This is a genomic window from Campylobacter concisus (genome assembly GCA_002092835.1).
In the GTDB taxonomy this organism is placed as follows: Bacteria; Campylobacterota; Campylobacteria; order Campylobacterales; family Campylobacteraceae; genus Campylobacter_A; species Campylobacter_A concisus_K.
Window position 1 is genome coordinate 57,672 of the sequence record LVWL01000019.1, and the last position, 115,343, is coordinate 173,014.

Consider the following 115,343-nt stretch of genomic DNA (forward strand, 5'->3'; position numbering starts at 1 on the left):
ATTACGAAAATTAAAAAAGATAAGGAGAGCAGATGAGAAAATTTAACGTAGCAGTCGTTGGCGCTACTGGAGCGGTCGGCGAAGAGCTTTTTAGAGTTATGGAAGAGGTTGATTTCCCAGTTGGAGAGCTTTTGCCGCTTGCTAGTGCAAAAAGTGCTGGTAGTGAGATCGAATTTAATGGCAAATATTACAAGGTAAAAGAGCTAACCGAAAAGGTTTTTAGCGAGCACGAGATCGATATCGCATTTTTTAGTGCAGGCGGCTCAGTTTCAGAGAAATTTGCCAAATTTGCAGCTGACAGCGGCGCGGTAGTCATCGATAATACCAGCCATTTTAGGATGGATAAAGATATCCCGCTAGTCGTGCCTGAGTGCAACCCAAGTGACATCGCCATGTGGAAAAACCGCGGCATCATAGCTAATCCAAACTGCTCAACTATCCAAATGGTGCAAATTTTAAAGCCACTAAATGACGCTTTTAGCATCAATAGAGTCGATGTCTCTACATACCAAGCAGCAAGCGGTGCTGGCAAAGAGGGCATGGAAGAGCTTGTCGTTCAGATGCAAAAATTCTTTGAGTTTAAGCTTGATGAGTGCGAGCCAAAGGTATTTGCGCACCGCCTAGCACTAAATGTTATCCCACACATCGATGTTTTTTTGGACAATGACTACACAAAAGAAGAGATGAAAATGGTCAATGAAACGCAAAAAATTCTTCACAAAGATATAGAAGTTAGCGCTACCTGTGTGCGTGTGCCAGTGCTTAGAAGCCACTCTGAGGCGATCACCATCCATTTTGACAAAGACGTGAGCGCAGATGCGGCAAGAGAGATATTAAACAAAGCGCCAAGCATCGTCGTAGTCGATAATCCAGCGCAAAAAGAGTATCCGATGCCTATCATTTCAAGTGATACAAATGAGACTTATGTCGGCAGGATCAGAGTTGATAATTACAGACCTAATGTGCTTCATCTTTGGTGTAGTGCCGATCAGATCCGCGTAGGGGCTGCGACAAATGCCGTCAGGATCGCGCAAAAGTGGATTGCGATGCAAGAGTAAATAAAAAGGATTTTTATTGCGTAAGATATTTGAAAAAATTTTGCTTGCTAGCAACAGCTTTACACTTTTTCCAGTAGTTTTTGGACTTTTAGGTGCGATCGTGCTTTTTATCATCGCAAGCTATGACGTCGGCAAAGTACTTTTAGAGGTTTATAAATATTTCTTTGCTGCAGATTTTCACGTTGAAAATTTCCACTCAGAAGTCGTTGGCGAGATTGTTGGAGCGATCGATCTATACTTGATGGCGCTTGTTCTTTATATATTTAGCTTCGGAATTTACGAGCTTTTCATCTCAGAGATCACACAGCTAAAACAGTCAAAGCAGAGCAAGGTACTTGAAGTGCATTCACTTGATGAGCTAAAAGACAAGCTTGGCAAAGTGATCGTCATGGTCTTAATCGTAAATTTCTTCCAAAGGGTGCTTCACGCAAACTTCACAACTCCGCTTGAGATGGCCTATCTTGCGGCTTCTATCCTTGCACTTTGCCTTGGACTTTACTTCCTTCACAAGGGAGATCACTAAAATTTTAAGCGTTTTTACGCTTAAATTTTCTCCTACATCTTTTCTTTAGCTATTTTTAGGTAATATCCCTTTAAAAATTTAAAGGAAATTTAATGATTTTCATAGACGCCTGCCTTAAAAAACCTACCCCTTATACGCCTGTTTGGATGATGCGCCAAGCTGGTAGATATCTACCAGAGTATATGCGAGTACGCGCGCAAGCAGGGGATTTTTTGTCACTTTGTAAAGACTACAAAAAGGCTAGCGAAGTCACGCTTCAACCAGTTGAAATTCTAGGCGTTGATGCGGCGATTTTATTTAGCGACATTCTCGTTGTGCCTCTTGAAATGGGCATGGATCTACGCTTTGAAAAGGGCGAGGGGCCAGTTTTTACAAAGCCTTTGCGTGATAAGGCCGCACTTGATACACTTAGTATCGAAAAATCGACTAAAAATTTAGCATACGTCTATGACACGATCAAGCTTACAAGAGAAAATTTAGCCAAAGATAAGGCGCTCATTGGCTTTTGTGGCGCACCTTGGACGATAGCTACATATATGATAGAAGGTGGTGGCAGTAAAACTTATGCGGTCTGCAAAAAAATGCTCTATCAAAATCCAGAATTTTTACATCAAATCTTAGAAAAAGTGACGCAAGCGCTCATCCTTTATGTCAAAGAGCAGATAAAAGCTGGTGTAGATGCAGTGCAAATTTTTGATAGCTGGGCGGCTGCGCTTGAAGAGCAGGCTTATTTTGAGTTTGGATTTAACTACATTAATAAAATAGTTGATAGTGTTAAGGCTGAATTTCCAGAAATTCCAGTCATTGTTTTTCCAAAAGGAATAAGTGGCTATCTGGATAAAATTTCAGGTAAATTTGATGTTTTTGGCGTTGACTGGAGTACACCGATCGAGCTAGCCAAAGCAAAACTTAGCCCAAGATACGTCCTTCAAGGCAACATGGAGCCAACAAGGCTTTATAGCAAAAAGGCGATAGATGAAGGCATTGAGAAAATTTTAAGCACGATGAAGGGCGCACCGCACATTTTTAACCTTGGTCATGGAATTTTGCCTGATGTGCCAGTTGAGAATGCAAAATATTTTATAAAACAGGTGCAGACAAAAAGTGCAAGGTAATAAGCCTTGCATTGTCTTTGGTCCGATAAATTCACGCCGTTTTGGCATGAGTCTTGGCATAGATCTAAGCCCTAAGCAAAAATCGTGCAATTTTGACTGTGTTTATTGTGAGCTAAGTGGCGCTAAAGTAGTCAATGCGATAGAAAATCCGCCAAGTGTTAGTGAAATCATAAGCGATTTAAAAGAAGCTTTAAAAACTCATCAAAACATCGACGTCATCACACTTACAGCAAATGGTGAACCAACTCTTTACCCGTACTTAAAAGAGCTGATAGCAAAAGTAAATGAGCTAAAAGGTAGCGCAAAAACACTTATTTTGAGTAATGGCTCAGGCGTGCGTGATCCAAAAATTTGTGAAGCGCTAAATGGGCTTGATATAGTGAAATTTAGCCTGGATAGCGCGGTGCAAAGTACTTTTAAAAAGATAGACCGCAACAAAAGCGGCATAGAAGTAAATAAACTTATAAAAGCAATGGCTAAATTTCGTAAGGAATTTAAGGGCGAGCTTGTGCTTGAAATTTTAGTCGTAGCTGGTTTTAATGATAAAAAAAGTGAGTTTGAAGCACTTAATGTGGCGATAAATGAGATAGCTCCACACCGAGTAGATATTGGCACGGTAGATCGCCCACCAGCCTATAATGTAAAAGGCGTAGACACTAAAAGGTTAGAGGAGCTAGCCGAGCAGATAAGTGGCGTGCCAGTTAATATCGTCAAAACTCACAAGATAGAGCAAAAATATAACTTTAGTGAGGAAGAAATTTTAGAAATGCTAAGGCGTCGTCCGCAAACTATCGCAAATGTTGAAGAAAATTTCTCAGAACACTCAAAGCAAATTTTAAACAAGCTCTTGCAACAAGATATGGTTTATCTAGCCGATGTTGCTGGAGTAAAATTTTACAAACTAAGAGTATAAATGAAAAGAATCCTTACAATACAAGATATCTCGTGCGTTGGCAAATGTTCCCTTACCGTCGCACTTCCCATAATCAGCGCTCAAGGCATTGAAGCATGTATATTGCCTACTGCGTTACTTTCGACTCATACTGGCTTTAAAAATTTCACATTTCGTGATCTGACTAATGAATTTGACGAGATAACACAAGTATGGCACAAAGAAAATATCGCATTTGATGGAATTTATACCGGATTTTTAGGCAGCTTTAGCCAGCTTGAGCTGATAGAGAAAATTTTTAATGAGTTTAATGACTCTGCTCCACTAATACTTGTAGATCCTTGCATGGGCGACAATGGCAAGCTCTATCACGGATTTGATGAAAAATTTGTTATGAAAATGCGTGAGCTTTGCACAAAGGCTCACGTCATCACGCCAAACATAACTGAAGCAAGCTTTATGTGCGGGATGCCGTTTTTAGGCAGTGACTATACGCAAGATTATATTTTAGAGTTGCTTGAAGGTTTGGCTAGCTTTGGAGCTAGGAAGATCGTGTTAAAGGGCATTAGATACAAGCAAAATGAATGCGGTATCATAGCTTATGACGCAAAGACAAAAGAGAAAGTAGAGTATTTTCATGAATTTTTACCATTTCATACAAGTGGGACTGGAGATATATTTGCCTCTGTGCTTTTTGGCTCGCTAGTAAATGGCGAAACGATAGAAACTGCTATAAAAAAGGCGGCAAATTTTGTGCTTAGTAGCATTAAAATCACACTAAAAGATAAGAGCCGCACATGGTATGGTGTGCAGTTTGAAAAGATGCTTGGCACTCTTGCAAAATAGGCGGACAAACTACTTATTTAAAATTTTTAATAACACAACGATATGGCAAAGATTTATATCTTTGCTAGCTGTTAGAAGTGCTATATCGCCATGCTCTTTTTCTAGTTTTTTTAGCATTTTAAAGCAAGATTGCGCTTTTTCATTATCAAGCTCGAGCTCAAATTTCTCACAAAACTCATCAAATCTAGCTTCTCTATCTTCATGAAACCACTCTCTTAAAGCAGTGCTTGGTGTGATATCTTTTAACCAAATGAAATTTGAAAATATCTCTTTTCTTATGCCTCTTGGATAGAGTCTATCAACAAAAACCGCCTTCATATCCAAACTATCATCTTTGATAAAATCATAAATTCTATAAGCTTTAAACATGTTGTGATTGTAATCCTATAATGTTTATAAATAAAAAAATATTCTTAGCTATCTTATATTTTTTATACTTGTTTAAATTTTAAGGTTTGTAAAATCAAAGCTAAAATTTTTGATTGTGGCGATAAGAATTAAACTAGGGCTAGAAATGGTCCTAAAAATAAATTTAAATTAAAGCTCGTTTTGATAAAATCCCAACATAAAAATCACTAAAAGGGTTATCATTATGAGAGGCTATAAATTTTCTCAGGAACGGCTAATATTGAGCTTTCAAAGAAAATTTCGCAATATCTTTCACTTCCTCTTAGCGAGGCAAGTATAAAAAGATTTAGCGATGGAGAGATCAGCGTGCAAATCGGCGAGAGCGTGCGCGGAAAAGATGTTTTTGTCATTCAGCCAACATGTGCACCGACAAATACAAATTTAATGGAGCTACTTATTTTAACTGATGCTTTAAGACGTAGCAGTGCAAGCTCTATAACAGCGATTGTGCCGTATTTTGGCTACGCTAGACAAGATAGAAAAGCAGCTCCTAGAGTGCCGATCACTGCAAAGCTAGTGGCAAACATGATGCAAACAGCAGGTATCGATAGAGTCGTCACTATGGATCTTCACGCAGGACAAATTCAAGGATTTTTTGATATCCCGGTTGATAACCTTTATGGAAGCATCATTTTTAATGACTACGTAAGAGCTAAAAATCTACCAAATCCAATCGTTGCAAGCCCTGATGTAGGCGGCGTGGCTCGTGCTAGAGCCTTGGCTAAAAATCTAAATCTTGACATGGTTATTGTTGATAAACGCCGCGAAAAAGCAAACGAGAGCGAAGTGATGAATATAATTGGCGACGTAAATGGCAAAGATGTGATTTTGGTTGATGATATGATAGATACAGCTGGCACGATCGTAAAAGCAGCTGAAATTTTTAAAGAGCGTGGCGCAACTAGCGTTATGGCGTTTTGTACGCACCCAGTCCTTAGTGGGCCAGCTTACGATAGGCTAAGACTAGGCTTTTTAGATGAGCTAGTGGTAACAGATACGATACCTTTAGCAGAGGAGCTACCTTGTATAAAAGTGCTAAGTGCGGCTTCTTTATTTGGTGAAGTGATACGCCGTGTATATCACAATGAAAGCGTAAATAGCTTATTTTAATTAATCTTGCTTTTGTTTTGAGTGTTTCAGGCAAAAGCCAAATCTTTCAATATTTATTAGAATTTAATTTTGATAAATCAAAATTTATAGCAAAAAGATAGCCTCTATTTATAGCTGGAATTTTTAAAATTCTAGCCTTCTCTTTAAAAATTTTTGGCATTATGGCTTTGCAAAATGGAGTTACTAAAAGGTAAGCATCTGCGTATCCGACAGCGATCTTGCCGCTTAGCACCACGCTTGTTTGCTTTGCTAAATTTGCACTTAGCTCATCTTTTTGAGCTTTGCTTAGAAGCACGTTTAGCTCTTTTGCCGCCATATCAACGCCTCGTATCGCATTACTATCATTTTTTATGATAAAAATTTCATCACTTATTTTTGTGATATTTGGCATTAAAATTTGTCTATCGGCTTCTAAAAACTCAAAGCTCTTTTGCACGCCAATAAAATATCTATCCAAAAATGGCTCACTAAAATTTAGCCGAACAAAGCTTCTTTTTAACTCACCTTTTAAATTTGTCTCATCGACAAAGTAGCGCAAACCTCGCTCGTCAAGGTAGCTTTGAAGCTCTTTTTTGCGTAAATTTAAAAGCGGCCTAACTAGCCAGAAATGCTTTCTCTTTTCAAGCTCGCTCATGCCAAAGAGCTCTTTTAGTCCAGCACCCTTGCTAAGCTGCATCAAAAACCACTCAAATTTATCGTCAAACTGATGCGCTAGGATCAAATTTTCATAGCCAAATTTTTGGCAAATTTCTCCGAAAAACTCATATCTTGCCTCGCGCGCGTTTTTTTCAAAATTTGACTTATCTAAAAAAACGCTTTTAGTATAAATTTTTTTATCAAATTTATCTGCGAGCTCTTTTGCACTTTTTATCTCGCTTTTACTTTGCTCTCGAACATTGTAATCAACCATCGCTAGATCAAATTTGATCCCAGCCTTTTCTAAAATGTAAAAAAGTGCAGTGCTGTCTATGCCGTGCGAGAAGGCTAGTAGGTTAGCACCTGAGTTTAGCTTTTCTCGCACATTTTGGCTTATCATTTTGCTTTTTTGATGATTGTAGCGATTAGTTTTTGATCAACCACGTCAGTGACCTCGCAAAGATAGAGTGAGCCTATTTCAAGCTCTTTTACATCGCTTTCATTTATTAAAATTTCGCCGTCTATATCTTTATCCCAGATGTCTTTTTTGGCTGCGTAAAACATCTCGCCCTCGCTGCTTTCGCCCTCAAGAGAAGCATAAATTTGCTTGCCAATCTCTTTTTGCAAGCTCTCATTTATCGCTTTTTTAGTGATCTTTTCTATCTTATTTAGTCTTTTTGAGATGATCTTAGCTGGGATTTGCTCCATTTCAAAAGATGCTGTGTCTTCTTCTTTTGAGTAGGCAAAGGCTGAAATTCTATCAAATTTAAACTCTTCTAAAAATTCGCAAAGCTCCTCAAAATCCTCCTCGCTCTCTCCTGGATGGCCCACGATAACACCAGTTCGTAAGAATGAATTCTCGGCATTTCTCATTAAATTTAAAAGCTCTTTGATCTTTTTAGCACCACTTCCACGCTTCATTATCTTTAGCATGTCTTCGCTGATGTGCTGAATCGGCATGTCAAAGTAGTTATGAAAGACAGGCGAGGCGATTATACGTTCAATTAGCTCCTTGCTGGTCGTGCTTGGATAGAGATAAAGTATCCTGGCACTCCTTACGCCCTTTATCTTTTCTATCTCGTCTATTAAATTTATAAGCCCGTCGCTAACGCCTTGATCGCGCATATATGAGCTTGAGTCTTGGGACAAAAAGCTAAAGTCGTAGTAGCCTTTTTTGACCAGATTTTTAACCTCATTTACGATGTTTTCAAGCGAGCGTGATTTTAGCTTGCCTTTAAAAGTTGGAATGGCACAAAAGCTGCATTTTTGGTTACAGCCCTCTGAAATTTTGATGTAGGCGTGGTAGTTTGAGCCAGTTATGACGCGCTCTTCATTTGCCTGCAAATAGGTCTGCGGGCTAAATAAATTTTGCTTTTTCAAGATGATCTCATCGATCTTGTCGTAGTCAGCCACACCGGTAAAGAGATCAACCTCTGGCAACTCTTTTATTAGCTCATCTTTGTAGCGCTGCATAAGACAGCCAGTCACTACTAGTAAAGAGCCATTTTTACGAACTTCGTGCATCTCAAGTATGGTTTGGATACTCTCTTCTTTAGCAGATTTTATAAAGCCACAAGTATTTACGATGATAACGTCGGCGTCACTGATATCATCGGTGATATCGTAGTTTTGTAGTCTGCCGAGCATTATTTCTGAATCAACTAAATTTTTATTACAACCAAGTGAAATTAAGTGAAGTTTTGGCATTTTTAGATCCAGATGTTGTCTATTAGTCTAGTTTTGTCGACATAAGCTGCTACTAAAATAATGGTATTTTCTTTTTCTATTTTTGAAATCTCGTTTAAATTTCTATCCGTAATAGCGACATAATCAACCTTTAACGGCTCTAGCACTTCAAGCATCTTTGTTTTGATCTCGCTTGTGTCTTCCTCACCATTTTGGATCAAATTTTGTGCTTTATTTAGCGATCTTGAAAGCCTTAGAGCATTACATTTATCTTCGTCGCAGATATAGACGTTTCTACTTGAAAGTGCAAGTCCGTCCGGCTCTCTAACGATATCACAAGCCACTAGGCTGGTATTAAGAAAAAATGTCTTTATCATGTTTTGCACGATGATTAATTGTTGTGTATCTTTTTTGCCCATGTAAACGCTATTTGCACGAGTTAGGCGAAATAGCTTGTTTAGCACCCTTAAGACGCCATCAAAGTGTCCAGGTCTAGTTTTGCCCTCTAAGATGGCTGAAAATTTCTTTGGAGCGACGATTAGAGGTTCATCTTCAAAGTAAAGTTCACCAGCATCTGGAATAAAAATAGCACTAACGCCATTTTGCTCGCAAATTTTAATGTCGTTTTGCTCGTTTCTTGGATATTTGTCTAGATCTTCGCCTGGTAAAAATTGAGTTGGATTAACGAATGTTGAGACGATGCTTATCTCGTTTTCGCTCACGCATTTTTTGATAAGGCTAATGTGTCCGTCATGAAGTGCGCCCATGGTTGGCACAAAACCGATCTTTGCGCTTGTGCTAGAGACGAAATTTTGAAGTTCTTTTATAGTTCTTATGATTTGCATATTTGACTCTTTTTATCTAAATTTTAACTTGGCATTGTAACAAAAAAGGATTAAAAGGGCGTAAATTTAAAAATGTAAGCAACTTTTGGCTAAAATCGGCAAAAATTTTTGGAGAAAAACTTGGATAGTTACGAATACAACGAGCTTTTAAAGAAGCTACAAACAAAAGTTGAAAACATAGGCTCTATCGTAAAGCCTGAAGAGATCAAGGCTAGACTAAAAGAGATCGAGGCCACCGAGCAAGATCCTGATTTTTGGCAAGATATCGCAAGAGCAGGGGCACTAAATAAAGAAAAAACTAAAATTTCAAACATGCTTGCAAAATTTAACGATGCTAATCAGGCAGTAAGCGATGCAAAGGAGCTTTTTGAGCTAGCAAATTCTGAAAATGACGAAGAGACTATAAATTCTCTTTTTGATGACGCTAAAAATTTAGATGAAAAGATAGTAAATCTTGAAATTTCTATGCTTTTAAGCGGCGAAGATGATGGCAAAAATGCGATCGTATCGATCCACCCTGGAGCTGGCGGCACTGAGAGTAACGACTGGGCGAGTATGCTTTATAGGATGTATCTTAGATTTTGCGAGCGCGAGGGTTTTAAGGTCGAGACTCTTGACTTTCAAGAGGGCGATGAGGCAGGGCTAAAGGACGTGAGCTTTATTGTAAAAGGTGAAAATGCTTATGGATATTTCAAAGCAGAAAATGGTATCCATAGGCTCGTTCGTACAAGCCCATTTGATAGTGCAGGGCGCCGTCATACAAGCTTTTCAAGTGTCATGGTAAGCCCTGAGATAGATGATGATATAGAGATCGAGATCGAAGAGAAAGATCTAAAGATAGATACTTATAGAGCTAGTGGCGCAGGCGGTCAGCACGTAAACAAGACTGAATCTGCCATCCGCATCACGCATATACCAACTGGCATCGTCGTGCAGTGCCAAAACGACCGCAGTCAGCACAAAAATAGAGCTACAGCGATGAAAATGTTAAAATCACGCCTTTACGAGCTTGAGCTGATGAAGCAGCAAGAAGCGAGTAATAGCGTCGAAAAGAGTGAGATCGGCTGGGGGCATCAGATAAGATCATATGTGCTTTTCCCGTATCAGCAAGTAAAAGACAACCGCAGCGGCGAGGCATACTCACAAACTGATGCGATACTTGATGGAGATATCAAAAAGATGATAGAAGGCGTCTTGATCGCTCAAAAGGCTGAGGCGTAGTAAATTTATAAAAAGAGATGAGAACTAAAATTTTATCTCTTTTAGCTTTGCACAAGCTTCTTCTTTGTCTTTAAAACAAGCCTCATCAAGATAAATTCTAGCTTTTTTATAGTCATTTTTGCCTAGATAGATAAGCCCTAGATCGTAGCTAGCCTCGCTTGAGCCAAGGCTTGTAGCTTTTTCATAAAAATATATCGCTTTTTCTAAATTTTTATTGACCCCAAGGCCGTATTCGTATATATATCCAGCACTTCTTAGTCCGTCTATGTTGCCGTATCTGCCAGCTGTCTCAAACCAAAAAAGTGCCCTTAAGATATCCTTGCTAAAGCCTTTGCCGTCACGAAAGCAAATGCCAGTTTGCTGCATGGCTAGAACATTTCCATCTTTTGCGTAGTCGTAAAATCTCTTGCAAGCTTTTGGATAGTTACCTTCATTGTATAGATATATAGCATCTGCTATTTGTTCGACCTCTGGATCAAGTGGTGGCTCGCTAAGGCCAAAATTTTGTGAAATTTGATCTAACGAACATCCCCAAAATAGCAAAACACTAAACACAAAAATGATAAATTTTTTCATATTTGTCCTTGAAAATTTAGGCGATTTTATCCAATTTTATCTTATAATGCCCGAAAATTTTAAGCAAAAGGAACGATATGGATCATAATGCACTTTTAATCCAGCTTGGCTATAACGTCAATGAAACGACCACTGCTCAAATGTGTAGAATTTTAAACAATACTGATGGTCTTTTGCCAAAGAGCATAATTGAACTAAATGATCATTTAAAGCCACACCTTTGTTTTGTGGCGATGAGTGGAAGTGAAGATAGACTAAAGATAAAAAATGTAGCTACCGTTAATGAAATAAAAGAGCGAGTTGATGAGATTATAAAAAACTGGGCTAATAAATATAAAATGGAGCTAAAAAAGATAAATGAAACAACTTACTATATAATGGGAAAGATAAGGGACTGAAAATGAAATATGATATTGTAATTATTGGTTTTGGAAAAGCTGGCAAAACGCTAGCGGTTAAAGCTGCCGCACTTGGCAAAAAAGTGGCTCTTGTAGAGAGATCGCCAAAGATGTATGGAGGCACTTGCATAAATGTTGGCTGCATACCAACCAAACGTCTAATAACAGCCGCTAAAGAGGCAAAATTTGTAAATAATAGCGTTGAAAGCGAATATTACACGCTTAGCGTGGAAAATAAAAATAAGCTAATCTCAGCTTTGAATGCTAAAAACTATGCAATGCTAAATGATAAAGAAAATATCGATGTGATCGATGGTGTTGGCTCATTTGCTAGTGAAAATAGTGTACTTGTAACAACGCCAAGCGGCGAGAAAAAGATAATAGAGGGCGACTTTATCATTATAAATAGTGGCTCAAAAGAAGTAGATGCTCCTTTTGAGGTTGTAAGCTCAAATGTATTTTCAAGCCAAACTTTGCTTGATCTAAAAAATTTACCAAAGCATTTTGTCATTATCGGTAGTGGTTTTATCGGTATAGAGTTTGCATCGATGTTTGCAAATTTTGGCTCAAAAGTGACTATCATAGGGCGTTCAAAACTACTTAAAAACGAAGATGATGATATAGCTAATAGCGTAAAAGAAGCTCTTAGAGTCCAAGGCGTTGAAATTTTAGAGGGTTGCGAGATAGAGTGCATTAAAGAAAATGTATTAAATTTCAAGCAAAATGGCGAGCAAAGATGCCTTAGAGCTGATGCATTTTTGCTCGCGCTTGGCAGAGTGGCAAATGTGGATGATTTAAATTTAAAAGCTGCTGGAGTTGAGCTAAATGAAAAAGGCTTTATAAAGACAAATGAAAATCTTCAAACAAATATGCCAAACATCTATGCGGTAGGCGACGTGCGCGGCGGAGAGCTTTTTACTTACACGAGCTTGGATGATTTTAGGATAGTTTATTCACAAATTTTTGGTGATAAAAAGAGAAATACCAAAAATAGAAGTATTCATGCAAATGTGCTATTTACCGACACTCCATTAGCAAGAGTTGGAGTAAATGCAAAAGAGGCTAGCAAGCTTGGGCTAAATTTTAAAGAGCTAAAGCTTAGCATGGCAACAGTACCAGGCGCAAAAGTCCTAAATCACGATGTAGGTATGCTAAAAGCTATCGTTGATGCACAAAGCGGCGAAATTTTGGGTGCTAGCTTTCACTGCATCTATGCAAATGAGCTGATAAATGAAATCGCAATTGCAATGAATTTAAAAGCAAATGCAAATTTCTTTAAAAATCAAATTTTCACTCATCCAAGTATCAGTGAAGCACTAAATGACTTATTTGGACAATTTTAAAAGGAAAAGAATGAAAAAATATTTATTGCTTTTATCGGCTTTATTTTTCACTGGCTGCTTAAATGTGATTGGTGTAGGACAAAAACAAGATGATTCGTGGCAGCAGCCAAAGGATGAAAAAATAGTGCAAAATAAAGAGCAAATTTCAAGAAATGCGATCGAAATTTTAATACCAAAATGCGAAGAAGGCGATGCGGAAGCTTGCAATGATTTGGGTGTAAATTACGAGCTTTTAAAAGAATATGAAAACGCTTTAACAAATTATAAAAAAGCTTGCGATGCGAAAGTGCAGCTTGCTTGCTCAAACCTTGGCATGCTCTATGAAAACGGCCTTGGCGTGAAAAAAGATCCAAAAAAAGCGGTCGAAATTTACAAAGATAGCTGCAACAGTGGCGGTGTGCAAGCTTGCTATCATTTAGGCAATGCTTATAGAAAAGGTGAGATCGTTAAGCGAGATTATTACTTAGCAATGCAAGCTTATACAAATGCATGCAATGCTGGCGATTTGCCAAGTTGTGCCAATATCGGAGCGATGTATGAGCTTGGTCTTGGTGTCAATAAAGATGAAAAAAGGGCTTATGGAATTTATAAAGTCGCTTGCTTTCGTGGGCTAAGCAAGGCATGTCCGCAGATGAAAAGACTAGGTACAAAGCTGGGAATGTAAGTGAAAAAGGTCTTAAATTTTGGTCTTATTTTGGCTATGGGCTTTATACTTAGTGGTTGCTGGTCGTGGCAAAAGATGGTGAGCTTTGGCTTTTGGCAAAGTGATGAGGAGGTTAGGGCGGAACGTCTTGAGCTTGAAAAAGAGAAGATGATGCAAAACTGCGAGGGTGGAAATAGCATCGACTGCAACAATTTAGCTGTAAATTTTAGCAACGAAAAAGACTTCATAAAAGCAAAAGGCTACTACGAAAAAGCTTGCAATGCTGGTCTTGCGACGGCTTGTTCAAATTTAGGCCAAATTTATGAGCAAGGGCTTGTTGATGAACAAAAAGATATCCAAAAGGCTCTAAAACTTTATAAACTAGCTTGTGATAGCGGTGATGGCGTTGGCTGCTATAACGAGGCTATGGGGCTAAAATCTTACATCGAAAGCGAAAATTTAAAAACTCATAAGATAGATAGAAATAAGGCTGAGGCTAGAGTTTTAAAGCTTTTGGCTAAGAGCTGCGAGCTTGAGTACGCTCAGTCGTGCTTTTTGCTTGCAAAGCTAAGCGGCAATGAAGCAAAGGCAGACACACTTTACAAAAGAGCCTGCCAACTTGGCAAATGTGTGGATAAAAAGTAATACTAGTCAAAATACTATTCTAAAAATTCGTAATAAATCAACAAAGGCTCTTTTTGAGCCTTTTAAAATTTGATGTTTTATTTGAGAAATTCTAAAAATGCCTCCAAGCGTGTGCAAATCTGGCCAACATACATCTTGTTTGGAGTAGTCAGTTTCAAGACTCATATAGCTTACACTAGCTTCTTTGCTGGCTTCTTTTATCTTGTTTGTTTCTATTGCACAAGTGTGACAGCCACTTAAAACGATGTCTATTACATCATCTGCTTTATATTCATCTACAAATTTTTAATAACGTCAGATATTGCGTCGTTTTTGTATATTACAGAACAGGGTATCTTTAAGTAACGTTTGGCGATATTTTCTACAAGGTCGCCTTATGTACTCATATTATTTTTAAATTTTTAGTTCCTATACAGTTTTCAAAAACTACTACATCCGCTTCTACACTTACCCTTCCATACCCAGTGGCTGTGATTTAGGCATACTGATAGCCTTTTTGTTCTAAAATTTCTTTTATATCGCGTACTATTTTTATGGCACTAAAACTACTTGATAACAAAATAGATTACAAAAATTATCTTGAACATCTAGTATCACTACTTTTGTAGATGTTGAGCTTATATCAATACCGATGAAATACATAAATTTATGTCTATAAAAATATAATTTCTATAACTAAGAACTTTAGAGAAATGTTATCTATTTGTAGCTTTTTTAAATAAAATCTAAAATTTTACTTCAACCCAAAGACTTTTATATTAAAAGTAGTATGGATTTTATCCTTTTCGCCTTTCATGACGATAGGAAATTCGGTCTTTACGATACTGTCATAGCTGCTAAGCGCATCTAAAAAGTCATAAAATTTTTGCGGTGTCCTTAGAGAGCTAGTTACATTTAGGCGAAATCTGAAAAATTTCTCACTAGCGTTATTATCACTTTCTTCTATTTTACTAAGGCTTACTTCACTGAAAAATTTAGAGGCAAATTCTATAAATTTATCTTTATCAAATTTAGTATCAAAAGCTGAAATGATAGCCCCATCTTTTTGTTTAGTTGCTTCAAGGGCTTTAAATTTGGCTTCAAATTCATTTTTTACTTTTGCATAAGATGAGGTTTGTGAATAATTTTGTCTAGTTAGGCTTTTAAATTCTTTTATATTTGGCACGATAAAACCAAATATCATAATGAAGCAAACTATAATAAAAGCAAATATAAAAAGTAAAAGCTTGACGGGATCTATTTTTTCTAAGCTCGTATCTTTTTTACTCATTATATCCCTCAGAATTATCAATTTTATTTGTACTTATAAAGCCATACCAGCCGTTTTTACTTTGATAAAAGCTAGTATTAGAAGTCGTAAAAATAGATCTTAAAGGTGAAGCTAGAAGCTGATTAAATACATCTTTTGTCGGCGTTATACCACGAATGATGAGTGAGTTTTTATCCATAAAAACCTCTTCAAGCGTTATGCTGTCAGGCACTAGATCAAAAAGATTGTGCAAGCTTTGCTTGAGAATAGAATTTGACGTGAAAATATCATTTGCAGATTCTATTTGTACAGCTAGTTTAGCCGAAATTTCATCTGTTGTGACTATTTTTTGACTAAGTTCTTTTTGCTCATTTGATAAAAAATTTATATTTTTTTCAATTGAATAATTTTTATAAAGTATAAAGAAATTTGTTGCCAAAAGAGCTACAAACACAAAGCTTATAAGGCTTAGCCAAATTTTGCTAAAGATAGATATAAGTGGTCTTGGTTCTGGAGCAATAAAGCTAAATCTCATAATATTATCTCTTCTTGCATGATTTCATTCATAATATGATTTGTATTCACTGGATACACTGAAGTCTCCACTAAAAGCTCGGATTGCAGATATTGTAAAAAGGTTGCACTTGTTTTTGTATTTTCAAAAACAATGATTTGTTCAATAAAATCACCGCCGTATAGAGGATTTTCGTAAAATTCTTTTACAGCCTTTACGATGTAATCAAACATCTTCATGTCATACCCAAAAATAGCAACCGATTTTTCTACATTTGTAGAAACTGGCATATTTAGTTCATAATTTAGATCTTCAAATTCTTTTGGCTTATCATCACTTAAAAAATCATCTAAACTTTTAAAATCATCAAGCGATGTTGCGTCATTTTCTTCTTTAATGATTAAGTTGTCAATATCTGTTATATCTTCTTCTTTTAGGCTTTCAGCTTCCTGGTTGGTTTCCTCAATGCCAGACATATTTAAAAAAGTGGATAATTTCATTTGTTTATCTTTAAATATCGCAAGTGTAAATGAATGTGCATGGATATAAAGATAAAGTGTAGTTTTTGGAGAAATTCCGCGTTTTAAAAGCTCGTGAAAGAGTAGGGAGATAGGTGAGTAGATGAGATCTACACTATCTTGTCCAAATAAATTTTTATATTTTTTTATAGCATTTAAATTTGCATAAATACTCCAGCTATCCTGCATGATAAGGCTTGTAAGATTTTTAGTATTTATATTAAATTTTTTGTATTCGTCAAAGCTAACACTAGGAAGCGCGCCTTGCGAGTCGTCGTTAAAAAAAACTGAAACATATACACCAAAATATGCTTTTTCTTGCTCTTCTATATATTTTATGATTTTTTCATCGATGCTATCAATATTTATGTCTGTAAATTTGGCATTTATGGTTTTTAAAAGTTTGCCATTTCTAAAGACCTGACCGAAGAATATGCACTCATTGCCCTCCAACACGACGCTTAAAAAAAGGTTAGAAAAAAGCTTTTTGACGCTAAAAGACATAAATCTCCTAAAATTAGTGCATAATTTTCGTTATGGTAGCTAAAAAGGGATTAAATAAGTTTAAAACAGCTCGTTTTTAAGCTTAACGAAAATCTCTTTTGTATTTAAAGCTTCATTTTTTAGCTCACTATCAAGTAAGGCTGAGTTTTTAAGGTCGTCAAAATCCTCTATCATCACATCACACATCATTTTGATGCGCTCATTATCAACCTTGCTGACGCTACTTTGGCTCATTTTTTTGATACGCTCAAGATACTCTTTGCCATTTTTTATGTATGAGCTAAATTTGATAGCAGCCTTGCTTTGATTTAGTACGGTGTTTGCCATTTTGTTATAAATATCTATATCAAGGGCTTTTTGGCTTAAAATTAGAGCTTTTTCGTACTCTTTGCTTTCATAATAAAATTTCGCTTCAAGCGCGAGCTTGTATGAGTTGTCGCTGTAAAAAAATAGACCAAATAAAGTGACTATAAAAATGGCTATAAAGATAGAAAATTTATTTTTCATAAATTTCATCCAAAATTTCTTTTATCTCGTCGCTGATTTGTGGATTTTTATGCGCGTACTTTTTCCACCAAATTTTTAAATTTGACCTAAAATCCTCTTGGTTTTGCTCCACACTCTTACCGCCGTCATTTTGTGAGGCTTGCCAAAGTTCGTTTTGTATCTTTTCTTTGGCTGCTTTTTGCCCTAAATTTGCCACATTAAAAGGAGCTGAGAGGCTAAAATTTATAGTTGAAAATGGCTTTGGAAGTATCATCTTATCCCAGCTTTTAAACTCCCAAAATGAGCTTGCTTCAAAATTTAAAGCATAAATCTCACAAGATGACTTTTGCGCGATCACCGCAGCTCCGTCTGCCACGCTGTGTCTTGGTCCGCGTGGGCCGTCTGGCGTGATGATGACGTCGTGACCCTGCTTTATCTCTCTTAAAGCTTCTATTAGCGCTCTTGCGCCGCCTTTTGAGCTGCTACCTCTAATGGTACCGATGCCAAAAAATTTGATTATTCTAGTGATGAGCTCACCATCTTTGTGGTCACTGATTATCACTTTACCTTGTTTTCTATTTTGTCTGCTCCACCAGTGTCTATAAGCAAAGCTCATAAAGCTAAGGCGCCCGTGCCAAAAGACGACGACGCAGCCATTTTGTGGTAAGAAATTTGGAGTGTAGCTTTTTTTGCAGGTTAGAAAAATGAGCCACATCAAAATGTAGATGAAAAAGATGCCAACGTTTAAGGCGACTTTTTCAAATGTGTTTTTAAATTTGTAGCTCGCCATACAAAACCATTCGTTTTGGATTTGTGATTTTTACTTTTTGAGTAGTGCCAAGAAGCTCTTCACTACCATCAACTTGAACCAAAAAGTTGTTAAAACTTCGTCCAGCAACGCCGCCGTTTGCTCTTAGCTCTTCAAAATATACATCAAAAATTTTATCTTTTTGTGCCGCCACGATCTCGTCTAAAATTTCGTTATGGCGATTTTGTAGGCGAGTAAGCCTTGCTGAAGCCGTTTTGTCATCTATTTGATTTGTAAAAGTAGCTGCCTTTGTAAGCGGACGAGGAGAATACTTAAAGCTAAAAATTTGCTCAAATCTAACTTGCTCAAGCACGTCCATCGTATCTTCAAATTCACTATCGCTCTCGCCTGGAAATGCGACGATAATGTCAGTTGAGATGCTAACATCTGGGCACATCTTTCTAAGTCTTAATGCACGGTCTAAAAACCACTCTTTTGTGTATCCGCGCTTCATCTCGCGTAAAACTTTGGTATTTCCGCTTTGAAGTGGCATGTGCATTGATTTACAAATTTTTGGATTATTAGTGAAAATTTCAAGAAATTTATCATCCATGTGAAGTGGGTGCGGACTTGTAAATCTTATCCTCTCAACGCCCTCTATCTCGCTTATCTTTACTAGCAGGTCGCTAAAATCGATATTTTCTTGCATGCCTGAAAATCTTTTGCCGTAGTTATTGACATTTTGCCCTAGTAAAAATATCTCTTTTGCGCCGGTACTTGCAGCTTTTTCTACCTCTTTTAAGATGAGGCTTGAAGGGATAGAAATTTCATCGCCTCTGGTGTGTGGGACGATGCAGTAGGTGCATTTTTTATCGCAGCCGATCGAGATGTTTATGTGGCTTTTATATGGTGAGCCTCTAAACTCGCCAAATGCGTATTCGCTCTCGTCGTGGTTGATGTCGGTTGAGATAAATTTAGGCGTATTTACCGCCTTTGTGATCTTGCTAACATTTCTAGCGCCAAGGACAAAATCAACATAAGGTGCGCGCTTAAAAATTTCGCTACCCAAATGGCTTGCAGTGCAGCCACAAACGCCTATTTTAGCCCCTCTTTTTTTAGCTTTTTCAAAGGCTCCGACCTCGCTAAAGAGCTTATGAACTGGCTTTTCACGAACCGAGCAAGTATTTATAAGGATTAAATCAGCTTCATCTATGTTTTGTGTTAAGGAGTAGTCTTCTTTTTGTGAGAGCTCGGCTATGATATGCTCGCTGTCACGAACATTCATAGCACAGCCTAAAGTTTGGATAAAGAGTTTTTTACTCATTAAAGTATATGCACTTCATACATGTAGTCGCTATCATCAAGTCCGTATTTTACGGTTCTGTGATAAACGCTTAGCCCTTTTTCTTCAAAATGCTCGACTAAGGCGATTAGTTGTTTGTGTGTGTTTTCTTTATCAAAATAAAAAATTTTCTGACCCTCTTTTTCGACAGCTGCCTCTATTTTTTCTAGTGAAATCGTTTTTGGTTTTGCGTCTAATTCGGCTCTTGCAAGTTTTAGCTCCATTTTTAATCCTTTCAAAATCTTAAATTTTAATCGGTCAATATATCCAAAACATCATAAAAAAAGGATTAAATAAAAGTTAATAATAAGCTTAAAGTTATTAAAAGTATGGCTTATGTATAATTTCAAAACTTCACGAAAAATCCCCGAAATTTATCGTTACAATGGAGAAAAAATGGAAAGAATTTCAGATATCATCGAGTCAATTGCAAATGAAAAAAATTTAGAGATAGAAGATGTAAAAGAGCGCGTTATAAGAGCCTTGATAAATACTGCAAAAAGAGTTTATGGCGAAAATTATGAGTATGACGTGAGCATCGATGCAAATAAAAATTTAAAGCTTTATCAAAAAATTTCAATCGTAGCAAACGACGATGAGAGGCTTGAAGAGGATAATGAGCACTTTTTAAGCTTAAAAGAGGCTAAAAAGATAGACAGTGGCGTAGAGATCGGAGATGAGCTCACTTACGAGCTAAGCCTTGATAACCTTGGCAGAACCGCAGCTCAAACGCTTCACAAGGAGCTTGAGTATCACATCCAGCGCCTAGTTGAAGAGAAAATTTTACAAAAATATAATGAGATGAGCGGCCACATGGTTTTTGGCCCAGTTGTTAGAGTTGACAATGACGAAAATACATTTATTGAAATTGACGAGCTTCGCGCTGTTTTACCACGTAAAAACCGTATAAAAGGCGAAAAATTTAAAGTGGGAGACGTCGTAAAAGCTGTTATTCGAAAAGTCTTTACAGATAAAAATTTAGGCATAAAAGTAGAACTCTCAAGAACTTCACCAAAATTTCTTGAAGCACTGCTGACTTCTGAAGTGCCTGAGATAAAAGATGGTGGCATCATCATTCAAGGAAGTGCGAGAATTCCTGGTGAAAGAGCTAAAGTAGCGCTCATCTCAACCACTCCAAACATCGATCCAGTCGGCGCAACCGTCGGCACAAAGGGTGTTAGGATAAATGCTGTAAGTAAAGAGCTTCACGGTGAGAGCATCGATGCGATCGAATACACCACAGAGCCAGCGATCTTGGTGGCTCGCGCTATGGCGCCTGCGATCATTACATCTGTAAAGATCGAAAAAAATAAGGCAATTGTAACATTAGCGAGCGAACAAAAGAGCAAGGCGATCGGCAAAAACGGCATAAATATCCGCCTAGCAAGCATGCTAACTGGCTATGAGATTGAGCTAAATGAGCTTGGCTCAAAAACTAGTAGTAATGCAGAAAATAATGAGCCAATCAAAGACTTAAAAGCACTTTTTGGTGATAACTAGTGAAATTTCAAATAAGAAAAGCGGCTAGAGCTGATATAGATGTAATTTGCGAGCTTGTAAGAGAGCTTGCTAGCTATGAGAATTTGAGCGATCAAGTCACTTTTACAAATGAAATTTTTGCAGACTCTATATTTGATAAAAACTACGCAAAAGCCCTTCTCTGCGAGAGTGAGGGCAGAGTGATAGGATATGCTATCTATTTTTACACATTTTCTACATTTTTGGGGCTTGGTGGGATCTATCTTGAGGACATTTACGTCAAAAAAGAGTTTAGAAATCAAGGTATCGGCAAGGCATTTTTTAAATTTTTAGCTCAAATTTGCAAGGATGAAAATTTAAAAAGGCTTGAGTGGTGCTGCCTAAACTGGAATGAGCCAAGTATTAAATTTTATGAAAGCATGGGTGCTAAAAATCAATCTCTTGAATGGAGAAACTACCGCTTGGACGGCGAAAATTTAGAAAAACTTTTAAATGTATAGTTCGTTTTTAAATAAAAAGCTCAAATTTACTCTTAAATTTGAGCTTGTGAGCGATTAAAATTTATATGTATATCCCAAATAAAGACCTACATTTGTCTCTTTTATTTTTGCATTATCATATTTTGCTATAGAGCTATATTTAGTTCTATCAGCTTTTACGCCAAACTCAACTGCATTATTTTTGTTGATAGAGTATTCAGCACCAATTCTTGCACCTAGTATCCAGCCATTTGTATTTGCTTTTTCCGAGCCGTCATGAATATCAAATACATCCATTTTGAGCTTTGTGTAGCCAGTGTAGCCACCAAGAACTAGTTTTAGATCTTTTGCTACGCTTGGAGTATAGTCGGCTCCAACTATAAATTTATGTGTTTTCCATTTTATTATTGTGCCATCTTCGTCGCCAAGTGACTTTTTGGCTTGAAAGTCGTAAATATAAGCTCCATAAACTCTAGCTACGTCAAAGTCATAACCAGCTTTTATGCCAAGACCAGGTTGAGCTTTTTTGACTTTAGTTGTGTCATTGTCGCTTTTTGCTTTCATGTTTGATCCAAAAGAGTAATCTCCTTCAACTCCAACAAACGCTCCTTGCGCTAAAGCAGCGGCACTAGCTAGGCTTAAGCCTAAAGCAACTTTTAAAACTACATTTTTCATTTTTACTCCTTATTTAAAAAATGTTACGCGGCTATTTTAAATTTTCTTATATTAAATAAAGTTTAAATATTCAATGAAATTAATAAAGAACATAAAATAATTCAATTGTTTTCTTATCAGAATAAAATTTATAAAATCACTCAAAAAGAAGGAGTGTAAAGTGGCTAAGATGACAAAACGTGATATGGCTTATCATTTAGACGTTGATGTCGCAACGCTTTACAACTGGCGAAAACACAAGCCAAACCTTTATCGTATCGTGATGCTTGGATTTAAATTTGATGAGCTTATTGAGCAGAGCAAAAAGACTTACGATGAACTTTGTGAATATGAAAATTTGATCAATCAAGACATAGAAAAATTTAGTAAATAATCGTTTAAAAATTGTAACCTCTTATAATTGTAAGTTTAAAATTTCTAAGATATTTTTGGCTAGAAAAGCTAGAAGTTATTTATTTCATAGTGAAGAAATTTGAGCTTAAAGCAAGCGCTTCAAGCTCAAATAAATTTACTCGTTAAGGATTGAGAGAAGCTCTTTGTTGTCTTTCGTTTTTAACATTTTTGCATACAAGAATTTAAGCGCTTCGACGTCGTCCATTGTAGCGATCGCAGAGCGAATAGCCCAAATTTTTTGAAGCTCATCAGGCTTTTGAAGTAGCTCTTCTTTTCTAGTGCCTGATTTTAGCACGTTGATAGCTGGGTAAATTCTGCGGTCTGAGATATTGCGGTCAAGTACGATTTCGCTGTTACCAGTGCCTTTAAACTCTTCAAATATCACTTCATCCATGCGTGAGCCAGTGTCGATTAGAGCGGTTGCTATGATGGTTAGAGAGCCGCCATGCTCGATATTTCTAGCTGCACCAAAGAAGCGTTTTGGCTTATGAAGTGCGTTTGCGTCTACACCGCCTGTTAGTACCTTGCCGCTTGGTGGAGTCACTGTGTTGTAGGCACGTGCTAGACGTGTTATACTATCAAGTAAGATGATGACATCTTTACCCATCTCACTAGACGTTTTGCCTTTTCGATGACTAGCTCTGCCACGCGGACGTGATTAAGCGCTGGCAGGTCAAATGTCGAGCTAAATACCTCGCCTTTTACGCAGCGCTGCATATCGGTAACTTCTTCTGGTCTCTCATCGACTAGAAGCACCATTAGCTGGGCTTCTGGGTGATTTTTAGCGATGCCGTGAGCTAGCTCTTTCATAAGCTCAGTTTTACCACTTCTTGGAGGTGCGACGATGAGGCCACGCTGACCTTTACCGATAGGCGTGAAAAGATCAAGCACACGGCCCGTTAGCTTCATTGGATCATATTCTAAATTTAGCTTTTCAGTTGGGAAAAGTGGGGTTAGGTTGTCAAATAACGGCCTCTCTTTTGCATCTGCTAGAGGCATATAATTTACCGCTTCGATCTTTAAAAGAGCGTAGTATTTTTCCTGATCTTTTGGCTCTCTTACTTGGCCTGTGATGATGTCGCCCACACGAAGTGCAAATTTACGAATTTGTGAGTTTGAAACGTAGGCGTCGTTTGAGCTGTCGCTTAAATTTGCATCAACAGCCCTTAAAAAGCCGTAGCCCTCATTTGTGATCTCTAAAATTCCAGTAAATAGTATAAAGCCGCCTTGTTTTGTCTGGGTTTTTAGTATCTCAAATATCAAATCCTGCCTGCGAAATTCGCGTGGATTTTCGACACCGACGCTATTTGCAATCTGTACTAGCTCATCTAAGCTAAGCGTTCTTAGCTCTTCGATCTTGTGTCCATCTACTGGTATGTGTGTTCTTGATGCTTGATGTTTTTTTGTAGTTTTTGTGTTTTGAGCAGCACTTTGCTCGGTTTGGTTATTTTCCATATTTCCTCTTTAAATGCGGGGATAATTTTGCAGAATTTCTAGGTTTCAAAAAGAAGTTTTTGAAAGTTTTGGCATTTTATAAAAATAAAACTTTGTTGTCAAGAAATGGTATAAAATAAAATTTTTGCTCAAAAATGGTTGATTTGCTATAATCTCGCCATTTTATAACGATAACAAAAGAAGAAATTTGTGCCTATTTTTGTAGTTTGCCTACCATAAATTTATATGGTGCGTAGTAGGCATGTGATGCAATAATATTAGTAAAAATTTTAGATAAAAGAAAGTAAAAATGCCACAAAGTAGATGTGCTCATTGTAGATTAAAATTTGATGAAAGCGTGATGATCTCAAATGAAAGCGGACTTAAATTTTGCTGTGCTGGCTGCAAAGGCGTTTATGAAATTTTAAATGAAAATGGGCTTAGTGAGTTTTATGAACGTCTTGGTAAAAATACACTTACACCGGCAAGCAACGGTGCAAATATCAAAAATTTAGCGACAAATTTTAGTGAGCTTGTGACAAAAGAGGGCGACTTTAGTCAAATTTCATTTTTAATTGATGGCATCACTTGCTCAGCTTGCATCTGGCTACTTGAAAAGGCACTTTTTAGCTTGCCTGGCGTCTTGGAGGTAAATATTAACTCGCTTAATCAAAAAGCAGTTATTGTCTTTGATGAGCAAGAGCTTTTGGTAGAGCAAATAATTGAAAAAATTTATGCCGTTGGTTATGTCCCAAAGCCTTATGCTACGAGTCAAAAAGAGGACGAACTAGCTAAGAAAAGAAGAAATTTTTACACAAAAGCGCTAGTTGGTATCTTTGCTACGATGAATATTATGTGGCTAGCTATTGCTCAGTATAGTGGGTATTTTAGTGGCATAAGAGGCGATATAAAAGATATTTTAAGCTTTGCGCAGTTTGTATTAGCAACGCCTGTACTTTTTTATACTGGTAGTGAGTTTTTCAAAGGAGCAAAGATAGCCATAAAAAACGCTTCGCCAAATATGGACCTGCTTGTTATCACGGGAGCTAGCATAACATACATCTACTCCATTTTTGCGATGTTTACGAGGAGTGGCGAGAGCTATTTTGACTCGGTTGCGATGATTATCACCTTTGTTTTTATTGGTAAATTTTTAGAAATTTTGGGTAAGAAAAAGGCGCTTGAGACTTCAAATTTCTTAAATGATATGCTGCTTGCAAAGGTGTGCGTTTTAGAAGATGGCAAGGATGTTTTAAAAGAGCCAAGAGATGTAAATTTGGGCGAAAAGATCGTGCTTAGATCAGGCGAGAGGGCGCTGATTGATGGGGTGGTGCTTAGCGGCGAGGCAAGCGTGGATAGCTCAAGTCTAACGGGAGAGAGCCTGCCTGTGACCTTGGAAGTGGGACAAGAGGTAAAAAGTGGCGTCATTTGTCAAAATGGACAAATCATCTACGAGGCAAAGGAAATTTTTAAAAATTCTTATCTAAACCAGCTCATAAATTTACTCCAAAACGCAGAGCTAAAAAAGCCAAATATCGAGCTAGCAGTCAATAAAATCGCTTCTAAATTCTCTCTTAGCGTGCTGACGTTAGCATTTTTTACATTTTGGTTTTGGTACTTTAAATTTGGCTTTTCAGAAGCTATCGTCACGGCTGTCAGAGTCATCGTGATCGCTTGCCCTTGTGCGCTTGCTCTTGCCACGCCAGTTAGCAGTGTTTGCGCCCTTGGTGTGGCTTTTAAAAATAGAGTGCTTTTTAAGGAGGCTAAATTTTTTGAAAGCCTTGCAAAGTGCGATGTGGCGGTATTTGACAAGACTGGTACACTCACAAAGGCAGAATTTGAAGTTAGTGATTTTTTCATAAAAGAAAACATAAGTTAGATGAAATTTATTCACTGGCTCTTATATCAAATCATCAAATAAGCGTGGCAGTGGCTAAATTTCTAAAGCAAAAAGGCGCAAGAAAAATAGAGCTTAAAAATACAAATTTAAGCGTGGCTAAGGGTGTTGAGGCTGAAATTTCAGGTAAAAAATTTTATGCAGGAAGCAAACGATTTTTAGTTGAAAATGGTATCAGCTTTGATGAAGCTGAAGAAATGTGAGCTTTTTTGTGGGGCTTAATGGTGAGTTAGTGGCGAAATTTTACCTAAAAGATAGTGTAAAGCCCGAGGCAAAGACCTTGATAGACGAGCTAAAGAGTGCTGGCATGAAAGTGTGTATCTTAAGTGGCGATGTGCAAAAAGTGGTAAAAAACGTGGCAGATGAGCTTGGCGTGAGTGGGTTTAGAGCAGAGATGTTGCCTGAAACGAAAGCTAAATTTATAAGCAAACTAAAAGAGCAGGGCAAAAAGGTGCTAATGGTAGGGGACGGCATAAACGACGCAGCAGCGCTTAGCCTTGCTCATGTTGCCATTTGCATGGGAAGTGGGGCGGCAATAAGCTTAGAAAGAAGCGATGTAGTGCTACTTGATGATAGTTTAAAAAGTCTAGCAAAGGCCATAAAAATCTCAAAATTTACTTACAAAACGATAAAACAAAATTTGCTCTTTTGTCTTCTTTATAATGTTCTTGCTCTACCATTTGCTGTATGTGGCTATGTCATACCGCTATTTGCTGCGCTTTTTATGTCGCTTAGCTCGCTAAGTGTTATCTTAAACTCGCTTTGTATTGTTAGAAAATTTAAGGAAAAATAATGGATAGCACGACACTTGCGATGCTAGTTTTTATCTCAGTTTTGATGGGGGCATTTTTACTTTTTGGCGTGCTTTGGGGGATAAAAAATAAGCAATTTGAGGACTACCGAAAATTTTTAGACGGAGCAAATTTGGACGATGAAGATGCACTAAATGAAGCTTATGAGCTAGAGCTTCGCAAAAAAGAAGCTCTAAAAAAGAGCAAAATCTAATAAAGATAAAATTTAGCTCTCAATCGTTGGCTCGCCAAAAAGTCTATTGGCCTCTTTTAGAGCCCCTTGTTCTCTTTGCCTTTGAAGCTCTTCTGGCGTTTTTGGCTCTTTATTTAGCATCAAAGCAAAGTTATTTTTTTCGTTTTGAAGCTCGCTTTTTATCTCGGTTTTTGGCTCATTTTTAGTTTCAATGTTATTTGCATTTAATCTTGAAATTTCCTCGTCAAGCTCGTCTAATTCGCTTTTTTCATTATTTTCTAAAGAGGCTTTAGGCGTCTTGGTTTGCGCCTTTTGCTCATCGCTCTTTGCATTTACTATCTTCGCATTTTGTCCAAAAAGCGTACGCAATATCTCGTTTAAGATTTTCCAATTTTTCTTAAAATATTCAAGATTTTCATCTTTTGCATTTACTATCAGTCCAAGCTCATTGTTATTAAAGAAGCTAAATTCTACAAATTCTTTAAAAAACTCGCCAAGATCGTAATTTCTATCATAAATTTTTGTTAAGAAGAGTTCGTATGGACCTTGCATCTTGGCAGGAGCTACTTGGCTTTTTTGAGTGCTGACTTCTGTGATTTGAGTGGAATTTTCGTTATTTTTTGAGATCACTTCATTTATAGCATCATCGATATCTTGTAAATTTAGCGCTTCTATCATCATAAAAAGCATTAGCATTAGCACAAAGCCATTGTCGCTACTTACATTTAGCATACCTTTAGCTTGTGCCAAAATCCTAAAAAATCTCTCATAAACAAGTAGTGAAATTTTTGAGTCGTTTTCTATAAATTTTTGCTTTAAATTTGCCAAAATTTCATCTATTATCATCTCAGGATCATAGCTTTCAAGTTCGCTTACGAGCACTCTAATGGCATTTTTATCGTGATTTAAAACATGAGTTATTATCTCTTCGATCTTTTCTGGATCAAGAAGCCCTAACATCGATGCTACGCCATTTGCCGTGACATTATTTGCCCCGTAAATTATAGCTTGATCAAGAAGTGTCAAAGTATCTCTTAGCGATCCTCCGCCACTTCTTGCTAAAATTTCAAGCGCCTCTTTTTCGTAGCTAATGCCTTCTTTGCTTAAAATAAACTCAAGATGTTTAATGATGCTGTATCTGCTTATTTGCTTAAACCTAAAATGCTGCGTTCTTGAAAGCACCGTTGTTGGGAGTTTTAATGGATCAGTCGTCGCTAGAATAAATTTTACATAGCTTGGTGGCTCTTCAAGCGTTTTTAAAAGAGCATTAAATGCCTCTTTGGTTAGCATATGCACTTCATCGATTATAAAAATTTTATATCTTGCCATTGCTGGAGCATATTTTGTTTGCTCTATTAGCTCTCTTATGTCATCTATCTTTCTGTGGCTAGCTGCGTCCATTTCGATGATGTCCATATGCCTTGACTCATTTGCCATTATGCATTGTGGGCATACTTCACATGGTTTTGAGGTAGGTCCTTTTTCGCACACTAAAGCTTTTGAAAATATCCTGGCACTTGAAGTTTTACCACTTCCTCTAAGTCCTGAAAATAGATATGCATGGCTTATGCGACCTTCATCAAGTGCGTGTATCAGACTTTTACTAACGGCTTCTTGACCGATAAGTTCGTCAAAATTTCTAGGGCGATATTTTAAAGCTAGTGCTTGCAACTGCTTTCCTTTTGCAATTTTTTATTTGCCGATTTTATAAAAAAAGGTATAAATTTATGATTATTTATATCCTTAAATTGGGTTAAAATTTTTATATTTTTAGATTGCATTTAGTTAAATTTTAGATAATTGGTAATTTAAAAAGGATGAAAATGTCTGCATTTTGGAGTGGATTTTTTACTAGTTTATCTTTGATATTGGCTATTGGTGCGCAAAATGCATTTGTTTTGAAGCAGGGTATAAAAAAGGAGCATGTCTTTGTAGTTTGCTTAATATGCGCGCTTTGTGATGCTTTGCTTATATTTGCTGGAGTTTTTGGTTTTGCACAAGTGATACAAAAATTTGAGCTTGTTAGGCAAGTAGCTATATATGGCGGCTTTATCTTTTTATTTATGTATGGTCTAAAGAGTTTGTATGCCGCATTTAGAAATTCTCAAAGCCTTCGTCCAAGTGTACAACACGAGTCAAAATTTAGTAAAATAGTGCTTTTAACGCTTGCTTTTACTTGGTTAAATCCTCACGTCTATCTTGATACAATGCTTTTAATAGGATCTGTTTCAACAAAATTTGGTGGTGAAAACATAACTTTTGGTATCGGTGCTAGTTTCGCATCGTTAGTATTTTTCTTTTCTTTGGGATATGGCGCTAGAGTCTTAGCACCAATTTTTGCCAAAGAAATTTCATGGAAAATTTTAGAAATTTTTGTTGGAATTGTTATGTTGGTGATAGCTTTTAGTTTACTATTTGTCAAAGTATAAGGATAAAATACATAAAATTTTATGTTAAATATTTTGTATTTTTGTATGTATTGTGTTTTGTATAAAAAGCCTTGGCATGTGTGCCAAGGCAAAATTTTAGATTAGCAAGAGAAACAAGTTTTAAACTCATAAGCGGTTGGACGTGCTTCATAAGGCCAAACCTGAGTTTCAAATTTCACGTGCTGATATGTGTCGATGAAATCATCAGACATTATTGGTTTTAGATATTCGTTATCGCGAATTAGTGCTTCTAAGCTACCGCGAAGTGTGTGTGGTAGCTGTTCGATACCACGCTCTCTGATCTCATCAAGATGAAGTTTAAATAAATTTTCATCCATCGGACCAACTGGCTCGTATTTGTGTTTAACGCCGTCAAGCCCCGCCATTAGCATTGCTGAAAAGGCTAGATAAGGGTTTGCTGTACTATCAGGAAATCTCATCTCAGCTCTTACTGAGTTTTCGCCTGCACCATAAGGTATACGTATGCTAGCTGAGCGGTTTTGGCTAGAGTATGTCAGGATAGACGGTGCTTCAAAGCCTGGAATTAGACGTTTATAGCTGTTTGTGCTAGGGTTTGTAAAAGCTGCGACACTTCTTGCGTGTTTTAAAACTCCGCCGATGTAGTACCTCGCAAAGTCGCTTAAATTCGCATATCCGCCCTCTTTATAAAATAAATTTTTGCCATCTTTCCAAACTGACTGGTGCACGTGCATGCCGCTGCCGTTGTCGCCATAGAGCGGTTTTGGCATAAATGTAACAGTTTTGCCGTTTAAATGAGCTACCATGCGAACTACATATTTATAAATTTGGACATTATCGGCAGCTTCAACTAGATTACCAAATTTTACACCGATCTCACCTTGTCCTTGGGCAACTTCATGGTGTCCTAGGAATACTTCAAGTCCAACTTGCTCTAGAACTTGCATCATTTCAGCTCTTAGATCTACCATGCTATCAATTGGTTGAGTCATCAAGTAGCCGCCTTTTCTGCGTGGACGGTGACCTGTGTTGTAGCTGTCTTTGAAGTCTGCAGCGTCGTTCCACTCGCCTTCTTCGCTATCTACTTGATACATCGCGCAGTTTGGGCTATCAATGATTTTGACGTTATCAAATACAAAAAATTCATTCTCAGGACCAAAATATGCCTCATCACCAAGCCCACTGTCTTTTACATATTGCATTGCTCTTTTGGCAATTGAGCGAGGGCATTTTTCATAAATTTGACCTTTGTATATGTCAAAAATGTCGCAAAAAACGACTATTGTGATATCTGAGGTAAATGGGTCTAAAAAGGCAGTAGTAGCTTCTGGTTTCATTAGCATATCGCTTTTATCTATCGGCTGCCAGCCATGCATAGAGCTAGCATCCATCGGTATGCCGTGTGTAAAATGATCTTTTGTAACTGCTTTTATATTGTAGCTTATGCTGTGCCATGCACCGCCTAAGTCAGTAAATCTAAAATCTACAAATTTGACTTCATTTTCTTTACAAAAATCAAAAAAATGATCTACGCTTTGGACAAATTTTCCCATTCTTTTCTCCTTCTGGTTTTTAATTTTCGTATTCTATCATAAAACCTAATATTTAAGATTAAATTTATATTTTATTTGAACCCAATCTAAAATTTTACTAATTCTCTATCTCTATTTTTAAAAATAGCACATTTTGAATAACCTAAATCTCTAGCTATTTGCTCGCAAATTTCACCATTTTTACCGATATCTTCTTTTGTGTGAGCGTCTGAGCCAAAGGTGATGGTTATATCTTTTTCGGCTATTAGTTCAAGTAAATTTACGCTTGGATATTGCTCGCCGATAGGTTTTCTAAAGCCAGCGGCATTTATCTCAACAACTAAATCTGCTTCTTTTATCGCATTTACTGCATTTTTAGCCAAAATTCTAACATCCTTTTTTGGCAAAAATTTAAAAAGTTTTAAAAGATCGATATGTCCCATAATGTCAAATTTGCCAAGCTTAGCCGATCTTTCTACGTGATCAAAATACTCTTGCCAAATTTGATCCAAGTCTTTGCCCTTGTAGCCACCGATAAATTCTGGATTATCAAATGCCCAGCCATTAAAAAAATGCACAGAGCCTATTAGATAATCGACCTTCCTACTAAAAACTCGCTCGTCCATAAAACCATCTAAAAAATCCATCTCATAGCCAAGCAAAATTTCTATCTCACCGCTAAATTCATCTCTTAAACGTAAAATTTTATCTTCATAGCCTTGCATTTCATCAAAGCTCATTCTGTAAGCTTCATCGTAGTTCATTGGGGCGTGATCGCTAAAACCAAAGTATTTTGTGCCAGCTTTTATTGCGTTTTGTACATACTCTCTTGGCTTGCCAACTGCGTGCTTGCAAAGTGGCGTATGGTTGTGAAGATCGACGGTCATTTTATGCCTTTTAAGATCGTTTATTTTTAAAAATGCTATCTAAAAATTTATAAATTTAAAGATAAAGGCATTGCCTTTAAACTTACTTTTTATTTAAATCCTATATAATCAAGCCAAATTTTATTAGGAGCTTTTATGACCCAAGAGGAACTTGACGCACTTATGGCAGGTGGGCTAGATGATGAGTTAGATGATGCTAAAGAAGATGCTGGCCAAGAGGTTGCGGACGTCAAAGAGGATACGGACGAGGTAACAGAAGTTGCAGAAGCAATCGATACTAAAGATGAGCCACAGTCAAAATCAGAAAGTAATTCAAAGAATGCGGAAAACTACAGAGTAAGTGCAGATGGTGTTTGGCCACCACCACCGCCAACGGAAGATCACAAAATGGTTCATCAGCTTGACGATGTAACAAGAGATAGCGAAGAAAAAGCTACTCAGATGTTTGACAAGCTTGAGACGATAAATAACTTTTTTATGGACGCTGAGAGTGACTCAAATAGCCTAAAAGATGCGATAAACTCAAACATCGAGCTATTTACGACGCTAAGCCAGAAATTTCCAAATATTGCCGCATTTAGCGAAGCTTTGGAGAAAAACAACGCACTTCTTGGTACGATTGATAACATCATCGGAAATTTACAAATGGGACAAGATGAGATCATGATGGCTATGGATATGATGCAGTATCAAGACATTCATAGACAAAAGATCGAGCGTGTTATCAATGTTATGAGAGCACTTAGCAAATATATGAATACCTTGTTTGAAGGTAAAATCGACGATGAAAAACGTGTGGGATCTGCTGTTCACATCGCAGGAGATACAACGACTGAAAACCTTGTTAGCAACGATGATATCGAAGCTTTAATAGAAAGCCTGGGTAAAAAATAGTGCTAAAAAGGCCTGAGCTTTTATCTCCAGCTGGAAATTTAACAAAACTTAAAATAGCCCTTGAATACGGGCTGACGCCGTTTATGGCTCGGTGGCTAGCTTTTCGCTAAGGACTAGATCGGCGAGAGAATTTAACCTTGAAACGTTTAAAGAGGCGATAGACTACACACATGCAAAGGGAAAGAAATTTTATGCGACCATAAATGCTTTTCCTTTTAATTCGCAGATCGAGCCACTAAAACGCCATTTAGAGACTATCTCGGCTATGAAGCCAGATGCCTTTATTATCGCAACTCCAGGAGTCATGAGTCTAGCAAAAGCTATTGCCCCTGATATCGAGATACATCTCTCAACTCAGGCAAACGTTATGAATGTGCTTGATGCAAAAATTTATCACGACATGGGCGCAAAACGTATCGTCGTAGCACGTGAGATGAACTTAAAAGATGTTATAAAAATAAAAGAAGAAATTCCAACTCTTGATATTGAAATTTTTGTACATGGCTCGATGTGCTTTGCCTACTCTGGCAGGTGCTTAGTAAGCTCAGTGCAAAGCGGACGTATGTCAAATCGCGGTAGCTGCGCAAATGATTGTAGATTTAAGTATGAACTTTACGCTAAAAACGAAGAGAGTGGTGTGCTTTTCCGCTTAGAAGAGGACGAAAACGGCACTCACATCATGAACTCAAAGGATCTTTGCCTCATCTCGCACATCAAAGAGATCGTTGATAGTGGCGTAATAGATAGCCTAAAAATAGAAGGTCGCACAAAGAGCGAGTACTACGCAGCTTGCACAGCAAGAGCCTATAAAATGGCGATAGATGATGCCATGGACGATAAATTTAACGCACAAATTTATGAGAATGAGATAAATACACTAAAAAATCGTGGCTTTACGGATGGATATTTGGTGCATAGGCCTTATGAGCGAACCGATACACAAAATCATGTTAGTAGCCTAGAAGAGGGCACACATCAGGTAAATGCAATAAGCGAAGATGGCAAGTTTTTTAAGTGCAAATATAAAATTTTTCCAGGCAATAGCTACGAGATCGTGGCGCCTATTGGATCAGTTATAGAAGATAGTGAAAATGAAATCTCAAAGGTTTATTCACAAGATGGTAAGAAATTTATCAAATTTAAACAGCTCATCACCAAAAAAGGCAAGGTCATGAGCGAAATTCACAGCGGCAATGAAAATGAGATAAGCCTTGGTGTCAAGCTACCAAAATTTAGCTTTTTGAGGGAGAAAATATGAAATTTGTTTCTATTATAATGGGAAGTAAGAGTGACTATGATATCGTTAGCGAGGCGGCAAAAACTCTTGAAAAATTTGGTGTAAAATATGAACTAATAATCAGCTCAGCTCACAGAAGTCCAAAAAGAACAAGCGAGTACGTCGCAAATGCTGAGAAAAAGGGTGCAAAAGTCTTTATCGCAGCTGCAGGTATGGCAGCTCACTTAGCTGGAGCGATCGCTGCAAACACAACAAAACCAGTGATCGGCATACCAATGGCCGGCTCAGCTTTAAGCGGCGTTGACGCACTTTACTCAACGGTACAAATGCCAAGTGGTATGCCAGTGGCAACTCTAGCTATCGGCAAGGCTGGTGCTATAAATGCAGCTTATTTGGCGGTGCAAATTTTAGCTCTTGAAGATGAGGGGCTAGCAAGTGCTCTAAAAGCCGATAGAGAGGCAAAGATAAAGGCCTTAGAGGAAGACTCTTCAAAGGTTGAAGTGATACTGTAAAAAGGAGAAGCGGTGCAGACCTATCTTGGAGTTGATGAATTTTGCAAACTTGTGCACTTGGAGCGTGAAGTTATCGAAGATATGATAAATCGTGACGTTTTGAAAACCAAAGAGGAAAATGGAGAAATTTTGATAGAAGCGAGCGAGGGAACGATGAGCGTTGTGCCTAGTGTTTCGCAAAATTTATCTATGCAACCGCAAGGCCAAGATGGTATCAGCTTTGTTGAAAAGACGATTGGAACGATATTAAATTTACACGAAAAGGTGCTTGACGCAAAGGATGAGACGCTTGAAACCCTAAGAAATGAGAATAAATTTTTAAAAGAGGCACTAATCTCGATGCAAGAGCTCTATGACGAAGATAGAAAAACGGTAGAAACTCTTACAAAACAGCTTAAAATTTCACAAGATGAAGTTGAATTTCTAAAACGAAAATACAAGCTCATGTGGAACCAAGCGGTTGAAAATTTTAATGGGCAAAAGTAGTTTATGAAGATTATAAATTTAGAGGATAGCTTTGAAATTTACGGAGTAAAAACTCGCACTAAAAATGAAGATGAGATAGGCGGCAAGGGTAAAATTCCAGCTTTATGGTCTAAATTTATGAGTGAGCACTACGATGGCAAGAGTGAAATTTATAGCGTTTACTGCAACTATGAAAGCGATCTGAATGGACATTACGATAACTTCATCGGCACAAGATTAAGCCACAAAAGTGATAAAATTTTAGAGATAAAAAGTGGCAAATATGCCGTTTTTAGTTTTGCAAGAGAGCCACAAAACATAGCAAAATTTTGGGGTGAAATTTGGAAATATTTTGAAAGTAGTGAGCTAAAAAGAGCCTATGAAACAGACTTTGAGCTTTACGGCAGCGACGAGATAAAAATTTTTATATCTATTTTAGGTTAGGAAAAATGAATAAAAAAAACAATAGTTCAATCTTAAGTTTTATCGAAAATTTTGGTAACAAATTGCCAAATCCAACTATGCTTTTTATATATCTTTCGATTATTACGATAATAATATCGTTTGTATTAGAAAAGATTGGCGTTGGTGTAAGCTATCAGGCTATCAAAGATGGACAAATATCACAGCTTAATGCAAATGTTATAAATTTGCTTTCTGCTGATAGCCTTAGATCTTTTGTTTCGTCTGTGCTTAAAAATTTTACTAGTTTTTATCCTTTGGGAGTAGTCTTTGCAATTATTCTAGGTATTGGTATTGCAGACAAGTCTGGACTTTTATCAGCACTTATGACAAAGATTGCCTTAAAATCTTCTAAAATATGGGTAACTCCAATCGTTATTTTTCTTGGCGTAATGTCAAATGTTGCTTCCTCAGTTGGCTATGTTGTACTAATCCCGCTCGGAGCTATTTTATTTGCTGGATTTGGTCGCCATCCAATTGCTGGACTAGCTGCTGCTTTTGCTGGTGTTAGCGGTGGCTGGTCGGCAAATTTATTAATCGGTACAAATGACCCGATGTTTGCGGCATTTTCTATGCAAGCAGCTAGCGTGTTAAATCCAGATTATGTGGTACTAGCAACTGCAAATTGGCACTTTATGATAGCTTCAACATTTTTGATCGTATTTGTTGGCTGGTTTGTAACGGATAAAATCGTAGAGCCTAGGCTTGGCAAATTTGATTTTTTAGGTGATTTTAGCTTACAAGAGCATAGCGAGATAAGTGCAGAGCAAAAACGTGGCTTAAAATTTTCGCTAATAGCGTTGATTGTTTTTGTGATTTTACTGCTTGTGGCTATTTTGCCTTCAGGCTCTTTATTTGGAGCAAAAGGCAATGAAAGCTTTATGAAATCTACTTTTATGCATTCTATTGTTGTTTTTATGATGTTACTTTTTATAGTGGTAGGCGTAGCTTACGGTGTAGGTGCTAGGACTATAAAAAGCAGTAATGACGCCATAAAATTTATGGAGCAATCTATTTCTGAGCTATCAGGATTTTTGGTTTTGATATTTTTTGCAGCCCAGTTTACATATCTTTTTAATACCTCAAATATTGGGCTAGTGCTTTCTGTAAAAGGTTCTATTTTTCTAAAAGAGATCGGGTTAACTGGACTTAGCCTTATCATAGTTTTTATTTTCTTGATCGCTTTTATAAATTTATTTATAGCTGTTGATTCTGCAAAGTGGGCGATGATGGCTCCGATTTTTGTACCAATGTTTATGAATCTTGGACTCTCGCCAGAGCTTACACAGGCTGCTTTTAGAATAGGCGACTCTACTACAAATATCATAACGCCTTTGATGCCATTTTTTGTTTTGATAGTAGCTTTTATGCAAAAATACAATAAAGAGTTAAAAATCGGATCAGTAGTTTCTATTATGCTTCCTTATACGGTTGCATTTTTAATTTCTTGGACAGCATTAATGTCGTTTTGGTACATTTTTGATCTACCGCTAGGACCTGGTGCAGTTATACACTATGTAAAGTAAAATTTTAAAAGGAAAGCAATGACATTTTCACAAATAATATTAACCCTTCAAAACTATTGGCAAGAGCAAGGTTGCGTTATACTTCAGCCATACGACATGCCAGCAGGTGCGGGCACCTATCACCAAGCGACTTTTTTAAGAAGCCTCGGACCAAAGCCGTGGGCTACTGCATACGTTGCCCCATCTCGCCGCCCGACTGACGGTAGGTACGGCGAAAACCCAAACCGCCTAGGCGCTTATTATCAGTTTCAGGTGCTCATTAAACCAAGCCCGGAAAATATACAAGAGCTTTATCTAAAAAGCCTTGAAAAGCTCGGGTTAAATTTGAAAAATCACGACATCCGCTTCGTCGAGGATAACTGGGAGAGCCCGACGCTAGGCGCTTGGGGGCTAGGCTGGGAGGTCTGGCTGGACGGTATGGAGGTGACGCAGTTTACGTATTTTCAACAAGTGGGTGGCATCGCATGCGAGCTGATCTCTGGTGAGATAACATACGGCCTTGAACGTTTGGCCATGTATCTCCAAGACGTAAATAGTGTCTACGACATCGTTTGGGATGACAGGGATGGAAGCATCGTAACATACGCCGATGTGCATAAGCAAGGCGAGTACGAGTGGAGTAAATATAACTTTGAAGTAGCAAATGTCGATATGCTTTTTAGCCAGTTTGAAAATGCATTTAACGAGTGCAAACGCTGCTTAGAGGCTAAAATTTCACTGCCAGCTTACGACTACTGCATGCTTGCGGCTCACACATTTAACGTCCTTGATGCGCGTGGGGCGATAAGTGTTACACAAAGGCAAGACTACATCCTAAAAATCCGCGAGCTGGCCAAAGAGTGTGCGCTAACTTATAAAGAGAGCCTAGAACAAAAGTAAAATTTATGAAAATAGCTGAAATTTATAAAATCTTAGATGAAATTTGCCCATTTGTGAGCCAAGAGGGCTGGGATAATAGCGGCCTGCAAGTTGGCTCATTTGACAGCGAATTTGAGCGAATTTATCTAAGCCTTGATCTTGATAGTGAGCTTTTGCAAAGTGTCTTGCCAAACTCGCTCATTATTACACATCATCCGCTCATTTTTAAAGGGCTAAAGTGCCTAGATTACAGCCTCTATCCAAGCTCGCTCATAAGAGAGATGATGATAAAAAACATCTCGCTCGTCTCGCTTCACACAAATGCTGATCTTGCCTTTTTAAATGAAAAATTTGTGACGCAGGTTTTGGGGCTTGAAATTTCAAGCAAAGAGGGCTTTTTGATCTACGCTGATGTGAAGATGAAATTTGCTGAGCTTTGTAAATTTGTAAAAGAAAAACTTGGGTTAGAAAATTTAAGAGCCGTTCATGCAAAAGATGAAATTTCTAAAATTTGTATCTGCACTGGAAGCGGCGCAGATCTCATCCAAGAGGTCAAAGCAGACGCCTTTTTAACGGGCGATCTAAAGTATCACCAAGCCCTTTATGCAAAGGAAAAAGGACTAAATTTGATCGACATAAATCACTATGAAAGCGAGCGTTATTTTAGTGATTTTTTAGCAAAATATTTGCAAAATCTAAAAATTGAAGTTATAATAAGCAATTCTAAAAACCCATTTACATATTGCTAACAAAAAAAGGAAACATTATGAATAAATATTTGCAACAATTAGTTGAATTATCTGATCTTGACAAACAAATAGACGGTTTCACACCGCGCATACAAGAAGTAGAAAAAGCTTATAAAAGCATAGAAGAAGAGTGTGAAACTATAGCGGTTAATGTAGAAAGACTAGATGAAGAGGTAAGCGACTTAAAGTCTCAAAAATCAGGCACAAATGCTCATATTGCCGAGTTTAGTGCGAAGATAAAAGATGTAGCTAAAAAAAACTCAAGTGCAAAAAGCGAAAAGGAGATAAAAGCTCTAAGTCTTGAAGAAGATATTGCAAAAGAGCAACTTGAGGCTGCAAATGAAGAGATCGCTAGACTTGAGAAGCTAATAGATAGTAAAAACAGTCAAAAAGACGAGCTTGGTGCAAAAAAAGCTGAACTTGAAGAGAATTTAAAAAATATAAAAAGCAAAACTTCATCTGAGCTTGAAAATATCGAAAAAGAACGTAAAGAAGTTTATGCTAAAAAAGACAAGCTTATCGCCACCATGAATCAAAAAATTCTCGCATTTTATGAAAAAATTAGAAAATGGGCTCATAGCACAGCCGTTGTTCCTGTAAAAAAACAAGCTTGTTATGGTTGCTTTATGCAGATAAACGACAAAACTTTTTCTGCTGTTATCAAGGGCGAAGATATCGTTACATGTCCACATTGTGGCAGAATTTTGTATAAACAAGAGCAATAACACATTTCGTGATAATAATATATTACTTTCTAGCCTCAATACTCTATCTCTTTGGGGCTATCTTTTTATTTTTTTTAAGTTTTAAAAAAAAGTATCATAAGTCGATTCCAGCACGTTTTTTTCTATTTAATAATCCTAGATTTCAAGATGCAGATGTGCATTTTCACGCTTGTTCGTTTGGTGAAGTGCAAGCACTTAAACCTTTGATGCAAAAATTTTATAGCAAAGCCATAAGTGTGGTGACAAATACTGGCTTTGAAGCGGCAAGTAAAATTTGCTCTAACGCGAGATTTTTACCGTTTGAAATTTTTTTGCCGTTTTGGCTAAAAAAGAGCAAAATTTTAGTTATTTTTGAGGCTGAGCTTTGGCTTATGCTAGTTTTCATGGCAAAGCTAAAAGGCAGCCGTGTGATATTAATAAATGCGAGAATTTCAGACAGAAGCTATAAAGGTTACTTGAAATTTAGCTTTTTCTATAGATATCTTTTTAAATTTATAGATAAAATTTATGCCCAAAGTGAGCTTGATAAAGAGAGGCTAAAGTCGCTTGGAGCAGGCAAAATAGAGGTCGTTGGCAACATAAAAGCTGCGTTTTTGCCAAGCATGAGTAAAATTTATGAAAAGCCAAAAGCTAGAGTGATCGTGCTAGCAAGCACGCATACAGGCGAAGAAGAGATGATTTTAGATAATTTAGATTTAAGAGAAAACGATCTTTTGATCATCGCGCCACGACATCCTGAGAGGTTTGCAGAGGTTGAAAAGATTGCAGCCAACTACGCTAAAAAGCATGACTTTAGCTTTGCGAAATTTAGCAAGACGCATAAATTTGAAGCTAAAGTAAATTTACTTGACACTTTAGGCGAGCTTGTAAATATCTATGCCATTAGCGATATAGTTGTGCTTGGAGGCAGTTTTTTGCCAAATATCGGTGGGCATAATCCAATCGAGTGCGCACAGTTTAACCCAGTGATAATAAGTGGCGAGTTTATATTTAACCAAAAGGCATTATTTAGCCTAGTTGAAAACATCTATATCGTAAAAGCTAGCGAGATCGGCGGCATAATAGATAGTGACGCTAAAAAGAGCAAGATCGCCGTGCATGCCAGTGCTGATGCGATCATAGAAGATATAAGGAGCACTTTATGAGTGAAGAAAAAGCGTATAAAATTTTAGCCAAACAAAAAAATATCTCAAACAACGAGGCAAAGGAGCTAATTGACAGCGGCATAGTTTATGCCAAAGGGCAAAAGGTGATGATAGCTCGAGCGCTAATGAGTGAAAATACTAAATTTAGCGTCGAGGAGATGCCAAAACCAAGCGTTATCTTTGAAGATGAAAATTTAATAGCCATCAGTAAACCAGCCGCCATAACTAGTGAAAAAATCAGCCAAATGTATAAATTTCCGCTTCTTCACAGGCTCGATAAGGACACAAGCGGGGTGCTGCTTCTTGTAAAAAATGATGAATTTGCAAGCCTTGCCATAAATGAGTTTAAAAAGATGAAGGTTGAGAAAAATTACGTGGCCGCAGTTAGGGGCATCATGAGCGAGGAAGCGGTCGTAAATGAGCCGATCTTAACTATAAAAAATAAAAATGGCGCCTTTTCAAAGATATCAAAAGATGGCAAAGAGGCGATCAGTGAAATTTCACCGCTTATGGTTGTTGGTAAAAAAACACTGGTAAAAGTTGCCATAAAAACAGGCAGAACGCACCAGATAAGAGTGCATTTAGCTAGCTTAAATTTACCTATCGTTGGCGATGAGAAATACGGCAAAAATAGAGCAAATAGAATGTTTTTACATGCCTATTCTATCGCCCTTTTAAACTATAAATTTAAAACGCCGATACCAAAAGAGTTTAACTCTCTTGGATTTGAACTATCTAATAAATTTGAAATTTAAAGAGCAATAAAGAAATTATTTAGTAATATACGCCCTTTAATAACAACTTACGAAAGGTGATTAGTGTTCGAACAAATTAGCGAGTCTTTTAGATTAGCCGTTAGCAAGATACGTTTTGTAGATGACGAAAAAGCTCTAAAAAACGCACTTGACGTGCTCAAAAAAGCTCTTTTAAAAGCTGATGTTCACCATAAAGTCACCAAAGATCTACTCGCATCTATCGAAAGCGAACTAAAGCAAACTGGCGTTGGTCAAAAGAATTTCTTAGATGCGATCAAATCAAATTTGACGACTATTTTGACGGCTCCTGGAAATCAAGGCTTTGTCTATGCGCCAGTTGCACCGACTATTGTTTTGATGGCTGGTTTGCAAGGTAGCGGTAAAACAACGACAACTATCAAGCTTGCAAACTATCTAAAACTAAGAAAGAAAAAAGTTTTAGTTGCGGCTTGTGACTTGCAAAGATTAGCGGCAGTTGAGCAGCTAAGACAGCTCTGCGTTGCAAATGAGATTGATCTTTTCTTTATAGAAAATGAAAATAATCCTATAAAAGTAGCAAAAGAAGCACTAGAAAAAGCAAAAAGTGGTCTTTATGATGTGCTTTTAGTGGATACTGCTGGTCGTCTTGCGATCGATGAAAAGTTGATGCAAGAGATAAAAGATGTAAAAAATGCGATAAATCCACATGAAATTTTCTACGTAGCTGACGCTATGAGTGGTCAAGACGCCGTAAAAACAGCTACAAGTTTTAATGAAATTTTGGGAATTTCTGGAGTTATACTTTCTAAATTTGACTCTGATTCAAAGGGTGGCGTAGCTATTAGTATCGCAAAACAGTTAAATATCCCACTTAGATTTGTTGGTACTGGCGAGAAAGTAGCTGATATCGAGAGCTTTATACCAGACCGCATCGTAAGCCGTATAATGGGCGAGGGTGACTTAGCTACTTTGGTTGAGAAAACATCGACTATAATTGATGAAAAAGAGGCAAAACGTCTAAGCCAAAAGATAAAAAAAGGTCAGTTTAACTTTAACGACTTTTTAGATCAAATGGAAAGCGTTAAAAAGCTTGGTAGCATGAAGTCTTTGATGGGGATGATACCTGGACTTTCAAATATTGCAAATCAGATAAAAGATATAGATCTTGATAATTCAAAAGAAATTTTGCATATTAAGGCTATGATAAACTCTATGACGCAAAAAGAGCGTGAAAATCCAGACCTTTTAAACAATAGTAGAAAAAGGCGTCTAGCAGCTGGCTCCGGACTATCTCAAGTAGAGGTAAATCGTTTTTTAAAGCAGTTTGAAAATGCTTCAAAGCTTGCTAAGAAATTTTCAGGAAAAGGCGGAGCAAAGGGACTTGCAAATATGCTTTCTCAAGCAAATTTAAAAAGACCTGTTTGATAAAAGGGTTTAAATTTGGATATTTGTTATCTAAATTTAAGCTTTATTTAAAAACAAGAGGAGAATATAATATGGCAACAGTAGTAAGACTAACAAGAATGGGACGTAAAAAAAGACCTTTTTATCGTATAGTTGTTACAGATAGCAGAAAAAGACGTGATAGTGGCTGGATAGAAAGTATTGGCTATTACAACCCTATGGTTGAGCCAAATGTTATAAATTTCAACAAAGAGAGATTAGATTACTGGAAAAGCGTTGGTGCTAAACTTAGCGATAGAGTTGCACAAATTACAAAATAATGGTTAAAAATTTTTTATACGAATACGCCAAGTTGATTGCTGATTTTCCTGATAAAGTAAGTGTTGATCGTCAGGAACTTGGTGAAAATTTTGCTGAGATAATTATAAGTGCTGATAAGGTTGATACGGGAAAACTTATCGGCAAAGATGGCAAAATGATAAACGCTATAAAGACTGTTATTATTGGTTGTAAAGCCAAAGATAATACAAGCTATAGAGTAACGGTAAAAGCTATTGAATAGTGATATTGTTGAAGTCGCTACCATCGGAAGATGTGTTGGTTTAAAGGGCTACTTAAAGCTTCACAATAAGAGCGACTTCCCAGAACAGTTTAAAAAAGGTGCAACCTTTTTTGACAAAAACAATAATCAGCTGACCATAAAAGACTACAATAGACAAAAAGAGCTGGTGTTGTTTGAAAATTTTGATGACTTAGACCTTGCTAAAACGCTTGTAAATATAACTATATACACCACAAAAGAGCTCACTAGAAAAAACTGCAAATTAAAAAAAAATGAATTTTTTCAGTTTGATATTATTGGCTTAAAAGTTATAGAAAATGGTGAAATTTTGGGTATTGTAGAAGATATCCAAGATAATTTTGCAAATTCACTTTTATACATAAAAACTGATGAAGAGCTTACCTTAGGTGGTAAACCAAAGAATTTTTACATTCCATATTTAGAGCATTTTATTATAAGTGTAAATTTAGACAATGAAGAGATTTTGGTAAAAGGTGCTAGAGCCATTTTAGAAAATTCATGAAATTTACGTTTATTACGCTTTTTGAAAATTTAGTTAAACCTTATTTTTGTGATTCTATTTTAAAACGTGCAATTGGTAATAAATTTATTGAAATTGATTTTATAAATCCAAGAAATTTTACTAAAGATAAGCATAATAAAGTTGATGATTATATGATCGGAGGTGGAGCAGGGCTTTTGATGTTTCCACAGCCTTTGGATGATTCGATCAAATTTCTAAAAGAAAAAGATAAAAATACTCACGTGATATTTTTGACACCAGCTGGTAAAAAATTTAATCAAAATGATGCAAAGAGGCTTTCTAAAAAAGATCACATTTGTTTTGTTTGCAGTAGATATGAAGGCCTTGATGAACGAGTTGTTGAGCTTTGGGCAGATGAAGTTTTTTGCATAGGCGATTTTGTTTTAACTGGCGGAGAGCTTCCTGCGCTTTGTATGAGTGATGCAATATCAAGAAATATACCTGGAGTTTTAGGAAACGATATGAGTCTTGAAGTTGAGAGTTTTGAGGATAATTTGCTTGAAGCCCCATCTTTTACAAAGCCTGATAATTTTAGATCAATCTTTGTGGTTTCAGAGTTTTTAAAGGGTAATCATGCTAAAATCCACAACTTAAAAAACAAGATGGCTCACTGCAAAACAAGGTACTTTCGCCCTGATTTATATCAAAAGCTAAAGCCACATAAATAAGGAAAAACATGAGAAATAAATACATTGAAGCGTTTGAAAATGCTCAAATTGCTGGTAAGAATATCCCTGACTTCCGTGCAGGTGATACATTGCGTGTGGCTACTCGTATTCATGAGGGCGACAAAACAAGAATTCAAAATTTTGAAGGCATTTGTATAGCTAGACGTGGTAGCGGTACTGGCGAAACATTTATCATCAGAAAAATCGGTGCTAACAGTGTTGGTGTTGAGAGAATTTTCCCAATATTTAGTGATTCTATCGAAGAGATAAAGGTTCTTAGAAAAGGTCGTGTTAGAAGAGCTAAACTATTCTACCTACGTGAACTACGTGGTAAAGCAGCTAAGATTCGCGAACTTAGAAAATAATTTTTCATTTGTCCTGAGAATTTCAGGACAAAATTTCTTTCTTTTATACTTAATTTTTACTATTCTATACAACATGGTTTTTAAGCTTTTTGAAAAATAAATTCTAAAGTATTATGATATTTTTTAATGCGATGTACTTCAAGTGTTGTTTATTAATTTTTTTCTAAGTAGATATATTTTGACTTAACTAGACAAGAATAAAAAATATTTAAATGTTTTTTAAAAAGTGTGGAATAATTTGTTAGATATAAAAATTACAAGATCGCTGATATGATCTTGAAAGATGAGCTTGAAAGTGGCGATGAGATCACCATCGATAGCGATGGCGAGAAGATCATCATTAAGAAAAAATAACTTCAAATTTACTTGGCAGGTCGAATTTGACTTGCCAAGTATAAATAAATTTAACTAATATCCTTATTTGATCTGTAATAAAATATAAAAAATAGCACGCAAAGCATCGCTATAAAGGCAAAGACTATCAATGTGCCATCTTTAAATGAGCTTAAAAACATACCGTTTGTATTCATGCCAAAAAAGCCAGTGATGAAATTTATTGGTAAAAATAGCGCCGAAAGTAGCGTTAAAAGGTAGATATTTTTGTTGATCTTGTCGTTTTTGTCGCTTTGTATAAATGAGTAGATGTCATCGACCCTATAGGAGTATTCGTTGGCTATGGTTTTAAAGACACTTGCTTCGTGGATGCTGTTTTTAAGCTCTTTTTTAAGACCTTGTTGCTCACTTTGGCAGATAGCAAGTGCTTCGTAAAAGTGCGAAATGCTATTTTGAAATTTTCTGATCTCATACTTTAAAAAGTGGTGTCTTTTTATAAATTTCTCAAAATTTTTCTGGCTAGCATAAATTTTCTCATACTCGTTTAGCTCGTCTCGATGCTCTAAAATTTTATTTGCATATTCGTTACAAATCCCCTTAATAGCTGCTTTAAATGTGCTTTTGTCGCATTCATGTTCAAGATCTTCTTTGTAATTTTTGCCATCTTTAAATAAAAATTTAAAAACTTGCTTTTGCGATAATGAGATGAGTGTTATGTAGTCAAACTCATCTCCATAAAAATATCCGCTAAGTGCGTTTTTATAGCTCATCTGTGCTCCTTTTTGCGTAGAAATTTCTTTTAAATTTAGCAAATTCGCCAGCCTCTATCGCCTCTCTCATCTCTTCCATCAAATTTAGATAGTAGTGCAGGTTATGAAGGCTTGCTAGTCTAAAAAACGTGAGCTCTCTTGCCTTAAAAAGGTGGTTTAGATAGCCTCTAGAGTAGCGTTTGCAGGTGTAACACTGGCAGGCTGGGTCTATCGGCACGTGATCGTTTATAAATTTAGATGATTTTATATTTATCTTGCCAAAGCTAGTAAAAAGCGTGCCGTTTCTTGCGTTTCTTGTTGGCATAACGCAGTCAAACATATCAACGCCTCGCTCCACGTTTTCGACCAAATCTTCTGGTGTGCCAACGCCCATTAGATAGCGAGGCCTAAGTTCATCCATAAATGGCATAACCGCCTCAACTGTGTCATACATCGCCTCATTGCTCTCACCAACGCTTAGACCTCCTATGGCAAGGCCGTCAAATGGCATCTCATTTAGCGCCTGCGCGCAAAATTTACGTGCCTCATAGTCGGTGCCGCCTTGAACGATACCAAAGATATTTTGCTGCAAGCCAACGCCCTTGCTCCGCATAAATTTGTGATAGTCAATCGCCTCTTTTGCCCATTTTATCGTCCGTTTTATGCTGAGATCTATCCTTTTTGGCTCAGCAGGCAAGGCGACTAGGTCATCAAGTATCATCATGATGTCGCTGCCTAGGTCATACTGCGTGTCAAGGACGGATCTTGGCGTGAAGTAGTGCGTGCTGCCATCGATGTGGCTTTTAAATTTTATCCCGCCATCGTCGTTTTTGGTGTTTGACCTAAGCGAAAATGCCTGAAATCCGCCGCTATCAGTTAAAAACGAGCGATCAAATTTAGAAAATCCATGCAGTCCGCCAAACTCACACACGACCTTGCTGCCAGGGCGCAGATACATATGATAGGTGTTTGCTAGAATTATTTTTGCGTCTAAAATTTCACTCATATCAAAGGCGTCTAGCTTTTTACTGCGCCAACCGTGCCAACAGGCATGAAACTGGCGTTTGTATCACGCTGTGTGCAGTCGTGAGAATGCCGCGCCTTGCGTTGCCATCTTTTTTTATAACTTCAAATTTCATCTAAGTCCTTAAAATTTTTGATTTTTTATTTTAACAAAATTTATAATATAATCCAGAAATTTTAAGGCAAAGGAACTTTTTGCAAAAGAGAAATGATATCGTTTTTACCGAAGCAAACGGCACTACGACCATAAAATTTGCAGGTGAGTTTAGCTACAAAGAGGCTAAAAATTTACAAAGCATTTTTAAAAAAATTCAAAAGCTTAACGGCAATGTTAAATTTGACTTTAGCGAGCTAAAGAGCATTGATTACGCTGTTTTGATCCTTTTAAAAAACACGCTAAATGGCAAGAAATTTGAGATCATCACAAATGACGAGAAGATAAAGGCGATGGGTGAACTGCTAAATGACGAGAAGATCGATTTTAGATATATGCCACCGCACAATAGCCTAAATTTTTTCTCACGACTTGGCGAGAAAATTTGCGAGGGATTTGTAAATTTAGTTGAGTTTGGCTCGTTTTTGGGCGAGTTTTTGATAAAAAGCGTCAAAATTTTCCTTAATCCTGCAAATTTAAGGTTTAGAGAATTTAGTAACTACATAAAAGATGGCGGTGTAAATGCCGTTTTTATCGTATCGCTCACCGCTTTTTTGATAGGCGTCGTGCTTGCATATCTTGGTAGTGCGATGCTTGCAAGCTTTGGGGCAAGTATATTTATAGTAGAGATCATGGGTATGCTAACGCTTAGAGAGGTGGCACCGCTCATCGCTGCTATCGTTGTGGCAGGCAGGTCGGCCTCCAGCTTTACCGCGCAAATTGGTGCTATGAAGCTAACTGAGGAGATAGACGCGATGAAGACGATGGGTTTTGAGCCATTTAACTTCTTGGTCTTGCCGCGCATCATCGCCATGGTGCTTTGCGTGCCTGTCATCATCTTTATAGCTGATGGCATAAGCATCTTAGGGCAGATGATCATTTGCCAAACTATTCTTGACATTAGCTTTAGCGACTATCTAAATAGATTTCGCGAGATGGTCGAGCTTAGGCACTTTGCTGTTGGCATGATAAAGGCTCCGTTTTTTGGTGCTGTAATAGCGATCATTGGGTGCATGAGGGGATTTGGCGTTAGTCAAAACGCTCAAAGCCTTGGAGCGATGACAACGGTTAGTGTTGTAAATGCGATATTTTGGGTCATCGCGCTTGATGCATTTTTTGCGATAATTTTTATGTGGCTAAAGATATGAACGAGATAATAGTTGGAAAAAACATAACGACAAGTTATGGCGATAAGATAATGCACGATAATGTGAGCTGGAGCGTAAAAGAGGCAGAAATTTATGGCTTTTTGGGCGGCAGTGGTACTGGTAAAACGACGCTAATGAAGACGATGATATATCTAAAAAGCCAAATAAGGGCGATATAACGTTTGATGGCGTCAATATGTGGAAAAGTAGCCCCAAAGAGCAGCAGGAGATCAAGCTAAAAAGTGGGACGATGTTTCAGTTTGGAGCGCTTTATAGCTCGATGACGATACTTGATAATGTGGGCGTTTTGCTCCATGAGTACTCTAAATTTAACAAGCGTCAGATCGATGAGATAGCGATGTTTTGGATACAAAAGGTGGGGCTTAAAAAAGAAGTTTCTATGCTTTATCCAAGCGAGCTAAGTGGCGGTATGAAAAAGCGTGCTGCGCTTGCAAGAGCCTTAGTGCTAAGTCCTAGGGTGCTATTTTTGGACGAGCCAAACAGCGGTCTTGATCCAGTGAGCTCACGCCAGATGGACGCGCTCATAAAAGAGCTTCGTGATAGCATCGGCGTAACAGTTGTTATGGTGACGCATGATGCGGATAGTATTTTTGATATTTTGGATAGATTTTTGATAATAGATAATAAAAAAATAGCCTTTGAGGGAGATATAAAAGAGCTTGAACATCTTGAAAATAACCCGCTTGAAGAGCTATTTAAGATGAGGAAAAAGTAGATGGAAAATAGAAATTCTTATACCATTGTTGGCATGTTTTTCATAGCCTGCCTTACAGCATTTGCGATATTTATCTGGTGGATGACTAGCAAGAATAACACAAAAGTTGATTTTAAGGAATATTACATCCACACAAGCGAGCTGCCAAGCGGATTAAAGGTGGATTCTACGGTTAAATTTATCGGCGTGCCAGCAGGAAGCGTTAGTGATATAAATTTTGTCGATGATAAAAACGCTCTTATAAATATCACGATGAAGATAAGAGAGGACCTGCCTATCAAGGCTGATAGCGTGGCAAGTATAGAAGTTCAGGCCATCAGCGGTGTGGCTAGCATAAATATAAGCCGTGGCACAAAAGACTTTGCATCAGGCCAAAAGCCTATCTTGCAGCTTGAAGAGAGCCTCTTTTCAAAGCTTGGAAACAACGCTGAAAACATCACCTTAAAGATAAATCAAACACTTGATAAAGTCGATAACTTTTTCTCGCCTGAAAATATTGCTCACGTAGAGTCAGTCCTTAAAAATATTGATAAATTTACACAAGTTTTAACAGACGAAGAGGGACTAAGTGAGGTTGATAGTATCGTTAAAAATGTGAAAAATTTTACAGATACTTTAAACAAAACCGATACAAAAGAATTGGTTAAAAATTTAAATAGACTAATTTCAAATGCAAACCAAGTTTTTGTATCGGCAAATTCGGCTATCACTGGATATAATTCGCTGCAAGAACTCATCACTAAAAAAGCTAAAGATGGCGAATACGACCTTAGAAATACGGTTGGTCCGTTATTAAGAGAAGCGAGTGATTTTTTAAATGGATTTGACAAGACACTTCGTGAGTTTAGAGGTGCGCTTCAAAGACTCGAAGATAATCCTTACGAGTTTTTCTTCACAAATCCAGTTCCAAATGACAAAGGAGATAAAAAATGAGAAATTTGATATACATAGCGGCTGCATTTTTATTTTTTGGCTGCTCGCTAAAGACCGACGTACCACAAGCTACGATGTATGAGATACACTACTCAAATAAGGAGTGCTCGGCTGAAAACAAGCAAAAAGAGCTAAAAAATGTCTTCATAGAAAATGTGAGCGCTCTTGATATGGTCGATACTAGAAAAATTTTGATCGTAGCCGAAAATAATAAAATCAGATATCTAAGCGACGCTAAATTTGTATCTGAGCCAAGCGAAATGGTCTATAAATCGCTTGTAAAAGGGCTTTATTCAAACTGTGCTGCAAAACCGATATTTTCGCCAAATGCAAAGGATCTTAGGCTAAAAGTTAGCATCATCTCACTTCAGATAAGAGGCGACAAGGCCGAAGTTTCACTAGCTTACGAGCTGTTTAATGCAAACACTTCGCTAAAATCTGGCATGATCACAAAAGAAATTTTTTGTCCAGATCCAAGCTCAAGTACTATTTTTGATACGATAAATAAGGCTACAAATTTAGCAATCGATACGCTAATCTCTGAAATAATCTACTAAAATTTTCTTAAATTTTTTGGCTGTGAAAGCTTAAATTTACAGCCAAAAATAGCTTATTTTAAAGACCTTTTGTTATAATGTGAGCTTTAAAATACGGAGAATTGATGAAGAAAATTTTAATAATCGCAGATGGAACTTTCGCAAGAAATTTTTTAAACAGACTGCTTGAAACAAAATCAAATTTGCATCACTATATCGTTGTTTCAAGTGAGGATTACAGTCAAAAATCAAATTATGAAAATTTTACATTTTACCAGTTTGACCCAACTAGTCTCTCAAAGCTAAAAAGCGTAAGCGATGGCTATTTTAGTCAGTTTTGTATAGTTTGCGATGATAAAAATGAGGCGGTTGCTGTTTATGAAAATTTAAGACAGATCAGCACAAAGACCGAGACTGTTTTTATGAGCTCATGGGAGCTTGATGAAAAATGCAAAGAAATATTTGCAAGCGATAAACACTTAAGCGTGGTTGATATCAGAGATATTGCAGCATCAAGACTTATGGACTATTTACCAGATTTGCCGGTTTTAGCTGATAATATCGGGCTTAGTGAGGGTGAGATCATGGAAGTTAAGGTGCCAATAGGTAGCTCTTATATGTATCGTCACATTAGCTCAGTAGCTCAAAAAAAATGGCGAATAGCCTCATATATCGAGGCAGCGAGATCATCTTGCCAAAGCCAAATGTAATGATACAGCCAAGCGATATATTACTAATCGTTGGCGATCCAAATGTGCTTCAAAATGTTTACCGCTCGATCAAGCGTGAAAGTGGACAGTTTCCAAGCCCGTTTGGTAGCAACATCTATGTGCTTATCGATATGATCTCAATGGATAAAGAACGTGTTAGCAAGCTCATAAAGGATAGCTTGTATTTGCATTCAAAGCTAAATAATAAACGCCTTTTTTTTAGAGTGATAAATCCAACTTTAGGTGAAAATTTAGATACTTTAAAAGCGATAAAAGAGAAAAATATCATCGTTTTGATGGATTATTTTAATAGTGATAACAAATCTATAAAACATGACGTTTTAAAGCACGATATCGGTCTAATCTTAAGCGATGATAAATACTTTTTTAAATTTAAAAAGCTATTTTATGAGCTAAAGCTTCCAGTGATAAAAACGGGTAAAATTTTGCTCTCAAATATAAAAGAGGGCGTTATACTAGGCGATCAAAGTCAAGAAGTGGAAAATCAATCAGCTGTAATAACAGACTGCTGTGCACAGCTTGATTTGGAGATGAAATTTTACTATTTTGATAATAAGCATAGCGATGATGAGGCGTTAAGAGAGCATTTTGAGAGTATTAGCGCGCTATTTTCTAAGCGTATAAAGATAGAAAATCACAATCTTAAAAATCCGCTTGTAAAACTAAAAAATACAAAAGATCTGCTTCATTTTGTGATGTTTAGCAAAAGCGTGGCAAATGGTGGGGCATTTGCCTTTTTATCGACAAATTTAAATAGGCTTTATAAAAAACTGAGCCAAAACGCACAGCTTTTTGTGCCAGTAAGTGAGTAAAAATGCAGATAAATTTAAATCTTAAAGAAAAAGCATCAAGCTATAAAATTTATATAAATGAGCTTGAAAGACTAGAGCTAAAAGGCAAGGTTGGCATCGTTACAAACGCCAAAGTAGCGGGGATTCATCTTGAAAAGCTACTTAGTATTTTGAAGTGTGATGAGAAATTTATCATAAGTGTGCCTGACGGCGAAGAGTATAAAAACCTTGAAACGTTAGAGCAAATTTTAGAGCAGCTTTTTGTTAGTAAATTTGATCGCTCATCTACGCTAATCGCCTTTGGTGGTGGCGTCATAAGCGATATGACTGGCTTTGCGGCGAGCATCTATGAAAGGGGGATAAATTTCATAAATATCCCAACCACACTTCTAGCGCAAGTTGATGCAAGTGTGGGCGGAAAAACGGGTGTGAATAATAAATTTGGTAAAAACTTAATTGGCTCATTTTATCAGCCAAAGGCGGTTTTTTGTGAGATAAATTTCTTAAAGACATTGCCAAAGAGAGAATTTGCAGCTGGCGTGGCTGAGGCTTTAAAGATGGCGATAACCTTTGACAAAGAGATGTTTGATTGGCTAAAGAGCGTAAATTTAGATGATGAAAATTTAGCCAAGCTGGTTGAAAAGTCGGTAATTTTAAAAGCAAAAGTGGTTGAGCAAGATGAGAAGGAAAAGGGGCTAAGAGCCATCCTAAACTACGGACATACCTTTGCTCACGTTATAGAAAATGAGACGAATTATAAAGAATTTTTACATGGCGAGGCGGTGGCGATAGGTATGAATATGGCAAATCGTTTAAGCGTAAAACTAGGACTCATGAGCGAGGCAGAGGCAGAGGATATCAAACAGGTTTTAATGAAATTTGGCCTTCCAGTAAACTACAAAATAGAAAATGAATATGCATTTTACGAGGCATTTTTTATGGATAAAAAGACAAAAGATGATAAGATAAATTTCATCATTGCAGATAAAATCGGCAGTGCGATCATCAAAAATGACGTCAAAAAAGAAGACGTTTTAAAAATTTTAAGAGAATTTAAATGAAAAAGATCCTAGCTTTAATACTTTTTTGCTTTGCCCTTTATGCTGAGGAGAACGTTACGCTTGAGCAAAATGGCTCGCAAAATTTACAAAATAACGAGCTTATTAAAGATATTTCAAATCTAGATAACTCACTAAAAAACAATATCTGGATCACAAGGTATGCTAACTATAACACTTATCAAAGACTTATTGATGAGCTTGAAAAAAATGAAAATGAACTAAAGAAACTGGACAAAAGCTCAAGAAGAGGCAGCGATATCATAAAGAGAATCCAAACCCTAAAAGAGCAGATAAATTTACTAAAAGAATATGAAAAAACGCCATTTTCAAATATGCTAGCAGCTCCTGAAATGGATACTCCACCAAGGATAACAAGTCCTGTTGCACTTATATCTGGCTTTTCGTATATCAAAAAGATAAAGAGCGATAAGATCGAGTATCAAAGGCATATAAAAGAGCTTGATACGCTTTTGGAAAAGCTTGAAACAAAAGAAAATTTACTAAATAGACTAAATTTGATAGAAGAAAATGAGCAAAATAGAGAAAGCCTAAACTTGGTAAAACAAGAAATAGGCGACTTTAAAGCGGCAAAACAGATCGCTGATACAACTTATAATGTCTATGAAAAAAGAGCTGATGAGGCTATAAATTTAACCACCTCTGATATAAAAGCTCAGTTTTTAAGTATGGGCTATACAGCTATCATCATTCTTTTAACGATCGGGTTAACATTTATCGCTAAATTTATCGTTAAAAGAACGATTACCGATAATGAGAGATTTTACACGGTCAATAAATTTTTAAACGTTTTAAATATCACCGTTATCATCATAATCTTACTCTTTTCATACATCGAAAATGTTACATATCTGGTAACCGTGCTAGGTTTTGCCTCAGCTGGTATCGCCATTGCGATGAAAGATATGTTTATGAGTATGCTTGGCTGGATGGTGATCATGTTTGGCGGCTCTATACATGTGGGCGATAGGATCAGAGTGCTTCATGACGGCAGTGAATTTGTGGGCGATGTGATTGATATCTCTTTACTTAGGCTGACCGTTTTTGAGGATGTTAGCTACTCGACTTATAAGACAAACCGCCGTGCAGGCAGAATCATCTTTGTGCCAAATAACTATATCTTTACCGACCTCATCGCAAACTATGCTCATTATGGTATGAAGACCGTTTGGGATGGTATAGATATCGTTATAAGCTTTGATAGCAATCATAAAAAAGCTGTGTATCTAGCAAGAAATGTCGTTAAAAAATACTCAAAAGGCTACACTGATATCGCAAAACGCCAGATGAATAAACTAAGAAGCCAATACAGCATCAAAAATCCAAACGTCGAGCCAAGAATTTATACATTTTTTGAGCCTTATGGTATAAATGTCTCATGCTGGTATATGGCAAATTCTTATGCGACTTTGGCTCTTAGAAGCACTATTAGCGCTGAGATTATAGAAGCATTTTTAGCTCAAGATGATATAAAGATCGCTTATCCAACACAAACCATGTTTATAGGCAAAAAAGAAAATCCAAGCGATCACACCGCTCACAGCGAGCAAGAGAGTGAAAATTCTTAATGCAAAAGATATTTTTTAAAACATTTGGATGTCGCACAAATATCTATGATACCGAGCTTTTAAAAAGCTACATCAAGGACTACGAGATTACAAATGATGAAGATGCTGCTGATATCGTGATCATAAACTCGTGCACTGTTACAAATTCTGCCGATAGCGGTGTCAGAAACTACATAAACGGCGTAAAAAGGCGTGGGGCAAAGGTGGTGCTGACTGGATGTGGAGCGGTTAGCAAGGGCAAAGAGCTATTTAATAGCGGTATATTTGGTGTGCTAGGAGCTAGCAAAAAGAGCGATCTAAATGAGCTTTTAAAGCAAGAAAAACCATTTTTTGAGCTTGGAAATTTAAACTCAGTTGATAAAAATATAGTTACAAATTATGAAAATCACACTAAGGCTTTTATAAAAATTCAAGAAGGCTGCAACTTTAGCTGCAGCTACTGCATCATCCCTTCAGTTCGTGGTAAGGCTAGAAGCATGGATGAGGCTATGATACTAAAAGAGGCAAGAATTTTAGCCCAAAACGGCTATAATGAGCTCGTACTAACTGGCACAAATATAGGCAGTTACGGCAAAGATACAAATAGCTCTCTTGGTAAGCTTTTGGCAAGCTTGGGTAAAATTTCTGGCATTAGACGTATTCGGCTCGGAAGTATTGAGCCAAGCCAGATAGATGAGAGCTTTAGAGAAATTTTAAAAGAAGAGTGGCTGGAGCGTCATTTGCACATCGCGCTTCAGCACACGAGTCAGACGATGCTAAAGATCATGCGAAGACGAAATAACGCATTTAGTGATTTGGAACTTTTTAATGAGCTTAGTTCTCTTGGCTTTGCCCTTGGCACGGACTATATCGTTGGTCATCCAGGAGAGAGTGAGGAGATATGGACAGAGGCTGTGGAAAATTTTAAGAAATTTCCTATCACACATCTGCACGCTTTTGTATATTCACCAAGGCGTGATACGCACTCAGCTACGCTAAAAAGCGATGTTAGCGGCGATGTGGCAAAAAATAGGCTAAAAATTTTACAAGGCATTACTTTGCAAAATAATGAAAATTTTAGAAAAAAACATAACGGAGCTTTGAAAATTTTAGTCGAGCAAAAAAATGGTGAATTTTACGAAGGTTTTGATCAGTTTTACAACAAAGCTAAAATTTTAAGCCAAAAAGATATAACAAAAGAGTGGGTGGAGGTAAGCGAATATGAAGTTAAGCCAGATGCCAATTATGCAAAAATTTAAATTTAATAAAAAAATATCCTAATAATCGCAGCTATCGCATTAATCAGCGTGCTGTTATTTGCCGTTAGCAAAGAGCCACGAAATATCACATATTCGCAATATATGCAGCTAATGGATGGAAATTTTATAGACCGCGCTGTAATCAATGATGATGAAGTCGTGCTTTATGCACAAAACAATCGTTTTTCAATCATAAAAGAGGGCATCGATCTAAAAGAGCTTATTAAAAAAGTGCCTGTTGAAAAGACTAAGCAATACATCACCCCTGGCATGATCTGGGGTTTTATCATCTTTGTCTGCTTTGTGCTTTGGTATGCTTATATCTTTAGAAGTATCAGGAAAAAAGAGGAGAGCTTGCTTAGCAAAAAAGAGGGTGCATTTGAGATAGAAAGCGTGCTAAATCAAAACACTATGCCAGTCATCTCAAATGTGAGATTTAGCGATGTGGCAGGTATTAGTGAGGTTAAAAGCGAGCTTAGCGAGATAGTTGATTTTCTAAAAAATCCACAAAAATATAGAAATTTTGGTATCAAAATGCCAAAAGGCGTGCTAATGATAGGCCCTCCAGGCGTTGGTAAGACGCTTGTGGCAAAGGCGGTTGCTGGCGAGGCAAATGTACCATTTTTCTATCAAAATGGTGCTAGTTTTGTGCAAATTTATGTTGGCATGGGTGCAAAAAGAGTAAGAGAGCTTTTTAGCAAAGCTAAGTCTTATGCTCCGTCTATTATCTTTATCGATGAGATAGATGCTGTTGGAAAGAGCAGGGGTGGTACTAGAAACGACGAGCGAGAAGCCACTCTAAATCAGCTACTAACCGAGATGGATGGCTTTGAGGACAACTCTGGCGTCATCGTAATAGCTGCTACAAATAGGATCGAAATGATCGACGAGGCACTACTTAGATCGGGTCGTTTTGATAGGAGAATTTTTCTTTCGATGCCTGATTTTAACGACAGAGTGGCTATTTTAAATACCTATTTAAAAGATAAAAAATGCGATGTTTCAGCCGAAGATATCGCTAGGATGAGCGTTGGCTTTTCAGGTGCGGCACTTAGCACACTTGTAAATGAAGCTGCGATAAATGCTCTAAGAAATAATGAGAGCGTACTAAAAATAAGAGACTTTGAGGCTGTTTTAAATAAGGTCTTGCTTGGTAAGAAAAAAGTACTAAGCTACAGCGAAAGTGAGAAAAAAATCCAAGCTGTCTATCAAGGTGCAAAGGCACTTAGTGCTTACTGGTTTGATGTGAAATTTGAAAAAATTTCACTCATTGAAGACCGCTTTATGGCAACCGAGCAAGAGATAGAGTCAAAGTCGCAGATGATATCTCGCATTAAAGTATTAATCTCTGGCATGTGTAAGCTTGAAATAGACGAAAATGATATTTTTTCAAACTCGAGCAGTGATCTAAATTTAGCCAAAGAGATCGCATCAAAGATGGTTTATGAGTACGGCATGGGTAGCTCTTTTGTGCCAAATCCAAACGACGTCGAAGAGATCTTAAAACAGGCAAAAGAAGAGATAATGTCCTTTTTAAAGGGTACAAACGAGCAGATCGCAAAGATCAGTTCATATCTGCTAGCGTACGAGAGTGTAGATAAAGAGGCGCTGGCAAAAATTTTAAATGAAAACTACTAAAGGAGAAAAAGTGAAAGCAAAAATAGGCATACTAACTCTATCTGATCGTGCAAGCGAAGGCACATACGAGGACAAATCAGGCCCAGCGATCAAAGAGGTGCTTGATAGCTGGATAGTGAGCGAGCGTGAGTACTTTTATGAGGTGATCCCAGATGAGTTTGAGCTTATAAAAGAGAGGCTTGTGCACATGATAGACGTGTTTGGTTGCGACCTTGTGCTAACTACTGGCGGTACAGGACCAGCGGTGAGAGACGTTACGCCAGAGGCTACTGAGGCTGTTTGTGAGAAGATGATGCCAGGCTTTGGTGAGCTAATGAGAGCTGCAAGCTTGCAATACGTCCCAACAGCGATCCTGTCACGCCAAACAGCAGGTATCAGAGGGCACGCGCTAATCATAAATTTACCAGGTCAGCCAAAGGCGATAAAAGAGTGCTTGGAGCCGGTATTTCCAGCGGTGCCATACTGCATAGACCTGATCGAAGGTGCGTTTATTGAGACTGATGAAAATGTGATGAAAGTTTTCCGCCCAAAACAAAAGAAAATTTCTTAATCTTTTAGGCCTAAATTTAAGCTAGCTGCCCTTGTGGGCGGCTAAATTTAGGTTTTGCTTACTATTTTAAATTTATATATTCAAATTTGGCCGCAATCAATAAAATTTAGTATAATACTGCAATAACCGACGATGAACTGGCTGGCGCACTAAGTAGTAACAGCTAAATTTATGCAAGTTTTTAACAAAAAAGTCACTACACAAGCGACAAATTTGGTAAATAATATATGTATCTGAAATTTGCTATTTTGCGCTTTAGTAATGCGAAATTTAACAAAAAAGCGGTGTTTTTTGTTAAATTTAAGTAGGTAAAAGTGCAAATTTTTAATTTTAGTAAAACATTAAATTTATACAAAAAACAGATGATGAAATAAGCTAGAGCCACAAAACAATCTTTTATAAATTTAATAAAAATAAATTTAAAAGAAAAAAGCGATAGTCAAATTTAACTTAAATTTGCCAAATTTTACATAAAATAGTATGTAAAATTTTATGCAAATAAAGCTAAATTTGCTCGTTTTTGCTTTTTACTATCTTTTTTATAAGCTCTATATCGCTATTAATTGCTAGGCTCATAAAACAAACGCCACTTGCTCCAGCTTTTATACTCTCTTTATAGTTTTCGCTATTTAGTCCGCCAAGTGCGTAAATTTCTTTATTAAAGCTTTTTAGCTCGCTTATAAAACTTACCCCTTTTGACTCTAAATTTGGCTTGCAAGAGGTGGCAAATATATGAGAAGCAACCAGCACATCAGCGATAGAGGCTGAAATTTTAGCCTGCTCTAGGTCGTGAGCTGGGGCATAAATTTTAGCTGTTTTTTTAAATTCATCTAAAAAAATGCTGTGATTTTTAAAAAAGTCAAGCTGTGCTGAAGTGAGCCAAAAGTCACTTTTTAGCTTGTAAGCTACGTCAAAAAATTGATTAATGATAAATTTTTTGCGGTAGTTTTCACAAATTTGAGCCACAACCCTAGCAAGATCATAAAAATGAGCCTCGTCTAGTCCCTTTGCACGAAGTAAAATTTCATCCACGCCAGCCTTGCAAAGTAGCTGTATCCTCTTTAAAAAGTCATCGCCATCATAGCTTTCAAAGTCGGCCACGCAGAGAATCTTAAACATAGACATACTCGCTCATTAGTGGCTCTAGGCCATTTGCTTTTAGCATAGTCTTGATCTCATCCACGCTTCTATCGTCACTTATCTCAAACTGCTCGTCACCCTTTTTCTCTTCACCGTGAGCGCCGATGCTCACTTTTACGCCAGCACTTATCTTATTTGTGGCGATCTTTACGGCGTTATCGCGAAATTTCGCTTTTTCCCTGGTTGAGATGGTGATGCTGGCTGTTGGCATAAAAATTCTATAAGCACAGATCACTTGTAAAAGCTCGCGCTCGCCAACATCACGTGGATTGATGCGGTCGTTGTTTATGATGGGGCGAAGTCTTGGGCATGAAAATGCGATCTCGGCGTGCGGATACTTTTTTTGAACTAAGCTCGCATGAAGTGCCGTAGCAAAGGCATCAAGCCTAAAGTCATCTATGCCAAGAAGTGCTGCAAAGCCGACCCCTCTCATGCCTCCAAGAAGCGCTCGCTCTTGCGCGTTTAATCGGTATGGGAAAATTCTTTTATTGCCGCCAAGGTGGATTTTTTCATATTTTGTGGGATTATAGGTCTCTTGAAAGACGGTCACGTAGTCCACACCACTTTTGTGAAGCAATGTGTAGCCATCAGAGTTTAGCGGATAAATTTCAACCCCAACGACTTTAAAAAACTTCTTTGCCAAAGCGCAAGCGTTTGCGATATAGGCTACACTTGAGCTAGTTTCGCTCTCGCCTGTTAGGATTAAAATTTCCTCTAAGCCACTCTTTGAAATTTCTCTTAGCTCTCTCGTGATCTCCTCGTTGCTTAGTTTTGCCCTTTTTATTTTGTTATTGGCGTTAAATCCGCAATAAACGCAGAGATTATCGCAGTAGTTTGCTATGTAAAGCGGCGTAAAAAGTGTGATATTTGAGCCAAAATTTGTCCTTGTTTTTGCTTGGGCTAGCTGGGCTATTTGCTCTAAAAATGGCGCTGCAGCAGGCGAGAGTAGTGCTTTTAAATTTTCAAGTGAGCAGTGCTTTGCATTAAGAGCTGCTTTGACGTCAGCTTCGCTGTAAATTGCAGGCTTGTAGCTCTCGCGCTCTTTTAAAATCTCATCCATAATGTCGTTGCCAACATCCTCCATGTGAGGTAGTAGCTGCATGTGATCGGTTTTAGTAAATTTCATCAGTCTAAAAATCCAGTGAGCGGTGATGAGGCATTTGCGCTTTTGCTCTTTGCACCAAGGCCTGCTAGGTAGGCGTTGCGACCAGCGATGATAGCCTCTTTGAAGGCTCTTGCCATGAGTGGGATATTTTTAGATGAGGCGATGGCTGTGTTTGCCATGATAGCAGCTGCTCCCATCTCCATCGCTTCGCACGCTTGTGAAGGCCTGCCTATGCCAGCATCAACTATGATCTGCGTATCAAGCTCGTTTATCAAAATTTCAATAATATCTTTAAAAACTAGCCCTTGGTTTGAGCCAATGGGCGCAGCTAGAGGCATTATGCAGCTAGCTCCTGCACTTAGCATCGCTCTTGCGGCGTTTAGATCTGGAAACATATAAGGCATTGGCACAAAGCCGTCGTTTGCCAAGGCTTCGCAAGCTTTTATGGTTTCAATATTGTCTGGAAAGAGAAATTTAGAATCGGTGATGATCTCAATCTTAACAAGCTCCCCGCACCCAAGCTCACGTGCGAGCTGGGCGATACGAACGGCCTCTTTGGCGTTTCTAGCGCCACTTGTGTTTGGCAAAAGTGTCACGCCTTTTGGGATAAAGTCAAGTATATTTCGCTCTTTGCTCTCGTTTATGCGCCTAAGAGCAAGGGTTAAAATTTGCGCTCCAGCCTCGTTTATAGCTGAGTCGATTAGCTCGTGTGAATACTTACCAGAGCCAAGGATAAAGCGGCTTTGAAACTCCTTGCCGCCAAGGATCAAACTATCGCTTTGCACTTACGCCTCCAAGCCCATAAGCAGTCTAATAGCTAAATTTGCCTCGTGGTTTGCGCAGATCGCAACGCGCGGTGCCATGAGCCCTTGACCGACTTTTGCTTCGTTTGTGAGGTCGCCGCAAAGATAGACATTTTTGGCAAATTTTATGGTTTTTATGAGATTTGAGCTAAAGTATCCTGCCATGCCAGAGGCGCCGATGATCTTTTTATCTTTTAGACTAGCACCAGCTTCGTTTAGTATCATCGCCTTGCCAGCGACGTTGTCAAAGGCTTCGCATAAAATTTCACACTCGCCAAAGACGCTAGCCACATTTTTTTCATCTAAAAATATATCGTGAGTTTCTACCTCGACAAAGGGATTGACGTCATTTATCAGCTCTTTAAGCGCCTGCGTCTTTTTTAAGCCGATGTGGCGGACGAAATACTGCTGGCGGTTTAAGTTGCTTGGCTCAACGACGTCAAAGTCGGCAAGCACTAGCTTTTTTACGCCAACTCTTGCAAGGCTTAGCGCGATATTTGAGCCAAGACCACCAAGTCCAGCCACGCCGATCACGGCTTTACTTAGGGCTAAATTTAGCTCAGGGCTGTTTCGTGAAGCGATCATCGCGCGTAAAATTTCACGCTCTGGCATCACGCCACGCCTTATAAATACAACATTTGAGCCATCTTTTAGCTCGCTATCTTCTTTTATAGCAAAGCCATCAACGATAAAAATGTCTGGCTCGGTCGCATTAAATTTCTCTAAAAATTTATAAATTTCACTCTCTTTATCGCCAAGCGCAAGCTCTTTTAGCTCGCTAAGACTTTTTGCTGGCACATTAAATTTTGCGCCATTTAGTACTATCTCTATCATTTTCTCCTCATCCGCCACCAACTAAAGTGACGATCTCATAAACTTTGCCCTCGCTCATAAAGCTCTCATGCCAAAGCTTTTTTGGCAAAATTTCTCCATCTCGCTCAAGGGCTATAAATTTAAGCTCATAGCCATTTTGAGCTAAAAAATCATAAACGCTTATATCGTTTTCAAGCTCGAAAATTTTGCTATTTAGTATAAATTTGATCATTAAATTTTGTAGCTTTTTACAAAATTTGCGATCCTCTCGATCGCTCTTTTTATGCTCTCGATGTCGGTTGCAAAAGAAATTCTAAAGTATCCCTCCATGCCAAAGCCCACGCCTGGCACGGTCGCTACGTTCGCCTCTTCAAGCATTTTTTTGCAAAATCTAAGTGAGTCGCTATCTACATCTTTGCATTTTACAAATAGATAAAACGCGCCATCAGGCTTAACTACGCTTAGCCCAGGGATAGCGTTTATCATCTCAACTGCCACGTCGCGTCTTCTCTCATACTCTTTTCTCATGTTTTCGATATCGTCGTCAGTTTCGCCAAGAAGCGACGGGATAGCACCTATTTGCACGATCGAGCTAATGTTGCTTGTGCTTTGGCTTTGAAGCTTTTTGATGCCAGCAATTAGCCAATCCATCGAGCTTGCGATATAGCCAAATCTCCAGCCAGGCATCGCGCCACACTTGCTTAGGCCGTTTATCGTGACCGTTCTTTTGAAAAGATCCTCGCTCACTGAAGCCACTGCGTGAAATTCTTTGCCGTAGATCACTTTTTCATAAATTTCATCACTTGTAACGATGATATCAGTACCCTTTAAAACCTCGCCAAATGCCGCGATCTCCTCTTTTGTATACACCGCACCTGTTGGATTTGTCGGGTGATTTAGCGAAAAGACTTTTGTTTTTGGTGTGATTGCTTTTTTTAGCTGATCGGCTGTGATTTTAAAATTTGTACTCTCGTCCGCCTCGATAAATACAGGCACTCCACCACAAAATTTAACGATCTCAGGGTAACTCACCCAGTATGGAGAGGGGATGATGACCTCGTCGCCTGGGTTGATAAGTGCTTGAAATACGTTAAAAAGTGAGTGTTTTGCGCCGATATTTGTGACAATTTGATTTGCTTTATAATCAAGTCCGTTATCTCTTTTTAGCTTTGCTCTAATGGCCTCTATAACCTCTGGCAGGCCCGGTACTGGCGTGTATTTACCACTTTTGCTGTCATTATCGAGTGCATTTTTTACAGTTTCTCTTATCTTTTTTGGAGTCATGAAGTCAGGCTCACCAGCTGAAAGCGAGATTACATCGATACCAGCAGCCTTCATCTCTTTGGCCTTTGTGCTGATCGCGATTGTGATCGACTCGCTTAATGTTTGCATTCTATTTGCTAGTTGCATTTTTCGTCCTTTTTAGTTAATCGTTTTTAAGTAGCTATTATCATTTAAAAATAGATAAAGTTCGCCCAAAATTTGCTTCTTTTGTGTTTCGTTTATCAGAGTTGATTTCTCTAAGCGCTCGTTTAGAGTGTCTTGGATCTCGTAAATATCGTAGTCCATGTCTTCCATGATATCAAGGATTGATTGACTTTCTAGTAAATTTACGATCTTGTATCCGTCATTTGAAAGCTCTATTGTAGCTTCCGTTGGGTGAGTAAAGAGGTTGTGCTTCATTCCGATCACCTCTTGATATGCGCCAACTAGGAAAAATCCTAAAAAATAATCCTCCTTCTCCACGTCCACGTCGTGTAAAAGTAGAGGGTTTTTCTCATCGTCATAGCTGATCTCGCCGTCGCTATCGCAGGTGATATCCCAGATAGAAGCTGGCAAAGTAGGTCGCTCATCGAGTCTGTCAAGCGGCATGATAGGGAAATTTTGCTTTAGTCCCCAAAAGTCTGGTAAGCTTTGAAAGATCGAGAAATTTAGTAAGTAGCGCTCTTGCACCTCTTTTTGGATTTTGGCTAGGTCGCCACTTGAGTTGCTTTTGTTGCCAAGCATTATGACGGCTTTTTTACTGATGAGCTTTAAAAGCACCTCGGCGTTTGATCTATCTTGCAGATCAACATACCCAAGGTCAAAAAGTGTTAGCACGCTCTCTGTGTGGTGAATAGCGTCGTGCAGGTACTCTAGGGCATTTGAAGGCTTTATCGACTTGTAAAGATCGACTAGCTCGGTTATCAAATTTGGATTATTTTTCTTTAAATTTAGCTTCTCTTCGGTGTACTCCTGAGAAAATAGCTCAAGCACAGGGGCAACCAAAAGCGCATGCGAAGCGGCTATGAAACGACCAGACTCGATAAATATATCAGGTTGGGGCTCGTTTTTTTGCTCGCTTATGGTTTTAAGCATGTAAACAACGTCGTTTGCATATTCGTTTAGGGTATAGTTTCTGCTGCTCTCTTCTTTAAACTGCGAGTACTCAATAGCTAGGCCGCCACCTAAATTTATCGCTTTTAAATTTGTTGCACCCATTTTTCTAAGCTCAGCGTAGATGTTGCCAGCCTCGATGAGTGCCTTTTTAAGAGGATGGATCTCACTTATTTGAGAGCCTATATGAAAGTGTATCATCGTGAAATTTTCAAGTAAATTTGCTTTTTTTAGCATCTTTACAGCTTCTATGAGTTCGGTTGATGTTAGGCCAAATTTCGAGTGGATGCCGCCACTTTTTGCCCAAAGGCCTGATCCTGTCGAGTGTAGCCTTATACGAAGTCCGATCTTTGGTTTTGGTTTAAACCTTTGTTTTGAAGTGGCGATGATCTCTTCAAGCTCGTTTAAGCCCTCGATCGTTAGCGTGATGTTGTGACCCATTTCAGCAGCGATAAAGCCTATGTTAATAAGCTCTTTATCTTTAAATCCGTTTACTGTTATCGGTGCTTTTTCGTTGTTGTACGCCATCGTTAGAAGCAGCTCAGCCTTGCTACCAGCCTCTAGGCCGTAGTTGTAGGGCTTGCCAAGGCGAACTAGGTTTTTTACAAAGCCTGGGTATTGATTGACCTTAAGCGGGAAAACAGCGTTAAAGCTGCCTTTGTAGGCAAATTCTTTCTTTGCCTTTGCAAAGCTCGCGTGGATCTGTTCTATCTGTTTTTGGATAAGATGTGGGAAGCGAAGCAGCAGCGGACCTCTATATCCGTCGTCCCTGATGTCACGCACGATATCGATGATCGCTGGCTTACTGGCTGCGTTTATACAGACTTTGCCATTTTCTATCACAAAATTTGAATTACCCCAAATGCTAAGTCCAAAGTCGTTCATCCCAGCTCCTTTTCAAGCTCATCTAAATTTACTGTTTTTTCGTTTTTTGTTTCTAAATTTTTATACCAAATTTTATTCTCTTTCATCTCGTTTTCGCCCACACAAAGGAAAATTTTCGCCTTTTTTGAGTCGGCATTTTGCAGATGTTTTTGAAGTTTTTTGGCTTCATATGAAATTTCAACCTGATATTTTTTGCGAAGCTTCGAACCAAGGGCATAGACAAAGTCTAAATTTGGCGCATCAAGCGAGCAAAGATAAACTCCAGCTCGCTCATCCTCAGCTTCTCCTAAAATTTCCATTATCCTCTCAACACCCATCGCAAAGCCAACGCCATAACTTGCCCTGCCGCCAAGATACTCAACGAGTCTATCGTATCTGCCACCACCTGCGACCGCGCTTTGAGAGCCGATCTCGTTGCTGATAAACTCAAACGCCGTCTTGCAGTAGTAATCTAGCCCACGAACGAGTTTGGTATCTATCTCAAATTTAACGCCATTTGCCGTTAAAATTTCTTGCAGTTTTGAAAAATCAGCCTGTGCCTCATCGCTTAGACTATCAGTGATGACTGGAGCGTTTTTATAAATTTCTTGGCAGCTTTCTACCTTGCAGTCAAGCACGCGGATAGGGTTTAAGAGCTTACGTCTTTTGCAGTCTTCGCAAATTTTATTGTCGTTTTCATCTAAAAATTTGACGAGCTTTTCTTTGTAAGACTTCATCGAGCTCTCGTCGCCAAGGGAGTTTATCTTTAGGGTTGTTTTTATATTTAGCCTGTAAAAAATTTCGCTCACCATCAAAATAATGCTCGCATCCTCGTAAACACTGCCTTCGCCAAAGCACTCGCAGCCAAACTGGTGAAACTCTCTTAAGCGACCTTTTTGTGGGCGTTCGTAGCGAAACATCGAGCCATGATAAAAGCAGCGTTTCGTCACATTTGCCCTGTCAAGTTTTGCCTCGATAAAGGCTCTAACCACGCCAGCTGTGCCTTCAGGACGCAAGCAAACGTCGTTGCCGCCTTTGTCTTCAAACTGATACATCTCTTTGCCCACGATGTCACTGCTCTCGCCGACACTTCTTTTAAAAAGCGCCGTCTCTTCGAGGTGCGGGGTCAAAATTTGCTCATATCCGTAGTTTTTTGCGACTTCCTCGCAGGTTTTGATTATCCGTGCGTAAAGTTTTGCACGAGCTGGAAGCATATCTTTCATGCCACGAAGTGCCGTTATCATCGCATTATCCTTTTTTTATTTTTTGTGATTTTACTTAAAATTTATAAAATTTTCTATCTCTTTTGAAATTAGCTCTATGCTTTTAGATGCGTCTATAAAAAGCGTTTCAAAGCCATTTTTAATAAGAATTTGTTTCATCAGGCTTTGCACTTTTAAAAGATACTCTAGTCCGCGAGCCTCGATCTTATCGCTTGTACCTCTATTCTTTAGGCGCGAGCTTATTAGCTCAGCACTTGCTTCAAAAAAGATGATCTTGTCTGCAAATTTATCATTTAGTGCAAATTTATTAAGCTCTAAAAGAACGTTTTCATCTAAGTTTTCATCATTTGCCAAAGCGTAGGCGATGCCAGAGATAAAGCCTCTGTCGCTTAAAATGAGCCTATTTAAATTTGGAGCGACTAGCTTTTCAAAATGCTCAGCCCTGTCAGCTAAAAAAAGTAAAATTTCAGCCCTTTTGCCTATTTTTATGCTTGAGCTTAGTAAAATTTCTCGTAAATTTTCACCAAGCTGCGTGCCGCCTGGCTCTTTTGTGACGATGGCATCACTAAATTTAGAAGCTAAAATTTCTATCTGCGTGCTCTTGCCAACGCCGTCAATGCCTTCAAACAAAACATACATTTTAGGCCTTTAAATTTTTTAGAATTTTTGCTGGCACTAGGTTGCTCACATCGCCGTCGTGTCGCAAGACTGAGCGGACGATCGAGCTTGAGATAAAGGCGTTATTTAAGCTTGGCATAAGATAAACCGTCTCAAATTCGTCCCAGAGTGCAGCGTTTGCGTAGCCGATTTGTAGCTCATACTCAAAGTCACTAACCGCACGAAGCCCCCTGATGACGGTGTTTATGCCGTGCGATTTAGCAAAATCAACAAGCAAGTTATCAAAGCCAAGAACGTTTACATTTTTTAGCTCGCAAACTGCCTCTTTTGCCATCTCTATGCGCTTTTCATGTGCGAACATTGGCTGTTTGCTGTCACTTTTTGCAACTGCGACGATTACCTTGTCAAAAATTTTTGTAGCTCTTATGATGACGTCTAAATGGCCGTTTGTTATGGGGTCAAATGTTCCTGGATAGATGCAAGATTTTTTCAAATTTGCCACCTTTTGTAAAGATTATTTTCGATTTTTAAGGCATCAAGCCACTTGCCGATGATAAAATTTTCCATATCATCAAGGCTTTTTATGTCTGCGTAGTAGCCCAAAACTGGCGGTGCGATGATAGCTCCAAGAGATGAGAGAAGCTGCATCTGAGAAAGTGTGATAGTGGAAAACGGCATCTCTCTAACGCCCAAAACCAGCCTTTGTCTCTCTTTTAGTGCGACACTTGCGGCTCTTGTGATGAGAGTGTCGCTTATGCCGTTTGCAATTTTTGCTAGCGTGTTGGTAGAGCAGGGCGCTATAATCATCGCTGATGTGTCAAATGAGCCTGAAGCAGGACCAGCGCTAAGGTCTTGATCATCATAAATTTTTACGCCAAGATCATCTAAATTTGGCTTTAAATTCTCCTCAGCTTCCAAAACCTTCATGGCATTTTTACTAACTATGACATGCGCCTCGCAACTATCTTTGGCAGCCTTGACAAGCTTTAAAAAGAGTCCAGCCCCGCTTGCTCCAGTGGCTGCAAATACTATCTTTTTCATCTTATCACTGCCTCATCTTTGCCTGAAACTGTAGCCTGTAAAATTTTATTATCTTTTGTTCTTATTTTTATCATATCGCCTAAATTTCCATCCTCAAGCGCCTTTACCTCGGCGATTATCTTGACACCACCCTCGCTCAAAACTGCATTTAGCATTTGACCTTTTTTTACTAAATTTATGGCATTAAACTGACGCTTGGTTAAAATTTCACCGCTTTTTATCTGCACTTTTGTTATAAGAGCTAAGCTATTTGAGCTAGAAAGTGTATCTTTTGGCCATTTGCCAAACTCGATCATCGTTGGCTGATAGTCAAGCAGGCTTAAAATGTGGTTTGTATTCATTGAATTTATTGCTATGAAGGCTGGCATCTTAGCGTTAAAGCTAAATTTAAAATAGATACTTTTTAGACTCAGATCAATATCCTCAAATGAAGCTCTAAATGTACCTTTTTGACTATTTTGATCACCTAAAAAGATGTTTTTTAGGATAAGTTCTTTGAAATTTGCTGGAAGTTTATTTTGTGGGCTAATGCTAAGATCACTTATGCTGATACCGGGATATTCATCACTAATTGATCTTAAAAATCGCATTTGAATCTCATCCATAATAGAGCAGTTTTTCACAAAAACAACGCTTCCACCGCTTTTGTCATTATATGTTTTAAAATTTGCTGTTAGAATTTCATAGAGTTTTTTGCTATCTATCTTGCTGCTCTTTTGCTCTCTAGGTTTAAAATTTCATTGTCTTCGCCTTCAAAGCCAAAAGTGCTAAGTAAAATTTGATCATTTAGAACGCAATACATTGGATAAATGCTGACTTCATTTGCAAAAAGTTTTGTGGAAAATAAAAAAATTAGTATAAAAAAGATGGAGCGGGAAACGAGATTCGAACTCGCGACCCCAACCTTGGCAAGGTTGTGCTCTACCCCTGAGCTATTCCCGCAGTCAAAATGAAGTCCGCATTCTATCAGATTGTTTTTCATTTGTCAAGATTTTATGGGAGTTTTATAAGAGAAATTTCACTATTTTGCAAAATTTCGCTTTGATCTGGGCTAGTTAAAAACATAAAAGTGCTTTTTAAAATATGATCTATCATGCCAGAGCCGTATTTTCCACCATTTGTTGCTATAAATTTATCATTTTCAATATTTCCAAAAATGGCATTGATCCTGCCTGATTTTACCTTTAAATTTTGTGCATTTGTAGCATTTTGCATCACAAAGCAATCCTCTTTTAAAAGAGGCAAAACAAGCATCATCATGCAAACATAAGCTGCCATTGGATTTCCAGGAAGGACAAAAATAAGTTTGCCATCTTTTTCATAAGCCTTGCAAGGTTTGCCAGGTCTTATATCAATATGTGAAAAAATTTCATTGTATCCAAGCTCACTTAGAGCTATTTTCATATAGTCAGCCTCACCAGCGCTTGCTCCGCCAGAACAGATAACTATGTCGTAGTTTGTGGTATTTAGAAATGCCTGTTTGACAGCACTTAGCTCATCTTTTATGATGCCAAGATATGAGCTATCTTGCCCAATGTACCTTAAAAGTGCAGCGATGCCAAAGGCATTTGCATTGTAAATTTCATCCTCGCTTGCTCTTTGCCAAGGCTCGATAATCTCGTTTCCACTTGAATAAATTCCAATGCTAGGCTGTTTTTTTACATTTATAAAACTTATGCCCTGTGCTGCTAACATTATTATGCCTCTAGTGTTTAAAACATCGCCACTTTTTAGCAAAATTTCACCAATCTTTACCTCTTCGCCTTTAAAGCGATGCCCATCACCTTTTTTAAGATTATTTGGTGCTTTTATAAAATTTCCATCAACAACACAATCTTCAATCTTTATGATAGTATCTGCACCATTTGGCATCTTCGCACCAGTCATTATCTTAACGCACTCATTTTTGCCAATGCTTAGCTGCTCTTTATCGCCTGCAAAGGCACTTGCAACTATTTTATATGGCTTATCTTTATCTTCAAATTTCACAGCAAAGCCATCAAGCGCAGAGTTATCAAAACATGGCAGATCTTTTACTGCCACTACATCATTTGCCAATGTTTTACCAAGAGCCATGCTGATAGGTAAAATTTCACTATCTGTTTTTAATTTGAATTTAGATTTAAGCGCATCTAATGCGTCATTTAGCAGCATTTTTACTCCTCAAGCCTAATAATATTTGCACCAAGGCCTTGAAATTTCTCTTCTAAATTTTCATATCCTCTATCAAGGTGATAAATTCTATGTACCAAGCTTTCGCCATTTGCTATAAGAGCAGCTAGTATCAGCGCTGAGCTAGCTCTAAGATCTGTCGCCATCACATCGGCTGCATTTAGCTTAGCTGGCGCATAAACGCTTGCAATATGTCCATTTAATTTAATATCCGCTCCCATTCTAGCCAGCTCGCTAACATGCATAAAGCGGTTTTCAAAAAGTCTCTCATCTATCGTACTAACGCCATTTGCTGCAAGGCAAAGCGCCATAAATTGAGCTTGCATATCTGTTGGAAAGCCCGGATACTCGGTGGTTCTTATCTCCACTGGTTTTATCTCTTTTGCTGGCAATATCGTGATCTTATCGCCGTCTACTTCGATACCAAAGCCCATCTCTTCAAATTTATTTAAAATGGCTGTCATATGGCTGCATTTGCCTTTGTGACTGAAATTTTGCTATTTGTTATAGCTCCAGCACAAAGATATGTGCCAGCTTCGATCCTATCAGGAATTACTTCAATATCGCAAATTTCAAGTAATTTTTGGCCACTTCCAGTTATCTTTAGTTCACTTGTGCCGATGCCTTCTATTTTAACGCCACTCTTAGCCAAAATTTCACAAATTTGTACCACTTCAGGCTCAAGCGCTACGTTAAAAAGCTCTGTCGTACCGTGCGCTAGAGCTGCAGCCATGATGATATTTTCACTGCCAGTTACGGTGATCTTATCAAAAACGATCTTTGCACCTTTTAGTCCATTTGGTGCTGTTGCGACGACATAGCCTTGCTTTATTTCGATATTTGCTCCCATTTTTTCAAGCGCATTTAGATGCAGATCAATAGGTCTTTGTCCGATCGCACATCCTCCAGGTAGGCTCACTTCGCAGTGGCCAAAGCGTGCAAGAAGCGGTCCAAGCGTTAAGATCGATGCTCTCATCTTTCTAACGATGTCATAATTTGCAGTAGTTGAGCTTACACTGCTTGTGTCTATGCTTAGTGAGTTTTTATCTTTAAATTCGCACTTTGCTCCTAGGTTAGTTAGCAGTTGGCAAAGCGTTTTTATATCAGCGACATTTGGGATATTTGTTAAATTTACACTTTTTTTTGCAAGTAAGGTTAGGGCGATGATCGGTAGAGCAGCATTTTTGGCACCGCTTATTTTTACTTCGCCACTTAATTTGGCATTTCCTTTTATCTTTAAATAGTGCATCATTGTTTTTTTGCCTTAAGAAAATATGTTTTTTGCCGATATTATATTGCTTTTTAACTTAGAATAAAGAAAGCAAAGCACTATTTCCGGTTCATTTACGTTTAAAAGTTAAAATTGCAAATACTAAAATTTTGGATATAAATATGTCAAATTCAATAAATAAAAAAATCTTTTTTATATTTAGCATTATATTTTTTACAGGCTGTTCTTTTACCTCTAATCAACCGACAACTCCGCAAAATGAAACAAATCAGACCGTAACTTCAAGTGTTGATTTTAGTGAGCAAATGATTGGTGAAATCATAGATGAAGATAATGATAGAGAAGATAAAAAATTTGGTTCTTTTTTTAAAAAATACCTAAATACAAGAGCGGGGGGCGATTGTTCTGGCTTTGTTTCTATCGTAAATGCAAAGTATCAAAATATGTATTTTGATGAAAAGACAATAAATCGCTACTATGATAATGGTGGTAGAAAGTCAAAAGCGATCTATAATTTTTATGAAAGTAAGAATTTAATTACTCATAAAAATCCAAAAATAGGTGATCTTGTATTTTTCTCAAATACTCTTGGCAAGGGTGTTCAGAAAAATAAAGATAAGAAAAATATCACTCATGTTGGCATAGTTACGGCTGTCCTTGGCGATGAGACAGTAAAATTTATACATAATTCTGGCGGAAAGATAATTCATAGCTATATGAATCTAAAACAAAAAAATGTGCATCTAAAAGGAAATCAAGAGATAAATAGCTACCTTGTAAGATGTTCAAATTCAAGTTGCTTGGCAGCAAATAGATTTGCTGGATATGGCAAAGCAAAATAAATCAGAAATTTTTACTAAAAACCTTTTAAAACAAATACTAGGCTCAAATTTTAAGCATTATTTATATAAATTTACACTTGTAAATGCAGATTTAAATAAAGAGAAAATATGAATTTTTTTGATGAAATTTGGGAAATTTTAAATGAAGGCGAGATTGGGCTTAAATTTTTAAAATTTGAGCTATTTTATGAGAAATTTAAACGAGATTTTAATATAAATTTTTGTGAAAGCTCTAAACCAAATGAGCTAATAACGCCAAGCTATGCAAAATTTTGTGAAGTAGTTAGCATGAAAGAGCTAAACAAAAGAATAAAGCCAAAGGATAAAAATTTAAATTTTATCCATTCGGTAGCTCATATTGAATTTAGCGCTATTGACATCGCGCTTGATGCTTGTTATAGATTTAGAAATTTGCCAAGAGAATTTTATGAAGACTGGCTAGAAGTGGCTGAAGATGAGATCAGACACTTTTGTATGATAGAAAATTTGCTCTTAAAACAAGGCGGTAGATACGGCGAGCTAAGTGTACATGATGGGCTTTTTATCGCACTTCAAAAGACTTCAGATAGTCTAACTAGCCGTATGGCGCTACTGCCAAGATATATGGAGGCAAACGGCCTTGATGCAAACGCTCACATCATCAAAAGACTAGAAGCCGAGGGTGGGCAAGAAGAGCTAATAGAGTGCCTAAAAGTTATCTTAAAAGAGGAAGTTTCTCATGTTTATAAAGGCGATAAGTGGTTTAAGTTTGCTTGCAAAAAAGAGGGTATTGACGAAAATAGCTACTTTGGCATTATCTTAAGTTTATATCCAAATTCATTTAAAAATGTTAGAGAGATCAATGAGCAAGATCGCTTAAAAGCTGGATTTAGCAAAGAAGAGCTTTGCTTGATAAAGAATTTCTCAAAGGAGAGATAGTGAGTAAAATTTATTTCATAAGACATTCAAAAGCGGTTGATGAGAATAAGGACGGAGCTAAAGATGCCTTAAGAGAGCTTAGTCAAAAAGGCAAAGAGGACGCTAAATTTATGGCAAATAGGCTAAAAATGTATGATGTGATGCCAGGAGCCATCTTTTCTAGCAGTGCTAAAAGGTGCGAGCAAACAGCAAAGATTATCGCCAAAACTTTAAAATTTAAAGAAGAGACCAGTCTTATAGATGAGCTTTATGATATAAGTTTTGAAGATCTTTTAAAATTTGTCAAAAATATAGATGAGAGTTTGGATGAGATTTTTATCATCACGCACAACCCAAGCATAACTGAAATTTGCGAGTATTTAAGCGATTCATCAATAGACAATATCCCAACTTCTGGAATATTTTGCGTTGAGTTTGGATGTAAATTTAGTGAGTTAAAAGAGGGTGGTGCAAAAGCATTATTTTTTGACCACCCCAAAAACATCAAAGATAATTTAATACTTTAGTTTTTATCTTTAAAAATTTCGTTATATGAAGTAAAAATTTGCTCGCTTAGATCTTCTATTTTCTTAGACTTATCAACAAAATAATTTAAATTTTGTTCGTTGTAGCCAGAGGCTGACTTCTCGAGCAAGAGTTTGATTTCATTATTTAGCGACGCTGTAAGCTCCTTTGACTTATCAAAATTTTTATTTTGCTTGTGTTCGCTTACACTCTCGTTCTCATACCAATCTAGCAGGCTTTGCGCTAAATCACGTATTTCCTCACTGTATCCTTGCTCGTTTATAAGATCAGAGTACACTTTGGTTTTATAAGCGATTTGCGAAATTTTTGCAATTATGGCAAAGGTTTTATTTGCGACATATTTTGATGTTTGAGCGGTATTTTGTGCGTTTGCATTAAACTCGCTCAATACCTTTTTGAAATTTTCTACATTTTGTGTCGTTAGTTTAGAAATTTCATCGATTTTTTTAGAATTTTCATCGATGTCATTTACCTCTTGCTGAAGTGTTTTTATATTGACTTCTATGTCGCTTGCAGCTTTTTGTGTGTTTTCCGCTAGTTTTCTTACCTCATCAGCAACTACCGCAAAACCACGTCCGTGCTCTCCTGCACGAGCAGCTTCAATGGCGGCATTAAGAGCAAGCAGATTTGTCTGATCGGCAATATCTTTTATTAAATTTAAAATAGAGCTTATTTCAGAAGCCCTAGTGCTTAGCATGCCAGTAGCATTTGAGCAGCTTTGTACTAGACCATCAAGCTCTCCCATGTTTTGACTAAGCTCGACGATATTTGACATATTTTCTTTTGCTATTTGTGCAGTTTGTTTAGCATCTGTTGCTGTTTGGCTTAAATTTTTGATACTTTCATTTAGATCATCTCTTGCATAATTTATACCATTTATACCGTTTCCAAGTTTGTCAAGCTCGCTTGATAGAAGACCTCTAACCTTGCTTTTTTGGCCGTCTTTTATACCTGTGACGCCCTTGCTCATAGATATGGCATTTCGTTTAAATAAACCCCTAAACCCTTCTACAAATATATTTCTATATGTTTTCGAGTTTTGTGCAGCTTGGACTGAGGTTGAAATTTCACGTTGAAGCGCCTCAACTTGATCTAATAGATCATTTATGCCAAGGGCGACTTCATACATCTCGTCCTTTTCTCCAACATTTACAATGCGAGGCTCTAGTATGCCATTACTTGCCGATTTGACAACACTTAAAATCTCATTTATTGCATTTGATTTTTTCTTAAACATATCTAGAACCTTTGCAAGTTATTTATAAATTCATCATAGCTTGTTGATTTTTCTTCCAAAAATTTTAATAAATATTTTTAGATGCTTCAATACCGCCATCACGCTCTAGTTCAAGTAGTTTTGCATAAAGTGGTTTTATGACCTCTATCGCTTTTGGATTTGGTTTACGCCTAACAGAATAATATCCAACTACATTATCTTGCTGATCTAAAGAGGCGGTGATATTGCCAAATACCCAGTAGTATCCGCCATTAAGAGTTTTATTTTTTATAAAAGCAAACATTTCTTCTTTGTTTTGTATACGTTCCCAAAGTAGTTTAAAAATAACTCTTGGCATATCAGTGTGTCTTATTATATTGTGCGGTTTTCCCAAGAGATCACCTTGTTTTACTCCTACGATATTTAAAAAAGGCTCGTTGCAATAAGTGATCCTTCCTTTTGTATCCGTTTTTGAAACTAAAAATGCGTTCTCATCAACGCCATATTCTCTTTCTATAGGCATTTTACTCCTTTAAATGTTGATTTAATTTTTAACAGCTTTTGCCATATCCCACATTGGCATAAATATACCAAGAGCGAGCAAAAGCACCATAGCTGCGATAAATATTAGTAGTATCGGCTCAATATAGTTTGAAATATTATCAATAATATCATTAAATTTCACTCTATAATAATCAGTAACTTTTTGTGTCATGTCATCTAAGCTACCACTTTGTTCGCCAGCACCTATCATTTGTATAAGCATACCCTCATAAAGTCCAGTTTGCCTAAAGGCCTCGGTTAAGCTTATGCCGCGACCAACCAGTACTTTTACAGCAGTTAGCTTATTTCTTATGTCTTGATTTGAAACAGTTACAACGGCAGTATCTAGCGCGTCAGCGATAGGAAGTCCTGCACGAACAAGCTCTGTAAAGATTAGATTAAATCTACTCATATTTGCAAAAAATATTATCTTACCTACAAGATAGACTTTTAGTAGATATTTATCGACCTTATCCCTAAAATTTTCATCATTTGAATATTGCCTTTTTAGCAAAAAAGCAAATGCGACAAGAACAACTATTATATATATGCCGTAATTGCTCATTATGTATTCAATGTTTAGTAAAATTTTAGTAGGAAGGGGGAGGTCAGCATTAAGCTGGCTAAAAATTTCTCTAAATTGTGGAACAACTGATGTCATAAGCACAATAAAAGCCAAAATTATAGAGCATATTACGGTTATTGGATACCTTATAGCTTTTTTAAATTTTTGCTGGTTATCCCAGACTTCTTGCAAGATAGAAGCTAGCTTTGATAATGCGTCAGCCATATTACCAGTGCTCTCTCCAAGCCTTACCATAGCGACAGTGACATCGCCTAGCTCTTCTTGAAAATTTTCTATACTTTGAGTTAAGCTAGCACCTTGATTTAGGTCTTCATCTAGCGTTTGAAATATTGTTTTTAGCCTTTTATCCTCAGTAGCATTTGCTGTCTCTTTTATGCCATCATGTATTGATATACCAGCATTAGCCATAACGCTAAGTTGCCTTATGGTAGCGACTAGAGCTGGAATTTTTACTTTTGAAGAAGAGAATATTTTGTTAAATTTTTCTTGCAAGTCCAAAAAATCATTGTTAATGCTTGAAACCTGAGTTTCTTTTATCTTTACTATCATGCCTTGAATATTTGCACGATTTTTTACATCATTTTTGCTATTAGCCTTTAGGCTCATCTTTTGGCGTTTGCCATCTTTTATATATTCTATTTCGTAAAATTTCATATCTTGGCAACTCTATATACTTCTTCGATTGTTGTTACACCATTTGCTGCGCGTATAACGCCATCGTGGAACATATCTATAAAGCCTTCGTCATAGGCAGCCTTTTTAAGCTCTTCTTTTGAAGCGTTATTTGCTACGATACTTGCTATATGATCGCTGATAGATAATATTTCACTTATCATTTCACGCCCTAGATATCCGGTTTGTGAGCAGTGTTGGCAACCCACGCTTTTATAAAATTGATAATCTTCAGGAAGAAATTTCTTAATCTCATCAAGAGCTTTTTGAGATAACGTGACCTTTTGTTTGCAATACGGGCAAAGCTTTCTTACAAGCCTTTGAGCCTCGATGCAAACTAATGCACCACTTACTAGATATGGTTCAATACCCATATCGACCATACGAGGTAAAGCGCTAATAGCATCATTTGTATGAAGTGTGGAAAAGACTAAGTGACCAGTTAGTGCCGCTTGAATTGCGATCCTAAGCGTCTCTTGATCTCTGATCTCACCTATCATGATAATATCTGGATCTTGCCTTAAAATAGAGCGAAGAGCTGAGATAAAAGTAAGTCCAGCCTTCTCATTTACATGTACTTGCTGGATCATATTTAGCTGATACTCGACCGGATCTTCAACAGTGATGATCTTGGTTTTTACACTTTTTATATCGTTTAATGCACCATAAAGCGTAGTCGTTTTTCCTGATCCTGTCGGACCAGTAACTAGGATAATGCCATAAGGCGCTTTCATGCTCTTTTTAAACTTAGCAAAGTTATCTGGATGCATACCAAGGTCTTCAATGTTTATGATAACTTTTGATTTGTCCAAAATTCTTAAAACTATGCTTTCGCCATTTAAGATAGGTAGCGTAGAGATACGAAAATCGTACTCTTTGTCTAAAATTTGAGCTGAAAACCTACCATCTTGTGGGCGGCGGCGCTCCGCGATATCCATATTTGAAAGTAGCTTCATTCGGCTTACCATCGGAGGATAAATATCTTTATCAAATATAAATGTCTCACTTAGCATACCATCTATCCTGCTTCTTACGATGCAATTTGTCTCGGTTGGCTCGATGTGAATATCACTCGCTCTACTTTGAATAGATGTTTTTAAAATTATCTCAATTAGCTTTAAAATTCCAGAGCTTTCTGTGCTTTGCCCTTGGCTGCTAGAGCTTGAAAGCTCTTTTCTGATCTCTGTAATAACGTCTTTTATACTTTCATTAAGAGCTATTTTGTTTATATATTTTTCTATCTGGGCTGGATCGGCGCAAGCTACTTTTAATAGCTTTCTGTTAAATAAATTTTGAACTTTATCTTGAATGATCACATCAAAAGGATTTTTAAAAGCTACATAAACGCTTATCTCATCTTCTTTTACAGGGATAGCGTTATATGATTTTAGCTGCGAGGTGCTTAATTTTTCACTGATACGGTAGTCGATATCTATATCATCAAGATCAAAAAAAGTGATTTTAAATTTATCACATACATATTGAATAAAGCGCTTTTGATCTATCTGAAGGCTAGTTGAAATTTCATTAATGTCAGTGTGTCCTCTTCTATAAATATCAGATAGAATTTCAAAAAAAATCTCTTCTTCTAGCATATTTTCTTCAAGCAAAATAGCCAAAAGACTTTTTTTATTTATCTTTTTTATCTCTATAATCTTTAAAATTTGCTCATCATTTAGTTTATTAAGTTGCTCTAATGTTTTTAGCGTTAAATTTTCTAAATTATTCATCTCTTCTCTTTATCTATACTCAATCTGCGAAGTAAGATCGTCATTTTTAAAAATTTTTAAAATCATTTTTGCAAAATTTGAGCCAACGATTGCACTAAGTTCATATCTTGTGTCTGAATTTGGCTCTTCAAAAATAAATACGCCAAGCTCCTCAATGTATTCTTTTTTGACAAATTTATCAAATATAAATGAAAGAATGTAATCGCTCTTTGGAAGCCTAATATAGCTTATATCAGCCCCATCCAAGATAGCATGAAGCAGTAACTTTTTTTTAAGCAATATATCAGCAAAATATGCTGCATTCTCTCTTGAACTTTGTGTTTTTGATAGTTTACTTGCTGGAAGAGCGAGCCTATCTATATCATTTGTTTTTAAGCAAGATATGCCAAAGATATTAAGAAATTCTTCGTTTTGTGAATCTTTTAAAAGATCTTGTATTTTTTGATTACAAATTTTAGGATATTCAGCTTTTTCAAAATAACTTTTGATGTCAGCCGTCCCAATAGCAAAGGCATTTAATGATAAAAATATAATAAGTAAAAATTTCACAACGTATCACTTTTTATCTTATTTATTAGCTCATTTATTTCTGGCTTATTTTTATTTTTATTATATTCTTCTAATGCGCGCAATGCGTCATCTTTTTGTTTTAGCATATATTTTGCCTTAGCAAACATAACCCAAGACTCCTCAATGCTACTATCTAAATTATTTGCCGATAGTGCCCATTTTATAGTATCGCTATATCTTTTATCTTGATAGCATTTTCTTGCTATTTTAAGGGCGATTTCTGGATTTTTATTTTTATTAAAATTTTCTTTTAGTATAGAAATTTCATTGTTTTCACTTGAAATTTGAATATCAATTTTTGGCTTTGCCTTTGGTTCTAATTCTATTATCTCTTCATTTGGTAGAGGTTGTCCATTTTGTATATTTTCATTTTCAGTTGGTAAATTTAGTTTTAGCCAACCGCCACCACTTCTTTGTTTTTTATCTAATGTCTGCTCTTTATTGTCTTCATTTAGCTTTATGGATTGTTCTAGCTTTTTAGCTATTTTCTCAGCAAGCTCATCTTGTTTTTTATCTGATTCAAATCTCTCTTTTGCCTGCTCGCTTTTTTGTTTGCCATCTTCTAAAATATTTTTACTGACATTAGTTTCAACAAAGGTTATGTTTTTTTCTTTTATATCTGTTTGTATTGTCAAATTTTTCTCAACTAAAGCCGGAGTACTAGTTGTCTCTTTTTTGTTTTTGGCGTTTGAGAAAAATAAAAAAATACCAAAGATAAAAGCAATTAGCAAGGTTGTAATTATTAAAAGGCCTAGCTTTTTATGTGACAACAATTTTAAAAAGCTATTTTTATTCTTTTTTTCGTACTCTTCATAGAGCTTTTCTAGCCTTTGAATTTCTTGTAATTCAAGCATGAATTATTCCTGTATCAAGTGCAGACATTGTCAAAATTTTAATATTTGCGTCCTCGCTACTTAATTTTGATGGCTGATTTTGTTCATAATATTCACAAATTTCATAAAATTTATACATAATTTTATTTAGTGTGCGTAGATTTCCGCAACAAAGTTCATAGGCTTTGTCATAGTCTTTTTTCTGAAAATTTAGGTATTTATCGTAGCCTTTTTGTCCTATTTTTCTTTGTAAATAAACTATGATTTCATTCGTGTTTGCACTTCCAAGCTCTATACTCTCCCAAATTCTGGTTTGAAAATAGTCCTTTGCTAACACATCTTCATTTTCAGTTTTATGAATCGTAAATAGAAATTTAAATAATCTTGTATCGGCCATTAGCCTTATTTTTTCGATCAATTCAGTAGGATAAAGTTGTGCTTCATCCAGAATGACAACTATTTGGTTTTGTAAAATTTCATCTTTATTTTTAAATTCTTTTGAGTAGTGTGCAACAAAACTTTCAAAATTATTTATATTATCAAGCTTATTTCCGTATATATCTTCACAAAGAGCTTCTATAAATGTAGCCTCGCTAAAAAAAGGATGTGGGAAGAAAATTAATTTTTTATCCTTTTGAAGATCAGAGGCTATCTTGTTTAGCAAAAAAGTCTTTCCACTGCCAGGCTTGCCATAAAAAAGTATAAGCTTTAATGGCTTTTTTAGAGCCGAGACGATCTTATTGTAACAAGTGATTGAGTTATCCAGATTAACAAAATCAGCTACTTCGTCTTCGTTGATAAAGATATCTTTTATATCCGTATAAATATTCTTGTTATTCATAGATCGTTTTAGAAAAACCTAAGTCTTTTAATGATTGATTAAGTGGCTTTTTTTTGTCAAAATCAACTACATGAGGAGTGATGACAAAGATAAGCTCTGTTGTTTTTATATTGTCTCTTGTGCTTTTAAAGACACCACCTATAAGCGGGATATCAGAAAGAAGAGGTACAGAAGTATTATTTTTACCCTTTGTCTGGCCTATTAATCCACCAAGAATAATAGTATCACCGCTATCAACTTGAACAACAGTTGAAAGCTTCTTTTGCACCGTATCTGGAGCAATCTCTCTTAACGCATTTTGTCTTGTGTCGTCTTCAGCGTATTTAAAGTTACTAAGCGATGGATTGATTCGAAGCATGATTTTATTATTATCAGAGACTTCTGGTAGTAAATTTAATAATATGCCTATAAAAACAGAGTATTGTTTATAAGTAGTTGTCAGCCTATCACTATTGCTGTTTCCATTGTCAGTTTTTTGTTGAACACGGTAGTTTATGTTATCACCAACTGAGATTAGCGCTTGCTGATTATTAAGTGTTGTTACTTTTGGGCTTGATATAACCTTTGTCTTTCCATTTGTTTCAAGAAAATTTATCATCCCATCAAGGCTAAAATTTAAATTAGCTGCGATATTTAATGTACGTCCAAATCCATCGCTTAGGCTATTGCCTTTATTTGTCCAAGTTGCACTTGAGCTCGGATTGTTTCTTGAATTGCCAATGTATGTATTAAATCCAAGCTCAAATTTACTCCAGTCAACGCCTTGTTTGTATTCATTATTTAACTCAACTGAAATAATAGAAACATCAATAATTACTTGTTTTTTTAGTCTTTTTTGCATTTCATCTATATATTTTTCGACACGCTTAAGTTGAGAAGGAGTAGCCGTAACAGTGATAAGTCCCGCATTTTGATTTATGATAGGATCAGGCGCTGTGATATGTTCGCTACTATTATTTAAAATAGCTTTAAGCTCAGCATCTAGTTTTTCCCAAAAGTCAAACCTTTCAGTAGTTTTTATAAGGTTGCTTGAGCCTTGGGAACTATCATCTTGGGAATTATCGCTACTACTTGAACCACTAGAAATTTCAGATGGAGTAGCATCCACTGAAGCTTGGGTGACAGCAGTTCCTTCTCTAATAGAAGTTATATAATCTAGTTTAAAAATTTGAGTTTTTAAAGATGAAATTTTTAATACATTATTTGAAAACTCGTAGCTTAAATTTTTCTCACTTAAAAGCAGGTCAAAAACTTCGCTAAGACTCATATTTCTGATATTAACACCAAAAACTTTATCTTTTAGCTCTGTTTTGCTATAAGTATCCTTTGCAACAATACTAAAGTTACACATCTCTGAAAGCTGATTTAACACATCTACTAGTGCAACATCATCTGAAATTTTCATATTAAAATTCTTGCTTAAACAACTACTCTCATTAGCACTAGCATAATTCATATTCAAGCAAATGAGTGCACCTATTATTAATATTTTACTTAATCTTAATCTCAACATTTTTACTTCCATTTTTTAAAATTAGCTCTTGTTTTTCATCGCCTTTTACTAAAAAAACACTGTTTCTAGTAATGTTGGCTATTTTGTAACCATCAACAATATCACCGACAGCATACCATTTGGAATCAATATTTGCTTTGTTTAATAAAATTGCTTTTAAACTAAGCCCTTTTGAAGCTTGAGTGATAATTGATAAATTTTGATCTGTTACCGTCTTGATAGGTTCTTGTTTAAAAGGATTTTTTATACTCGAAAGCTCAATATCACTAAGACCGCTTCTTTTTTCCTTTATTTTTTCAAAAATTTTATCATAAGAGTCCATTTCTTCTTGAAGCTGATTAGCAAAAGCAATATTTAAAAATAAAAAAGCCAATAAAATTTTTATTTTCATTAGTATTTCATCCCCCAAACAGATATTGAGATCTTAGCACCAAGCTCTTTTTGGGTGGAATTTACATCCATTTTATGAAGATCAACTACTAGCTTTGATTCTTCAAGACCATTTATATATGAAAGCATATCTTTAAAACCTCCAAAAAATGTCAAGTCAATATTTAAAATTTGCTCAATCTTTTGGAAATTTGGCTCTTTTATATCACTTTTTAATTCTAAAATTTTTATATTATTTTGCTTTGCTAAAGATACGATGTTGTCTAAAAAATTTGCCCAATTTTGATCGTTAAATAATAAAAACGATAGTTCTTTTAGCTTTGAATCAAAATGAGCATTAAATTTTAAAACGCTAGAATATTTGCCTTTAAGCGTTTCAAGTATTTTGGTCTCTTCATTTATTTTAAAATTTTTATCTCCACTAGGTGAGCTAGTCGATCTTAAATAATCTCTTGTTCTTGAAAGATCATTGCTAATTTTAGTATGTGTATTAAGTCTTTCATCATAAAAATCTTGCGACGGATCAAAGCAAAGCATATAAACAATATAAATAATAATTAAGGCTGAACCCAAAAAAATTATATTTGTTTCGCTTTGTTTTTTTGCGTCAAAATACTTATCTATTTTACTTAAAACATCTTGTCTCATTGTCTAATCTCTATACTTATATTACTTTCATACTCGTTGTTTTGCCTATCTTCTTTAATTTTTTTTGTATTTACTGAATATTTAGGCATCTTGCTAATATCTTTTATTAGCTGCGTAATCCTTTTTTCATTATCACTAATAACAGTAACTGTTAAATTTTTATCGTTGTTTTTAATATTTGTTATAAAAACGCTATTGTTGTTTATCATATCGGTAATTTCAAAAAGATTTAAACCTTTCATTACGTAATGATCTTTTTTGTTTTCAATTTCTTGAAGTAATCCTTTTCTAAAATTTAACTTCTCTTCTTCTTTGTCAGTTAATCCCTTTATATCATTTTGCTCTTTTTTTAGTCTTTCAAGAGTACTTCTTATTTGTGCTGCTTGTGCATTAAGCACATCAAGCTCATCGCTTAGTCTTTGCGAATCTGCCTCTAAAATACTGCCAGCTATATAATTATAAAGTGGATAGGACATGCTTAGGCAAAAAGCAGCGGCACATGTCAGTATAAATTTACCGCTTTTTCTCTTTGTGAACGGATCAGGCCTAAGTAAATTTGAGAAGTTAAAATCGGCATTAAAGGCCTCTTTTTTGTAAAAATTTGCATATAAAGCCATCATGTTATATCGTTCGCTAATGGCTAAATTTTTAGAATTTATTACAGTGCTTGTATTTAATTTCGTAGCATTTGTGCCGAGCTTTGTATTGATAAATTTCTCAAAACGCTCTATTTTATAGTCGCAATCAATATAGATATTTTTTATATTTATGCTATAGATTCTATTGACAACATTTATCGTGTCATTTACATAAAATATATAGTCCTCAAAAACAGTATTTAGATCGTAGCTAAAGCCTTCTTCATTGCTATCTAAAAGTCCTCTTGTCTTTAGGATGTCTAAAAAGCTTTCTAGGCTTACTCTTTCGCCGCTTTGCTCTATAAATTTATCTTTTAGATAATTTAGTGTGTATCTTAAACCTCTTGATGTAAGATATTCTCCATTTACATAGATGCTTATAAATGCTTCATCGGCCCTAAATGTCAAAAAACAATCACTCTGAGTGCTAGGAAGCAAACCTTTCTTGTAGATAGCACTATATAAAAGTGGCTCTACAACGACATAATCTATAAAAGGTACCCTTTTAGAAATATTTTTAAAAATTTTATTTATCGTTTCATTTGTAGCAATAAAAACATTAAAAATTCTGTCTTCTTTTTCAACATTGCTTTCAAAATAAACTATTTTATAGTCAATCGCAGGATCAAGAGAGAGCTCTTCGTAAATTTTGATCGAGATATTATTTTCAATATCCTCATCATCTATTGTTCTTGAGATGTTTATGGTAGCTGTTATTATATCTTTGTACTCGATGTAAGATATAAAAAAGTCTCGCTTTAGAATATTCTTTGAAAGACTTAATGTATCGACATTGCTATTAGAAAATCTAAAACCTTCATATTCATAAGGATCTAGCGTAACGATTGGATTATCGTTAATTTTTCTAAGCTTTAACATAAAAATTTACCTCATAATGCTCTAATTGGGCTGTATTTTAATATTTTTAAAATAAAAAATCAATAACCAATTATTTTATTAAGGCTCTTTTCTTCTTTACTCCAGCCTTTCTTAACGACTACATCGAGCTTTAAAAAGATCTTTGTTCCGGTTAAATTTTGTATTAGCTTTCTTGCAAAAATTCCTATTCTTTTAATGGTTTCACCATTTTTACCGATGATCATACTTTTATGGATTTCACGCTCAGTGATGATACTTGCAAAAATTTCAGTAATGCCAGGTTTTTCTTTTACACTTTTTATGATCGCATCGCTAAGATATGGGATCTCGTCGCTTAAATTTTCATATATCGCTTCAAGTATAAATTCTCTAAAAATTTCCTTCTCATTTGTTGAAGTAAGAAATTCTGGATCGTAAAAATACTCATGCTCTGGCAAAAGCTTGCAAATTTCATCAAGAAGCGGCTTTTTATAGGTTGGTTGCTTGGTACTAAAAGTAAGCAAAGCTGCAAATTTATCTTGAAATTTTTGATACTGGGTGATCTTTTCTAATACTTTAGCGTTTGAGCTCTCATCGACTTTTGTTAGCACTAAGATGTGTGGTTTTTCAGGATTTAGAGCTAGAAATTTCTCGTAGTCACTTGTATCATCATGAATAGGCGCTAAAAATACGATTAGATCGCAGTCTCCCATCGATTTTATTGCTTGGCTAATTAGTAGTTGATTTATCGCCTTGTTGCTCTCGTGAAGTCCTGGCGTGTCGGTGAAGATGATCTGATCTTCACCATTCATTACGATGCCATTTATCTTTCTGCGAGTTGCGTTTTGTTTATGCGAGACGATGGCGATCTTTTCGTTCAACAGGGTATTTAAAAACGAGCTTTTGCCAGCATTTGTGCGTCCTATGATGCTAATAAAGCCTGATTTCAAAGTATATACCTCGCTAGATCTTGATCTTCTACCACATCTTTTAGGCGCTCTTTTACAAGCTCTTTTGTCACATTTATCTTCTCGCCGCTCTTTTCACTAGCCTCAAAGCTGATATCTTCTATCACGCGCTCGATTACCGTGTGAAGGCGTCTAGCACCGATATCTTCCATCTTTTCATTTGCGGCGTGGGCGATCCTGGCTATCTCTTTTATTGCTTCATCGTCAAATTCTAGTTCAACATTTTCGGTTGAGAGTAGGGCAATGTATTGTTTTAAAAGCGAATTTTTTGGCTGAGTTAAAATTTGATAAAGCGCGTCCTCATCAAGGCTATCAAGCTCGACTCTTAGTGGAAAACGGCCTTGTAGCTCAGGGATGAGATCACTTGGCTTGCTTATGTGAAAAGCGCCAGCTGCGATAAATAAAATGTGGTCTGTCTTTAAATTTCCAAATTTAGTATTTACATTTGAGCCCTCAACGATAGGTAGCAAGTCTCTTTGTACGCCTTCTTTGCTAGGATCTTGTCTATTTGAACTACCTGAACCAACGGCTACTTTGTCGATCTCGTCTATAAAGATAATGCCTTCGTTTTCGGCTCTTCTTAAGGCCTCAGTTTTTACGCTCTCAAGGTCTAAAATTTTATCATTTGCCTCGCTTTGTAGGGCTTTTTTGGCGTCTTTTACCTTCATCTCTTTTTTGATGTTTTTACCGCCGATACCAATTATCTTTATAAAGCTCTCTTGCATCTGCGCCATGTCAGGTGGTACGTTTGAGCCAGCTTCAAGCGGATTTTGCTGCACCTCTATCTCGATACTTAGCTCGTCAAGCTCGCCGTTTCTTAGCCTATTTAGCATCTTGTCATAGCTCTTAGCATACTCTGCTTGCTTCTCCTCACTCGCACCTTTTGGCAGTGGTGGAAGCAGTTTTGAGACGATCTTTTCTTCGATGTAGGCGTTGATTTTATCTTGATTTTTCTCGCTTTGCTCGTTTTTTACGAGATTATATGATGCCATAGCAAGGTCTCTTACCATGCTCTCAACGTCACGACCAACAAAGCCAACCTCGGTATATTTGCTAGCCTCGACCTTGATAAAAGGTAGTCCCATCATCTTTGAAAGACGCCTTGCGATCTCAGTTTTACCAACGCCAGTTGAGCCGATCATCAAGATATTTTTTGGCATGATGTCATCTTGCAAGCTCTTTTCAAGCTTCATACGGCGATATCTGTTGCGAAGCGCGATCGCTATGATCTTTTTGGCGTCCTTTTGGCCGATCACATAGTCATCTAAAAATTTAACAATTTCTCTTGGTGTTAAGTTCATTTTCTCTCTTATTCTAAAACATAAGTTTTGATGTTTGTATTTGTATAGATGCAAATTTCGCCGGCGATCTTGAGGCTCTCTTTGACTAGCTCTTCTTCGTCGATATCGGCAAATTTATCTAAGGCACGGGCCGCTGAAAGTGCGTAGTTACCGCCGCTTCCGATAGCTGCTATCTTGCCATCTTCTGGCTCTACAACATCTCCAGTGCCACTAAGTAAGAAAATTTTATCCCTATCAAGCACAAGCATCATCGCCTCAAGCTTTCTTAGATACTTGTCTTTGCGCCACTCTTTGCTAAATTCTATAACCGCCTTTAGCAAATCGCCCTTTGTATGCTCTAAATTTTTCTCAAACATATCAAAAAGATTAAACGCGTCAGCAGTGCTACCAGCAAAGCCAGCTAGGACTTTGCCGTTGTGAATTTTGCGGATTTTTACGGCATTGCCTTTTAAGACGGTGTTGCCAAAGCTCACCTGTCCGTCGCCACCGATGACCGCTTTATTTTTGCCTTTGTAGGCTAAGATGGTTGTCGCATGAAACATCTACTCTCCTTGCACATCAACCTTCAAGCTCGCATTTATCGAGTGTCCTAGCTTTACATGAACGTCATAAAGGCCGACTGCTTTTAAGTGAGTGTCCATGTCGATCGCTTTTTTCTCGACAACTAAATGATGCGTTTTTTCAAGCTCTGCTGCGATCTCTTCTTTTGAAACTGAGCCAAAAAGCGAGCCATTTGCACCAAGAGTTTTTTTGATGACAACTGTCACTTTTTCAAGCTCTTCTTTAAGCTTTTCTAAATTTGTGATCTCATATTTTAGCTCTTCGGCCTTTCTTTTTTGAGCTGCTTCATATTGGCGGAGCACGTCTGGAGTAGCTGCTTTTGCAAAGCCTTTGCCGATTAAGAAGTTGTTGCCATAGCCGTCTTTTACCTCTTTTATCTCGCCAGCTTTTCCAAGTCCTTTTACGTCTTTTATTAATAATACTTTCATTTTTGTCCTTTTAAATTTTTATTTCTTAGTCAAATTTTCGCCCATTTTTGCGTGCGATGATGAAGCGAAGTGCATTTAGCTTGATAAATCCCTCTGCATCTTTTTGATCATAAACGCTGTCTTCTTCAAATGTGCAGTATGCCTCACTAAATAGATTATCATCTTTGCTGCTTCTGCCAAGGATAGTCACGTTGCCTTTATAAAGCTCAACTTTTACAGAGCCATTTACGTGCTCTTGGCTCTTGTCGATGAGTGCTTGGAGCATATTTCGCTCAGGTGACCACCAGTAGCCATTATAAATTAGCTCGGCGTATTTTGGCATGATCTCATCTTTTAAGTGAGCAGCACCGCGGTCAAGCGTAATGCTCTCGATCGCACGGTGAGCTTTTAGCATTATCGTGCCGCCTGGAGTTTCGTAGCAGCCGCGGCTCTTCATACCAACTGAGCGGTTTTCTACGATATCAAGTCTGCCGATACCGTGTTTTGCACCAAGGCGGTTTAGCTCGGTTAAAATTTCAGCTGGGCTCATTTTTTTGCCGTTTATGCTCACTGGATCGCCCTTTTTATAGCCAATCTCAATGATCTCGCTTTTATCTGGAGCATCTTTTGGGCTTACTGTCCATCTCCACATATCATCTTCTGGTGCATGACTTGGGTCTTCAAGTACTAGACCTCGTAGCTTATGTGAAGTAAATTTGCGTCCATTGAGTATGGGCTCTTGCCTGGTTTTTTGGTGATATCTATGCCGTTTTTCTCAGCGTATGCCAAAAGTTTTTCACGGCTATTTAGATCCCACTCGCGCCAAGGAGCGATGATAGTTAGATTGTCGCCAAGTGCGTAGTATCCGAGTTCAAAGCGAACTTGGTCGTTGCCTTTGCCTGTTGCTCCGTGACTCACGCCATCAGCGCCAACAAGTCTTGCGATCTCACTTTGGCGTTTTGCTATTAGTGGGCGCGCGATCGAGGTGCCAAGGAGATATTCGCCCTCGTAGACCGCATTGGCTCTAAACATTGGAAATACATAATCACGTACAAATTCTTCTCTTAAATCTTCAATAAAAATATTTTCAGGTTTTACGCCAAGTGCTAGGGCTTTTTTGCGTGCAGGCTCTAACTCTTCGCCTTGGCCAATGTCAGCTGTAAATGTGACTACTTCGCAGTTATATTCATCTTGAAGCCATTTTAAAATGATACTTGTGTCAAGTCCGCCAGAGTATGCTAAAACCACTTTTTTTACGTCTTTTTTCATAGCTGTCCTTTTGTTGAAATGGTCGTATTTTAGCCTAAATTGATTAATTTTTAATAAACTAATTTAATAAATAATGCAAGTTTTTTTCTTAGAAATTTTTATAAAAAAGATTAGTATTTAGAATTATGATAATTAATATTGTTTTAAAAGATACTTTGTTAAATTTCAAACTTTTTCAAATTAAATTTTTAAAAGGATAGTCGTGAGAAAAACAAAATTTATTGCCATCTGCCTTAGTGTTTGTGTGGCAAATTCTCTCTATGCAGTAGAGAAAGAAAACAACGAAACTAAGCTAGATGGTGTTGTAGTAAGTGCAAGTGGCTTTTCGCAGCAAATCAAAGAAGCTCCTGCGAGCATAAGCGTGATAAGCGGCGATGAGCTTACAAAAGATAGCTTTACTTCGCTTCACTCAATCGCTCAAAAAGTCCCAGGCGTAAATGTCGTTGGTGGCGAAGACGGGGCAGCTAGCGGTATCTCGATACGTGGTATGGAGAAGTCTCAAACGCTAGTTTTAATTGATGGTAAAAGAGTAAATTCAAGCAGCGCAAATCCAAAGGGCGGAGCAGGGGATATGAACTCAAATTTCATCCCACCAGCTGAAGCGATCGAGCGTATAGAGGTTATCCGTGGTCCTATGAGCTCGCTTTATGGTAGCGACGCAGTTGGAGGCGTTATAAATATCATTACCAAAAAGGGCTTTTCAAAATTTAGCGGCAATGTCGGCATCTCAACCACTATAAACACGCATAAAGGCATAGGTAATGGCAGACAGGGTGATTTTTATCTAAATTTACCTCTTTATAAAGACCTTTTTGCGCTTCAGCTTTGGGGATATAAAAAGCTAAGGGACGAGGATAATTACAAAGGCGGTTATCAAAAGAGCGATAAGAGAAATTTAAGCGCAAAACTTTGGATCACACCAGATGAGCACAATAAATTTTTTATCTTTGGCTCAAATGAAAGGCATGATTACTCAAGAACTGTTGGAAAGTCAGCCACTACTAGAACAAATAGACTTCTAAACGCCTATGACTATGAGAAAAAGAGCTATGGCGTGGGCTATCTTGGCGAATTTGATAACCTAAATGTCGATCTTAGCTACATTTATGATCAGACGCAAAGAACGAGCCTTTTTGATAAATTCATACCTGCAAAAGCTAAAAATTACAACTTTAATTCAAAATTTACAACCTTTCTTGGTGCTCACGCACTAACTTTTGGCTATGACTCTAGCAAACAAAATGTCGGCACGACCTTCATCGTCTCAAACGCCTCAAAAAATGGCCTCGAAAGTCCAAAAAGCTACTCGATGAGTGAGCATGCTGGATTTATCGAAGATGAGTGGCAAATTTTAGAAGAGAAGCTATTTTTAACGCTTGGCTCAAGACTCACGCACAACGAATTTTTTGGCAACCACCTCTCGCCAAGAGCCTACTTAGTCTATAACGCCACAGATACGCTAAGTTTAAAAGGCGGCGTAGCAACTGGCTATAAAACGCCAAATGTCAATCAAATCTCCCCAGAAGTAGGCACTATCCAAAATGCTTGGAAAATAGTTGATTTTGGTAACAAAGATCTAAAACCAGAAAAGAGCATGACTTATGAAGTTGGGGCATATTATGACAATCAGGCTGATTTTAGAGGCTCGGTAACGCTTTTTAGAAATGAGTTTAAAGATAAGATACTAGACACTGACGGCAGTACAATCGTAAATGGAATTCCAGCCTTTAGCACTTGCTCAGGTGCGCCAAGTGTTAATTGCCCTGGCTGGGGAACCTACTTTAACATCGAGGGTGCGACCGTTTGGGGCGTGGAGCTAAGTGGCGACTACGACATCCTTTCAAATCTAAATTTAAGCTCAAACTACACCTATAATAAGTCAAAGATAAAAACTGGTGATCCAACTATAAACACGCCAAATGGCCCTATGAAATTTAGTCAAACAGGGCTTAACAGACTTGATGGCAAAAGCCTAACAGCAACGCCAGAGCATGTATTTCACGCTACGCTTACATATAAGCCTATAAAAAGCATCAAGACATTTTTTGGCGCAAACTACGAGAGTAAGCTAACAAGCGTAAATTTTGGTGCTGGTAATAGCATAAGAGAGAACACAAAAGACCTGCTTACCTTTGATACAGGTGTCAGCTGGGACGCAAACAAGCACCTAACTCTTAGCCTAAATGCCTACAACATCTTTGATAAAGTAAGATACGATGAGGCGCTAGCAGACGACGGCAACTACTACTGGTATCCGCAAGAGGGCAGGAGATTTTGGTTTAAGGTCGCTGCAAAATGGTAAGAGCGTTTAAATTTTTGCTTTTTACACTTGGTATAACGCAGACTTTGCACGCAGGACCTAGCCAGACACCTGAGCCACTTAGTCAAAAAGCTGCTAGCAAATTTGAAATTTCAACCTTTAAAATGAGTGCAAATAATGAAATTTATAAAATTTTCACAGCCAAGATAAAGGGGCAAAATGAGTTTAAAAACGTGCTTTTCTTGCTTGATGCAAATGCCCAGTTTAACATGCTTTTAAATGAATTTGATGGCAAGGCTGCACCGCTAATAATAGGCATAGGATATGACACAGACAAAAGCTATGAAGTAGAAAAACGCACAAGAGACCTCACGCCAAAGGCAGAGGGTGAGGAGTTTAGTAAAGGTGGGGGCGCAGATGCGTTTTACCACTTTTTAACTAAAAATTTAGTGCCGCTAATTGATGAGAAATTTAACGTGAAAAGTAGCCAAAAGAGCCTTTACGGACACTCTTTTGGAGGTCTTTTTACGCTTTATGCCATGCTTAAAAATGAGGAAGTATTTGCAAATTTCTTTATCGCTTCGCCATCTCTTTGGTGGGGTGAGTCTGAAATTTTAAAACAAAATGTGAGTGAGGGCAAATTTAAAGAAAAATTAAAAGCTAAATTTGTCTTTCTTAGCGTTGGCGAGCTCGAAAAGAGAAAGGGCAAAACAGACAAAGCTGGCACTTTAAAGGCGAGTGATTTGGCTGGGATTTTAAAACAAAGTGGCGTAAATTCTCACTTTGAGTTTTACAAAGGTCAAACCCATGGCAGCGTCATACCTCTAAATTTAAAAGAGCTTTTAAAATATCTAAAGGATTAAAAATTTAAGGCTATTTTTGTTAAAATCCGCCGCATGAGAGTAGATAAATTTTTAAACGTAGTAAATATCACCAAAAGGCGTGCCGTTAGCGAAGATATGTGTAAAAGCGGCGTTGTGAGCATAAATGGCGTGCAGGCAAAAGCAGCAAAAGATGTTAAGATCGGCGATATTATCACCATCAATTTTCTAGCTCGTGAGGCGAGATATGAGGTGCTAGCGATCCCAACTACAAAAAGCATACCAAAAAGCGCCCAGAGCGAATATGTAAAAGAGCTTTGATGGTTTTTGAGCTTTTAGAAAATGAGCTTGATGAGCTTGTGCGGGTGCTACCAAAAAGTGGCGTGGTGTTACTAAGTGGCGATCTAGCAAGTGGCAAAACGACTCTTGTAAAGGCGATCATCAAGGCTCATGGCATAGAAGATAGCGTGACGTCACCAACATTTTCTTTGATGCAAATTTATGGTAAAGATATCTACCACTACGACATTTATCAGATCGGATTTGACGGGATGGCTAAAAATGGCCTTTTTGAAAATTTGTTTGAAGAGGGGCTTCATCTAGTAGAGTGGGGCGATGAAAATTTAGAAAAAGCTCTAAAGAAAAACGGCGAGAGCTATACGTTAGTAAAAATTTCTCCTAGCAAAAATGGCAGAAAATACGAGGTTATAAGTGCATAAACTAGAAGTAAAAGATCTAAAAAAGACGATTAAGAAAAGTGAGATCATAAAAGGTATATCTTTAGAGGTAAATAGCGGCGAAGTGGTGGGGCTTCTTGGGCCAAATGGCGCTGGAAAGACGACCACTTTTTATATGATCTGCGGGCTCATCTCGCCAACTAGCGGAGATGTCTTTTTAAACGATGAAAAGATCACAAATGTCCCGCTTCATAAAAGAGCACACCTTGGTATTGGCTATTTGCCGCAAGAGTCAAGCATATTTAAAGAGCTAAGCGTTGAAGAAAATTTGCTCCTTAGCGCTGAAATTTTAAATCAAAGCAAAGAAGATATCTCTAAAAGAGTAAATGAGATGCTAAATATGCTAAACATCGAGCCTATCCGCCTAAGAAAGGGCGTTAGCTAAGTGGCGGCGAGCGCAGACGCTGTGAGATCGCTAGAAGTCTCATCATAAAGCCAAAATTTTTACTGCTTGATGAGCCATTTGCAGGCGTCGATCCTATCGCAGTTAGCGACATTCAAAGCATCGTTAGAGACCTTAAAAAGCTAGGTATCGGCGTTTTGATAACAGACCACAACGTCCGTGAGACGCTAGCCATTTGCGACAGAGCCTACGTCATCAAAGATGGCTCGCTACTAGCAAGCGGCAGTGCGAGCGAAGTGGCAAACAATAAGCTCGTAAGAACGCACTATCTTGGCGAAGAATTTAAGCTACTTGAGTAGATGATGCTAAGGCAAAAGCAAACTTTAGCGCCAAAGATCAAACTAAACCAAACGCTAAGAAGCTGGCTTCCCATCCTTCAAAGCGGGCTTGATGAGCTAAAAGAGACGCTTGAACCTTTTATAAAAGAAAACCCTTTTGCTACGATTGAACATAAAAATTTAGAAAAAAGCGAAAAAAAGCGAAATTTTTTCGAGCAGGTTAGCAAAAACTCGGTTAGCGAAAGCATAGAGGCTTTAAGTATATATAAAGAAAGTCTCTACGAAAAGCTTATTAGCCAGATAAATCCACCACTTTTTCCCACGCAAAAGTCCCAAGATATCGCATATAAGATCATCGAGTGTTTAGATGACGAGGGCTATTTTTCCTATGATGATGAAATTTTTGCAGGCTTTTGCGAGAGCGAAGTGGAGCGGGTTAGGGCGAGATTTGCCTACCTTGAGCCATGTGGCGTGGGCGCAAAGGATGTGAAAGAGAGCTTTTTATTTCAGCTAAGCGAGGCAGAGGCAAGTGAAGAGATCATAGAGTGCGCGAAAAAGATCATCTTAAATTTTGAAAATATAGAAAAACTTAGAAAGCTTAAATTCTATGACGACGCGCTAAAGATCATAAAGAAATTTAAAAATCCCCCAGCCATTGAGTATCTAGAAGAGGCGAGCCAAAAGGTGCCTGATATCTTCGTGCTAAGCACAAGTAGTGGCATTAGTGTGCAAATAAATGACGACTATTATCCTGAAATTTCTATCGACACCGAGGGGCTAGATGAGAAAGAGGTCTTTGTAAGCTCGCGCATAAAAGAGGCAAGCGAGCTCATAGACGCCCTTGAGATGAGAAAATCAACGCTTTATAAGATAGGGCTCATGATAGTTGAGTATCAGTACGACTACTTTTTGGGCGGTGATATAAAGCCTATGAAGCTAAAAGACCTAGCAGACGAGCTTGGACGCAATCCGTCAACCATCTCAAGGGCAATCGCAAATAAGTATCTAAGCTGTGCAAGGGGCACTATTGCACTTAAAAATTTCTTTGCAACTGGCTTTGACGAGGAGACTTCAAATGCTGCGATAAAAGAATTTTTACTAGAGCTCATTAAAGGCGAGGACCACAAAAAGCCACTTTCTGATCTAAAAATTCAAGAGCTCATTCAAGCTAAATTTAACATCCAAATCGTTCGCCGAACCATCACAAAATACCGCAAAATTCTAAACATCGGTAGCTCAAGCCAGCGAAAAAGAGTCTATCAGATAAACGGCTAACTACCACTCATTTACAGCAAAAAGTATGGCCTTACGCATCTGCGTAAAAAGCTCATTACTAATCTCTTCGTACTCTTTGCCACGTTTTTTATATTGTGCCATGCCTGCTGCATCGTCGTTCCAAGAGCCCATACCGCCAAAGACATCAGCCAAGCTTGCCGCAGCAAAAAGAGCTAAATTTTTCTTTGGCATAAGCGGTGCATTAAATATCTTTTGATCATCATTGTTTAAAGATCCAAGTGATTTTAAAGCCCTGCGAAAACACTCACCAAAATTCTCACACTCTATCTCATCTGCAAAGGCCGCTATCTTAGTAAGTATGGCCATAAAAGCCTCTGTGTTGTCGCTAAAATTTTCTAAATTTACATCTTTTTCAAGACCGAATTCTTTATATATTATGTCCCAGCCTCTTTGATCTTTGTTGTATTTCCAGTAGGGTACGAAGTAACTTATGTGCTCTTTAAAAATGCAAATGATCGATTTTGCGGTAGAGTTTGAAAAGCTAAGCAATAAACGTTCATCTGATGAGCCAGTTAAATTTGCAGTAAGTCTTACATCGCTTAATCCAAGCTTTAATGCGTGCTCAAACCACTCATTTACGCCATTTGCCCTATGGCCTGAGAGAAAGTGAAAATTTATACTATTTTCGTAGTTAGTGCCATTATATAGGATAGCAGAAATTGACTTTATGGCCTGCTTTGCGGCAACAATAATGGTGCATATATTAAACATTTCACCATTCATTTTTGGCTCCCTTTAATAGCTCTTGTGGTAAGCCGTGCTCTAGCCAACCATCACAAAATTTTCTTGATTTTTAAAGTATGGTTTTAGGCTCTCATAAGCAGATTGAATATTTTTAAATTTCTTTGCATATTCTTCTTGTATGAGAGGATTTTTGTTGGCGTGCCTATCTGGGTGATAGATATTTACGAGTGAAAGATAGCTCTGCCTGATAGTTTCAAAGTCATCATCTTTTTTGCAACCTAAAATCCCAAAATTTTCCTCAAGCAAATTTGCAAGCACAGAAAATCTACTTACAAATTTAGATGAGCTTTTTATTTTTATGCCTTGTTTAAAGGCTTTGTAGTCTTTTTCATCATAGATAAAATTTACGCTAAATTTTGGATAGCTTCTTTTGTAGAGTAGTTTATTTAATGTGTTTATGTCGTTGTCGTTTGAGATAGTGATGTTTAAAAAGTCATCATTTTTGCTAAAAGTAACATTACTTTTTACTAGACTCTCGCTGATGTAGCTAGCAAAATCTCTGCAAAGTGCATCTTTTAGTTCAAATTTGACTTCATTTTTTACAAAATTTACGTTTAGGCTAATGACTAGAGTTAGGGTATTTTTTTGAACAAAGCCAAGTTTTATGGTTTTATAGTTTGCAAAACGAATATCAAGCTTATCATCACTTTGCTTTTCATAAATTTTTTTTATAAATTTTAAAAAGCACTTGCGTTGCGGGATCTCGCTCTCTTCATAAAATGAAATAACCTTATTTTTATTAGATAAAATTTTTGAAAAATTTCTGCTTATCATATCTCTAAGCTCACGAAACAAAGCGTCATTATCAGTTAAAATGCTTAGAGATTCTAATGTTTGCGTAACTTTCATTGCCTACTCCACATAAAATATTACATGTTTTAGCAATAAGTATTCCAAATTTATATTTTTCTTATATCTTGGCCTTTAATGTACTCTGCAAATTCGTTTTTTAGCTTATTTTCTTTATATGAGATCGCCTCTTCTTTTGTATGAGAAACGGCTTCTTTTTGAGTTTTTTTGATCTCACCTTGCTCTTTAGTAAGTTCTTTTTTTATCTCTTTTAAACTATCGAAAAAATCATTCATTTTTGCTCCTTTTATTTTTATTGGATTTTACTAAAACAGTTATAAAATTAAAATGAATACAATTTTTCTTTAAGGAAAGTTTGGCTAATATCTCGACTTAACTTTCTTGTGCGCTCGTAGCTCAGCTGGATAGAGCATTTGATTGCGGTTCAAAAGGTCAGAGATTCGAATTCTCTCGGGCGCACCATCTTTTTAATTCTTAATGACAAACTTCATGATTTTTATAGTAAAATAAGCAAAAATTTAAAAGAGAAAAAATGGATTTTCAAAATATTCAAAAACAAATTTCGGTACTAAAAGAAAGTTTGACAGCATTAGAACAAAATAGTGAACACGAGATCGGCTTGGCAGTTGGGGTTGTTGAGTTTAATAAAAATGCTGATGAACTTAAAAAAAAGCTTACAAATTTAAAAGGTGAAAGCGATTTTTTTAAAAGTGTCTTCAATACAGAGGACTATTATGAAAACATTAGTACTTATTTGGAGCAGATAAAGAGAAGCTTAAATTATAAAATTGAGAAAAACGGTGTGAGCTTTAAGGCAAATGAAAATTTGCAAGAAAGCTATGTTGCCATTTTAAATATAATAGAAATTTTAGTAGCAGAGTATCAAATACAAAACAAAAATAAAGCGAAAAATCTCTTTTCTAGGACAACAGACACTACTCAAATAAAATCAATACTTGCGGAGCTAAATACTCTACAAGAGCGTATACATAATGTTTTGCATATTCATTCTAGGATAGTTTCAAATGTTATTTTGCAAAATTTTAAGATAATTTATACGTTCTTTTATAATTGTATTAAGGCTGCAAAGCAACGCAAAGATGAACTTTTACTGGTGGAGATCGCGGGTATAACTGATAAGATAATAACTATGACAAAACCAGTCTTTAGTGCAAAAATTTTAAATACAAATGAGCTTATTTATCACTACTTGATCTTTGAGCTAAAAGAACTAAAAGCTTGTGCGATAGGCGAGGAACTAGTTTAAAATTTTATCAATTATCTCTTTTGCTCCATTTGGCAAAAGGATCTCTTTTAGAGCTTTACTGCTTTTGTTTAGATCAAAATTTTCTATCATTCCTATAACTTCATCTTTGTCTAAATTTTCTCCATTTTGCAAGCAAATTTTAGCAATGCCTTTATCTTTTAAAAATTTAGCGTTATAAAACTGATGATTACCAGCAGCATAAGGAAATGGCACAAAGATAGATGGCAAAGCATTTGCGCAAAGCTCCCAAAGCGAGCTAGCTCCTGCTCTTGATATGGCAAGGTCAGCCTTGCTCATCTTATTTTCTATCTCTTTACTAAATTCAAAAATTTCTAAATTCGTTTCATTAAAGCCAAGTTCATCATATTTTTTTTTAAGTTCATCAAAGCCGTTTTTACCACATTGATGAATGATCTTTATACCTTTTTCTTTAAGATATGGAGCTAAATTTATAGCTAGTTCATTTATCGCTTTTGCGCCTTGCGAGCCTCCTAAAAACAAAATAGTCTTTAGCTCCTCTCTCACTCTTGCACTATCGAAAAATTTCTTTGCCACAGGGTAAGGGTAGGGCGAAGCTTCATCATAAGAGCTAAAAAAGCCTTTCGCATAGGGCTTTAAAATTTTATTTAATTTGCCCATTACAGCATTTTGTTCGTGGATAAAAAGTGGTACTTTTGAGATAATGGCTGCAATAGCCGCTGGAGCTGCTGAATAGCCACCAACGCTAATGACTGCATTAACGCCATTTTCTTTAAAAATTTGCTTGCATTTTAGCGCTAGGCTTATGATATTTGTTAGTGATTTTAGCTTTGCAAGGCCTCTTTTATTTACGACGCCGCTACTTGGTAAGAAAAATTTTTGTAAAAAATTCTCGTCATTCTCAAACCAAAATTTATCTTGCCCACTAGTTGAACCAATAAAAATGGGCTTAATATCTCGTCTATTTAGCTCCTCACAAAAGCTCTTTGCAATCGCTAAATGCCCACCAGTGCCTCCACCGCAAATAACAATCATAATTTTGCCCTTTTACTAACCATCAAAACCATGCCGATACCGATACAAATCGCAAGCACAGAGCTACCACCGTAACTAAGAAATGGCACAGCAATACCTTTGATAGGCGTGATCGATGTGATGCCATAGCTATTCATTAAAAATGAAAACGATAATATAAGCCCGACACCAAGCGTAAATAAATGATAGACCTTATTTTCGCTTCTAGCTGAAATTCTAAAAATTCTATAAAGTAGCGTTATAAATATAGCTACGATACACAAAATACCAAATACACCAACCTCTTCAGCGATACCAGCTAGTACAAAGTCAGTATGAACCTCACTTAAAAAGCCAAGTTTAAAGATACCAGCGCCAAGCCCTTCGCCGAAAAATTCGCCATGCTTTATAGCGTTTAACGAGTGAGAAATTTGATATGGCTCTGGCGCATCAGCCACTCTTAATACATCTGCAACGCTATCAGGCAAGAAAGAAAGCACCATATTTTGTATCGTGCCCCACCATGATTTTATACGTAAAATTCTATGCTCAGAGCTGATTATCGCTACTGTCATAACAAAAGCAGCTCCTAAAATACCGATACTAAAAAGTCTTGCGCTTGCTCCTGCAAAAAGTGCCATCGTCACAAATGTAAGTGCTAGCACGACCACTTGACCAAGGTCATTTTGCATAACAGCGATAAGAAAGATAGCAACACCAAAAAGAATAATATAAGGCATGAGTATCTTAATCTCATCTAGCAAGGTCCTTTTGCCTTCACTAAATTTTCTAGTAAAACTCCAAGCCAAGAAGTAGACAAAACCGATTTTAAAAAACTCAACTGGAGCTAGCGAAAAGCCAGGTAGCCTGATCCAACGCCTGGCGCCACCAGCGTCAGTTACCATTGAAGCTGGCAATGCATGCATTAGCCCCATGGCGATACCGCAAGATATAAGAAGGCCAAACCCTATCCAAACAAGCGTTTTTTCAGGATTGAGTCTAGAGAGCCACCACATAATGAAAATTCCGATACAACCAACAATAAACTGGCGGATAAAAAAGTGAAACTCGTCGTAATTAAAAAATAAAACCGTAAAAACTGGCAAAGATAGTGAAAAAATAATGCTTATAGCGATCAAAGTCGAACAAAGATAGAAAATGATCTTATCAACTGCCAAAATTTAACTCCAAGTTTAAAAAGTGTTAAAGTATAATAAAAAACGGCTTACAAAGATATTATTTGCTATAATTGCAGGCTTTAAGGAAGGGCATGAAAATAGGTATATTTGACTCAGGACTTGGCGGACTGAGCGTCTTAAATGAAGCTTTAAACAAGCTTAGCGAGCATGAATTTTTATATTATGCAGACGTAAAAAATGTCCCGTATGGACAAAAGAGTAGGGATGAGATATTAAAATTTAGCTTTGATGCGGTGAAATTTCTCATAGAAAATGGCGCAAAAGCTGTCGTAGTGGCTTGCAACACAGCAACTAGTGTAGCGATAAAAGAGCTTAGAGCAAATTTAAATGTACCCATAATCGGCATGGAGCCAGCTGTAAAAAAGGCTCATGACTTAAGCCATAATGATGCCTTAAAAACGCTTGTCATAGCCACTCCGGTCACCGTAAATGGTGTAAAACTAAAAGAGCTGATCGCAAATTTACACGCAAAAAATAAGACTGAGCTACTTGCTCTACCACGCCTTGTAAATTTTGCTGAAAATGGGGAATTTGACACCGAGAATGTGAAATCATATCTAAAAGAAGAGTTAGCTAAATTTGATCTAAATAAATTTGGTTTTTTAGTGCTTGGCTGCACGCACTTTAACTATTTTAAAGATAGCATAAGAGAATTTTTGCCGTCAAATATAAGCATAATTGATGGTAACGAAGGAACAATAAACCGCCTTATAAGCGAGCTTAGGCTTACGATTTCAAATGCAAATTTAACTTCAAATGTGAAATTTTTCTACTCTGGCGCCGAGGTGTACGAGCAAAGCGAACTAGATAAAATTTCAAGAAATTTAGCTAGATTAGAGAAGATGAGAGAGATTTACTAGACTAAATTTAGCTAAAACCTTGAGCCAAATTTTAGAAAATACACTAAATTTTACATGTTTTTATATGTATTTAGCCTTTTCTTTGCTTTATTATATAGACCACGCTTATTACTGCAACTACAGCCAAAAGAGCGATCGTGATTATTAAAAGTGTCTGTTTGCTAGGATTTGAGCCTAGAAAATAGCCAACTCCAAGCAAAATAGCACACCAAATCCCAGCTCCAAGCGTGGTAAATAGGCAAAATCTAAAAATGTTCATCTTAGCAAGTCCAGCTGGTAGGCTGATGTATTGACGAATGCCAGGAATAAGACGTGAGTTAAATGTAGAAATTTCGCCGTGTTTGTTGAAAAATGCCTCAAATTTATCCATTTTTTCGTGAGTGATGCCCACAAATTTGCCGTATTTTAAAACGATCTCACGTCCAAAAAAATAGCAAAGATAATAGTTAAAAATAGCTCCAAGTAAGCTACCAAGCGTACCTGCAAAAAAGGCCAAAATTAAACTCATTTCACCTTTATGCGCCAAATAGCCAGCCGGTATCATCGCGACCTCGCTTGGAAATGGAAAAAACGAGCTTTCTAAAAACATCATCACAAATATGCCAGCATAACCCCAGCTACTTACGCTCGCAACTATAAAATCAATAACATCATGCAGCATTCAATTTCCTAAAAATTTTATAAAAAAAGTCATTTTAGCAAAGCATAGCTTAAGCTTTTTGACAAAAAATAAAGAGAGTTTATAGCTTATTAAAACAAGATGAAAGTAGAAACAAAATAGGGCGAAAGCTCGCCCCGTTTTTAAAATGCAGGTATAACTTCGCCTTTATAGCGAGTAATGATGAAATTTTTGGTATCAGGCTAAGCACCGCATCAATCAAAGCTTTGATTTTAGGGTTATTTTCGTTGCCAGCCTTTGTAACGATGATGTTGGCGTAAGGACTGTTGGCATCCTCAAGCAAAAGTGCGTCTTTTGCCACGCTCATACCAAGATCAAGGACGAAATTTGTGCTAATGGCAGCAATATCGACATCATCAAGCGTCCTTGGGATCTGAGCGCCTTCTAGCTCGACAAACTGCAAATTCTTAGGATTTTTAGTTATGTCATTTACGGTTGCGACTTTCACGTTTTTATCGATCTCTATAAGACCAGCTTTCTCTAAAATTCTAAGCGCTCTGTTGCCATTTGACGGATCGTAAGCGATAGCCACTTTTGTGCCATCTTTTAGATCTTTTATATTTTTTATCTTTTTAGAGTAAAAGCCAAGTGGCTCGACATGGACGTTTGCAACGCTTACAAGGTGTAAGCCTCTAGCCTTATTTTGCTCCTCAAGATATGGCAAATGCTGAAAGAAATTTGCATCCAAGCTGCCATCTTCTGTGGCGACATTTGGGATGGAGTAGTCTGAAATTTCAGAGATAACAAGGTCATAGCCTTTATCTTTTAGCTTTGGCTTTACAAATTCTAAAATTTCAGCGTGTGGCACTGGCGATACGCCAACTACGATAGTGTGGTCTTTGTCGGCTGCGTGAAGGCTTAGAGCAACTAAAGATGCGGTTAAAAGTTTGATAAATTTCATTGTTTTTCCTTTTTTATTTGGTTTAAGCGACGCTAAAAAGGTAAAAGCTTTTACGTCGCTTATTTAAAATTTTAATTAAAACGCTGGAAGAATAGCGCCGTTGTATTTGATCTCGATAAATTTCTTAACTTCTGATGAGTTAATAGCCTTATCAAGAGCCTTTATTTTAGGGCTATTTTCGTTGCCAGACTTTACTACAACATAGTTTACATATGGGCTATTTTTGCTTTCAAGCACAAGTGCGTCTTTTACCGGATTAAGATTAGCATTTAGAGCATAGTTTGTGTTGATAACTGCAATAGTAACGTCATCAAGCGTTCTTGGCACTTGAGCAGTCTCGATCTCTTCAAATTTAAGCTTTTTAGGGTTATCAACTATATCAAGCGGAGTTTTTAGTGGATTATCGTTTAGCTTAATAAGTCCAGCATTTGCAAGGATATCTAAAGCACGGCTTTCATTTGTCGGATCATTTGGGATAGATACGGTCGAACCATCTTTTAGATCTTTGATGTCTTTTATCTTTTTAGAATAAACTCCCATTGGCTCAAGATGAACGCCAACTGTTTTTACAAGATGAGTACCTTTGTTTTTATTAAATTCGTCCAAATATGGAAGGTGCTGAAAGAAATTTGCATCTAAATCGCCATCTTCTGTTGCAAGGTTTGGCGTAGTGTAGTCGTTAAATTCTTTGATCTCAAGCGTATAGCCATCTTTTGCCAAAATAGGCTTTACAACCTCTAAAATTTCAGCATGTGGGATAGGTGTAGCACCAACGATTATTGTTTTTGATTTATCAGCTGCATTTGCACTTACACTAAGACCAAGAGCAACTAAAGAAGTAAGAAGTAGTTTTTTCATTTATTATCCTTTTAAAATTTGCCAAGCACCAAAAAAGGATAAATTTAAGCTATAGGGTTAAATTTCTTTTTAAGCGCTTAAGCTAGTTCTAAGCACTTAAAAAGAAATTTTGTGCTTAGAGATTAGTCTTTCGACAACGCGTTTTTTACTAGGCGGCACATGTGGCACATATCTGATTTCATCTTTTATCCTTTCAGCTAAAAATTAATTCGGGCAATTTTAAGGAAAAAAGCTTAAAATCAGATAAAAACAAAGGCCTATTTTTTAGAAATTTTATATAAGTAGTTACCTAAAACTTGAAAAATTTGAACCATAATGATAAGAATAACCACGGTGTAGAGCATGATATCTGGGCGAAATCTTTGATATCCGTAGTTTATAGCGACAGATCCTAGTCCGCCACCACCAACTGCTCCAGCCATAGCTGAAAAGCCGATATTTACGATAAGTGTTAGCGTAAATGCCGAGATGATACCAGGAAGCGCCTCTACAAACATAACGCGAAAGATGATCTGAAATTTCGAGCTACCAAAGCTTTGAGCAGCCTCGATGATGCCTTTATCAACCTCTTTTAGAGCATTTTCAATGAGCCTTGCTACAAACGGAGCCGCTCCAATAGTTAGCGGAACGATCGCAGCCGTAGTACCGATGCTTGTGCCTACGATCATTTTTGTGACCGGAAATAGCACAATAATAAGGATAATAAATGGAAAGCTTCTAAGCACGTTTATAACGATATCAAGTACAAAATAAAGCTGCTTGTTTGGCTTTAGCCCGTCTTTGTCTGAAAGTATGAGCAAAACCGCAGGTATGAGACCTATTATAAAGGCGAGCAGGGTGGAGACTATGCTCATATATAGCGTCTCGCCGATAGCTGGCAGCAGTATCCTAGAAAATACATCTGGAAATTTAGAAAAATCAATACCAAACATCAAGCAACCTCCCATAAAACGCCACTTTGCTTGATATAGTTAAGCACGTTTTCTTTATCTTTTTCATCTATGTTTATGACAAGCGAGCCAAGGACGTTGTCGTTTAGCTTTTCAAGCTTGCCCCAGACTATGTTAAAGTCGATATTTAGGCTTCTTGCCATGTGTGTTATCACGCTATTTTGAGCCACTTCTTTTGGAAAAAATAGCCTGATATTTGTGCCAGTGCTCGGCAAAATTTCTACTTCGCCTAAAAATTCTTTCATCTTCTCGTCCGGCTTTAAAAATAGTTCTTCAATACTTCCAGAGCCTATTATCTTGCCGCCTTCAAGCAAAATCGCGCATTTTGCGATCGATTTTACTACCTCCATCTCGTGTGTGACGATGACGACGCTGATGTCTAGCTCTTTGTTTATCTTCTCAAGCAATTCTAAAATTTGATTTGTCGTGTTTGGATCAAGAGCTGAAGTCGCCTCGTCGCTTAGTAAAATTTTAGGATTTAAAGCAAGTGCTCTAGCGATGGCGACACGCTGTTTTTGGCCGCCGCTTAGTTCGCTTGGATAGCTTTTTGCCTTGCTTTCAAGACCGACTAAATTTAAAAGTTCTCTTACTCTTTTTTCGGTCTTGTCACTTTTATATCCCCAAAATTTAAGCGGAGTAGCCACGTTTTCAAAGACATTTTTCCTAGCCATCAGGGCAAAATGCTGAAATATCATTCCGACATCTCGCCTTAAAATTCTTTGCTGCATCTCATCTAAATTTTTTATCTCTTGATCAAAGACTTTTAAGCTACCACCTTGATAGCTTTCAAGCCCGTTTATACACCTTAAAAGTGTTGATTTGCCAGCGCCGCTGTGTCCTACAATAGCAAAAATTTCACCCTTTGCAACCTCTAGATTTACATCATAAAGGATCTGCGTACCGCCATAAAATTTGGTTAAATTTTCTATCTTTATCACTATTTTTCTCCAAGAGCTTCTAATTCTTCACATACTTTTTTAAATTTAGCCTCAGCACTTTCTAGCGCCTCTTTGTTTGTCTCTATGACCTCTTTTGGTGCGTTTGCTACGAAATTTTGGTTATTTAGCATGCCTGAAAGCTTAGCTATCTCTTTTTCAAGCTTTGTCTTTTGAGACCTTAGCCTTGTGATGATACCGCTCATATCAAGCCCTTCAAGCGGGACAAATGCCTCTAAATTTTCGCTCACATCTCTTATTGAATTTTCGATTTTCTCATCTACAAAGCCGATCTCTTCGCATTTTGCAAGCAGCTTGATGTACTCTTTAACCTCGTCAAGATCTATTTTGTCATTAAATTTAACAAAGGCTTTTGCGATCTTTGAGTTGCCAAGATCGATAGTCGCTTTTGCACGGCGAATAGCACGATCGCTTCGATAACTAGCTCAAATTTCTTCTCAACCTCTAAATTTCGCTCTTTTATCTCTGGATAGCTCATCACCATTATTGATTTTGCATTTTCAAGCTGTGTGCCGCTAAGCTCTTGAAATAGATACTCTGAGAGAAACGGCATGAAAGGATTTAGCAGTTTCATCGCCTCTTTAAATATACTTCCAAGCTCTTTTACACTCGCTTTGTCAGCCTTGCTAAGCTCGATGCCCCAGTCACAAAACTCATCCCAAAGGAATTTATAAAGCGTGTTTGCAGCGTCATTGAAGCGGTAGGCGTCGATGTTTTCGCGCACCTCTCTCACGCACTCGTTAAAGCGGCTGTTCATATAAATTCCAAGCTTTGTTTCAAGCTTGATATCCTCTAAATTTGCAAATTTGCTCTCATTTAGCATGAGATATTTGCTCGCATTATAAAGCTTGTTGGTGAAATTTCTTACCTGCTTCATCTTAGCGTCGCTTAGCTTGATGTCGCGTCCTTGAACGGCCAAAAGCGTTAGCGTAAAGCGCAAGATATCGGCGCTATACTCATTTATGCTATCAAGTGGGTTGATGACGTTACCAAGACTCTTGCTCATCTTTCTGCCGAATTCGTCCTTTACAAGCGCGTGCAAATATATGTCGTCAAATGGCAGCTTACCAAGGGCATTTTCACCCTGAAACATCATCCTAGCAACCCAGAAAAATAATATATCAAAGCCAGTTATGAGAAGGTTGTTTGGATAAAACTCAGCGAGATCCCCCTCAAACCATTTTTCATTTTTAAGCTCATTTTCATTGCCCCAGCCAAGTGTGCTAAATGGCCAAAGACCAGAGCTAAACCATGTATCTAGCACGTCTGGATCTTGGTGAATGTTTTTACTTTTACACTTTTTGCACTCGCACGGCTCCCCCTCATCAGCCCATATATAACCGCAATCATCGCAGTAAAATACTGGAATTTGATGTCCCCACCAAAGCTGGCGTGAGATACACCAGTCTCTTAGCTCTCTCATCCACGCATTAAAGCTGTTTATCCAGTGCGGCGGGTAAAATTTAGCAAGGCTCTCTGAGACCTTTTGTATCGCTTCATCTGCGATCTCTTTTTTGACAAACCACTGCTTTGAGATGTATGGCTCTACGACGTTTTTGCAGCGGTAGCAGTAGCCTACTTGGTTTTCGTAGTCTTCTATCTTTTCAACATTGCCAAGTTTTTCAAGCTCGGCTACTACGACATCTCTAGCCTCAAGCCTCTCAAGACCTGCAAATTTATCGCACTTGTCGTTTAAAATGCCCTTTTCATCAAAGACAGTGATAAACTCAAGGTTATGTTTTTTGCCTACCTCGTAGTCGTTTTGATCGTGCGCAGGCGTGACCTTAACAAGGCCTGTTCCAAACTCCATATCGACATGCTCGTCTGCGATGATCTCGATCTCTCTATTTATGATAGGTAGCACCACCTTTTTGCCGATTAAATTTTTATAGCGCTCGTCGTTTGGATTTACCATTACGGCGGTGTCGCCAAAGTAGGTTTCAGGACGAGTAGTTGCAACTACTATATAAGCGCCTTGTCTCGCATGCGCCTTTGCTGGAGACTGCTGCTCGTTCTTCACTGCAACGCACGAAGAGTGCGCTTCATTCGAACTCGCATCGCAACCAGCAAATTCATCATGTGATACTTCTGCTTGATAGTTTTCTAAATTTTGTCCATCCGCAAAGTAGTATCTCAAATGATAAAGCTTGCCTTTATTCTCTTTGTGCTCAACCTCGATGTCAGAGAGTGCTCCGTCGTGCGTACACCAGTTTATCATGTAGTTTTTCTGAACGATCAGTCCTTTGTCGTATAAATTTACAAAGGCTTTTTTCACAGCTTTTCTTAAGCCCTCATCCATGGTAAATCTCTGGCGTGACCAAGCCGGAGTGATGCCAAGTTTGCGCATCTGATGGACGATCATGCCGCCGCTTTTCTCCTTCCACTCCCACACTTTTTCTACAAATTTCTCGCGTCCAAGCTCTTCTTTTTTGATACCTTGGGCTAAAAGCTGCTTTTCAACGACGTTTTGAGTAGCGATGCCGGCGTGGTCAAGTCCTGGCTGCCAAAGTGTCTTATAGCCGTCCATCCTCTTGTAACGAGCCATGATATCTTGGAGTGTGAAGGTTAGGGCATGCCCGATGTGAAGCGAGCCAGTCACGTTTGGAGGTGGCATCATAATGCAAAATTTACGTCCATCTTTTTGGATATCTTTGTTCGCGTCTATCTCGAAGTATCCGCGTTCTTCCCAAATTTTATAAAATTTATCTTCTATCTCTTTTGCATTGTAAAATTCTGCCACTTTTATCTCCTCAGTTTCGTTTAAAAAATGCTTAATACTATCTAAAATTTGTTTAAAAAAATCTTTGCAAAAGTGGGGAAATATGGGCTTGGGGCGGTTAAACGCCCCAAAATTTATATGGCTTATTTGACAGTAAAGCTTCGCTGAGCTAGGTCGTAATCGTTTTGTCTTTCGTTATACATATTTTCAGTTGTGACCGCACCAAGCGAGCATTTGCCACCAAGTCTTACACGATAAGGTGTGTAAAGCATAGCCTCTCTCTTGTCACTATCTAGTGTATAAAAACTTAAGACTCGATCATCTTTTATGCTTTGATATTCAAGCTCAATGCTATCTTTAAGGCTCTTACTAAAGCCACTTAAATTTTCATTTATTGGCTCAAAGCAGCTGCTTACTATCTCGTTTATTACACCATTTTTAACCATAGCTTTAGAATTTATCACTATTTTTGAATAGACAACATCATTTACTCTTAGGCTGTCAAGACCTAGCTCTTTTCCTTTTTCATCGACAAACGTTCTATAAATATCAAGCTCTTTTGGCTCTATTTTGTGCTTGATCTCAAGTGGCACATAAGCGTAGCTTAAAATAGTGGCATATAGCTTGTTTTTACCAAGTGGCGTGATGGTAAAATTTCCATCTTTTGCTGTAAATGATACACTTAAAAGGCCATCAAATTCTTTGCTTTCGCCATTATAGCTAAGCTTAAATTTATTATTTTTCTCGCCAACATCTTTGCCAAAGTAGGCATTTAGCGCTCTAAGAGTAAAAGCGCGCTCCTGCGTTGAGCTTAGCTCATTTAAATTTGTTATCAAGAAATTTGCAAGATCATCTGAGTAGTCGTTTTTCTCAAAATATTTTGCGTGCAGATACAAGATAAATGCATTGTCTCTCATCTTTGAGCCAAAGCTAGAATAATCCCTGCTGTAATCAGCTATCTGAGCTTTTTTAATATCTTTTAGCGCCACCTTTGCTTCGTCATTTAAGCCATTTAGTTTCAAAGCTGCTGCCATTAGATATTTATTAAGTGCAGTCGTATTGTAAGCTTTGTGGTCATAAATTTTATTTAGCACCGATTTATCAGCAACATTTGCGCGGGAGCTTACATAAATAGCATATAGGGCTTCAATGTCTGTGTTTGTATATTTTAAGAGCGAATTTAATGCTCTTTGCTTTACATTTTTATTTAGCTCATATCCAGCCTCTTCAAGATCAAGCAGCACATCAGTTGCATAGATCGAAGCAAATGCATTTGTACTACCTAGATCGCTCCAGTAGCCAAAGCTACCATCTGGTTTTTGCATCTTAATTAGCTCACTCATACCGCTTGCAATAAATCTCTTTTGATCATTTTTTTCAAGCTCATCTTTTGGCCTTAAATTTAAAAGCGCAAGCAGTCTTGAGCTCCTTTGCTCCGCACATCCGTAAGGGTACTCGACTAAATTTTTAGAAGCTGCTAATAGCACGCTTGAGACCGAGCTTGACGCATCTATACTAACATTGTGAAAGCCTTTTGGAAGCGAGATCGTGCTCTCTTTGTCAAAGACGCTACTTTTTGCATAGGTGCTAATCGTATAAGGATTAACTACATCAAGTAAATTTTGAGCCGTTTTTGAGCTGTTTTTATCGCTTATTGTTATATTGTATTCGCCAGCTCCAGCTTCAAGAGCTGAAATTTTAAATGTAAAGGCTTTATTTTCAAGCGGCTTTAAATTCGCATTTTCTTTTGTTTTAATGCTTAAATTTTTACTGCTAGCCACTTTTATGGTTAAATTTTTATCCTCATTTGTTGTGTTTATGAGCCTTAAGTTTGCATTTAGCTCATCACCTTTTAACAGATAAACTAACGCGCTTGGCTTAATAATCACATCATCTTTTACTAAAATTTCTTTATTTACAGCGTTCATGCCAGTTTCATTATTTGCCACGACATCTACTCTAATGGCAGAGTTAAAGCCATTTGGCGTTTTAAACTCGTATGAAATTTCACCATTATCGTCAGCTTGAAGGCTTACTAAATTTGCGTATGTTTTTATATTTTTGCTATCAACCGGGCTAGCATGTTTTGCCATCTTTGCCTCCATAGCAAGTGCTGCCATATCGCCACCAAAGCTTAATGTCTTGCCCTCGACTTTATAGTTTGTGAGCATATTATAAATGTCATAGTCAAAGACACCATCTGGTAAAATTTTGTCAAAAAATTTAAGTGGATCGGCTGGCTTTTGTGACGTTATATCAAGCACGCCAACATCTGTGATAAATAAATTTACATAAGCTTTTGGCTTTGTTTTTAGTGAAATTTTTATATTTTCATCGCTTTTTGCTGTATTTGGCGCATCAAGGCTTAGATTAAGTATCCTTGATGACTTATCGGCCTTAGCATAAACCTTACCGTAAGTCCTAAATGGAGTTAATCCACCATCTGTCATGCGGTAGATATTTGCACTCACGTAAAGTCCGCTAAAATCAAAGTCAAGTTTAAATTTCACATTTGCTGAGTTATTTTTTATCTTAACAACTTTGTAAGCTTTCACGCCACCATCTTCAAGTGTAACAAGGGCGATGCCTTCTTTTATAGCTGAGCTTATATCAGCACTTAGTTCATCGCCTTTTTTGTAGATATTTTTATTTAGTTTGATTTGAGATTTGCTAAGCTCTTTTGTAGGTGCTAGAGTCGAGTAGTTGTAGCCACTTACGTCCATATCAAGGCTTGTACTTGCTCCACTTACTAGATTTGTAGCGATGATCACATATGAGCCACTTTGTGTAAATTTGTAGCTAAACTCGCCATTATCTTTATAAAAATTATCCACATCTTCTAGAGTTTGAAACCACTTTATATAGCCATTTGCATCTCTTTGGTATTGCCAAGTAACACGCTTTATTTCAAATTTTAAATTTGATTTTACGGCCTTTTGACTTGACATATCTACCACAACCGTTCTTATTTTTACATCTTCGTTTGGCTCAGCAAATGTCGTGCTTGCTGCGATACCAACCATATCTTTGTAAGGATAGAGAGTAAAGCTTTTTGTATCGCTTACATTTTTGCCATCATCATTTACATTGAAATTTATCACGCCTGTTATGATAGAAGAGGCATTTTTAGTGCTAAAGCTAAGATCTATCATTTGGCTTGATTTGCCATCTTTTGAAAGAGTGAGATCGTTTTCAAAAGATGGATAAGCGCTTGGTTTTAGCGTATTGTTTTTAAATTTATACTCTTTAAACTCGCTATTTTTATATTCATCATCAAAAAAGCTCACCTGCATGCTGCCATCAAGCTCGCTAGCAGCGCCACCAAAGAGATAGTTACTAGCTAGATTGGCTCTAACAAGCTCATTTGCGAAAAATTTATCTCTCTCAAGCGTTATCTCATTCTTTATCCTATTTGGCATAAAACTCTCAACAAAAAATGGCACATTTGAGATCACTTTGCTTGCATAAATTACTTGCATATTAAATCTACCACTTAGATCGCTTAGTATCTCTTTTTCAAAATTTACCATGCCAACGTCATTTGTATTTTTTGAAATTTCAGCACTACTTTTGCCTTGTGGATCGAAAAATTTTATCTTTATAGGCATATTTTTTAAAGGATTAAAATCTCTATCTCTTAGATAGATTGCACCCTTTAAACTCTCATTTGGTCTTATGATATTTGAAGCAAAATGAACGTAAGCATCGATACTCTCACTGGCATTTTGGCTCATAAATTTCGCTTCATTTAACGCTTCGTCTTCTTTTAAAATAAGAAAATTTTGCTCTTTTCCAAGAGAGACAACTACCGAAGAGATATCTTTATAAATATCTTTTTTGTTAAATTTAAAAACGCCTATATCATTTGTCGCACCAACTGCGATTTCTTCGTTTTTCTTGCCATAAATTTTTACATTTGCGTTTGGCAGCATTGTATTTTCGCCAAGACGATTTGCAAATACGAAAATTTCATCCTTGCCAAGCTTTGCATTTACGGCGATATCACTTAGATAGACTACTTTTGAGACGCTCTTATCTTTGCCGTAGTTTAAGTTTATCTTATAAACTCCGTCTCCAGCCCCGGCAAAGTCGAGTTTGATTTTATTTAGCGAAATTTCATTTAATGCGCCATCAAGTTTATAGCTTTTGCTTGCCACTTTTGTGCTGAAGTTGCTTAACTCTTCGTTATTGTCATTAAAATTTAAGAAATATCTAAAATTTTGATCGCTTAGCTTTTCAATGCTTACATTTAATTCAGGCAAATTTGCACTTCTAATACCGATTTCGCCAACACTTGAGATATATGGCTCATTATTTATAAAATTTGCAAATGGAGTAAAATTGCCAGTTACTACTTCATAGCTACTTTCTTCTCTTACTACATTTCTATCATCACCAAAACCGGGCTTAATGGTGATTTCATAACTATTTTGTGGCTTAAAATCGTCACTTGTGATATCAATGTAGTAATAATACTCGCTAAGCTCTGAGTTTTCTTCATAGTTGTCACTATATTTAACGTCACTAATGCTAAAGTTTTTTACACCTTTAATGTTTATAAATTTTTTTAAGTTAATATCGTCATCAAGCCAATTTTTTAGATAAATTCTAAAGCCCAAGATGCCATTATCAAGGCTCACTGGATAAATTTCTGGTATCTCAAGACTCTTTGCATTATCATTTATATTTGCGCTTTCTTCACTTATCTCATCGGCAAAATTTACTACCGTTTCACCTGAAAGCGTTGCACCGAATTTGCTCTCAAATTTTTCACCAAAATCAAAAACTGGATTGCTTAAATTTTTATCAAGGTTAAGCTCAAAGCTATTGTTAGAAAGCTCAATCGCTTTAAATTTTGCATCTTTTACGGCAATATTTTTGATAGCTTCAATATTTACTTCATCATTAAATTTAAGTATATATTTGCTATCGCTTATTTTTTCTATCTTTGTTAGCTCAAATTCTTTCGTGGCAAAACTAGCAGTGCTTCCATTTTCAAGCTTGCAGCTGTAATCCAAACCAGCATGCATATCTTTTGTAAAAAGTAGCAAGCTTTGACTATTAAATCTAACCGTACCATTTAATGCTGGTTGGCACAAAAGTAGCTTTTTATCGCTTAGCATACCAACAAAATTTTTATCGACTTTATCTTCTAGTCCAAACTCTACGCTTAGGGGCGATTTTATCTGTGCTGTACCATTTAGGCTCAAAGCATATAAATTTGTCATTCCCAAAAGTGCTAGAAGCGCTACTTTTTGCCACATTTTATCTCCTTATTTTTATTGTTATTTCACTTTGATTTGAGTTTTGATCAAGGCATTTTATGCTGTGCTCGCCAAGAGTTAGATCAAACTTTTTTTCGCTTGCATTTTCTATCTTAGAAAAGTTCAAATCATCTATTTTTAGGTAAATTTCATCGCCTAAAAACGCGTAGCATTTTACCATAACTTGTGTAATATTTTCATCTGTCACTATCTCTTCACCGTCATACGGATAGGCAAAAACTGGCTTTTTATCTTTAAAAATTTCAGCGCAAGGACTTTTTTGTATCTCATCTTTATCCAAAAGCTCATTTTTAACCAAAAAATCAAGCTCTTCGCCTCTTAAACTTTCGCACTTATCCTTTAAATCTACACCATTTATCCTATCATCAAACGCCATTTTTTTACACTTTTCATAGTTAAAAGCATCAAGGCAGGTTGGCAGCTTCTCTATGCCATCTGGCTCACTCATAAATTTTAACTTCTCTTTTTGAGCGATTATCTTAAACATATCAAAAAGGCTTTTTGATACGTCATTTAGTCCTGTTAGTTTATCAGTTTTACTGGCATTAAAATTTCCAATCCAAATAGCAATTGTGTAATTTTCATCAACGCCTATTGCGTAAAGATCACGCGAGCTTGCGCTTGTGCCAGTTTTAAAGGCGATCTTTGGTGTGTTTTGGGCGTACTGCCAAGCATTTTTTAGATATGACCTTGAGGCTTCGCTTAGCATTTTAGCGGTTAAATAGGCACTTTGAGGCGAGATTAGAGTTACATTTTTCTCTTCATTTTTGTAGTTTTTGCCAGCAAACTCAAGTGGTCTATAAATGCCGTCATTTGCATAAATAGTATAAAGATGAGCAAGATCAAGCAGGCTCATTTCAGCACTTCCAAGCGTTATAGAAGCTCCATAATACTCCTTATTTTCATCTACTAAATTTACCTTTTCAAGTAGTTCGTAAAGCGAATTGTCTTTTAGTTTTAAGTTTAAATTTATAACTGGGATATTGAGGCTAAAATTTAGAGCATCTTTTGTGCTTACGATACCTAAAAAATCATTACTAAAATTCTTTGGAGCATACTCTTTTATATAAATCTGCGTGTCAATTAACTGCGAATTTGGCGTTATAAGCCCGCTATCAAGCGCAAGTGAGTAGATAAAAGGCTTTAGCGTGCTACCGGTGTTTCGCTTCATATTTAGGGCTGAGTTTTTGCCATCCCGTGCGTGCTCATCGTGTGAGCCGATAAAAGCAACGACGCTCATTTTTTTATTGTCAATGACCACGGCAGCGGCATTGTTTGCATTCTTAGCCTTTAGCGAAAACATCGTATCTTTTAAAATTTTAAGCATATCTTTTTGTAAATTTAGATCCAAGCTCGCCTTTGAAATTTGGTTTTTAAAAGCGACATTTGCATAATCTTCCGCGGTTACGATAGCTTTTGCTCTTACATTTTTAAATGGCTCAGCCTGCGCTCTTTTAAAGGCGCTAAGATCGATTAAATTTGCCTTGTAAAGCATCTTTATGACTCTGTTTTTTAGAGCATTTATGTTTGAAACGCGGTCTAGTCTATTTTTATTTGGATTTTTTGGTATCGTGCTTAAAAGTGCGGCCTGAGCGTAGCTAAGCTCGTTTAGCTCCTTGCCAAAATAAAAAAAACTTGCCGCCTTTGCACCTTCGATATTGCCACCATATGGAGCTAAATTTAGATAAAAATTTAAAATTTCATCCTTGCTAAAGTGAAGCTCGAGCTGAAATGCTCTAAAAATTTCTCTTATCTTATTTTTATAGCTCCTCTCATTTGGTTCAAGCATCCTTGCCACTTGCATCGTGATAGTGCTAGCACCTATGCGGTTGTCGCTTCTTAGGTTGTGAAAAAATGCTCTAAAAATGGAGGCAAAATTTACGCCAAAATGGTAGTAAAAGTATCTATCTTCAAAAAGTACGACGCATTGTTTTAGCGAGTTTGGGAAGCTTTGCTCGTGAAATCTCCAAATTCCATCGCTACTAAGCTTCATATTTATGATCTCGCCATTTTTATCAAGCAAAATTTTGGCTTCATCTTTTTTAAGTGCGTCTAAATTTAGTGGATAAATTTGATCAAATATCAAAAAAATAGCGACCACTAAAGCCAAAAATAGGGCAAGGAATTTTAGAAATTTAAACTTTTTCATCCGCGTGATTATAGCTGTTAAAGTTTAAGTAGCTATAATTAGGCCTTTTTAAAAAGAGGAAACAATGCCCTTATCTAGGTTAAACAAAGAACAATACACCGCCGCAACTGCGCCATTTGGACACAATCTCATCATCGCTTCAGCTGGCACTGGCAAGACTAGCACGATTGTCGCTCGCATCGCTCATCTTTTAAATTTAGGCGTAAAGCCAGAGAAAATTTTGCTTCTAACTTTTACAAACAAAGCAGCCAGCGAGATGATAGAGCGCTTAAATAGGTATTTTGATAAACAAGTCACCTCCAAAATCACCGCAGGCACCTTTCACTCGGTATCATTTTCGCTTCTAAAAAGCCTTGATAAAGGCGTCACGCTAAAGCAGCCAAGCGAGCTAAAGACGCTTTTAAAAAGTCTTGTTGAGAGGCGTAAATTTTA

General features: G+C 37.2%; 105 protein-coding genes, 2 tRNA genes and 14 pseudogenes (1 of these 121 only partly in view). 58 read left to right on the forward strand and 63 right to left on the reverse strand.

What is annotated here, in order from left to right:
* Positions 1–32: 32 nt before the first annotated feature.
* The 5 genes from A3835_04670 to A3835_04690 all read left to right on the forward strand — a co-directional run bounded on the left by A3835_04670 (position 33) and on the right by A3835_04690 (position 4,434).
* Positions 33–1,058, forward strand: a complete 1,026-nt coding sequence (locus A3835_04670; protein ORI07795.1) for an aspartate-semialdehyde dehydrogenase — start codon at positions 33–35, stop codon at positions 1,056–1,058.
* Between the two features lie 16 nt (positions 1,059–1,074).
* Positions 1,075–1,581 carry a hypothetical protein gene (locus A3835_04675; protein ID ORI07796.1) on the forward strand — a complete coding sequence of 169 codons (507 nt, stop codon included), beginning with the start codon at positions 1,075–1,077 and terminating at the stop codon, positions 1,579–1,581.
* Between the two features lie 92 nt (positions 1,582–1,673).
* Positions 1,674–2,696 (forward strand): uroporphyrinogen decarboxylase, encoded by a 1,023-nt coding sequence (locus tag A3835_04680; GenBank protein ORI07797.1) that lies wholly within the window; start codon positions 1,674–1,676, stop codon positions 2,694–2,696.
* Between the two features lie 10 nt (positions 2,697–2,706).
* On the forward strand, positions 2,707–3,609 hold the full coding sequence (locus tag A3835_04685; protein ID ORI07987.1) for a radical SAM protein: 903 nt from the start codon (positions 2,707–2,709) through the stop codon (positions 3,607–3,609).
* Entirely contained in the window at positions 3,610–4,434 is an 825-nt protein-coding gene (locus A3835_04690; GenBank protein ORI07798.1) for a phosphomethylpyrimidine kinase, read from the forward strand.
* Positions 4,435–4,443: 9 nt separating this feature from the next.
* Here A3835_04690 and A3835_04695 read toward each other — a convergent pair whose 3' ends face one another.
* On the reverse strand, positions 4,444–4,803 hold the full coding sequence (locus A3835_04695; protein ORI07799.1) for a MarR family transcriptional regulator: 360 nt from the start codon (positions 4,801–4,803) through the stop codon (positions 4,444–4,446).
* A 237-nt stretch (positions 4,804–5,040) separates the two neighbouring features.
* Here A3835_04695 and A3835_04700 point away from each other — a divergent pair, with 237 nt between their 5' ends.
* Complete coding sequence (locus A3835_04700; protein ORI07800.1) at positions 5,041–5,952, forward strand: ribose-phosphate pyrophosphokinase; 912 nt, start codon at positions 5,041–5,043, stop codon at positions 5,950–5,952.
* Between the two features lie 46 nt (positions 5,953–5,998).
* Here the strand turns inward: A3835_04700 and A3835_04705 are convergent, their stop codons facing one another.
* Genes A3835_04705 through A3835_04715 form a run of 3 tightly spaced genes read right to left on the reverse strand, consistent with a single transcriptional unit; the run spans position 5,999 to position 9,119 of the window.
* Complete coding sequence (locus tag A3835_04705; GenBank protein ID ORI07801.1) at positions 5,999–6,988, reverse strand: tRNA(Ile)-lysidine synthetase; 990 nt, start codon at positions 6,986–6,988, stop codon at positions 5,999–6,001.
* The gene (locus tag A3835_04710) at positions 6,985–8,295 is read right to left on the reverse strand and encodes a ribosomal protein S12 methylthiotransferase RimO (GenBank protein ID ORI07802.1); all 1,311 of its coding nucleotides are present in this window, start codon (positions 8,293–8,295) and stop codon (positions 6,985–6,987) included. Before A3835_04710 ends, A3835_04705 begins: the two co-directional genes overlap by 4 nt.
* Before the next feature lie 2 nt (positions 8,296–8,297).
* On the reverse strand, positions 8,298–9,119 hold the full coding sequence (locus A3835_04715; GenBank protein ORI07803.1) for a pantoate--beta-alanine ligase: 822 nt from the start codon (positions 9,117–9,119) through the stop codon (positions 8,298–8,300).
* A 120-nt stretch (positions 9,120–9,239) separates the two neighbouring features.
* On the opposite strand from A3835_04715, the gene A3835_04720 reads away from it, so the two are divergent.
* Positions 9,240–10,340, forward strand: a complete 1,101-nt coding sequence (locus tag A3835_04720; protein ID ORI07804.1) for a peptide chain release factor 2 — start codon at positions 9,240–9,242, stop codon at positions 10,338–10,340.
* 24 nt (positions 10,341–10,364) lie between these two features.
* On the opposite strand, the gene A3835_04725 is transcribed toward A3835_04720, so the two are convergent.
* Positions 10,365–10,916 (reverse strand): hypothetical protein, encoded by a 552-nt coding sequence (locus A3835_04725; protein ID ORI07805.1) that lies wholly within the window; start codon positions 10,914–10,916, stop codon positions 10,365–10,367.
* A gap of 77 nt (positions 10,917–10,993) precedes the next feature.
* On the opposite strand from A3835_04725, the gene A3835_04730 reads away from it, so the two are divergent.
* From A3835_04730 to A3835_04745, 4 genes are read left to right on the forward strand one after another with little or no spacing between them, the layout of a single operon-like run.
* Positions 10,994–11,314, forward strand: a complete 321-nt coding sequence (locus A3835_04730) for a type II secretion system protein (protein ORI07806.1) — start codon at positions 10,994–10,996, stop codon at positions 11,312–11,314.
* Between the two features lie 2 nt (positions 11,315–11,316).
* Positions 11,317–12,657, forward strand: coding sequence for a pyridine nucleotide-disulfide oxidoreductase (locus tag A3835_04735; GenBank protein ID ORI07807.1), 1,341 nt, complete (start codon positions 11,317–11,319; stop codon positions 12,655–12,657).
* 10 nt (positions 12,658–12,667) lie between these two features.
* The gene (locus A3835_04740; GenBank protein ID ORI07808.1) at positions 12,668–13,321 is read left to right on the forward strand and encodes a hypothetical protein; all 654 of its coding nucleotides are present in this window, start codon (positions 12,668–12,670) and stop codon (positions 13,319–13,321) included.
* Complete coding sequence (locus tag A3835_04745; protein ORI07809.1) at positions 13,322–13,945, forward strand: Sel1 repeat protein; 624 nt, start codon at positions 13,322–13,324, stop codon at positions 13,943–13,945.
* Between the two features lie 733 nt (positions 13,946–14,678).
* On the opposite strand, the gene A3835_04750 is transcribed toward A3835_04745, so the two are convergent.
* The 7 genes from A3835_04750 to A3835_04780 are packed head-to-tail and all read right to left on the reverse strand — an operon-like array spanning position 14,679 to position 19,530.
* Positions 14,679–15,215: a hypothetical protein gene (locus A3835_04750; GenBank protein ID ORI07810.1), complete on the reverse strand. Its 537-nt coding sequence runs from the start codon at positions 15,213–15,215 to the stop codon at positions 14,679–14,681.
* Positions 15,208–15,729, reverse strand: coding sequence for a hypothetical protein (locus A3835_04755; protein ORI07811.1), 522 nt, complete (start codon positions 15,727–15,729; stop codon positions 15,208–15,210). Before A3835_04755 ends, A3835_04750 begins: the two co-directional genes overlap by 8 nt.
* On the reverse strand, positions 15,726–16,730 hold the full coding sequence (locus A3835_04760) for a hypothetical protein (GenBank protein ORI07812.1): 1,005 nt from the start codon (positions 16,728–16,730) through the stop codon (positions 15,726–15,728). The genes A3835_04755 and A3835_04760 overlap by 4 nt, the downstream gene beginning before the upstream one ends.
* Positions 16,731–16,790: 60 nt before the next feature.
* On the reverse strand, positions 16,791–17,237 hold the full coding sequence (locus tag A3835_04765; GenBank protein ORI07988.1) for a hypothetical protein: 447 nt from the start codon (positions 17,235–17,237) through the stop codon (positions 16,791–16,793).
* Complete coding sequence (locus A3835_04770; protein ORI07813.1) at positions 17,227–18,006, reverse strand: hypothetical protein; 780 nt, start codon at positions 18,004–18,006, stop codon at positions 17,227–17,229. Before A3835_04770 ends, A3835_04765 begins: the two co-directional genes overlap by 11 nt.
* The gene (locus A3835_04775; GenBank protein ORI07814.1) at positions 17,987–19,288 is read right to left on the reverse strand and encodes a tRNA-2-methylthio-N(6)-dimethylallyladenosine synthase MiaB; all 1,302 of its coding nucleotides are present in this window, start codon (positions 19,286–19,288) and stop codon (positions 17,987–17,989) included. Before A3835_04775 ends, A3835_04770 begins: the two co-directional genes overlap by 20 nt.
* Positions 19,288–19,530 carry a hypothetical protein gene (locus A3835_04780; protein ORI07815.1) on the reverse strand — a complete coding sequence of 81 codons (243 nt, stop codon included), beginning with the start codon at positions 19,528–19,530 and terminating at the stop codon, positions 19,288–19,290. The genes A3835_04775 and A3835_04780 overlap by 1 nt, the downstream gene beginning before the upstream one ends.
* A gap of 172 nt (positions 19,531–19,702) precedes the next feature.
* Between A3835_04780 and nusA the strand changes: the two genes are divergently transcribed.
* Both nusA and A3835_04790 read left to right on the forward strand, forming a co-directional pair.
* Positions 19,703–20,806 carry a transcription elongation factor NusA gene (gene nusA, locus A3835_04785; GenBank protein ID ORI07816.1) on the forward strand — a complete coding sequence of 368 codons (1,104 nt, stop codon included), beginning with the start codon at positions 19,703–19,705 and terminating at the stop codon, positions 20,804–20,806.
* The gene (locus A3835_04790) at positions 20,806–21,285 is read left to right on the forward strand and encodes a diadenosine tetraphosphatase (protein ORI07817.1); all 480 of its coding nucleotides are present in this window, start codon (positions 20,806–20,808) and stop codon (positions 21,283–21,285) included. Before nusA ends, A3835_04790 begins: the two co-directional genes overlap by 1 nt.
* Positions 21,286–21,339: 54 nt before the next feature.
* On the opposite strand, the gene A3835_04795 is transcribed toward A3835_04790, so the two are convergent.
* Complete coding sequence (locus tag A3835_04795; protein ORI07818.1) at positions 21,340–21,939, reverse strand: hypothetical protein; 600 nt, start codon at positions 21,937–21,939, stop codon at positions 21,340–21,342.
* A 160-nt stretch (positions 21,940–22,099) separates the two neighbouring features.
* Between A3835_04795 and A3835_04800 the strand changes: the two genes are divergently transcribed.
* A complete protein-coding gene (locus A3835_04800; GenBank protein ORI07819.1) occupies positions 22,100–22,312 on the forward strand; it encodes a transcriptional regulator in 213 nt (70 codons plus the stop codon).
* A gap of 135 nt (positions 22,313–22,447) precedes the next feature.
* On the opposite strand, the pseudogene A3835_04805 reads toward A3835_04800, so the two are convergent.
* Positions 22,448–23,787, reverse strand: a pseudogene (locus tag A3835_04805) (transcription termination factor Rho).
* Positions 23,788–24,076: 289 nt separating this feature from the next.
* Here A3835_04805 and A3835_04810 point away from each other — a divergent pair.
* Together A3835_04810 and A3835_04815 are read left to right on the forward strand one after the other, a co-directional pair.
* Positions 24,077–26,456, forward strand: a pseudogene (locus A3835_04810) (metal-transporting ATPase).
* A complete protein-coding gene (locus A3835_04815; GenBank protein ID ORI07820.1) occupies positions 26,456–26,668 on the forward strand; it encodes a cytochrome C oxidase subunit II in 213 nt (70 codons plus the stop codon). The pseudogene A3835_04810 and the gene A3835_04815 overlap by 1 nt, the downstream one beginning before the upstream one ends.
* Before the next feature lie 12 nt (positions 26,669–26,680).
* Here the strand turns inward: A3835_04815 and A3835_04820 are convergent, their stop codons facing one another.
* Complete coding sequence (locus tag A3835_04820) at positions 26,681–28,318, reverse strand: DNA polymerase III subunit gamma/tau (GenBank protein ORI07821.1); 1,638 nt, start codon at positions 28,316–28,318, stop codon at positions 26,681–26,683.
* A 152-nt stretch (positions 28,319–28,470) separates the two neighbouring features.
* Between A3835_04820 and A3835_04825 the strand changes: the two genes are divergently transcribed.
* Complete coding sequence (locus A3835_04825) at positions 28,471–29,076, forward strand: hypothetical protein (protein ORI07822.1); 606 nt, start codon at positions 28,471–28,473, stop codon at positions 29,074–29,076.
* Between the two features lie 101 nt (positions 29,077–29,177).
* On the opposite strand, the gene A3835_04830 is transcribed toward A3835_04825, so the two are convergent.
* Both A3835_04830 and A3835_04835 read right to left on the reverse strand, forming a co-directional pair.
* On the reverse strand, positions 29,178–30,608 hold the full coding sequence (locus tag A3835_04830; GenBank protein ORI07823.1) for a type I glutamate--ammonia ligase: 1,431 nt from the start codon (positions 30,606–30,608) through the stop codon (positions 29,178–29,180).
* An 86-nt stretch (positions 30,609–30,694) separates the two neighbouring features.
* Positions 30,695–31,474, reverse strand: a complete 780-nt coding sequence (locus A3835_04835) for a histidinol phosphate phosphatase (protein ORI07824.1) — start codon at positions 31,472–31,474, stop codon at positions 30,695–30,697.
* A 135-nt stretch (positions 31,475–31,609) separates the two neighbouring features.
* On the opposite strand from A3835_04835, the gene A3835_04840 reads away from it, so the two are divergent.
* The 17 genes and pseudogenes from A3835_04840 to A3835_04920 all read left to right on the forward strand — a co-directional run bounded on the left by A3835_04840 (position 31,610) and on the right by A3835_04920 (position 44,324).
* Positions 31,610–32,368, forward strand: a complete 759-nt coding sequence (locus tag A3835_04840; GenBank protein ID ORI07825.1) for a chemotaxis protein — start codon at positions 31,610–31,612, stop codon at positions 32,366–32,368.
* Positions 32,368–33,626: pseudogene (locus A3835_04845) on the forward strand (protease). Before A3835_04840 ends, A3835_04845 begins: the two are co-directional and overlap by 1 nt.
* Positions 33,623–34,117 carry a 5-(carboxyamino)imidazole ribonucleotide mutase gene (locus A3835_04850; GenBank protein ID ORI07826.1) on the forward strand — a complete coding sequence of 165 codons (495 nt, stop codon included), beginning with the start codon at positions 33,623–33,625 and terminating at the stop codon, positions 34,115–34,117. Before A3835_04845 ends, A3835_04850 begins: the two are co-directional and overlap by 4 nt.
* A 12-nt stretch (positions 34,118–34,129) precedes the next feature.
* Positions 34,130–34,603, forward strand: coding sequence for a hypothetical protein (locus A3835_04855; protein ID ORI07827.1), 474 nt, complete (start codon positions 34,130–34,132; stop codon positions 34,601–34,603).
* Between the two features lie 3 nt (positions 34,604–34,606).
* Entirely contained in the window at positions 34,607–35,026 is a 420-nt protein-coding gene (locus tag A3835_04860) for an AraC family transcriptional regulator (protein ORI07828.1), read from the forward strand.
* Between the two features lie 5 nt (positions 35,027–35,031).
* The gene (locus A3835_04865) at positions 35,032–36,570 is read left to right on the forward strand and encodes an aminobenzoyl-glutamate transporter (GenBank protein ORI07829.1); all 1,539 of its coding nucleotides are present in this window, start codon (positions 35,032–35,034) and stop codon (positions 36,568–36,570) included.
* Between the two features lie 18 nt (positions 36,571–36,588).
* Positions 36,589–37,449, forward strand: coding sequence for a glycine--tRNA ligase subunit alpha (locus A3835_04870; GenBank protein ORI07830.1), 861 nt, complete (start codon positions 36,589–36,591; stop codon positions 37,447–37,449).
* A gap of 5 nt (positions 37,450–37,454) precedes the next feature.
* A complete protein-coding gene (locus A3835_04875; GenBank protein ID ORI07831.1) occupies positions 37,455–38,177 on the forward strand; it encodes a Nif3-like dinuclear metal center hexameric protein in 723 nt (240 codons plus the stop codon).
* Between the two features lie 17 nt (positions 38,178–38,194).
* Complete coding sequence (locus A3835_04880) at positions 38,195–38,902, forward strand: hypothetical protein (GenBank protein ID ORI07832.1); 708 nt, start codon at positions 38,195–38,197, stop codon at positions 38,900–38,902.
* Positions 38,903–38,910: 8 nt separating this feature from the next.
* Positions 38,911–40,047, forward strand: coding sequence for a 3-deoxy-D-manno-octulosonic acid transferase (locus tag A3835_04885; protein ID ORI07833.1), 1,137 nt, complete (start codon positions 38,911–38,913; stop codon positions 40,045–40,047).
* Positions 40,044–40,802: an RNA pseudouridine synthase gene (locus A3835_04890; protein ID ORI07834.1), complete on the forward strand. Its 759-nt coding sequence runs from the start codon at positions 40,044–40,046 to the stop codon at positions 40,800–40,802. The genes A3835_04885 and A3835_04890 overlap by 4 nt, the downstream gene beginning before the upstream one ends.
* A gap of 63 nt (positions 40,803–40,865) precedes the next feature.
* The gene (locus A3835_04895) at positions 40,866–42,206 is read left to right on the forward strand and encodes a signal recognition particle protein (GenBank protein ORI07835.1); all 1,341 of its coding nucleotides are present in this window, start codon (positions 40,866–40,868) and stop codon (positions 42,204–42,206) included.
* A 71-nt stretch (positions 42,207–42,277) separates the two neighbouring features.
* Complete coding sequence (locus A3835_04900; GenBank protein ORI07989.1) at positions 42,278–42,505, forward strand: 30S ribosomal protein S16; 228 nt, start codon at positions 42,278–42,280, stop codon at positions 42,503–42,505.
* The gene (locus A3835_04905) at positions 42,505–42,747 is read left to right on the forward strand and encodes an RNA-binding protein (protein ORI07836.1); all 243 of its coding nucleotides are present in this window, start codon (positions 42,505–42,507) and stop codon (positions 42,745–42,747) included. Before A3835_04900 ends, A3835_04905 begins: the two co-directional genes overlap by 1 nt.
* On the forward strand, positions 42,740–43,270 hold the full coding sequence (locus A3835_04910) for a 16S rRNA processing protein RimM (GenBank protein ID ORI07837.1): 531 nt from the start codon (positions 42,740–42,742) through the stop codon (positions 43,268–43,270). The genes A3835_04905 and A3835_04910 overlap by 8 nt, the downstream gene beginning before the upstream one ends.
* Positions 43,267–43,959, forward strand: coding sequence for a tRNA (guanosine(37)-N1)-methyltransferase TrmD (locus A3835_04915; GenBank protein ID ORI07838.1), 693 nt, complete (start codon positions 43,267–43,269; stop codon positions 43,957–43,959). Before A3835_04910 ends, A3835_04915 begins: the two co-directional genes overlap by 4 nt.
* Before the next feature lie 8 nt (positions 43,960–43,967).
* Entirely contained in the window at positions 43,968–44,324 is a 357-nt protein-coding gene (locus tag A3835_04920) for a 50S ribosomal protein L19 (GenBank protein ID ORI07839.1), read from the forward strand.
* Positions 44,325–44,728: 404 nt separating this feature from the next.
* On the opposite strand, the gene A3835_04925 is transcribed toward A3835_04920, so the two are convergent.
* Both A3835_04925 and A3835_04930 read right to left on the reverse strand, forming a co-directional pair.
* Positions 44,729–45,427, reverse strand: a complete 699-nt coding sequence (locus tag A3835_04925) for a peptidylprolyl isomerase (protein ID ORI07840.1) — start codon at positions 45,425–45,427, stop codon at positions 44,729–44,731.
* Positions 45,417–46,545 (reverse strand): annotated as a pseudogene (locus A3835_04930) (tRNA guanosine(34) transglycosylase Tgt). Before A3835_04930 ends, A3835_04925 begins: the two are co-directional and overlap by 11 nt.
* Before the next feature lie 79 nt (positions 46,546–46,624).
* Here A3835_04930 and A3835_04935 point away from each other — a divergent pair.
* From A3835_04935 to A3835_04980, 10 genes and pseudogenes are all read left to right on the forward strand, one after another.
* Positions 46,625–47,731 carry an ABC transporter permease gene (locus A3835_04935; protein ID ORI07841.1) on the forward strand — a complete coding sequence of 369 codons (1,107 nt, stop codon included), beginning with the start codon at positions 46,625–46,627 and terminating at the stop codon, positions 47,729–47,731.
* Positions 47,728–48,467, forward strand: a pseudogene (locus A3835_04940) (sulfate ABC transporter ATP-binding protein). The gene A3835_04935 and the pseudogene A3835_04940 overlap by 4 nt, the downstream one beginning before the upstream one ends.
* Positions 48,468–49,400: a mammalian cell entry protein gene (locus A3835_04945; protein ORI07842.1), complete on the forward strand. Its 933-nt coding sequence runs from the start codon at positions 48,468–48,470 to the stop codon at positions 49,398–49,400.
* Positions 49,397–49,957: a hypothetical protein gene (locus tag A3835_04950; protein ORI07843.1), complete on the forward strand. Its 561-nt coding sequence runs from the start codon at positions 49,397–49,399 to the stop codon at positions 49,955–49,957. The genes A3835_04945 and A3835_04950 overlap by 4 nt, the downstream gene beginning before the upstream one ends.
* Before the next feature lie 104 nt (positions 49,958–50,061).
* Positions 50,062–51,479, forward strand: a pseudogene (locus A3835_04955) (potassium transporter TrkA).
* A 2-nt stretch (positions 51,480–51,481) separates the two neighbouring features.
* Positions 51,482–52,519, forward strand: a complete 1,038-nt coding sequence (locus A3835_04960; protein ID ORI07844.1) for a 3-dehydroquinate synthase — start codon at positions 51,482–51,484, stop codon at positions 52,517–52,519.
* A complete protein-coding gene (locus tag A3835_04965; protein ID ORI07845.1) occupies positions 52,516–54,105 on the forward strand; it encodes a hypothetical protein in 1,590 nt (529 codons plus the stop codon). The genes A3835_04960 and A3835_04965 overlap by 4 nt, the downstream gene beginning before the upstream one ends.
* Positions 54,105–55,343 carry a tRNA (N(6)-L-threonylcarbamoyladenosine(37)-C(2))-methylthiotransferase MtaB gene (locus tag A3835_04970; protein ORI07846.1) on the forward strand — a complete coding sequence of 413 codons (1,239 nt, stop codon included), beginning with the start codon at positions 54,105–54,107 and terminating at the stop codon, positions 55,341–55,343. Before A3835_04965 ends, A3835_04970 begins: the two co-directional genes overlap by 1 nt.
* Before the next feature lie 15 nt (positions 55,344–55,358).
* On the forward strand, positions 55,359–56,981 hold the full coding sequence (locus A3835_04975) for an AAA family ATPase (GenBank protein ID ORI07847.1): 1,623 nt from the start codon (positions 55,359–55,361) through the stop codon (positions 56,979–56,981).
* A gap of 10 nt (positions 56,982–56,991) precedes the next feature.
* Positions 56,992–57,531 (forward strand): molybdopterin adenylyltransferase, encoded by a 540-nt coding sequence (locus A3835_04980; protein ID ORI07848.1) that lies wholly within the window; start codon positions 56,992–56,994, stop codon positions 57,529–57,531.
* Between the two features lie 504 nt (positions 57,532–58,035).
* On the opposite strand, the gene A3835_04985 is transcribed toward A3835_04980, so the two are convergent.
* From A3835_04985 to A3835_05055, 15 genes and pseudogenes are all read right to left on the reverse strand, one after another.
* On the reverse strand, positions 58,036–58,650 hold the full coding sequence (locus tag A3835_04985; protein ID ORI07990.1) for a thiamine phosphate synthase: 615 nt from the start codon (positions 58,648–58,650) through the stop codon (positions 58,036–58,038).
* Complete coding sequence (locus A3835_04990; protein ORI07849.1) at positions 58,643–59,797, reverse strand: thiamine biosynthesis protein ThiH; 1,155 nt, start codon at positions 59,795–59,797, stop codon at positions 58,643–58,645. Before A3835_04990 ends, A3835_04985 begins: the two co-directional genes overlap by 8 nt.
* Positions 59,797–60,561, reverse strand: a complete 765-nt coding sequence (locus tag A3835_04995; protein ORI07850.1) for a thiazole synthase — start codon at positions 60,559–60,561, stop codon at positions 59,797–59,799. The genes A3835_04990 and A3835_04995 overlap by 1 nt, the downstream gene beginning before the upstream one ends.
* A complete protein-coding gene (locus tag A3835_05000) occupies positions 60,562–61,413 on the reverse strand; it encodes a thiamine biosynthesis protein ThiF (GenBank protein ID ORI07851.1) in 852 nt (283 codons plus the stop codon).
* 7 nt (positions 61,414–61,420) lie between these two features.
* Positions 61,421–61,624, reverse strand: coding sequence for a thiamine biosynthesis protein ThiS (locus tag A3835_05005; protein ID ORI07852.1), 204 nt, complete (start codon positions 61,622–61,624; stop codon positions 61,421–61,423).
* Positions 61,624–62,802, reverse strand: a complete 1,179-nt coding sequence (locus A3835_05010) for an aspartate aminotransferase (protein ORI07853.1) — start codon at positions 62,800–62,802, stop codon at positions 61,624–61,626. The genes A3835_05005 and A3835_05010 overlap by 1 nt, the downstream gene beginning before the upstream one ends.
* A 12-nt stretch (positions 62,803–62,814) precedes the next feature.
* On the reverse strand, positions 62,815–64,653 hold the full coding sequence (locus A3835_05015; GenBank protein ID ORI07854.1) for an arginine decarboxylase: 1,839 nt from the start codon (positions 64,651–64,653) through the stop codon (positions 62,815–62,817).
* Positions 64,650–65,876 carry a histidine--tRNA ligase gene (locus A3835_05020; protein ORI07855.1) on the reverse strand — a complete coding sequence of 409 codons (1,227 nt, stop codon included), beginning with the start codon at positions 65,874–65,876 and terminating at the stop codon, positions 64,650–64,652. Before A3835_05020 ends, A3835_05015 begins: the two co-directional genes overlap by 4 nt.
* Before the next feature lie 30 nt (positions 65,877–65,906).
* Positions 65,907–66,494, reverse strand: coding sequence for a dTMP kinase (locus A3835_05025; GenBank protein ORI07856.1), 588 nt, complete (start codon positions 66,492–66,494; stop codon positions 65,907–65,909).
* A 1-nt stretch (position 66,495) separates the two neighbouring features.
* Positions 66,496–66,966: a pantetheine-phosphate adenylyltransferase gene (locus tag A3835_05030; protein ORI07857.1), complete on the reverse strand. Its 471-nt coding sequence runs from the start codon at positions 66,964–66,966 to the stop codon at positions 66,496–66,498.
* Complete coding sequence (locus A3835_05035) at positions 66,963–67,514, reverse strand: 3-octaprenyl-4-hydroxybenzoate carboxy-lyase (protein ORI07858.1); 552 nt, start codon at positions 67,512–67,514, stop codon at positions 66,963–66,965. The genes A3835_05030 and A3835_05035 overlap by 4 nt, the downstream gene beginning before the upstream one ends.
* Positions 67,511–68,316 (reverse strand): annotated as a pseudogene (locus A3835_05040) (flagellar biosynthesis protein FlgA). Before A3835_05040 ends, A3835_05035 begins: the two are co-directional and overlap by 4 nt.
* A 65-nt stretch (positions 68,317–68,381) precedes the next feature.
* Positions 68,382–68,456, reverse strand: a tRNA-Gly gene (locus tag A3835_05045).
* Between the two features lie 51 nt (positions 68,457–68,507).
* A complete protein-coding gene (locus tag A3835_05050; protein ID ORI07859.1) occupies positions 68,508–69,668 on the reverse strand; it encodes a molybdopterin molybdenumtransferase MoeA in 1,161 nt (386 codons plus the stop codon).
* Positions 69,669–69,670: 2 nt separating this feature from the next.
* Positions 69,671–70,935 (reverse strand): annotated as a pseudogene (locus tag A3835_05055) (UDP-N-acetylglucosamine 1-carboxyvinyltransferase).
* A 143-nt stretch (positions 70,936–71,078) separates the two neighbouring features.
* Here A3835_05055 and A3835_05060 point away from each other — a divergent pair.
* The 3 genes from A3835_05060 (at position 71,079) to A3835_05070 (ending at position 73,183) form a co-directional block, all read left to right on the forward strand.
* Complete coding sequence (locus A3835_05060) at positions 71,079–71,759, forward strand: biopolymer transporter ExbB (GenBank protein ORI07860.1); 681 nt, start codon at positions 71,079–71,081, stop codon at positions 71,757–71,759.
* A 108-nt stretch (positions 71,760–71,867) separates the two neighbouring features.
* Complete coding sequence (locus A3835_05065) at positions 71,868–72,677, forward strand: ferritin (GenBank protein ID ORI07861.1); 810 nt, start codon at positions 71,868–71,870, stop codon at positions 72,675–72,677.
* On the forward strand, positions 72,677–73,183 hold the full coding sequence (locus A3835_05070; GenBank protein ORI07862.1) for a histidine phosphatase: 507 nt from the start codon (positions 72,677–72,679) through the stop codon (positions 73,181–73,183). The genes A3835_05065 and A3835_05070 overlap by 1 nt, the downstream gene beginning before the upstream one ends.
* On the opposite strand, the gene A3835_05075 is transcribed toward A3835_05070, so the two are convergent.
* The 16 genes and pseudogenes from A3835_05075 to A3835_05150 all read right to left on the reverse strand — a co-directional run bounded on the left by A3835_05075 (position 73,180) and on the right by A3835_05150 (position 88,746).
* Positions 73,180–74,439 carry a transcriptional regulator gene (locus A3835_05075; protein ORI07863.1) on the reverse strand — a complete coding sequence of 420 codons (1,260 nt, stop codon included), beginning with the start codon at positions 74,437–74,439 and terminating at the stop codon, positions 73,180–73,182. The two genes, A3835_05070 and A3835_05075, sit on opposite strands and share 4 nt — an antisense overlap.
* 2 nt (positions 74,440–74,441) lie before the next feature.
* Positions 74,442–74,941, reverse strand: a pseudogene (locus tag A3835_05080) (PAS sensor protein).
* 21 nt (positions 74,942–74,962) lie between these two features.
* Positions 74,963–76,201: a type II secretion system protein F gene (locus A3835_05085; GenBank protein ORI07864.1), complete on the reverse strand. Its 1,239-nt coding sequence runs from the start codon at positions 76,199–76,201 to the stop codon at positions 74,963–74,965.
* Positions 76,198–77,949, reverse strand: coding sequence for a general secretion pathway protein GspE (locus tag A3835_05090; GenBank protein ORI07865.1), 1,752 nt, complete (start codon positions 77,947–77,949; stop codon positions 76,198–76,200). Before A3835_05090 ends, A3835_05085 begins: the two co-directional genes overlap by 4 nt.
* A 9-nt stretch (positions 77,950–77,958) precedes the next feature.
* Entirely contained in the window at positions 77,959–78,498 is a 540-nt protein-coding gene (locus A3835_05095) for a hypothetical protein (protein ID ORI07866.1), read from the reverse strand.
* Positions 78,495–79,373, reverse strand: a complete 879-nt coding sequence (locus A3835_05100; protein ORI07867.1) for a hypothetical protein — start codon at positions 79,371–79,373, stop codon at positions 78,495–78,497. Before A3835_05100 ends, A3835_05095 begins: the two co-directional genes overlap by 4 nt.
* Positions 79,366–80,193 (reverse strand): AAA family ATPase, encoded by an 828-nt coding sequence (locus A3835_05105; protein ORI07868.1) that lies wholly within the window; start codon positions 80,191–80,193, stop codon positions 79,366–79,368. The genes A3835_05100 and A3835_05105 overlap by 8 nt, the downstream gene beginning before the upstream one ends.
* Positions 80,186–81,706, reverse strand: coding sequence for a secretin (locus tag A3835_05110; protein ID ORI07991.1), 1,521 nt, complete (start codon positions 81,704–81,706; stop codon positions 80,186–80,188). Before A3835_05110 ends, A3835_05105 begins: the two co-directional genes overlap by 8 nt.
* Positions 81,684–82,097 carry a hypothetical protein gene (locus A3835_05115; protein ORI07869.1) on the reverse strand — a complete coding sequence of 138 codons (414 nt, stop codon included), beginning with the start codon at positions 82,095–82,097 and terminating at the stop codon, positions 81,684–81,686. Before A3835_05115 ends, A3835_05110 begins: the two co-directional genes overlap by 23 nt.
* Positions 82,097–82,744: a pilus assembly protein PilO gene (locus tag A3835_05120; GenBank protein ID ORI07870.1), complete on the reverse strand. Its 648-nt coding sequence runs from the start codon at positions 82,742–82,744 to the stop codon at positions 82,097–82,099. The genes A3835_05115 and A3835_05120 overlap by 1 nt, the downstream gene beginning before the upstream one ends.
* Positions 82,741–84,261: a C4-dicarboxylate ABC transporter gene (locus A3835_05125; GenBank protein ID ORI07871.1), complete on the reverse strand. Its 1,521-nt coding sequence runs from the start codon at positions 84,259–84,261 to the stop codon at positions 82,741–82,743. The genes A3835_05120 and A3835_05125 overlap by 4 nt, the downstream gene beginning before the upstream one ends.
* A gap of 59 nt (positions 84,262–84,320) precedes the next feature.
* Complete coding sequence (locus A3835_05130; protein ID ORI07872.1) at positions 84,321–85,190, reverse strand: GTPase Era; 870 nt, start codon at positions 85,188–85,190, stop codon at positions 84,321–84,323.
* The gene (locus A3835_05135; GenBank protein ORI07873.1) at positions 85,187–86,509 is read right to left on the reverse strand and encodes an HslU--HslV peptidase ATPase subunit; all 1,323 of its coding nucleotides are present in this window, start codon (positions 86,507–86,509) and stop codon (positions 85,187–85,189) included. The genes A3835_05130 and A3835_05135 overlap by 4 nt, the downstream gene beginning before the upstream one ends.
* 8 nt (positions 86,510–86,517) lie before the next feature.
* Positions 86,518–87,051: an HslU--HslV peptidase proteolytic subunit gene (locus tag A3835_05140; GenBank protein ORI07874.1), complete on the reverse strand. Its 534-nt coding sequence runs from the start codon at positions 87,049–87,051 to the stop codon at positions 86,518–86,520.
* A complete protein-coding gene (locus tag A3835_05145; protein ORI07875.1) occupies positions 87,052–87,498 on the reverse strand; it encodes a 50S ribosomal protein L9 in 447 nt (148 codons plus the stop codon). It abuts the gene before it with no gap.
* A gap of 25 nt (positions 87,499–87,523) precedes the next feature.
* A pseudogene (locus A3835_05150) lies at positions 87,524–88,746 on the reverse strand (argininosuccinate synthase).
* A gap of 202 nt (positions 88,747–88,948) precedes the next feature.
* On the opposite strand from A3835_05150, the pseudogene A3835_05155 reads away from it, so the two are divergent.
* The 7 genes and pseudogenes from A3835_05155 (at position 88,949) to A3835_05185 (ending at position 94,520) form a co-directional block, all read left to right on the forward strand.
* Positions 88,949–89,845, forward strand: a pseudogene (locus A3835_05155) (sulfate transporter).
* A gap of 159 nt (positions 89,846–90,004) precedes the next feature.
* Positions 90,005–91,048, forward strand: coding sequence for a colicin I receptor (locus tag A3835_05160; protein ORI07992.1), 1,044 nt, complete (start codon positions 90,005–90,007; stop codon positions 91,046–91,048).
* Complete coding sequence (locus A3835_05165; protein ORI07876.1) at positions 91,042–91,869, forward strand: IroE protein; 828 nt, start codon at positions 91,042–91,044, stop codon at positions 91,867–91,869. Before A3835_05160 ends, A3835_05165 begins: the two co-directional genes overlap by 7 nt.
* Positions 91,870–91,902: 33 nt before the next feature.
* Entirely contained in the window at positions 91,903–92,148 is a 246-nt protein-coding gene (locus A3835_05170; GenBank protein ORI07877.1) for a hypothetical protein, read from the forward strand.
* Positions 92,148–92,546, forward strand: coding sequence for a tRNA threonylcarbamoyladenosine biosynthesis protein TsaE (locus tag A3835_05175; GenBank protein ID ORI07878.1), 399 nt, complete (start codon positions 92,148–92,150; stop codon positions 92,544–92,546). Before A3835_05170 ends, A3835_05175 begins: the two co-directional genes overlap by 1 nt.
* A pseudogene (locus tag A3835_05180) lies at positions 92,539–93,266 on the forward strand (ABC transporter ATP-binding protein). Before A3835_05175 ends, A3835_05180 begins: the two are co-directional and overlap by 8 nt.
* Before the next feature lie 3 nt (positions 93,267–93,269).
* The gene (locus A3835_05185; GenBank protein ID ORI07993.1) at positions 93,270–94,520 is read left to right on the forward strand and encodes an RNA polymerase factor sigma-54; all 1,251 of its coding nucleotides are present in this window, start codon (positions 93,270–93,272) and stop codon (positions 94,518–94,520) included.
* On the opposite strand, the gene A3835_05190 is transcribed toward A3835_05185, so the two are convergent.
* The 3 genes from A3835_05190 to A3835_05200 are packed head-to-tail and all read right to left on the reverse strand — an operon-like array spanning position 94,521 to position 96,370.
* Positions 94,521–95,264, reverse strand: coding sequence for a hypothetical protein (locus A3835_05190; protein ORI07879.1), 744 nt, complete (start codon positions 95,262–95,264; stop codon positions 94,521–94,523).
* Positions 95,265–95,303: 39 nt separating this feature from the next.
* Positions 95,304–96,134 (reverse strand): adenylosuccinate lyase, encoded by an 831-nt coding sequence (locus tag A3835_05195; protein ID ORI07880.1) that lies wholly within the window; start codon positions 96,132–96,134, stop codon positions 95,304–95,306.
* Between the two features lie 50 nt (positions 96,135–96,184).
* A complete protein-coding gene (locus A3835_05200) occupies positions 96,185–96,370 on the reverse strand; it encodes a hypothetical protein (GenBank protein ID ORI07881.1) in 186 nt (61 codons plus the stop codon).
* A 110-nt stretch (positions 96,371–96,480) separates the two neighbouring features.
* Between A3835_05200 and A3835_05205 the strand changes: the two genes are divergently transcribed.
* Positions 96,481–96,557 (forward strand) — tRNA-Arg (locus A3835_05205).
* 70 nt (positions 96,558–96,627) lie between these two features.
* Positions 96,628–97,362, forward strand: a complete 735-nt coding sequence (locus A3835_05210; GenBank protein ORI07882.1) for an imidazole glycerol phosphate synthase — start codon at positions 96,628–96,630, stop codon at positions 97,360–97,362.
* Here A3835_05210 and A3835_05215 read toward each other — a convergent pair.
* Together A3835_05215 and A3835_05220 are read right to left on the reverse strand one after the other, a co-directional pair.
* Positions 97,354–98,376, reverse strand: a complete 1,023-nt coding sequence (locus A3835_05215; protein ORI07883.1) for a UDP-N-acetylglucosamine--N-acetylmuramyl-(pentapeptide) pyrophosphoryl-undecaprenol N-acetylglucosamine transferase — start codon at positions 98,374–98,376, stop codon at positions 97,354–97,356. The genes A3835_05210 and A3835_05215 overlap by 9 nt on opposite strands.
* On the reverse strand, positions 98,373–99,533 hold the full coding sequence (locus A3835_05220) for a cell division protein (protein ORI07884.1): 1,161 nt from the start codon (positions 99,531–99,533) through the stop codon (positions 98,373–98,375). The genes A3835_05215 and A3835_05220 overlap by 4 nt, the downstream gene beginning before the upstream one ends.
* A gap of 92 nt (positions 99,534–99,625) precedes the next feature.
* Between A3835_05220 and A3835_05225 the strand changes: the two genes are divergently transcribed.
* A complete protein-coding gene (locus A3835_05225) occupies positions 99,626–100,414 on the forward strand; it encodes a glutamate racemase (protein ORI07885.1) in 789 nt (262 codons plus the stop codon).
* Positions 100,415–100,484: 70 nt separating this feature from the next.
* On the opposite strand, the gene A3835_05230 is transcribed toward A3835_05225, so the two are convergent.
* From A3835_05230 to A3835_05265, 8 genes and pseudogenes are all read right to left on the reverse strand, one after another.
* Positions 100,485–101,075 carry a hypothetical protein gene (locus A3835_05230; protein ORI07886.1) on the reverse strand — a complete coding sequence of 197 codons (591 nt, stop codon included), beginning with the start codon at positions 101,073–101,075 and terminating at the stop codon, positions 100,485–100,487.
* Between the two features lie 140 nt (positions 101,076–101,215).
* Positions 101,216–101,994: pseudogene (locus A3835_05235) on the reverse strand (methionine ABC transporter substrate-binding protein).
* 75 nt (positions 101,995–102,069) lie between these two features.
* On the reverse strand, positions 102,070–102,852 hold the full coding sequence (locus A3835_05240; protein ID ORI07887.1) for a methionine ABC transporter substrate-binding protein: 783 nt from the start codon (positions 102,850–102,852) through the stop codon (positions 102,070–102,072).
* A gap of 257 nt (positions 102,853–103,109) precedes the next feature.
* Positions 103,110–103,784, reverse strand: a complete 675-nt coding sequence (locus A3835_05245; GenBank protein ID ORI07888.1) for a methionine ABC transporter permease — start codon at positions 103,782–103,784, stop codon at positions 103,110–103,112.
* Entirely contained in the window at positions 103,784–104,740 is a 957-nt protein-coding gene (locus tag A3835_05250) for a methionine ABC transporter ATP-binding protein (GenBank protein ID ORI07889.1), read from the reverse strand. Before A3835_05250 ends, A3835_05245 begins: the two co-directional genes overlap by 1 nt.
* Positions 104,740–107,498 (reverse strand): annotated as a pseudogene (locus A3835_05255) (valine--tRNA ligase). Before A3835_05255 ends, A3835_05250 begins: the two are co-directional and overlap by 1 nt.
* 122 nt (positions 107,499–107,620) lie before the next feature.
* On the reverse strand, positions 107,621–112,741 hold the full coding sequence (locus tag A3835_05260) for an alpha-2-macroglobulin (protein ORI07890.1): 5,121 nt from the start codon (positions 112,739–112,741) through the stop codon (positions 107,621–107,623).
* A 1-nt stretch (position 112,742) separates the two neighbouring features.
* A complete protein-coding gene (locus tag A3835_05265; protein ID ORI07891.1) occupies positions 112,743–114,911 on the reverse strand; it encodes a penicillin-binding protein 1C in 2,169 nt (722 codons plus the stop codon).
* A gap of 64 nt (positions 114,912–114,975) precedes the next feature.
* On the opposite strand from A3835_05265, the gene A3835_05270 reads away from it, so the two are divergent.
* On the forward strand, positions 114,976–115,343 hold the start of the coding sequence (locus A3835_05270; protein ORI07892.1) for an ATP-dependent DNA helicase. 1,666 nt of this gene lie beyond the right edge of the window; the window shows 368 of its 2,034 coding nt (coding positions 1–368); it begins with the start codon at positions 114,976–114,978; its stop codon lies off the right edge, out of view.

Excerpts from the sequence above, each read along its gene's own strand:
- A3835_04670 (ORI07795.1), top strand. The coding sequence starts at position 33 with ATGAGAAAATTTAACGTAGCAGTCGTTGGCGCTACTGGAGCGGTCGGC.
- A3835_04680 (ORI07797.1), top strand. The coding sequence starts at position 1,674 with ATGATTTTCATAGACGCCTGCCTTAAAAAACCTACCCCTTATACGCCT.
- A3835_04690 (ORI07798.1), top strand. The coding sequence starts at position 3,610 with ATGAAAAGAATCCTTACAATACAAGATATCTCGTGCGTTGGCAAATGT.
- A3835_04695 (ORI07799.1), bottom strand. The coding sequence starts at position 4,803 with ATGTTTAAAGCTTATAGAATTTATGATTTTATCAAAGATGATAGTTTG.
- A3835_04705 (ORI07801.1), bottom strand. The coding sequence starts at position 6,988 with ATGATAAGCCAAAATGTGCGAGAAAAGCTAAACTCAGGTGCTAACCTA.
- A3835_04710 (ORI07802.1), bottom strand. The coding sequence starts at position 8,295 with ATGCCAAAACTTCACTTAATTTCACTTGGTTGTAATAAAAATTTAGTT.
- A3835_04715 (ORI07803.1), bottom strand. The coding sequence starts at position 9,119 with ATGCAAATCATAAGAACTATAAAAGAACTTCAAAATTTCGTCTCTAGC.
- A3835_04725 (ORI07805.1), bottom strand. The coding sequence starts at position 10,916 with ATGAAAAAATTTATCATTTTTGTGTTTAGTGTTTTGCTATTTTGGGGA.
- A3835_04730 (ORI07806.1), top strand. The coding sequence starts at position 10,994 with ATGGATCATAATGCACTTTTAATCCAGCTTGGCTATAACGTCAATGAA.
- A3835_04735 (ORI07807.1), top strand. The coding sequence starts at position 11,317 with ATGAAATATGATATTGTAATTATTGGTTTTGGAAAAGCTGGCAAAACG.
- A3835_04740 (ORI07808.1), top strand. The coding sequence starts at position 12,668 with ATGAAAAAATATTTATTGCTTTTATCGGCTTTATTTTTCACTGGCTGC.
- A3835_04750 (ORI07810.1), bottom strand. The coding sequence starts at position 15,215 with ATGAGTAAAAAAGATACGAGCTTAGAAAAAATAGATCCCGTCAAGCTT.
- A3835_04755 (ORI07811.1), bottom strand. The coding sequence starts at position 15,729 with ATGAGATTTAGCTTTATTGCTCCAGAACCAAGACCACTTATATCTATC.
- A3835_04760 (ORI07812.1), bottom strand. The coding sequence starts at position 16,730 with ATGTCTTTTAGCGTCAAAAAGCTTTTTTCTAACCTTTTTTTAAGCGTC.
- A3835_04765 (ORI07988.1), bottom strand. The coding sequence starts at position 17,237 with ATGAAAAATAAATTTTCTATCTTTATAGCCATTTTTATAGTCACTTTA.
- A3835_04770 (ORI07813.1), bottom strand. The coding sequence starts at position 18,006 with ATGGCGAGCTACAAATTTAAAAACACATTTGAAAAAGTCGCCTTAAAC.
- A3835_04775 (ORI07814.1), bottom strand. The coding sequence starts at position 19,288 with ATGAGTAAAAAACTCTTTATCCAAACTTTAGGCTGTGCTATGAATGTT.
- A3835_04780 (ORI07815.1), bottom strand. The coding sequence starts at position 19,530 with ATGGAGCTAAAACTTGCAAGAGCCGAATTAGACGCAAAACCAAAAACG.
- nusA (ORI07816.1), top strand. The coding sequence starts at position 19,703 with ATGGAAAGAATTTCAGATATCATCGAGTCAATTGCAAATGAAAAAAAT.
- A3835_04795 (ORI07818.1), bottom strand. The coding sequence starts at position 21,939 with ATGAAAAATGTAGTTTTAAAAGTTGCTTTAGGCTTAAGCCTAGCTAGT.
- A3835_04815 (ORI07820.1), top strand. The coding sequence starts at position 26,456 with ATGGATAGCACGACACTTGCGATGCTAGTTTTTATCTCAGTTTTGATG.
- A3835_04825 (ORI07822.1), top strand. The coding sequence starts at position 28,471 with ATGTCTGCATTTTGGAGTGGATTTTTTACTAGTTTATCTTTGATATTG.
- A3835_04830 (ORI07823.1), bottom strand. The coding sequence starts at position 30,608 with ATGGGAAAATTTGTCCAAAGCGTAGATCATTTTTTTGATTTTTGTAAA.
- A3835_04835 (ORI07824.1), bottom strand. The coding sequence starts at position 31,474 with ATGACCGTCGATCTTCACAACCATACGCCACTTTGCAAGCACGCAGTT.
- A3835_04840 (ORI07825.1), top strand. The coding sequence starts at position 31,610 with ATGACCCAAGAGGAACTTGACGCACTTATGGCAGGTGGGCTAGATGAT.
- A3835_04850 (ORI07826.1), top strand. The coding sequence starts at position 33,623 with ATGAAATTTGTTTCTATTATAATGGGAAGTAAGAGTGACTATGATATC.
- A3835_04860 (ORI07828.1), top strand. The coding sequence starts at position 34,607 with ATGAAGATTATAAATTTAGAGGATAGCTTTGAAATTTACGGAGTAAAA.
- A3835_04865 (ORI07829.1), top strand. The coding sequence starts at position 35,032 with ATGAATAAAAAAAACAATAGTTCAATCTTAAGTTTTATCGAAAATTTT.
- A3835_04870 (ORI07830.1), top strand. The coding sequence starts at position 36,589 with ATGACATTTTCACAAATAATATTAACCCTTCAAAACTATTGGCAAGAG.
- A3835_04875 (ORI07831.1), top strand. The coding sequence starts at position 37,455 with ATGAAAATAGCTGAAATTTATAAAATCTTAGATGAAATTTGCCCATTT.
- A3835_04880 (ORI07832.1), top strand. The coding sequence starts at position 38,195 with ATGAATAAATATTTGCAACAATTAGTTGAATTATCTGATCTTGACAAA.
- A3835_04890 (ORI07834.1), top strand. The coding sequence starts at position 40,044 with ATGAGTGAAGAAAAAGCGTATAAAATTTTAGCCAAACAAAAAAATATC.
- A3835_04900 (ORI07989.1), top strand. The coding sequence starts at position 42,278 with ATGGCAACAGTAGTAAGACTAACAAGAATGGGACGTAAAAAAAGACCT.
- A3835_04905 (ORI07836.1), top strand. The coding sequence starts at position 42,505 with ATGGTTAAAAATTTTTTATACGAATACGCCAAGTTGATTGCTGATTTT.
- A3835_04915 (ORI07838.1), top strand. The coding sequence starts at position 43,267 with ATGAAATTTACGTTTATTACGCTTTTTGAAAATTTAGTTAAACCTTAT.
- A3835_04920 (ORI07839.1), top strand. The coding sequence starts at position 43,968 with ATGAGAAATAAATACATTGAAGCGTTTGAAAATGCTCAAATTGCTGGT.
- A3835_04925 (ORI07840.1), bottom strand. The coding sequence starts at position 45,427 with ATGAGCTATAAAAACGCACTTAGCGGATATTTTTATGGAGATGAGTTT.
- A3835_04945 (ORI07842.1), top strand. The coding sequence starts at position 48,468 with ATGGAAAATAGAAATTCTTATACCATTGTTGGCATGTTTTTCATAGCC.
- A3835_04950 (ORI07843.1), top strand. The coding sequence starts at position 49,397 with ATGAGAAATTTGATATACATAGCGGCTGCATTTTTATTTTTTGGCTGC.
- A3835_04960 (ORI07844.1), top strand. The coding sequence starts at position 51,482 with ATGCAGATAAATTTAAATCTTAAAGAAAAAGCATCAAGCTATAAAATT.
- A3835_04965 (ORI07845.1), top strand. The coding sequence starts at position 52,516 with ATGAAAAAGATCCTAGCTTTAATACTTTTTTGCTTTGCCCTTTATGCT.
- A3835_04970 (ORI07846.1), top strand. The coding sequence starts at position 54,105 with ATGCAAAAGATATTTTTTAAAACATTTGGATGTCGCACAAATATCTAT.
- A3835_04985 (ORI07990.1), bottom strand. The coding sequence starts at position 58,650 with ATGTTTAAGATTCTCTGCGTGGCCGACTTTGAAAGCTATGATGGCGAT.
- A3835_04990 (ORI07849.1), bottom strand. The coding sequence starts at position 59,797 with ATGAAATTTACTAAAACCGATCACATGCAGCTACTACCTCACATGGAG.
- A3835_05000 (ORI07851.1), bottom strand. The coding sequence starts at position 61,413 with ATGATAGAGATAGTACTAAATGGCGCAAAATTTAATGTGCCAGCAAAA.
- A3835_05005 (ORI07852.1), bottom strand. The coding sequence starts at position 61,624 with ATGATCAAATTTATACTAAATAGCAAAATTTTCGAGCTTGAAAACGAT.
- A3835_05010 (ORI07853.1), bottom strand. The coding sequence starts at position 62,802 with ATGCAACTAGCAAATAGAATGCAAACATTAAGCGAGTCGATCACAATC.
- A3835_05015 (ORI07854.1), bottom strand. The coding sequence starts at position 64,653 with ATGAACGACTTTGGACTTAGCATTTGGGGTAATTCAAATTTTGTGATA.
- A3835_05020 (ORI07855.1), bottom strand. The coding sequence starts at position 65,876 with ATGATAACGGCACTTCGTGGCATGAAAGATATGCTTCCAGCTCGTGCA.
- A3835_05025 (ORI07856.1), bottom strand. The coding sequence starts at position 66,494 with ATGTATGTTTTGTTTGAAGGCATTGACGGCGTTGGCAAGAGCACGCAG.
- A3835_05035 (ORI07858.1), bottom strand. The coding sequence starts at position 67,514 with ATGAAAAAGATAGTATTTGCAGCCACTGGAGCAAGCGGGGCTGGACTC.
- A3835_05050 (ORI07859.1), bottom strand. The coding sequence starts at position 69,668 with ATGCTGCTAAATGACGCATTAGATGCGCTTAAATCTAAATTCAAATTA.
- A3835_05060 (ORI07860.1), top strand. The coding sequence starts at position 71,079 with ATGTCAAATTCAATAAATAAAAAAATCTTTTTTATATTTAGCATTATA.
- A3835_05065 (ORI07861.1), top strand. The coding sequence starts at position 71,868 with ATGAATTTTTTTGATGAAATTTGGGAAATTTTAAATGAAGGCGAGATT.
- A3835_05075 (ORI07863.1), bottom strand. The coding sequence starts at position 74,439 with ATGTTTAAGAAAAAATCAAATGCAATAAATGAGATTTTAAGTGTTGTC.
- A3835_05085 (ORI07864.1), bottom strand. The coding sequence starts at position 76,201 with ATGAAATTTTACGAAATAGAATATATAAAAGATGGCAAACGCCAAAAG.
- A3835_05090 (ORI07865.1), bottom strand. The coding sequence starts at position 77,949 with ATGAATAATTTAGAAAATTTAACGCTAAAAACATTAGAGCAACTTAAT.
- A3835_05100 (ORI07867.1), bottom strand. The coding sequence starts at position 79,373 with ATGCTTGAATTACAAGAAATTCAAAGGCTAGAAAAGCTCTATGAAGAG.
- A3835_05105 (ORI07868.1), bottom strand. The coding sequence starts at position 80,193 with ATGAATAACAAGAATATTTATACGGATATAAAAGATATCTTTATCAAC.
- A3835_05110 (ORI07991.1), bottom strand. The coding sequence starts at position 81,706 with ATGTTGAGATTAAGATTAAGTAAAATATTAATAATAGGTGCACTCATT.
- A3835_05115 (ORI07869.1), bottom strand. The coding sequence starts at position 82,097 with ATGAAAATAAAAATTTTATTGGCTTTTTTATTTTTAAATATTGCTTTT.
- A3835_05120 (ORI07870.1), bottom strand. The coding sequence starts at position 82,744 with ATGAGACAAGATGTTTTAAGTAAAATAGATAAGTATTTTGACGCAAAA.
- A3835_05125 (ORI07871.1), bottom strand. The coding sequence starts at position 84,261 with ATGTTAAAGCTTAGAAAAATTAACGATAATCCAATCGTTACGCTAGAT.
- A3835_05135 (ORI07873.1), bottom strand. The coding sequence starts at position 86,509 with ATGAACTTAACACCAAGAGAAATTGTTAAATTTTTAGATGACTATGTG.
- A3835_05140 (ORI07874.1), bottom strand. The coding sequence starts at position 87,051 with ATGTTTCATGCGACAACCATCTTAGCCTACAAAGGCAAAAATAAAGCG.
- A3835_05145 (ORI07875.1), bottom strand. The coding sequence starts at position 87,498 with ATGAAAGTATTATTAATAAAAGACGTAAAAGGACTTGGAAAAGCTGGC.
- A3835_05165 (ORI07876.1), top strand. The coding sequence starts at position 91,042 with ATGGTAAGAGCGTTTAAATTTTTGCTTTTTACACTTGGTATAACGCAG.
- A3835_05170 (ORI07877.1), top strand. The coding sequence starts at position 91,903 with ATGAGAGTAGATAAATTTTTAAACGTAGTAAATATCACCAAAAGGCGT.
- A3835_05175 (ORI07878.1), top strand. The coding sequence starts at position 92,148 with ATGGTTTTTGAGCTTTTAGAAAATGAGCTTGATGAGCTTGTGCGGGTG.
- A3835_05185 (ORI07993.1), top strand. The coding sequence starts at position 93,270 with ATGCTAAGGCAAAAGCAAACTTTAGCGCCAAAGATCAAACTAAACCAA.
- A3835_05190 (ORI07879.1), bottom strand. The coding sequence starts at position 95,264 with ATGAATGGTGAAATGTTTAATATATGCACCATTATTGTTGCCGCAAAG.
- A3835_05195 (ORI07880.1), bottom strand. The coding sequence starts at position 96,134 with ATGAAAGTTACGCAAACATTAGAATCTCTAAGCATTTTAACTGATAAT.
- A3835_05200 (ORI07881.1), bottom strand. The coding sequence starts at position 96,370 with ATGAATGATTTTTTCGATAGTTTAAAAGAGATAAAAAAAGAACTTACT.
- A3835_05210 (ORI07882.1), top strand. The coding sequence starts at position 96,628 with ATGGATTTTCAAAATATTCAAAAACAAATTTCGGTACTAAAAGAAAGT.
- A3835_05215 (ORI07883.1), bottom strand. The coding sequence starts at position 98,376 with ATGATTGTTATTTGCGGTGGAGGCACTGGTGGGCATTTAGCGATTGCA.
- A3835_05225 (ORI07885.1), top strand. The coding sequence starts at position 99,626 with ATGAAAATAGGTATATTTGACTCAGGACTTGGCGGACTGAGCGTCTTA.
- A3835_05230 (ORI07886.1), bottom strand. The coding sequence starts at position 101,075 with ATGCTGCATGATGTTATTGATTTTATAGTTGCGAGCGTAAGTAGCTGG.
- A3835_05240 (ORI07887.1), bottom strand. The coding sequence starts at position 102,852 with ATGAAAAAACTACTTCTTACTTCTTTAGTTGCTCTTGGTCTTAGTGTA.
- A3835_05245 (ORI07888.1), bottom strand. The coding sequence starts at position 103,784 with ATGTTTGGTATTGATTTTTCTAAATTTCCAGATGTATTTTCTAGGATA.
- A3835_05260 (ORI07890.1), bottom strand. The coding sequence starts at position 112,741 with ATGTGGCAAAAAGTAGCGCTTCTAGCACTTTTGGGAATGACAAATTTA.
- A3835_05265 (ORI07891.1), bottom strand. The coding sequence starts at position 114,911 with ATGAAAAAGTTTAAATTTCTAAAATTCCTTGCCCTATTTTTGGCTTTA.